The organism is uncultured Selenomonas sp. (assembly GCF_963528755.1).
Lineage (GTDB): Bacteria > Bacillota > Negativicutes > Selenomonadales > Selenomonadaceae > Selenomonas.
Map to the genome: position 1 here is coordinate 1 of NZ_CAURXA010000005.1, position 115343 is coordinate 115343.

108 protein-coding genes and 4 tRNA genes are annotated in these 115343 nt (G+C 57.2%); 94 read left to right on the forward strand and 18 right to left on the reverse strand.

Annotated features, from left to right (window positions below):
• The first annotated feature begins 91 nt into the window (after positions 1 to 91).
• The 3 genes from RWS31_RS06830 (at position 92) to RWS31_RS06840 (ending at position 535) form a co-directional block, all read left to right on the forward strand.
• Positions 92 to 167, forward strand: a tRNA-His gene (locus RWS31_RS06830).
• Between the two features lie 4 nt (positions 168 to 171).
• Positions 172 to 247, forward strand: a tRNA-Trp gene (locus RWS31_RS06835).
• A gap of 197 nt (positions 248 to 444) precedes the next feature.
• Positions 445 to 535: transfer RNA gene (locus tag RWS31_RS06840), tRNA-Ser, on the forward strand.
• Positions 536 to 622: 87 nt separating this feature from the next.
• Here RWS31_RS06840 and RWS31_RS06845 read toward each other — a convergent pair.
• Positions 623 to 2296: a DUF4127 family protein gene (locus RWS31_RS06845; protein WP_314596984.1), complete on the reverse strand. Its 1674-nt coding sequence runs from the start codon at positions 2294 to 2296 to the stop codon at positions 623 to 625.
• A gap of 112 nt (positions 2297 to 2408) precedes the next feature.
• Between RWS31_RS06845 and rsmD the strand changes: the two genes are divergently transcribed.
• The 7 genes from rsmD to RWS31_RS06880 all read left to right on the forward strand — a co-directional run bounded on the left by rsmD (position 2409) and on the right by RWS31_RS06880 (position 7452).
• A complete protein-coding gene (gene rsmD, locus RWS31_RS06850; protein WP_314596985.1) occupies positions 2409 to 2984 on the forward strand; it encodes a 16S rRNA (guanine(966)-N(2))-methyltransferase RsmD in 576 nt (191 codons plus the stop codon).
• Complete coding sequence (coaD, locus tag RWS31_RS06855) at positions 2981 to 3469, forward strand: pantetheine-phosphate adenylyltransferase (protein WP_314596987.1); 489 nt, start codon at positions 2981 to 2983, stop codon at positions 3467 to 3469. Before rsmD ends, coaD begins: the two co-directional genes overlap by 4 nt.
• 51 nt (positions 3470 to 3520) lie before the next feature.
• Positions 3521 to 4006 carry an ATPase gene (locus RWS31_RS06860; protein WP_013740861.1) on the forward strand — a complete coding sequence of 162 codons (486 nt, stop codon included), beginning with the start codon at positions 3521 to 3523 and terminating at the stop codon, positions 4004 to 4006.
• A gap of 85 nt (positions 4007 to 4091) precedes the next feature.
• On the forward strand, positions 4092 to 4793 hold the full coding sequence (gene larB / locus RWS31_RS06865) for a nickel pincer cofactor biosynthesis protein LarB (RefSeq protein ID WP_314596990.1): 702 nt from the start codon (positions 4092 to 4094) through the stop codon (positions 4791 to 4793).
• Positions 4794 to 4796: 3 nt separating this feature from the next.
• Positions 4797 to 6095: a nickel pincer cofactor biosynthesis protein LarC gene (gene larC, locus RWS31_RS06870; protein ID WP_314596992.1), complete on the forward strand. Its 1299-nt coding sequence runs from the start codon at positions 4797 to 4799 to the stop codon at positions 6093 to 6095.
• Positions 6092 to 6910 (forward strand): ATP-dependent sacrificial sulfur transferase LarE, encoded by an 819-nt coding sequence (gene larE / locus RWS31_RS06875; RefSeq protein ID WP_314596994.1) that lies wholly within the window; start codon positions 6092 to 6094, stop codon positions 6908 to 6910. The genes larC and larE overlap by 4 nt, the downstream gene beginning before the upstream one ends.
• Positions 6911 to 7077: 167 nt before the next feature.
• Positions 7078 to 7452 (forward strand): hypothetical protein, encoded by a 375-nt coding sequence (locus RWS31_RS06880; RefSeq protein ID WP_314596995.1) that lies wholly within the window; start codon positions 7078 to 7080, stop codon positions 7450 to 7452.
• Between the two features lie 200 nt (positions 7453 to 7652).
• Here RWS31_RS06880 and RWS31_RS06885 read toward each other — a convergent pair whose 3' ends face one another.
• On the reverse strand, positions 7653 to 8504 hold the full coding sequence (locus RWS31_RS06885) for an IS3 family transposase (protein ID WP_314596997.1): 852 nt from the start codon (positions 8502 to 8504) through the stop codon (positions 7653 to 7655).
• The gene (locus RWS31_RS06890; protein ID WP_314596998.1) at positions 8501 to 8803 is read right to left on the reverse strand and encodes a hypothetical protein; all 303 of its coding nucleotides are present in this window, start codon (positions 8801 to 8803) and stop codon (positions 8501 to 8503) included. Before RWS31_RS06890 ends, RWS31_RS06885 begins: the two co-directional genes overlap by 4 nt.
• Before the next feature lie 575 nt (positions 8804 to 9378).
• On the opposite strand from RWS31_RS06890, the gene RWS31_RS06895 reads away from it, so the two are divergent.
• The 13 genes from RWS31_RS06895 (at position 9379) to mfd (ending at position 32494) form a co-directional block, all read left to right on the forward strand.
• A complete protein-coding gene (locus RWS31_RS06895; RefSeq protein WP_314596999.1) occupies positions 9379 to 9609 on the forward strand; it encodes a helix-turn-helix transcriptional regulator in 231 nt (76 codons plus the stop codon).
• Between the two features lie 17 nt (positions 9610 to 9626).
• The gene (locus tag RWS31_RS06900; RefSeq protein ID WP_314597000.1) at positions 9627 to 12866 is read left to right on the forward strand and encodes a helicase-related protein; all 3240 of its coding nucleotides are present in this window, start codon (positions 9627 to 9629) and stop codon (positions 12864 to 12866) included.
• Positions 12866 to 13492 carry a DUF4391 domain-containing protein gene (locus tag RWS31_RS06905; protein WP_314597002.1) on the forward strand — a complete coding sequence of 209 codons (627 nt, stop codon included), beginning with the start codon at positions 12866 to 12868 and terminating at the stop codon, positions 13490 to 13492. Before RWS31_RS06900 ends, RWS31_RS06905 begins: the two co-directional genes overlap by 1 nt.
• Entirely contained in the window at positions 13485 to 15398 is a 1914-nt protein-coding gene (locus tag RWS31_RS06910; RefSeq protein ID WP_314597004.1) for a site-specific DNA-methyltransferase, read from the forward strand. The genes RWS31_RS06905 and RWS31_RS06910 overlap by 8 nt, the downstream gene beginning before the upstream one ends.
• 1 nt (position 15399) lies before the next feature.
• Positions 15400 to 16521: a PDDEXK nuclease domain-containing protein gene (locus tag RWS31_RS06915; RefSeq protein WP_314597006.1), complete on the forward strand. Its 1122-nt coding sequence runs from the start codon at positions 15400 to 15402 to the stop codon at positions 16519 to 16521.
• Positions 16518 to 19589 carry a DEAD/DEAH box helicase family protein gene (locus tag RWS31_RS06920; RefSeq protein WP_314597008.1) on the forward strand — a complete coding sequence of 1024 codons (3072 nt, stop codon included), beginning with the start codon at positions 16518 to 16520 and terminating at the stop codon, positions 19587 to 19589. Before RWS31_RS06915 ends, RWS31_RS06920 begins: the two co-directional genes overlap by 4 nt.
• 410 nt (positions 19590 to 19999) lie before the next feature.
• Entirely contained in the window at positions 20000 to 22048 is a 2049-nt protein-coding gene (uvrB, locus tag RWS31_RS06925) for an excinuclease ABC subunit UvrB (RefSeq protein ID WP_314597010.1), read from the forward strand.
• A gap of 85 nt (positions 22049 to 22133) precedes the next feature.
• Positions 22134 to 22916 carry an HD domain-containing protein gene (locus RWS31_RS06930; RefSeq protein WP_314597012.1) on the forward strand — a complete coding sequence of 261 codons (783 nt, stop codon included), beginning with the start codon at positions 22134 to 22136 and terminating at the stop codon, positions 22914 to 22916.
• 234 nt (positions 22917 to 23150) lie between these two features.
• Positions 23151 to 24815 carry a glutamine--tRNA ligase/YqeY domain fusion protein gene (locus RWS31_RS06935; RefSeq protein ID WP_314597014.1) on the forward strand — a complete coding sequence of 555 codons (1665 nt, stop codon included), beginning with the start codon at positions 23151 to 23153 and terminating at the stop codon, positions 24813 to 24815.
• Between the two features lies 1 nt (position 24816).
• On the forward strand, positions 24817 to 25125 hold the full coding sequence (locus RWS31_RS06940) for a hypothetical protein (RefSeq protein ID WP_009645721.1): 309 nt from the start codon (positions 24817 to 24819) through the stop codon (positions 25123 to 25125).
• 84 nt (positions 25126 to 25209) lie between these two features.
• Complete coding sequence (locus RWS31_RS06945) at positions 25210 to 26493, forward strand: ArsB/NhaD family transporter (protein ID WP_314597017.1); 1284 nt, start codon at positions 25210 to 25212, stop codon at positions 26491 to 26493.
• Positions 26494 to 26560: 67 nt separating this feature from the next.
• Complete coding sequence (gene leuS / locus RWS31_RS06950) at positions 26561 to 29035, forward strand: leucine--tRNA ligase (protein ID WP_314597018.1); 2475 nt, start codon at positions 26561 to 26563, stop codon at positions 29033 to 29035.
• 117 nt (positions 29036 to 29152) lie between these two features.
• Positions 29153 to 32494, forward strand: a complete 3342-nt coding sequence (mfd, locus tag RWS31_RS06955; RefSeq protein WP_314597020.1) for a transcription-repair coupling factor — start codon at positions 29153 to 29155, stop codon at positions 32492 to 32494.
• A 34-nt stretch (positions 32495 to 32528) separates the two neighbouring features.
• Here the strand turns inward: mfd and RWS31_RS06960 are convergent, their stop codons facing one another.
• Both RWS31_RS06960 and RWS31_RS06965 read right to left on the reverse strand, forming a co-directional pair.
• The gene (locus RWS31_RS06960; protein WP_314597022.1) at positions 32529 to 32729 is read right to left on the reverse strand and encodes a hypothetical protein; all 201 of its coding nucleotides are present in this window, start codon (positions 32727 to 32729) and stop codon (positions 32529 to 32531) included.
• A 4-nt stretch (positions 32730 to 32733) separates the two neighbouring features.
• A complete protein-coding gene (locus RWS31_RS06965; protein WP_314597023.1) occupies positions 32734 to 33501 on the reverse strand; it encodes a DUF4931 domain-containing protein in 768 nt (255 codons plus the stop codon).
• A gap of 201 nt (positions 33502 to 33702) precedes the next feature.
• Between RWS31_RS06965 and RWS31_RS06970 the strand changes: the two genes are divergently transcribed.
• The 19 genes from RWS31_RS06970 to RWS31_RS07060 all read left to right on the forward strand — a co-directional run bounded on the left by RWS31_RS06970 (position 33703) and on the right by RWS31_RS07060 (position 51812).
• Complete coding sequence (locus RWS31_RS06970) at positions 33703 to 35370, forward strand: polysaccharide biosynthesis protein (protein WP_314597025.1); 1668 nt, start codon at positions 33703 to 33705, stop codon at positions 35368 to 35370.
• On the forward strand, positions 35367 to 36239 hold the full coding sequence (locus RWS31_RS06975) for a YegS/Rv2252/BmrU family lipid kinase (protein WP_314597027.1): 873 nt from the start codon (positions 35367 to 35369) through the stop codon (positions 36237 to 36239). The genes RWS31_RS06970 and RWS31_RS06975 overlap by 4 nt, the downstream gene beginning before the upstream one ends.
• Positions 36240 to 36361: 122 nt before the next feature.
• Positions 36362 to 36448: transfer RNA gene (locus RWS31_RS06980), tRNA-Leu, on the forward strand.
• Positions 36449 to 36524: 76 nt separating this feature from the next.
• Positions 36525 to 37220 (forward strand): SAM-dependent methyltransferase, encoded by a 696-nt coding sequence (locus RWS31_RS06985; protein WP_314597029.1) that lies wholly within the window; start codon positions 36525 to 36527, stop codon positions 37218 to 37220.
• Between the two features lie 120 nt (positions 37221 to 37340).
• Positions 37341 to 37619, forward strand: coding sequence for an HU family DNA-binding protein (locus RWS31_RS06990; protein ID WP_009645699.1), 279 nt, complete (start codon positions 37341 to 37343; stop codon positions 37617 to 37619).
• A gap of 78 nt (positions 37620 to 37697) precedes the next feature.
• A complete protein-coding gene (locus tag RWS31_RS06995; protein ID WP_314597031.1) occupies positions 37698 to 38450 on the forward strand; it encodes an SDR family NAD(P)-dependent oxidoreductase in 753 nt (250 codons plus the stop codon).
• A 122-nt stretch (positions 38451 to 38572) separates the two neighbouring features.
• Complete coding sequence (locus RWS31_RS07000) at positions 38573 to 39703, forward strand: MGDG synthase family glycosyltransferase (RefSeq protein WP_314597033.1); 1131 nt, start codon at positions 38573 to 38575, stop codon at positions 39701 to 39703.
• A gap of 39 nt (positions 39704 to 39742) precedes the next feature.
• A complete protein-coding gene (locus RWS31_RS07005) occupies positions 39743 to 40189 on the forward strand; it encodes a hypothetical protein (protein ID WP_314597034.1) in 447 nt (148 codons plus the stop codon).
• An 85-nt stretch (positions 40190 to 40274) separates the two neighbouring features.
• Positions 40275 to 40565: a septum formation initiator family protein gene (locus RWS31_RS07010; protein ID WP_314597036.1), complete on the forward strand. Its 291-nt coding sequence runs from the start codon at positions 40275 to 40277 to the stop codon at positions 40563 to 40565.
• 198 nt (positions 40566 to 40763) lie between these two features.
• A complete protein-coding gene (locus RWS31_RS07015) occupies positions 40764 to 41219 on the forward strand; it encodes a S1 domain-containing RNA-binding protein (RefSeq protein ID WP_006192957.1) in 456 nt (151 codons plus the stop codon).
• Between the two features lie 113 nt (positions 41220 to 41332).
• Complete coding sequence (gene tilS / locus RWS31_RS07020; RefSeq protein ID WP_314597038.1) at positions 41333 to 42838, forward strand: tRNA lysidine(34) synthetase TilS; 1506 nt, start codon at positions 41333 to 41335, stop codon at positions 42836 to 42838.
• Entirely contained in the window at positions 42804 to 43343 is a 540-nt protein-coding gene (gene hpt, locus RWS31_RS07025; RefSeq protein ID WP_294177088.1) for a hypoxanthine phosphoribosyltransferase, read from the forward strand. The genes tilS and hpt overlap by 35 nt, the downstream gene beginning before the upstream one ends.
• A 220-nt stretch (positions 43344 to 43563) precedes the next feature.
• On the forward strand, positions 43564 to 45555 hold the full coding sequence (gene ftsH / locus RWS31_RS07030; protein ID WP_314597041.1) for an ATP-dependent zinc metalloprotease FtsH: 1992 nt from the start codon (positions 43564 to 43566) through the stop codon (positions 45553 to 45555).
• 80 nt (positions 45556 to 45635) lie between these two features.
• Entirely contained in the window at positions 45636 to 46622 is a 987-nt protein-coding gene (locus tag RWS31_RS07035) for a biotin--[acetyl-CoA-carboxylase] ligase (protein WP_314597043.1), read from the forward strand.
• A gap of 54 nt (positions 46623 to 46676) precedes the next feature.
• Positions 46677 to 47447, forward strand: coding sequence for a type III pantothenate kinase (locus tag RWS31_RS07040; RefSeq protein WP_314597045.1), 771 nt, complete (start codon positions 46677 to 46679; stop codon positions 47445 to 47447).
• Positions 47444 to 48400 carry a tRNA dihydrouridine synthase DusB gene (gene dusB, locus RWS31_RS07045; RefSeq protein ID WP_314597047.1) on the forward strand — a complete coding sequence of 319 codons (957 nt, stop codon included), beginning with the start codon at positions 47444 to 47446 and terminating at the stop codon, positions 48398 to 48400. Before RWS31_RS07040 ends, dusB begins: the two co-directional genes overlap by 4 nt.
• 20 nt (positions 48401 to 48420) lie before the next feature.
• Positions 48421 to 49818, forward strand: coding sequence for an aminopeptidase (locus RWS31_RS07050; RefSeq protein WP_314597048.1), 1398 nt, complete (start codon positions 48421 to 48423; stop codon positions 49816 to 49818).
• 6 nt (positions 49819 to 49824) lie between these two features.
• Positions 49825 to 50994, forward strand: a complete 1170-nt coding sequence (locus tag RWS31_RS07055) for a cation diffusion facilitator family transporter (RefSeq protein ID WP_314597049.1) — start codon at positions 49825 to 49827, stop codon at positions 50992 to 50994.
• 188 nt (positions 50995 to 51182) lie between these two features.
• Positions 51183 to 51812, forward strand: a complete 630-nt coding sequence (locus tag RWS31_RS07060; protein ID WP_009645735.1) for a hypothetical protein — start codon at positions 51183 to 51185, stop codon at positions 51810 to 51812.
• Positions 51813 to 51916: 104 nt separating this feature from the next.
• On the opposite strand, the gene deoD is transcribed toward RWS31_RS07060, so the two are convergent.
• The gene (gene deoD, locus RWS31_RS07065) at positions 51917 to 52630 is read right to left on the reverse strand and encodes a purine-nucleoside phosphorylase (RefSeq protein WP_314597050.1); all 714 of its coding nucleotides are present in this window, start codon (positions 52628 to 52630) and stop codon (positions 51917 to 51919) included.
• Positions 52631 to 52828: 198 nt separating this feature from the next.
• Here deoD and RWS31_RS07070 point away from each other — a divergent pair, with 198 nt between their 5' ends.
• The 30 genes from RWS31_RS07070 (at position 52829) to pyrR (ending at position 79329) form a co-directional block, all read left to right on the forward strand.
• Positions 52829 to 53260 carry an Rrf2 family transcriptional regulator gene (locus RWS31_RS07070; protein ID WP_009645666.1) on the forward strand — a complete coding sequence of 144 codons (432 nt, stop codon included), beginning with the start codon at positions 52829 to 52831 and terminating at the stop codon, positions 53258 to 53260.
• Between the two features lie 91 nt (positions 53261 to 53351).
• On the forward strand, positions 53352 to 54326 hold the full coding sequence (locus RWS31_RS07075; RefSeq protein WP_314597053.1) for a polyprenyl synthetase family protein: 975 nt from the start codon (positions 53352 to 53354) through the stop codon (positions 54324 to 54326).
• Between the two features lie 56 nt (positions 54327 to 54382).
• Entirely contained in the window at positions 54383 to 54703 is a 321-nt protein-coding gene (tatA, locus tag RWS31_RS07080) for a twin-arginine translocase TatA/TatE family subunit (RefSeq protein ID WP_314597055.1), read from the forward strand.
• 3 nt (positions 54704 to 54706) lie between these two features.
• Positions 54707 to 54910, forward strand: a complete 204-nt coding sequence (locus tag RWS31_RS07085) for a twin-arginine translocase TatA/TatE family subunit (protein ID WP_006192925.1) — start codon at positions 54707 to 54709, stop codon at positions 54908 to 54910.
• The gene (tatC, locus tag RWS31_RS07090; protein ID WP_314597060.1) at positions 54907 to 55779 is read left to right on the forward strand and encodes a twin-arginine translocase subunit TatC; all 873 of its coding nucleotides are present in this window, start codon (positions 54907 to 54909) and stop codon (positions 55777 to 55779) included. The genes RWS31_RS07085 and tatC overlap by 4 nt, the downstream gene beginning before the upstream one ends.
• A gap of 12 nt (positions 55780 to 55791) precedes the next feature.
• Positions 55792 to 57252 carry a menaquinone biosynthesis decarboxylase gene (locus RWS31_RS07095; RefSeq protein WP_314597062.1) on the forward strand — a complete coding sequence of 487 codons (1461 nt, stop codon included), beginning with the start codon at positions 55792 to 55794 and terminating at the stop codon, positions 57250 to 57252.
• Positions 57245 to 58093 carry a 4-hydroxybenzoate octaprenyltransferase gene (locus tag RWS31_RS07100; RefSeq protein ID WP_314597064.1) on the forward strand — a complete coding sequence of 283 codons (849 nt, stop codon included), beginning with the start codon at positions 57245 to 57247 and terminating at the stop codon, positions 58091 to 58093. Before RWS31_RS07095 ends, RWS31_RS07100 begins: the two co-directional genes overlap by 8 nt.
• A gap of 14 nt (positions 58094 to 58107) precedes the next feature.
• Positions 58108 to 58971: a bifunctional methylenetetrahydrofolate dehydrogenase/methenyltetrahydrofolate cyclohydrolase FolD gene (gene folD, locus RWS31_RS07105; protein ID WP_314597065.1), complete on the forward strand. Its 864-nt coding sequence runs from the start codon at positions 58108 to 58110 to the stop codon at positions 58969 to 58971.
• A 12-nt stretch (positions 58972 to 58983) separates the two neighbouring features.
• Entirely contained in the window at positions 58984 to 60651 is a 1668-nt protein-coding gene (locus RWS31_RS07110) for a formate--tetrahydrofolate ligase (protein ID WP_314597067.1), read from the forward strand.
• 39 nt (positions 60652 to 60690) lie between these two features.
• Entirely contained in the window at positions 60691 to 61011 is a 321-nt protein-coding gene (locus RWS31_RS07115) for a nucleotidyltransferase domain-containing protein (protein WP_314597069.1), read from the forward strand.
• Positions 60998 to 61399: an HI0074 family nucleotidyltransferase substrate-binding subunit gene (locus tag RWS31_RS07120; RefSeq protein ID WP_314597071.1), complete on the forward strand. Its 402-nt coding sequence runs from the start codon at positions 60998 to 61000 to the stop codon at positions 61397 to 61399. The genes RWS31_RS07115 and RWS31_RS07120 overlap by 14 nt, the downstream gene beginning before the upstream one ends.
• Before the next feature lie 5 nt (positions 61400 to 61404).
• Positions 61405 to 62151 (forward strand): methylenetetrahydrofolate reductase, encoded by a 747-nt coding sequence (locus RWS31_RS07125; protein WP_314597073.1) that lies wholly within the window; start codon positions 61405 to 61407, stop codon positions 62149 to 62151.
• A gap of 54 nt (positions 62152 to 62205) precedes the next feature.
• Positions 62206 to 63048 carry a sulfide/dihydroorotate dehydrogenase-like FAD/NAD-binding protein gene (locus tag RWS31_RS07130; protein ID WP_314597075.1) on the forward strand — a complete coding sequence of 281 codons (843 nt, stop codon included), beginning with the start codon at positions 62206 to 62208 and terminating at the stop codon, positions 63046 to 63048.
• A gap of 1 nt (position 63049) precedes the next feature.
• Positions 63050 to 64456 (forward strand): NADPH-dependent glutamate synthase, encoded by a 1407-nt coding sequence (gene gltA / locus RWS31_RS07135; RefSeq protein WP_314597077.1) that lies wholly within the window; start codon positions 63050 to 63052, stop codon positions 64454 to 64456.
• 114 nt (positions 64457 to 64570) lie between these two features.
• Entirely contained in the window at positions 64571 to 65131 is a 561-nt protein-coding gene (locus RWS31_RS07140) for a 3'-5' exonuclease (protein ID WP_314597079.1), read from the forward strand.
• Between the two features lie 67 nt (positions 65132 to 65198).
• The gene (locus tag RWS31_RS07145) at positions 65199 to 66050 is read left to right on the forward strand and encodes a pyridoxamine kinase (RefSeq protein ID WP_314597080.1); all 852 of its coding nucleotides are present in this window, start codon (positions 65199 to 65201) and stop codon (positions 66048 to 66050) included.
• A 162-nt stretch (positions 66051 to 66212) separates the two neighbouring features.
• Positions 66213 to 66479, forward strand: coding sequence for a 30S ribosomal protein S15 (gene rpsO, locus RWS31_RS07150; RefSeq protein ID WP_006192940.1), 267 nt, complete (start codon positions 66213 to 66215; stop codon positions 66477 to 66479).
• A gap of 109 nt (positions 66480 to 66588) precedes the next feature.
• Positions 66589 to 68658, forward strand: coding sequence for a polyribonucleotide nucleotidyltransferase (locus RWS31_RS07155; RefSeq protein ID WP_314597082.1), 2070 nt, complete (start codon positions 66589 to 66591; stop codon positions 68656 to 68658).
• Positions 68659 to 68826: 168 nt separating this feature from the next.
• Positions 68827 to 69624 (forward strand): RodZ domain-containing protein, encoded by a 798-nt coding sequence (locus tag RWS31_RS07160; RefSeq protein WP_314597085.1) that lies wholly within the window; start codon positions 68827 to 68829, stop codon positions 69622 to 69624.
• 7 nt (positions 69625 to 69631) lie between these two features.
• A complete protein-coding gene (locus tag RWS31_RS07165) occupies positions 69632 to 71482 on the forward strand; it encodes a YgiQ family radical SAM protein (RefSeq protein WP_314597087.1) in 1851 nt (616 codons plus the stop codon).
• Complete coding sequence (gene nrdR / locus RWS31_RS07170) at positions 71483 to 71947, forward strand: transcriptional regulator NrdR (protein WP_314597089.1); 465 nt, start codon at positions 71483 to 71485, stop codon at positions 71945 to 71947.
• Positions 71944 to 73704, forward strand: a complete 1761-nt coding sequence (locus RWS31_RS07175) for a TIGR03960 family B12-binding radical SAM protein (RefSeq protein WP_314597091.1) — start codon at positions 71944 to 71946, stop codon at positions 73702 to 73704. The genes nrdR and RWS31_RS07175 overlap by 4 nt, the downstream gene beginning before the upstream one ends.
• Positions 73685 to 74494 (forward strand): peptidoglycan editing factor PgeF, encoded by an 810-nt coding sequence (gene pgeF / locus RWS31_RS07180; protein WP_314597093.1) that lies wholly within the window; start codon positions 73685 to 73687, stop codon positions 74492 to 74494. The genes RWS31_RS07175 and pgeF overlap by 20 nt, the downstream gene beginning before the upstream one ends.
• Positions 74495 to 74513: 19 nt before the next feature.
• Positions 74514 to 75206 (forward strand): YggS family pyridoxal phosphate-dependent enzyme, encoded by a 693-nt coding sequence (locus RWS31_RS07185; RefSeq protein WP_314597095.1) that lies wholly within the window; start codon positions 74514 to 74516, stop codon positions 75204 to 75206.
• Between the two features lie 12 nt (positions 75207 to 75218).
• Positions 75219 to 75698, forward strand: a complete 480-nt coding sequence (locus RWS31_RS07190; protein ID WP_314597097.1) for a cell division protein SepF — start codon at positions 75219 to 75221, stop codon at positions 75696 to 75698.
• Positions 75699 to 75708: 10 nt separating this feature from the next.
• The gene (gene proC / locus RWS31_RS07195; protein ID WP_314597099.1) at positions 75709 to 76506 is read left to right on the forward strand and encodes a pyrroline-5-carboxylate reductase; all 798 of its coding nucleotides are present in this window, start codon (positions 75709 to 75711) and stop codon (positions 76504 to 76506) included.
• Between the two features lie 7 nt (positions 76507 to 76513).
• Positions 76514 to 77299, forward strand: a complete 786-nt coding sequence (locus RWS31_RS07200) for a YlmH/Sll1252 family protein (protein ID WP_314597101.1) — start codon at positions 76514 to 76516, stop codon at positions 77297 to 77299.
• A 45-nt stretch (positions 77300 to 77344) separates the two neighbouring features.
• Complete coding sequence (lspA, locus tag RWS31_RS07205) at positions 77345 to 77791, forward strand: signal peptidase II (RefSeq protein WP_314597102.1); 447 nt, start codon at positions 77345 to 77347, stop codon at positions 77789 to 77791.
• A gap of 1 nt (position 77792) precedes the next feature.
• Positions 77793 to 78698, forward strand: a complete 906-nt coding sequence (locus tag RWS31_RS07210; protein WP_314597104.1) for an RluA family pseudouridine synthase — start codon at positions 77793 to 77795, stop codon at positions 78696 to 78698.
• A gap of 76 nt (positions 78699 to 78774) precedes the next feature.
• Positions 78775 to 79329, forward strand: coding sequence for a bifunctional pyr operon transcriptional regulator/uracil phosphoribosyltransferase PyrR (gene pyrR, locus RWS31_RS07215; RefSeq protein ID WP_294175497.1), 555 nt, complete (start codon positions 78775 to 78777; stop codon positions 79327 to 79329).
• A gap of 104 nt (positions 79330 to 79433) precedes the next feature.
• Here pyrR and RWS31_RS07220 read toward each other — a convergent pair whose 3' ends face one another.
• From RWS31_RS07220 to RWS31_RS07230, 3 genes are all read right to left on the reverse strand, one after another.
• A complete protein-coding gene (locus RWS31_RS07220) occupies positions 79434 to 80414 on the reverse strand; it encodes a site-specific integrase (protein ID WP_314597349.1) in 981 nt (326 codons plus the stop codon).
• A 168-nt stretch (positions 80415 to 80582) separates the two neighbouring features.
• Positions 80583 to 81467 (reverse strand): metal ABC transporter substrate-binding protein, encoded by an 885-nt coding sequence (locus tag RWS31_RS07225; protein ID WP_399553743.1) that lies wholly within the window; start codon positions 81465 to 81467, stop codon positions 80583 to 80585.
• 140 nt (positions 81468 to 81607) lie between these two features.
• The gene (locus RWS31_RS07230; protein WP_314597108.1) at positions 81608 to 82036 is read right to left on the reverse strand and encodes a Fur family transcriptional regulator; all 429 of its coding nucleotides are present in this window, start codon (positions 82034 to 82036) and stop codon (positions 81608 to 81610) included.
• Positions 82037 to 82426: 390 nt separating this feature from the next.
• Here RWS31_RS07230 and RWS31_RS07235 point away from each other — a divergent pair, with 390 nt between their 5' ends.
• From RWS31_RS07235 to RWS31_RS07320, 18 genes are all read left to right on the forward strand, one after another.
• On the forward strand, positions 82427 to 83203 hold the full coding sequence (locus RWS31_RS07235) for an isoprenyl transferase (RefSeq protein WP_314597110.1): 777 nt from the start codon (positions 82427 to 82429) through the stop codon (positions 83201 to 83203).
• 39 nt (positions 83204 to 83242) lie between these two features.
• Entirely contained in the window at positions 83243 to 84073 is an 831-nt protein-coding gene (locus tag RWS31_RS07240) for a phosphatidate cytidylyltransferase (RefSeq protein ID WP_314597112.1), read from the forward strand.
• A 3-nt stretch (positions 84074 to 84076) separates the two neighbouring features.
• The gene (locus RWS31_RS07245; RefSeq protein WP_314597114.1) at positions 84077 to 85234 is read left to right on the forward strand and encodes a 1-deoxy-D-xylulose-5-phosphate reductoisomerase; all 1158 of its coding nucleotides are present in this window, start codon (positions 84077 to 84079) and stop codon (positions 85232 to 85234) included.
• A gap of 1 nt (position 85235) precedes the next feature.
• The gene (gene rseP / locus RWS31_RS07250; protein WP_314597116.1) at positions 85236 to 86273 is read left to right on the forward strand and encodes an RIP metalloprotease RseP; all 1038 of its coding nucleotides are present in this window, start codon (positions 85236 to 85238) and stop codon (positions 86271 to 86273) included.
• A gap of 28 nt (positions 86274 to 86301) precedes the next feature.
• Positions 86302 to 87369 carry a flavodoxin-dependent (E)-4-hydroxy-3-methylbut-2-enyl-diphosphate synthase gene (gene ispG / locus RWS31_RS07255; RefSeq protein WP_314597118.1) on the forward strand — a complete coding sequence of 356 codons (1068 nt, stop codon included), beginning with the start codon at positions 86302 to 86304 and terminating at the stop codon, positions 87367 to 87369.
• A 93-nt stretch (positions 87370 to 87462) separates the two neighbouring features.
• Positions 87463 to 89169 carry a proline--tRNA ligase gene (locus RWS31_RS07260; protein ID WP_314597120.1) on the forward strand — a complete coding sequence of 569 codons (1707 nt, stop codon included), beginning with the start codon at positions 87463 to 87465 and terminating at the stop codon, positions 89167 to 89169.
• Positions 89170 to 89262: 93 nt separating this feature from the next.
• On the forward strand, positions 89263 to 89484 hold the full coding sequence (locus RWS31_RS07265; RefSeq protein WP_265071699.1) for a DUF5348 domain-containing protein: 222 nt from the start codon (positions 89263 to 89265) through the stop codon (positions 89482 to 89484).
• Positions 89485 to 89499: 15 nt separating this feature from the next.
• Positions 89500 to 90450: a patatin-like phospholipase family protein gene (locus RWS31_RS07270; RefSeq protein WP_314597122.1), complete on the forward strand. Its 951-nt coding sequence runs from the start codon at positions 89500 to 89502 to the stop codon at positions 90448 to 90450.
• Positions 90451 to 90510: 60 nt separating this feature from the next.
• Entirely contained in the window at positions 90511 to 91590 is a 1080-nt protein-coding gene (locus tag RWS31_RS07275) for a cupin domain-containing protein (protein ID WP_314597123.1), read from the forward strand.
• Positions 91583 to 92065, forward strand: coding sequence for a hypothetical protein (locus RWS31_RS07280; RefSeq protein ID WP_314597124.1), 483 nt, complete (start codon positions 91583 to 91585; stop codon positions 92063 to 92065). Before RWS31_RS07275 ends, RWS31_RS07280 begins: the two co-directional genes overlap by 8 nt.
• A 76-nt stretch (positions 92066 to 92141) precedes the next feature.
• Positions 92142 to 92585 carry a DUF1934 domain-containing protein gene (locus RWS31_RS07285; protein ID WP_314597126.1) on the forward strand — a complete coding sequence of 148 codons (444 nt, stop codon included), beginning with the start codon at positions 92142 to 92144 and terminating at the stop codon, positions 92583 to 92585.
• A gap of 35 nt (positions 92586 to 92620) precedes the next feature.
• A complete protein-coding gene (gene argS, locus RWS31_RS07290; RefSeq protein ID WP_314597128.1) occupies positions 92621 to 94276 on the forward strand; it encodes an arginine--tRNA ligase in 1656 nt (551 codons plus the stop codon).
• A 16-nt stretch (positions 94277 to 94292) separates the two neighbouring features.
• Complete coding sequence (gene rpoE / locus RWS31_RS07295; protein ID WP_006191875.1) at positions 94293 to 94634, forward strand: DNA-directed RNA polymerase subunit delta; 342 nt, start codon at positions 94293 to 94295, stop codon at positions 94632 to 94634.
• A 95-nt stretch (positions 94635 to 94729) separates the two neighbouring features.
• On the forward strand, positions 94730 to 96334 hold the full coding sequence (locus tag RWS31_RS07300) for a CTP synthase (RefSeq protein WP_314597132.1): 1605 nt from the start codon (positions 94730 to 94732) through the stop codon (positions 96332 to 96334).
• A complete protein-coding gene (locus RWS31_RS07305) occupies positions 96331 to 97812 on the forward strand; it encodes a protein O-GlcNAcase (protein WP_314597134.1) in 1482 nt (493 codons plus the stop codon). The genes RWS31_RS07300 and RWS31_RS07305 overlap by 4 nt, the downstream gene beginning before the upstream one ends.
• 92 nt (positions 97813 to 97904) lie before the next feature.
• The gene (locus RWS31_RS07310; protein ID WP_314597136.1) at positions 97905 to 98417 is read left to right on the forward strand and encodes a nitroreductase family protein; all 513 of its coding nucleotides are present in this window, start codon (positions 97905 to 97907) and stop codon (positions 98415 to 98417) included.
• A gap of 82 nt (positions 98418 to 98499) precedes the next feature.
• A complete protein-coding gene (locus RWS31_RS07315) occupies positions 98500 to 98973 on the forward strand; it encodes a MazG nucleotide pyrophosphohydrolase domain-containing protein (RefSeq protein ID WP_314597138.1) in 474 nt (157 codons plus the stop codon).
• A gap of 134 nt (positions 98974 to 99107) precedes the next feature.
• Positions 99108 to 100247, forward strand: a complete 1140-nt coding sequence (locus tag RWS31_RS07320) for an amidohydrolase (RefSeq protein ID WP_314597140.1) — start codon at positions 99108 to 99110, stop codon at positions 100245 to 100247.
• Here RWS31_RS07320 and RWS31_RS07325 read toward each other — a convergent pair.
• From RWS31_RS07325 to RWS31_RS07350, 6 genes are all read right to left on the reverse strand, one after another.
• Complete coding sequence (locus RWS31_RS07325; protein WP_314597142.1) at positions 100228 to 101076, reverse strand: deoxyribonuclease IV; 849 nt, start codon at positions 101074 to 101076, stop codon at positions 100228 to 100230. The genes RWS31_RS07320 and RWS31_RS07325 overlap by 20 nt on opposite strands.
• A gap of 32 nt (positions 101077 to 101108) precedes the next feature.
• A complete protein-coding gene (gene lgt / locus RWS31_RS07330) occupies positions 101109 to 101924 on the reverse strand; it encodes a prolipoprotein diacylglyceryl transferase (RefSeq protein ID WP_314597144.1) in 816 nt (271 codons plus the stop codon).
• A gap of 136 nt (positions 101925 to 102060) precedes the next feature.
• Positions 102061 to 102909 carry a polysaccharide deacetylase family protein gene (locus RWS31_RS07335; protein ID WP_314597146.1) on the reverse strand — a complete coding sequence of 283 codons (849 nt, stop codon included), beginning with the start codon at positions 102907 to 102909 and terminating at the stop codon, positions 102061 to 102063.
• A gap of 198 nt (positions 102910 to 103107) precedes the next feature.
• Positions 103108 to 103995 carry a fructose bisphosphate aldolase gene (locus RWS31_RS07340; protein ID WP_314597148.1) on the reverse strand — a complete coding sequence of 296 codons (888 nt, stop codon included), beginning with the start codon at positions 103993 to 103995 and terminating at the stop codon, positions 103108 to 103110.
• A 173-nt stretch (positions 103996 to 104168) separates the two neighbouring features.
• A complete protein-coding gene (gene fba, locus RWS31_RS07345; protein ID WP_314597150.1) occupies positions 104169 to 105158 on the reverse strand; it encodes a class II fructose-1,6-bisphosphate aldolase in 990 nt (329 codons plus the stop codon).
• Between the two features lie 68 nt (positions 105159 to 105226).
• The gene (locus tag RWS31_RS07350; protein ID WP_314597152.1) at positions 105227 to 106132 is read right to left on the reverse strand and encodes an RluA family pseudouridine synthase; all 906 of its coding nucleotides are present in this window, start codon (positions 106130 to 106132) and stop codon (positions 105227 to 105229) included.
• Positions 106133 to 106348: 216 nt separating this feature from the next.
• Between RWS31_RS07350 and RWS31_RS07355 the strand changes: the two genes are divergently transcribed.
• Together RWS31_RS07355 and RWS31_RS07360 are read left to right on the forward strand one after the other, a co-directional pair.
• Entirely contained in the window at positions 106349 to 107578 is a 1230-nt protein-coding gene (locus RWS31_RS07355; protein WP_314597154.1) for an aspartate kinase, read from the forward strand.
• An 84-nt stretch (positions 107579 to 107662) separates the two neighbouring features.
• Complete coding sequence (locus RWS31_RS07360) at positions 107663 to 108907, forward strand: aminotransferase class I/II-fold pyridoxal phosphate-dependent enzyme (protein ID WP_314597156.1); 1245 nt, start codon at positions 107663 to 107665, stop codon at positions 108905 to 108907.
• A 63-nt stretch (positions 108908 to 108970) separates the two neighbouring features.
• Here RWS31_RS07360 and tkt read toward each other — a convergent pair whose 3' ends face one another.
• Positions 108971 to 110962 carry a transketolase gene (gene tkt, locus RWS31_RS07365; RefSeq protein WP_314597158.1) on the reverse strand — a complete coding sequence of 664 codons (1992 nt, stop codon included), beginning with the start codon at positions 110960 to 110962 and terminating at the stop codon, positions 108971 to 108973.
• A 116-nt stretch (positions 110963 to 111078) separates the two neighbouring features.
• A complete protein-coding gene (locus tag RWS31_RS07370) occupies positions 111079 to 111960 on the reverse strand; it encodes a DMT family transporter (RefSeq protein WP_314597160.1) in 882 nt (293 codons plus the stop codon).
• Positions 111961 to 112228: 268 nt separating this feature from the next.
• Between RWS31_RS07370 and RWS31_RS07375 the strand changes: the two genes are divergently transcribed.
• Together RWS31_RS07375 and holA are read left to right on the forward strand one after the other, a co-directional pair.
• A complete protein-coding gene (locus RWS31_RS07375) occupies positions 112229 to 113170 on the forward strand; it encodes a 2-hydroxyacid dehydrogenase (protein ID WP_314597161.1) in 942 nt (313 codons plus the stop codon).
• A gap of 91 nt (positions 113171 to 113261) precedes the next feature.
• Positions 113262 to 114326, forward strand: a complete 1065-nt coding sequence (gene holA, locus RWS31_RS07380) for a DNA polymerase III subunit delta (RefSeq protein WP_314597163.1) — start codon at positions 113262 to 113264, stop codon at positions 114324 to 114326.
• Between the two features lie 42 nt (positions 114327 to 114368).
• Here holA and RWS31_RS07385 read toward each other — a convergent pair whose 3' ends face one another.
• Positions 114369 to 115298 carry a hypothetical protein gene (locus RWS31_RS07385; RefSeq protein ID WP_314597166.1) on the reverse strand — a complete coding sequence of 310 codons (930 nt, stop codon included), beginning with the start codon at positions 115296 to 115298 and terminating at the stop codon, positions 114369 to 114371.
• Positions 115299 to 115343 lie beyond the last annotated feature (45 nt).

Consider the following 115343-nt stretch of genomic DNA (forward strand, 5'->3'; position numbering starts at 1 on the left):
TACGTCGAAAGTACTTGGTTGGAGACGACCTGGGAGGATAGAAAGCTGCTGGTTCTGACGTGCCACCGCTTTTGCGGTGGCATACCTTATGGCGGCTGTGGTGAAGTGGTTAACACACTGGATTGTGGCTCCAGCATTCGTGGGTTCGAGCCCCACCAGTCGCCCCATCTTAGGGGTATAGCTCAACTGGTAGAGCAACGGTCTCCAAAACCGTAGGTTGTGAGTTCAAGTCTTACTGCCCCTGCCATTGTCATATTGGCCTCATTTCTTGGAAATGAGGTTTTTGTTTTTAATCAGAATGTAAGTCGTGGAGCACGGGAAGACTAAGGAGATCATGTAGCTTACGGAAAATTTCGGTTGACAAGGCGGCATGGGTCTGTTATTATATCTTATGTCGCTAGCTTGCGGACAGATTTTTCTGTAGCTTGCGCACCAATCGCATACGGAGTGGTACTCAAGAGGCTGAAGAGGACGGTTTGCTAAATCGTTAGTGTGGGCAACTGCAGCGGAGGTTCGAATCCTCTCCACTCCGCCATTTGAAAATATAACCGCCGATTTCGTTCGGCGGTTTTTTTATGTTCGTAGGCTTTGACGTCTCATGCAGAATTGTTCCCTTGAATCGTCACTGCACGGCTGTGAAGGGTGTCGTTTCCAAATAGATCTCGAAGGTGCGTGGCCATGGGAAGCTCATGTCGGCTTGGAGGTCGTAGACGGCGAGTTCGGCGCTATCCCCGCCGGGCAGATGGACGCGGAAGGGGCGGCGGCACGCCTTTGTGCTCTTGAAGGTCTGTAGGCGATCGTCTATCGCTTTTCGGAGCATCGCGGTCGCCGCGAGATAGTCGTGTTCTAGGTCGAGGTCGTAGACGTTTTTTGTACCGTTTTTCTTGAGGTTTGTATTGACGAGAGTGATGACGTCTTTGAGGTAGAAATAGTCTTCTAAGAAACGATTGTTGAGCAGCTTGAGATTCGCAGCGTGAAGTGCGAGAACTTCCTCTCGCGTCGCCGCCTTTTCGCGTGCAGCGGTAAAAATCGCTGCCTGCGAGAGAGCCGTGCCGATGGAGTTGCTCGCCGTGTTCCATCCGGCATAAGAGCGAAGCCCTTCGACGGGAGCGCCGCGCCCGATCAGGAGCGGCAGCAGCGTCTCCTCGGCTGCGAAGTGGCGGCTGAGGTCTACGAGAGCGACGGGCGTGTCCGAGGCAAGATATCTTTCGATGCGCTCGACGCTTTTTCGACGCGAGGAGAGGTTTTCTTCCGAGCCTGCGCTGATGAAGAGTACGAAGTCGGCGCTCGCGGCGGAAGCTGTGCATTCGCCGCCGAAAACAGCGATTTTTTCCCGCGCGGTTTCGCGCAGGGAAATCGCCATGAAGGGTAGAATTTCGTCGGGCGTTGATTCGTCATTCCAATCGAGGAAGATCTGCGGCCGGTGACCGTTTTTTGCGACGGAGATGGCAGTGAGAAGCGTCAGAGCGAGTTCGTCGGCACCGTGGACGATGGCGGCTTTTTCCTTTGGAATTTGTTCTTCGATGAGACAAGCCTGCAGATGGCGCTTCTCGATGTTGGGGATGCTGTACTTTTCGCCGTCGTCCTGTCCGATGAGGAGTCGTTCCAGTGTTCCTTCCTTGACAAGTTCGATGAGAGCACGAGAGAGACGTTCGTTTTGCTCGAAGAGCGCGAGGTACTGCGCGAGACTTGCGGGGTTGATCTTCTCTTCCAGTTCCTGCATCTTCGCCGCATCCTCGGGGTTGCCGCAGAGCGCATAGCGATCGGCGAGGCGCGAGTAAGCGAGGAGGTATTTGTTGTCGTAATAGTCGTCGATGCTTGCGGGTGGAATCATACGCGGCAGGATGGAGAAGGCATAGATGGGAACCGTCGGATGCGCGGCATGCAGTTCGCGCAGATAGGCGATGAAGGCCTCGATTTCGTCGGGCGATTTGTCCGCCTCGCGTGCTGCGAGCAAACCGCCGTAGAGAAGCTGGTCGATGGAGATGACGGCGGCGTCGCTCTGCGCCAGATTTTCACGCAGCCACTTCTGCGCCTCCTTCGTTTGGCCCGGCATCGTGTAGTAGTCCTGCATCTCGTAGGGCAGGGCGGCAATCTCTGTTCCTGCGACATCGGCGGTGTCGAGCACGAGTTGGCGGCACGGCGGTCTGCCGTCGAGCGGCACGAGCACGATGCGTCCCGTTTTTTCGCGCACGGCGTTGAGCGGTGTGCCGTCGTAAGAAGGGCGCAGGAAAGTGTAGAAGAGCGCGAGGACGCAGAGCGCGAGGACGGCGAGATACAGCAGTCGCTTTTTCAAGGAAGTTCCTCCTAAACAAGTCGATTTTTCAATATTATAGCATAGCGCGGTTCACGAAACGAAAAAAATATGATAAAATATGAAAGGTTATCCTTGATTTTGAGGTGAGATTATGCGTATCATCACGGGTACGGCGCGTGGCTGCCGCTTGAAGACGCCCAAGGGCGAGGCGACACGGCCGACAGCTGACCGCATCAAGGAATCGCTTTTCAATATCCTCGGTCGGCGTGTCGAGGCGGCGCATGTGCTTGATCTCTTTGCGGGAACGGGGGCGCTTGGCCTGGAGGCTTTGAGCCGCGGCGCGGCGTCGGCACTCTTTGTCGATGAGAGGACGGCTTCTCTGATCGAGGAGAATGCCGCTAAGACGCGGCTTTTGGAGCGCACTGAGGTCGTGCGCTCCGACGCTCTGCGCATCTTGACGCGCCTCGGCAGCGCAGGGCGTTCCTTCAACTTGATTTTCTGCGATCCGCCATACCGGCAGGGGCTTTGGGAGAAGGTTCTTTCCTCTGTGGATAGAGAAGGACTGCTCGCGCCCGGCGGCTGTATGATCGTGGAGCACGGCGCGGAGGAAGAAGCACTTCCAGCGCTCGAAAACCTTCGCTGCGTGCGTGAGGAGAGGTATGGAAAGACGACGCGACTGCGCTTTTTTTGCGTGGCCGGCGAAGATCGAGGAGGCGAGTCTCGATGATCAAGGCTGTATGCTCGGGGAGTTTTGATCCTGTGACGAATGGTCATGTCGATATTTTCGAGCGAGCGAGCCGCATGTTTGATGAGCTTATCGTGGGTGTTTTCCACAACATCCGAAAGACGCCGTTCTTCACGGTGGAGGAGCGTTTGGAACTTCTGGCAGAGGCGACGCGCCATATCCCGAACCTGCGCGTCGGCGCATTTGAAGGGTTGTTGCCCGAATACATGCGCGAGGTAGGAGCGACCGTCATCGTGCGCGGCCTGCGTTCCGTCACGGACTATGAGTATGAGCAGAAGCAAGAGCAGATGCTCAAGTACATCGCGCCTGACATCGAGACGGTGTTTTTGCTCACGGATCCGCGCTATTCCTTCGTCAGTTCCTCGGGTGTGCGGGAAATTGCAAATTTTCACGGGCGAGTGACAGGACTTGTACCCGAGTGTGTAGAATTAGCTATAAATAGACGTTTTGAAGATGAAGCTCATTGAAGGAAGATGTTTCCTCATATCAATATTCTTGAAAAGAAGGCGGGCAGAATTATGGCTGTAAAAAATATTTTGGATTCCATAGAAAATCTTGTTGTCGAGTCGAGGCGCATGCCTTTGATGAACAAGAGCCTCATCGACGAGACGGATCTTATCCACCTCGTCGACGAGCTGCGCCGCGAATTGCCCTTGGAACTGCAGAAGGCGGAGCGGGTCATGCAGGAGCGTCAGGAGATCCTCGACCGTGCGAACGACGAAGCTGCGGCACTCATCGAGAAGGCGAAGAAGTACGCGGCGGAGCTTGTCGACAAGAACGAGATCGTCATGCAGGCAGAAGAGAAGGCCAAGGCGATCATGCAGCAGACGAAGGAGCAGGAGCGCGAGATCATGGAAAAGACCATGGCGAATGCAAAGCAGCTCAGGGACGATGCCGACCAATATGCGAACCAGGTCTTTGACCATCTGATCGGCAACCTCGGCAACGCGCTGCAGGTCGTGCAGCAGGCAAAGGACGATCTGAATCACGGTCCCAGGGGCTGATGAACGGAGAAGAAGGCGCTGTGCAAGGCAGCGCCTTTTGTCTATGTGACGGAGAGAAGCCGCAGCTTTTCCTGCGAGGCCTTCTGTGCAGGAAAATCCATGGGATGAGGTGAGATTTGTGGAGCAGAAGGAATTGGGCTTTGCCGCCGTCGATACGGGACGCGAGAAACGTCAAGGATTTGCTGAGGTCGTCTATGGCGCGGGCAAGACGGCGCAGCAGATCGCCGAGATTTTGAAGACGTTGCTCGCCGAGAGCGAGGGCAACGTCATGGCGACGCGCGTTGACGCACAAAAGGCGCGAGCGGTTCTTGCCGCCTTGCCTGAGGCGCACTACGACGAGGTTTCGCGCATCGTTTATGTCGAGCGCAAGGCGCGATGCGAGGATGCGGCGCACCGCATCCTCGTCCTCACGGCGGGCACGAGCGACATCCCCGTCGCCGAGGAAGCGGCGCTGACGGCAAGGCTCATGGGAAACGACGTCAGAACGATCTACGACGTTGGCGTCGCGGGCATCCATCGCCTGCTCGCCCACAAGGAAGAACTTATGTCGGCGAACGTCGTCATTGTTGTCGCCGGCATGGAGGGGGCGCTCGCGAGCGTCGTCGGCGGCCTCGTCGCGCGTCCCGTCATCGCCGTGCCGACGAGCGTGGGTTACGGCGCATCGTTTCACGGGTTGACGGCGCTTCTTTCCATGCTCAATTCGTGTGCGACAGGTGTCGCCGTCGTGAACATCGACAACGGCTTCGGTGCGGGCGCGATGGCGAGCCGCATCAATCAGACGAGGTGAAATATGAGAGCGATATATTTGGACTGTTTTTCAGGACTGAGCGGCAACATGCTGCTCGGCGCGTTCCTTGCGGCGGGCATGCCGCTGGAAACGCTGGAAGTCGAGCTGCGCCGCCTGCCGATGGCGGAAGAGTTTCGTTTGAAGGTTAGTTCCGTGAAGAAGAATGGCATCGCCGCAACGTATGTCGACGTCGAGCTTTTGGGTGCAACGCATGGGCATTGCTGCGAGCATGGGGAAGGACACGACCATGCGCATGAACATAGCTGCGAGCATGACCACGGACATGCAAATGAAGGAGCTGTGCCTGCACATGAACATAGTCACGAGTATCACCATCGTACGATGCATGATGTGCGCACAATCTTGGAGCGCTCGTCGCTTTCTGCGGAAGTCAAGGAGATGAGCCTCAAGATCTTCGGCGTTCTCGCGCAGGCGGAGGGCAAGGTGCATGGTGTGAGGCCAGAGGACGTGCATTTCCACGAGGTCGGTGCTGTCGATTCCATCGTCGACATCGTGGGAACAGCGATCTGCCTCGACTATCTTGAAATCGAGAAAATTTTCGTTTCCCGCGTGAATACGGGAAGCGGCACCGTGCATACGCAGCACGGACGGATGATGGTGCCCGCGCCCGCGACGGCGGAGCTGCTGCGGCTTTTCCCCACCTATCATGAAGGTGCGGCGAAGGAGTTGACAACGCCGACGGGTGCCGCCGTCCTCGCCGCACTCGCCGAGTTCTCCGACCATGTGCCCACAGATCTTCTGACGGAGTGCATCGCCTACGGTGCTGGCACGTGGGATCTCGAACTTCCGAACGTCGTGCGGCTCTATATCGGCGAGTGCAAGGGCGGCGGCAAGCGCGATCTCTCGCTCATCGAGACGAACATCGACGACATGGACGCGCAGCTCTTCGGCTATGTGAGCGAGCGCCTCTTCGCCCTCGGTGCGCTCGATGTATGGACGACGCCCATCTACATGAAGAAAAACCGCCCAGCGCACATGCTGTCTGTTCTCGTGGAGGAGGACAAGAAGGCGCAGTGCCTTTCTCTGCTCTTTTCCGAGACGACGAGCATTGGCATGCGCGTGCTACACGTCGATGAGCGCGTCGAGGCTGTGCGCCATACAGCGCTCGTTGATACGCTGCACGGCAAGGTGCGCTGCAAGGTCAGCGCCTACGGCGGCAAGATCGTTTCGCTCTCGCCCGAGTATGACGACTGCCGCGAGATTGCTGTGCGTGAGGGCATTCCGCTGAAGCGCGTGCGCCAAGAAGCGCTCGATGATCTGCGCGAGCGGCTTGGTGAATGATGGAAAAGGAAAAAGAGGAAACACTCTTCTCCCTTCTGCAGTCCTACGGCTCGGCCGTCGTCGCCCTGTCGGGCGGCGTCGACAGCGCCGTCCTGCTCGTGGCGGCGGTGCGCACGCTCGGCGCGGCGCATGTCGCCGCCGCTACCGCTGCATCCGAGCTTTTGGCCGAGAGAGAGCTAGAGGACGCGAAGCGCTGCGCGGCTCTTGCAGACGTTCCCCTGACGATTTTGCCGGCAGACGACCTCGCCTCATCCGACGTCGTAAGGAACGACGAACGTCGCTGTTACTACTGCAAGAAGCGCCGCTTTGAAATGTTGGTCGCTTGGGCGAAAGAACATGGCTTCCGACGCGTTCTTGATGGCACGAACTCTGACGATGCGGGAGACTATCGCCCAGGACTTGCCGCGATTGAAGAGCTTGCTCCTTTCGTCGCCTCGCCCTTGAAGGAAGCGCGGTGGACGAAGCGCGATATACGCGAAGCGGCGAAAGCGTGGGGCGTCCCCGTATGGTCGAAGCCTAGCGCCGCTTGTCTAGCCTCGCGCATCGAGTACGGCATCGAATTGACGAAGGAGCGCCTTCGTGCGGTGGAAGTCGCAGAAAATGCCCTGCGCCGTTACATCCATGGTCAGCTTCGCGTGCGCTGTCACGGCAGACTCGCACGCATCGAGGTCGAGCCGGCGGAGTTCGATGTTTTCTGGCAGCATCGGGAAGAGATGGAAGATGCCGTGCGGTCGGCAGGCTTCACCTATGTGACGCTCGATCTTCGTGGCTACCGCATGGGCAGTCAGAATGAAGGTCTGGATATGGATTCGTAGAAGATGCACCGCGCCTAGAGGAGATGAGTCGCCTCTTCGGCGTGGTGTTTTTCATTTATGAGAGGACGCTCATTGCCTAATATATGATATAATGAGAACAGGCATCCGGTGTTCTAGAGGAGTTGGCGCACGGGTTGATTTTAAAATTTTCAAAGGAGGGAATCATTATGAAACTGAAGAAAGTACTTTCCGTGGCGTTTGCTATGTTGTTACTCTCGTCCAGCCTCTGTTTCGCCTCCGTGGAGCGCTATTCGATCAGTGAGAGTGTCATGAAGACGAAATGCACCGATCAGGCGCGCTCCTCTGTCTACGTGAAGAATGGCAGCAGCTACACCGAATATTGGTGCACTCGCTTGGGTCCGCCTGCGGCTCATGAAATTGCTGAGGAACTGAGCAACGGCGTGGAAGTGTACACGCCGAACAAAGTCATCTACAGCACTTGGAAATCCATGGGCGCCGTGCGCGATTTGGGCAGTATGCGTGTTCCCGGAGTTGATGTCTACCATTTCATTTTCACAGCGCCCAACGCTCTACCCAAATGAGTACAGCATGTACATCGACCATAGGATGCCAACAGAATACTATTGATGAAAGCAAGAGAATCCCCTGTTTGGGCTGTGTGCCAAAGGCAGGGGATTCTCTCTTTTCATCGCCAGTGCTTTAATCTAGACACAGCAGTAAATTGGACTGATCCCTGCTAAGCGGACAAGAAAATAAACCACTGTCGTAGAATTACGCTGATTTATGCGGTTTTGCTCCATATTTCATATGGAGTAAGACCGTTTTTCAGTTGTATGCGCTCATAGTTGTAAAAGTGTACATATTGTGCTACAGTTTCCTCTAACTCCTTCCTTGATCCAAACTTCATCCGATGTAAGCATTCCGACTTCAGTGTTCCAAAGAAATTTTCCATCGAAGCATTGTCATACGGGCAGCCACGCTTTGACATTGACGGCGTGAAGTGGTATTCTTGACTTAGGTCGTAATACGCTTGGGAAGAGTACTGCGAACCTTGGTCGCTGTGGAGGATTAGTCCATTAGCGACCATTTCCTTTTGTAAGGCGTCACGCACGGTGTCCGTAACGAGTGAAGCTGTCATATCTGTGCCGATGCGCCATCCCAGCACCATTTTGCCGCATTGATCAATGACGGCACACAGATAGCACATGCCATGTGCCGTCGGTATATACGTGATATCTGTTGCCCAAAATTGATTTGGATACTCCGGATTGAATTGCCGCTTCAACAAGTTTTCATAGCGATGTGCCGCGTCTTTGTAATGCGTATATGGACGATGACGGCGAATTTGTGCGAGAGCATCGATTTTGCGCATGACACGCAAAACACGCTTTCGATTCACGTGAATCCCCGTATGTTTTCGAAGCCATTTGCAGACGCGACGATAGCCGTATGTGAAATGTGTTTGTTCCTGACAGGTCAAGATTTGTTGCTCCAGCCAGGCATCTGCGTCTGATTCCTGCATTCGATATCGCCAGTCGTAGTAACCGCTGCGCGATACTTCCAGAATCCGGCACAAAGCGACAACCGGATAGACGTTACGCAACCGCTCAATAACACGATATTTGACGCTCACCTCCTTCCAACTTCGCAAAGAAAATTTCGCAGGACATCGACCTTCATACGGAGCTCGATTACTTCGTTTTGTAAAGAGGTGCGCTCATCGATTGCTTGTTTGCGTAGGCGCCCTTTCGGACGAGGAATAGATCCGGCTTTCCTTAAGCGATCTTTGCGCCGTTGGCGTTTTATGAATCCCTTGATTTGCTCTTTGGTCAATCCATAGATTTCACCAATTTGCCGATGTGTTTTTCCTTCTGTCTTGAGACGGAAGATTTCATCGGATAACTGCTCAATTTTTGTATATTGTCTTGGCATAACGAATCCCTCCTGTTGTAGTTCTTATTCTACAACAGGAGGGATTTTTATTCACTGTCCGTATTTTGGGGAGCAGTCCAAATCTTCATGTTGGGATTGTACTCCACAGCGGCTTCAACCCGACGAACACGTCGTTCTGGAACATAGCGCTGGAAATGAAACCGTGCGATATAGGTAGAATAGGAGTTTCATCTTATGATTACGTATTCTGTATATGGAAGGAATAATAATTTGCAGCTATATTCTCGTTTCCACCAAGGAATAAAAGAAGAGCGGTAGCGAATCGCTATGGAAGAGATGAGAATTCCTGCAAAACGGATGTTTGTTGATATGCAAAGCGGCAAGGACTCTGTGTGTCTTGCTTATCGCATTGCTGAAAATTGCAGATTGAGGATGTTTTTGTCGGTAAAAGTATTAATCGTTTGAAGCGCAATTACGAGTAGTCTTTGCGTAGCGATTTTGACATTCTGCGAATAGAGAGGGAGGTTAAAAATAATCGAACATATGTTGATTTTCATCTAGTTTCTGGATATAATTCTTATGATTGTTTATCAAATATTAACAGAGGTGAGAGAGTGGCTGTTAGCTACAGGAAATTATGGCATCTCTTGTTGGATAAAAAAATTGGCAAAATCGAGCTTGTCAAGATCGCAGGGCTTTCGGATTATACTTTGCGAAAATTAAACAAGGACGAGGATGTTTCCACCGAGGTGCTTTCCAAAATCAGTGCGGCGTTGGATTGTGATGTGCAGGATATCGTAGATTTTCTTCCTGAGCCCAAAAATGGCGTGCAAAATAAATCATAGAAAAGAAGGAGCAGGGTATGGAGATTTTCAATAATACCACAAAGGTTGTCGCCGATGATCTTGCAAAGACAATCGTTCCTGGCTCGCGCATATCCATTGCGGCGGCGTATTTTTCCATCTATGCTTACCGGGAGTTAAAAAAACAACTGGAGTCTTGTGAGGAGCTGCGCTTTATCTTCACATCGCCTACTTTTGTGGCGGAGAAAACACCCAAAGAAAGACGTGAATTCTACATCCCTCGCCTGAAACATGAAAAAAGCATATACGGCACGGAGTTTGAAGTTCGTCTTCGCAATGAGCTGAAACAGAAAGCCGTAGCAAAAGAATGTGCGCAGTGGATCAAGCGAAAGGTCAAGTTTCGCACGAATACTACACGCGAGAGCATGAACCATTTTCTCGTGGTTGAAAACAACGATGAAGCCTACACATATACGCCCATGAACTCCTTTACTACGGTGGACCTGGGCTGTGAGAAGGGAAACAATCTCACGAATATGGTCATGCGCTTGGAAAATCCCAACAGCCAGGAATTTCTTCGTACCTTCGATGCGGTATGGAATGACGAAGAGAGACTTTCCGATGTCACGGAAGATGTTGCCGCCATGATTTCCGCCGTTTATCGTGAAAATCCTCCGGAACTCATCTACTTTATGATTCTCTACCATATATTCAGTGAGTTTCTGGAGGATATTTCTGAGGATGTGCTCCCGAATGATGCCACGGGATTTAAAAACAGCATTATATGGGGGAAACTGTACAATTTCCAAAAAGATGCCGCGCTTGCCATCATCAACAAGTTGGAAATGTACAGCGGCTGTATATTGGCGGACAGTGTCGGTCTCGGCAAGACCTTCACCGCGCTCGCGGTCATCAAATACTATGAGGAACGCAACAAAAATGTACTGGTGCTCTGCTCCAAGAAGCTCGCAGAAAATTGGCTCACCTATCGCGGCAATCTTGTCAATAATTCGCTGACCCAAGACCGTCTGCGCTACGATGTTCTCTACCATACCGATTTGTCGCGGGACAGCGGCAACACCGTGATCGGACTTCCTATTGACCGTATCAACTGGGGAAACTATGACTTGGTGGTGATCGACGAAAGTCATAACTTCCGAAACGGCACGGGCGAGGGAACGCATAAGCTGGAAGACGGCAGGGAAAACCGCTATACTCGGCTCATGAACAGAATCATCAAGCCCGGGGTCAGGACCAAGGTGCTGATGCTCTCGGCCACTCCCGTCAACAATCGTTTTTATGACCTTCGCAACCAGCTAGCCTTGGCCTATGAGGGAAATCCGGCAGAGTTCAATGAAAAGCTCAAGACACAAGCGGATATTGACACGGTGTTCCGCGAGGCTCAGAAGGTCTACAACACCTGGTGCAAGCTGCCGGAGGAAGAGCGAACAACAGCAAATCTTCTGAAACGGCTGGACTTCGATTTCTTTGAGATTTTGGACAGCGTGACCATCGCTCGCTCTCGCAAGCATATACAGAAATACTACGATGTGACGGATATTGGGAATTTTCCCCGAAGAAACAAGCCCGTCACCCTCCGTCCCATGCTGACCACGCTCCCGAATGCCATCAACTACAAGGAAATATTCGAGCTGCTCTCCAAGCTGCACCTGACCATATACACGCCTACGGAATTCATCCACGCCAGTAAGCTCTCGAAGTATCTGAACGAAGAAGAAAGCGAGAAGTTTCGCAAGGGACGCGAACTCGGGGTTCAACGCCTCATGCGTATCAATCTCCTAAAGCGCATGGAAAGCTCCGTTCATTCCTTCCTCTTGACGGTGAAGCGCATCCATGATTTTCTGCACGATACCGTTGAGACACTGGATGCCTTTGCGAAAGGAAATGGCACTGGATCGCTGGATGAGGTGAGCGATCTGTCCGGCATGGAGCGGGATTTTGACGATGATGACCAAAATACGGAGTTCTTTGCTGTGGGGAAAAAGCTCCGGATCGATCTGAACGATATGGATTACATTTCGTGGAAAAGGGACATGGATGAGGATCTAGAAAGTCTCGCGCACTTGATTGCCATGGTGCAGGACATCACGCCGGAATACGACTTTAAACTGAACGAGCTGTATCGCGTCATTCGCGAGAAGATTTCTTCGCCCATCAATCCCGGCAATAAGAAGATTCTCGTCTTTACCGCTTTTGCGGATACGGCGGAGTATCTTTATGAAAACGTCAGCCAAATGGTGAAGAAAGAGCTGGGGCTGAATACAGCACTGGTGACCGGCTCTGTAGATGGCAAGACGACGGTGCCGAAAATCAAGGCAGACATGAATCATGTGCTTTCCTGTTTTTCGCCTAAGTCGAAGGACAGGGAGGTGCTTTATCCCGACCTTGAAGTGGATATTGACATCTTGATCGCCACCGACTGTATTTCTGAAGGACAGAACTTGCAGGACTGCGATTTCTGCGTCAACTATGACATACATTGGAATCCCGTGCGCATCATCCAGCGATTTGGACGCATCGACCGGATCGGCAGCCGAAACAAAGTGATTCAGTTGGTGAATTTCTGGCCGGATTTGACGCTGGACGAATATATCAACCTGAAATCGCGTGTAGAAACAAGGATGCGCATTTCTGTCATGACTTCCACCGGGGATGATGATCTAATCAATCGGGAGGAAAAAGGTGACCTTGCATACCGCAGTGCGCAGTTAAAACGCCTGCAGGAGGAAACCGTGGATTTGGAGGATATGACGGACGGGATCTCCATCATGGACTTGGGATTGAATGATTTTCGCATGGATCTCATTGCCTACATGAAGGAGCATGAGAATCTCGACCGTGTGCCTTTTGGAATTCATGCTGTGGTAAAGGGGGAAAATCCCGGCATTGTCTTCGTGCTGAAAAATGTTAATGACAGCATCAATATCGAAAACCACAATCGCCTGCACCCTTTTTATATGGTCTATGTGGGCATGGACGGAGAAATTATCGCAAACCATCTCCAGCCCAAAGATACGCTGGATATTTTGCGGCTCTTAGCCAAGGGTAAGGAGGCGCCGGAGAGCGCGCTATGCGATACATTTAATAAAATGACGGCAGACGGCAGGAAGATGGAAATGGTTTCTGTACTGCTGGAAGATGCCATTATGTCGATCATCGAGGCAAAGGACGAGGGAGACATTGACAGCTTTTTCGGCGGCGGACAGACGACCTTCCTCGATAAAGGATTTTCTGGGCTGGATGATTTCGAGCTAATCTGCTTTATGGTTGTGATATGATGCTGGATTTACCGGAGGCTACACGGGTACATAAACGGCTGCCCAAGGAGGATTTTTACAAGAGGCTGAATCTCACGGCAGCCTTGAAAGAAAAATTCGTTGCCGATGTAGAGCAGATTTATGTGGAGAACAGCCTGACCAAGGAGAGGCTGAATCTTGCCCGGGATTCCGCCGTGCAGGAGATCCTGCTTCTCGCCGTCACGCTGAAGAAAAAAGACTTCGACGGCAAAGTGATCGAGGCCATCGCCCGACAGAATTCGCATGAGCTGATTTTCCTTCTGCTCTATGAGGAGGAGGCGCAGCTTGCCGTTTATCGCGGAAAGTTGTACCGCAGCTCGTGGTTGCCGAAGACAGAGATCACTCTCGCGGCACGAGGATTCTCGCTGGAGGAGATCTTGACGGGATTCATCGAGCAGATCGCGCTCGTTGGAGAAGAGGGAAAAACGGACGAAAATAGATCTATCGACGAACGGCTTCATTTGCAGGAGAAAATCGGCAAGCTGACGAAACTCATCGAAAAGACCGAGCGGGCGGCTTGGAAGGAAGTGCAGCCCAAGAAGAAATTCGAGCTCTTTCAGAAACTCAAGAGATATAAAAAGGAATGGGAGGATTTGCAACGTGGATAAGCTTGAAATGCACACGAGGGATTTGACGGAGGAAAACTTCCAAAAGCTTGCCGCCCTTTTTCCGAATGCCGTGACGGAGACGGCAGGAGAAAACGGCGAAGTCGTTCGTGCTATTGATGCGGATGTACTCAGACAGGAAATTTCTGCTGAAGTGGTGGAAGGCACGAAGGAGCGCTATCAGTTCAACTGGCCGGACAAGAAGAAGTCCGTCGTGCTCGCGAATCAACCGATTGCCAAGACGCTGCGCCTCTTGCGGGAGAAGTCGACAGGGCGTGACGGCACGCCGGGGAGCATTGACACGGAAAACATCTATATCGAGGGCGACAACCTTGATGCGCTGAAGCTCCTGCAGGAAACGTATCTCGGCAAGGTGAAATTGATCTATATCGATCCGCCCTACAACACGGGCGGCGACGCCTTTGTCTATGACGATGATTTTGCGGTCAGCGGCAAGGAGTTTGAGGAGAACAGCGGGGCTGTCGATGCGGACGGCAACCGCCTTTTTGATCTGCGTGAGAACAATGAATCGAATGGGCGGTTTCATACGGACTGGCTCAATATGATTTACCCGCGTCTGCGACTGGCGAAGGATTTGCTGGCGGATGACGGGGTTATTTTTATTAGCATTGGCGATGAGGAACTAGAGAATTTACGAAAAGTTTGTGATGAGATTTTTGGAGAAGTTAATTTTCGTAATCAAATAACGATTCGACGTGGGGCTAAATCCTTGCAAGCCCAATTTGACTCATGGGATAAACTAGGGCAGAGCGTAGAGTACATTTTGTTATATACGCGAAATAGTGAATATCGGTTTCCAAAACAAATGAAACCTCTGGATGAGAAACGTGCGGGAACATGGAATAATCATTGGCGTGGAACGGATCGACCGACAATGCGCTATGAATTGTTCGGATACACACCTAAGCAGGGGCAATGGAGATGGAGTAAGGAGCGCAGCTATCAAGCTGTAAAAAATTATCAGCGAATGCTCTTGGAAACGGGGCAAGAAGAAGGCTCGTTCGTGCCTACTGAAATTGTGGATAAATGGTATGCCGAGCAAGGAGAGGATATAGATCTGCTGAGACTTTCGTCTACAGGAAAAGCAGAACATTATATTGCCTCTGCTAATAGTGTGGTATTAAACAACTCGTGGGTAGATTTGTTAGTTGGAAGTTCCAATGAAATAAATCAACTATTTGAGAACAAGGTCTTTGAAACAGCTAAACTAACGGAAACGATAAAGCGGATGTTACGATTTGCCACCAAAGACGCCATCATTCTAGACTTTTTCTCCGGCTCTGCCACTACCGCCCATGCTGTCATGAAGCTAAATGCCGAGGATGGCGGACATCGCAAATTCATTATGGTGCAGATTCCCGAACCTACCGCTGACAAAAGCGAGGCGAAAAAGGCGGGCTATGATACGATCTGTGACATTGGCGAAGAGCGCATCCGCCGCGCTGCCAAGAAAATCAAAGAGGAAACGAATGCCGACATCGACTACGGCTTTCGCGTGTTCAAGATCGATTCTTCCAATATGAAGGACGTCTACTATCGCCCGCAAGATCTCAAGCAGGAGGAAATCGTCCTCCTTGCCGATAACATCAAAGAGGATCGCACACCGGAGGATTTGCTCTTTCAGGTCATGCTCGACCTCGGCGTTCTCCTTTCCTCCAAGATCGAAGAAAAAGATATTGCGGGGAAAAAGGTTTTCACGGTGGAGGACGGCTACTTGATCGCTTGCTTTGACAAGGATGTGACAGAAGAGGTTGTCACGGCGATTGCCAAAGAAAAGCCTTTCTACGCTGTGTTCCGCGACAGCGGCATGGCGACGGATGCTTTGATGGCGAACTTCGAGCAGATCTTCGAGACGCACAGCCCGCAGACGGTGAGAAAGGTGCTGTGATATGGACGATATGATTTTGTATGAGCAGACCGATAACATCTTTTCTGATGCAGAGAAAATCATAGAAGTTACGCAAAAGACGGCTTTTCGTGCTGTGGATCGCATTCTGATACTCAGAAACTGGCTTCTCGGCAAGCGGATTTTTGAGGAGGACTTGCAAGGCGAAGACCGCGCTGCATACGGGGCAGAGGTCATCGTCAAACTCGCCAAGCACCTGAACGCAAAGTACGGACGTGGCTTCAGTAAGCGCAATTTATGGGAGGCTCTTCGCTTCTACAAAGCCTATCCGCAGATTGTGCAGACAGCGTGCGCAGAATTGGATTCTGCCGATGAAAACGAGATTGTGCGCACGATGAGCGCACAATTCAACATGCTTAGTTGGTCGCATTACCGCATCTTGATTCAAGTTTTCGACAAGATCGCCCGAGATTGGTACGAGCAGGAGGCTGCCAGAGAAAATTGGAGTGTCAGGACGCTGCAACGGAACATCTCGACGCAATATTACTATCGCATATTGAAATCCCGGGACAAGGATTCTGCAAGGCAGGAAATGAAGAGGCTGACTTCGCCCTATGAGGACAAGCTGGAATTTATCAAAAGCCCCTATATTGCCGAATTTCTCGGTATGCAGGAGAACCGGGCTTATCAGGAATCCGAGCTTGAGCAGAGCATTCTTGACAATTTGCAGGATTTCATGATGGAACTGGGCAAAGGCTTTACTTTTGCCGGAAGGCAGAAACGAATCCACACCGAAAAAGCTGACTATTACATCGACCTTGTTTTCTACAACTATATCCTGAAATGCTTCGTGCTGATTGATTTGAAGGTGGGGCGCATCACGCATCAGGACGTGGGGCAGATGGATATGTACATCCGCATGTATGATGATTTGGTGAAAATGCCGGAGGACAATCCTACGCTCGGCATCGTCCTCTGCTCGGAAACCGACGAGGACATCGCCCGCTATTCCGTCCTCCACGGCAATGAGCAGCTTTTTGCCTCGAAATATAAGTTGTATCTGCCGACGGAGGAGCAGCTGCGGGCGGAGATTGAAACGCAGAAGCAATTCTTCCTATTGAAGCAGGCGGAGAGACGAAACGAGGGGAAAGAAGGACCGATATGAAATTCAAGTTCACCATACAGCCGTATCAGACGGAGGCGGTGGAGAGCGTGACGGGGGTCTTTGCCGGACAGGGGTTTGCCTCGCCCCTTTCCTATCGGCGCGATGTGCCGCAGGCAGCGCAGGCGAGCCTTTTTGATGGTGAAGCGGGCGATGATTTCACCATGGGCTTCGCCAATGCTCTCGTGGAGCTTGACGCGGGGCAGATGCTCACGAACATCAACCGCGTGCAGAGCCGGAACAATATCCATCTGAGCCAAGGTGTCGTGACTAGCGGGCTTGGCCGCTGCTCTCTCGATGTGGAGATGGAAACGGGCACGGGAAAGACCTATGTGTATATCAAGACCATGTTCGAACTGAATAAGCAATATGGCTGGACGAAGTTCATCGTGGTCGTGCCGAGCATTGCGATTCGCGAGGGCGTGAAGAAGAGTTTCGCCGTCATGCAGGAGCATTTCATGGAGCATTACGGCAAGAAGGCGCGTTTCTTCGTCTACGATTCCAAGAACCTCGCCGAGATCGACCATTTCACGCAGAGCGCAGATCTTCACGTCATGATCATCAACACGCAGGCGTTCAACGCGCGCGGAAAGGATGCACGCCGCATCCGCATCGAGCTCGACGAGTTCGGCAGCCGCCGTCCCATCGACGTCATCAAGAAGTGCCGGCCGATCTTGATCTTGGATGAGCCACAGAAGATGGGCGGCAATGCCACACAGGCGAGCCTCAAGGAGTTCGATCCGCTCTTCTGCCTCAATTATTCGGCTACGCACAGGGATCGTCATACGCTCGTCTATGTGCTCGACGCTCTCGATGCTTACAAGAAGAGGCTGGTCAAGCAGATCGAGGTCAAAGGCTTCGACGTGAAGAATCTCGGCGGCACGAACCGATACTTGTTTTTAGAAGGTATCGTCATCTCGGGGGACAGGCCGCCGACGGCGCGTCTTGAATTTGAAATCGGGCGTCAAAAGTCCATCAAGCGGGAAACGCGGCTGGTGCAGGCGGGCGACGATATTTTCGCGCTGTCGAAAAATATGGAGCAGTATCGCGGCTATCGGGTCAGCCAGGTCGATCCCGTAAATAGGATGCTGTATTTCACCAACGGCGAGGAGATCCGCGTGGGGGAAGTGCAGGGAGATATGTCGGAGGAAACGCTCCGCCGCGTGCAGATCCGGGAGACCATCCGCTCGCATTTCGAGAAGGAGAAGGAGATTTTCGGCAAGGGCATCAAGTGCCTTTCCCTCTTTTTCATCGACGAGGTGGCGAAGTACCGCAAGTACGATGAGGACGGCAGCGAAATCAATTCCGAATACGGGCAGATCTTCGAGGCGGAATATACGGCGATCCTCAACGAGTATCTGACGCTTTTTTCCACGCCTTACGAGGAATATTTAAGGGGCATAGAGACGGCGAAGACGCACACGGGGTATTTCTCCATCGACAAGAAGGGGCGCAAGGTGGACAGTGCTTTGAAGCGCGGTAGCGACGAAAGCGACGATATTTCCGCCTATGACCTCATCATGAAGGACAAGGAGCGGCTGCTTTCCTTCGAAAATCCCGTGCGCTTTATCTTTTCACATTCGGCGTTGCGCGAGGGCTGGGACAATCCCAACGTGTTCCAGATCTGCACGTTGAAGCGCGGCGGCAACAGCGCGGCGCAGAAGCGACAGGAAGTCGGCCGGGGACTGCGGCTCTGCGTCAATCGGCATGGCGACCGACAGGATGAGCGCCTCTTGGGTAGTCAGGTGCAGAAGGTGAACCGGCTGACGGTCATCGCCGCTAACGGCTACCAGAATTTCGTCGCCGACTTGCAGCAGGGCATCCGTGAAGACCTCTACGATCGCCCGACGGAGGCGACGGCGGAATATTTCATCGGCAAGATGCTCGTGCTGGACGGTAAGGATGTGACCGTCAGCGAGAAGCAGGGGCGCGGTATCTACAATTACCTCGTCCGCAACGAATATGTGGACGACGATGGGCATATCACCGACAAGTACCGAGAGGACAGGGAAGCGAACACGCTCGCGCCTTTGACGGAAAGTATCGCGGAACTCGGCGCGGCGGTTCACGCGCTTGTCGCCGGCATCTTTGACCCCCATGCTTTGGACGGCATGATCCGAGACGGAAACGAAACGAAGGTTTCCGACAATCCTCTCAACGAGAACTTTTACAAGGCAGAGTTCAAGCGCCTATGGAATCTGATTCAGCACAAGTATGCCTACACGGTGGAGTTTGACGGCGAGGAGCTTGCCCGAAAGGCCATTGTGCACATCGACGACAAGATGTTTGTGACGCGCCTCCAATACACAGTGACGACAGGGCAACAAGAGAGCGATTTCACGTCGGCGAAGCTGAAAAGCGGCGACGCTTTCGTGGCGGAGAAGAGCCGGACATACACGCTTGATCAGGGCGCAAATTCTGCCGTCAAGTATGATGTAATCGGCAAGATCGCCGAGGGCGCGAAACTGACGCGCCGCACCGCCGCCCACATCATAGCGGGTATTCGCCCCATGGTATTCGCCATGTTGCAGAACAACCCGGAGGAATTCATCGCCAAGGCGATTCGACTCATCAACGAAGAAAAAGCCGCCATGATCGTGGAGGAGATCACCTATAACCGCACGGAGGGCGTGTACGACAGCGCCATTTTCACCGCCGAGAAGAACAGTGATTTTTCCCGCGCTTATCATGCCAAGAAGAATGTACAGAGTTACCTCTTCGCCGACGGCTATGCCACGGATGGAAAAAGCGTCGAGCGGCGCATGGCGGAGGAGATGGACACGGCCGATGAGGTATGCGTTTACGCCAAACTGCCCAAGGGCTTTCATATCCCGACGCCCGTGGGAAACTATTCGCCCGACTGGGCGATCGCCTTCAACAAGGGGATGGTCAAGCACATCTTCTTCATCGCCGAGACGAAGGGGACGATGGAAAGCTTGAAATTGAAACCCATCGAGCAGGCCAAGATCAAGTGTGCGAAGAAGCTCTTTGCTCACCTCAGTGACGATGATGTTGTGTATCACGAGGTGGACAGCTACCAGAGTTTGCTGGACATCATGGAAAAATTATAAGCGGTCAATTACAAAAGCCCGATGAAAAGTCGGGCTTTTGTAATGAGGAGTTGGATCAATATCTTGCAGATGGTAGCATACGTATTTAAGGTAATGAGGTAGACAAGGGGCGGTCGCGTACCGCTTCACTGATCTATAAATCTATTGTAATGGAATCACTGATAAATTTAGCCTCCCATCTTCACATATCTGCGCTGTCCTCTCGGCATCTACAAATCCTCGATAGATACAGCGCATCTGTGCAAATCTGGGCAACCTCATTTTATCAGCGCTCCCTTAAAGAGCAATTTTGGTGCGGTTGATTTTTTTCGCCTGTTCGTTATAATGAAAGTGGATGTTCAGCGAGAGCAGAGCCGCGCAGGTGCGGCAAATGAACGTATGGGTTTACAGCATTTACAGGAGGCGCACACATGGCGATTTTGCCTAAGCTCAATACGATGGAGTTTGACAAGGAGATACCGTTTGAGGTTTCGGCGCCTTTTGAGCCGATGGGGGATCAGCCGCGTGCGATCCGCGATTTAGCGGCAGGCATCGAGAACGGACAAGAGGCGCAGGTGCTCCTCGGCGCTACGGGCACGGGCAAGACGTACACGATCGCTAAGACGATTGAGCGCGTGCAGAAGCCGACGCTTGTCATCGCGCACAACAAGACGCTGGCGGCACAGTTGGCGAGCGAGTTCAAGGCGTTCTTCCCGAAGAATTATGTCGGCTATTTTGTCAGCTATTATGACTACTACCAGCCCGAGGCGTATATTCCTTCGACGGATACATACATCGAAAAGGATGCGTCGATCAACGATGAGATCGATGAGCTGCGACACTCGGCGACGTGCTCGCTCTTCGAGCGGCGCGACTGTATCATCGTCGCGAGCGTTTCGTGTATCTACGGTCTCGGCTCGCCAGAGAGCTACCACGAGATGGTCTTGTCCCTGCATAAGGGGCAGACGGTCGCGCGTGAGGACATCTTGCGAAAGCTCGTCGCCATTCAGTACGAGCGCAACGATATCGCCTTTGAGCGCGGCCGCTTTCGCGTGCGCGGCGACGTCATCGAAGTGTTTCCTGCGGGATGGAATAACCGCGCCGTGCGCATCGAGCTTTTTGGCGACGAGGTTGAGCGCATCCTTGAGTTCGACGTCCTGACCGGAGAGATTTATGGCGAGCGCACGCATTCGATGGTGTTTCCTGCTTCGCACTATGTGACGAAGAAGGAGGACATGGAGATCGCCATGGCGGCGATCGACGAGGAGAAGATCGCGCAGGTCGCGCACTTCAAGGAAGAGGGCAAGCTGCTTGAGGCGCAGCGCATCGAGCAGCGAACGAATTACGACCTTGAGATGATGCAGGAGATGGGCTATTGCTCGGGCATCGAGAATTATTCACGCCACCTCACGCATCGTCCGGCGGGCGCGGCACCGTATACGCTGCTCGATTACTTCCCCGACGACTTCCTCATCGTCATGGACGAGAGCCATGTGACGATGCCGCAGCTCAAGGCGATGCTCAACGGTGACCGTTCGCGCAAGATTTCACTTGTGGAAAACGGCTTTCGCCTGCCGTCCGCTTTTGACAATCGTCCGCTTTCTTTCGAGGAGTTCGAGCAGCGCATCAATCAGATCATCTACATCTCGGCGACGCCCGCGAAATATGAGCTGGAAAAGGCGCAGCAGGTCGTTGAGCAGATCATCCGCCCGACGGGGCTGCTCGATCCCATCGTCGAGGTACGTCCTTTGGCGGGGCAGATGGACGATTTGCTGTCGGAGATTCGCATTCGCGCGAAAAAGGACGAGCGCGTGCTCGTGACGACGCTGACGAAGAAGATGGCGGAGAACCTCACGGACTACCTGAAGGATATGCAGGTGCGCGTGCGCTACCTGCATTCGGACATAGCGACCTTCGAGCGCGCCGAGATCATCCACGACCTGCGTGCGGGCAAGTTCGATGTGCTCGTCGGCATCAACCTGCTGCGCGAGGGACTCGACATGCCCGAGGTGTCGCTCGTGGCGATCCTCGACGCCGACAAGGAGGGCTTCCTGCGCTCCGACACGTCGCTGATTCAGACGATCGGGCGTGCGGCGCGAAATGCGGGCGGCAGGGTCATCCTTTACGCCGACCGTATCACGGACTCAATGAAGTGCGCTATGGACGAGACGGAGCGCCGCCGCACGGTGCAGCAGGCGTACAACAAGGAGCACGGCGTCACGCCGAAGACCATCGTCAAGCCCGTCGTGCCGCTGATCGAAACGACGCTCGTCGCCGAGAGCCGTGCCTCCTATGGCGAAGATTCCGATGGAAAGAAAAAGAAGCTCACGAAGAAGCAGAAGGAGTCTCTGATTCGCACGCTGCTCGCACAGATGCAGACGGCTTCGCGCGCCTTGGAATTCGAGCGCGCTGCAGAACTGCGCGATATGATCATCGAGTTGGAAGGATCTCTGCCAGGCAAGAAGAAAAAGGGCGCGTGAAAGATTTTTGTAGGAATCTCTTTTTTTCCGTAGTATAATAGAATCTGCCTTTATTGAATGAAGCACACAAGCGGGGGTGACGCTTTTGGAGAAACTACTGCGTGAGATGCACGCTTGGATGGCGGCCTACATGCGTTCCTTCTATACGGAGGATGAGGAGGTACAGCAGGCGATCCGCATGAAGGAGGTGCATACGGGCTATGTGACCTCGATCGCCGTGGAGCTTGCCAAACATCTGCGTCTCTCTGCACACGATGTGCAGCTGGCAGAAATCATGGGGCTTTTTCATGATGTGGGGCGCTTTCGCCAATTCACGCTCTATCGCACGTTCAACGACGCCGTATCAGAAGATCATGCGGCGCTCGGACTCAAGGTGCTCGACGAGTTGCCGTTCCTCGCGCGTCTTGTACCTGAGGACGAGGCTCTCGTACGCTTTTCTATTCTGAACCACAACAAGAAGACCATCGCGCCGACCAAGGACGTGCGCGAGCTTTTCTTCGCGCGACTTTTGCGCGATGCCGACAAGCTTGACATCTTCCGCGTGCTGCGGCCTTTTCTTGCACCGCCCGACGGCACGGGCGTCAGTCCCGATTTCCTCGAAAAGTTCATCGCGGGCGAGCAGGTCGACTATACGAAGATCCGCACGATGGACGACCGCAAGCTCGTGCGTCTCATGTGGGTCTACGACGTGAATTTCAGCTGGACCTTGCGGCGCGTCAAAGAGCGCGGCTACATCGAGGACATCATCGCGCACTTGCCTGAGGATCCGCGCATGGTGCTCGGCATCGAACGGTTGCACGCCTATGTGGAGAAAAAGTGTGCCAAGGAGGACGCGGCGCCGGCGGAGGTTCTGCAGCGCGGGGAGTGATGGCGGCTGGAAGAAGCCTTGGGAGGCTTGTGACAGCGGGCGAATCTTCGCCAGAAGTCTCAATCGAATGTTTTTTCAGGAAAATTCAGCGAGCAGAAGGATTTTCCGCGTTGCGCCTCGAATAAAGAGGCGTTAAATTTTTTTCTTGAGGAAATGCTGAACGGATCCGTGCTTCCTCAATTTCCGGTGCAGACGGCGAAGCGTTGCTCGGATGCGCCAGAAGGAGCTGCAAATATGGCAGAAGCGATATCATCGAATTTCATTTATAACATCATCGACGAAGATTTGAAGAGCGGCAGGCATCCCGAGGGCATACATACGCGCTTTCCACCCGAACCGAATGGCTATCTGCACATCGGACATGCGAAGTCGATCTGCTTGAACTTCGGCACGGCGGAGAAGTATGCGGGGCTTTGCAATCTGCGCTTTGACGATACGAATCCGACGAAGGAGGATACGGAGTACGTCGACTCGATCCAGGAGGACATCAAGTGGCTGGGATTTTCCTGGGGCAATCGCCGCTACTATGCGTCGGATTACTTTGAAAAGCTCTATGAGTATGCGTGTGCTCTGATCAAGCAGGGGCTTGCCTACGTCGACGATCTCACGGCAGAGGAGATCCGCGCCTATCGCGGCACGCTGACGGAGCCGGGCAAGGAGAGTCCCTGCCGCAGTCGCAGCGTCGCGGAAAACCTCGCTCTCTTTGAGCGCATGAAGGCGGGTGAGTTCCCCGACGGCAGCCGCGTGCTGCGTGCCAAGGTCGACATGGCATCGCCGAACATCACGATGCGCGATCCCGTCATCTACCGCATCGCGCACGCTGTGCATCATCGCACGGGGGATGCTTGGTGCATCTATCCGATGTACGACTTCGCGCATCCTCTGTCGGATGCTATCGAAAATATCACGCATTCCTTGTGCACTTTGGAGTTCGAGGACCACCGTCCGTTCTACGACTGGCTTCTGGAAGTCCTGGGGTTCGATAAGAATACGCGCCCGCGCCAGATTGAGTTCGCGCGGCTCAATGTCACGAATACGATCACGAGCAAGCGTAAGCTGCGCCAGCTCGTTGAGGAGGGGCATGTGCGCGGCTGGGACGATCCGAGGATGCCGACGATCTCGGGACTTCGGCGGCGCGGCTATACACCGGCTTCAATCCGCGACTTCTGCGAGCGCATCGGCGTCGCGAAGTCGAACAGTACGGTCGACGTGGCAATGCTTGAGCACTGTGTGAGAGAAGACCTCAATGAGCACGCTGCACGCGTCATGGCAGTGCTGCATCCTTTGAAGGTCGTGCTGACGAATTATCCCGAGGACAAGTCGGAGGAACTTTTGGCAGAGAACCATCCGACGCGCGGTGGCAAGCGCTATGTGCCGTTCTCGCGCGAAATTTACATCGAGCGCGAGGATTTCATGGAAGAGCCGCCGAAGAAGTTCTTCCGCCTGCGCCCGGGCGGCGAGGTGCGCTTGAAGCATGCCTACATCATCAAGTGCGAGGAAGTCGTCAAGGATGAAAAGGGAGAGATCACAGAGCTTCGCTGCAGCTATGATCCCGAATCGAAGTCGGGCGGCAGTGCGGCGAACCGCAAGGTCAAGGGCACGCTGCACTGGGTATCGGCGAAGGACGCCATGGACGTCGAGGTGCGCCTCTACGACTATCTTTTGAAGACGGACGATGAGGAGACGACGGCAGACTTCATCGCGTCCTTGAATCCGCATTCTCTCGAAGTCGTCGAGGGGGCGAAGGTCGAGCCGAGTCTTGCGCGTACGGCGGAAGGCACGCATTATCAGTTCCTGCGCACGGGCTACTTCGTCGTGGACAAGGATACGCGTCCCGACAGGCTCGTATTCAACCGCGTCGTCGGACTCAAGGATTCGTGGGGAAAGGTCAAGGGTTGACATGGGCAAGATACCGAAGGGGCTTTCTGATAAGGCGATGATTCAAGGCTTCGAGGAAGAGGCGACGCTCGAAGACTGCTTCCTCGCGCATGAAGCGCACGAGGAGGAAAAGCGCCGCCGCGCTGTGCACGAAAAGGAAGCGGATCTTTCGCGAGCGGCACTCACGCCTGACCTTCTCGACCGGTTGGGCAAGGAGCTTCTGCAGCTGAAACTTGATCTCTTCGCCGAGGGCATCAAGAATTATCGCATAGACATCAAGCGCGAGGGCACGACGATCATGCTCGCGCCGAAAGAAACGAAGGGGAGGTGAGGCGGCTTCTTCGCGGGCGGGCTCCAAGATGAAAGGTGTTTTGAGATTCATTATTAAAAATTTATGAAGAAAGAAGTGTAACCAGTGGAAACAAGCACAATTGTTGCTATCGTGATCTTCGTCGCGGCTTACGCGCTGATCATTTCAGAGAAGATTCACCGCACCATCATTGGTATTTGTGGCGCCATGCTGATGATCCTCCTCGGAATCATCAACCAGGAGACCGCGATTCATCACATTGACTTTAACACCCTCGGACTCCTCATGGGCATGATGGTCATCGTGAACATCACGAGTGAGACCGGACTCTTCAACTACCTCGCAATCTGGGCGGCGAAGAAGGTCAAGGCGAAGCCGATCTCTCTGCTCATCGCTCTCTCGCTCCTCACGGCCGTCTGCTCGGCGCTTCTTGACAACGTGACGACGGTGCTTCTGACGGTGCCGATCACGTTCAGCATCACGAAGCAGCTCAACGTCGATGTCAAGCCGTTCCTCATCGCGCAGATCCTTGCGTCGAACATCGGCGGCACGGCGACGCTCATCGGCGATCCGCCGAACATCATGATCGGCAGTGCCGTCGGCCTGCAGTTCATGGATTTCATCACGAACCTCACGGCGATCTGTATCCTGATCTTCATCGTGACGATCGCTCTTTTGATCGTGATTTACGGAAAGAAGCTCCACACGACGGACGAGCTGCGCGAGAAGGTCATGCAGCTCGATGAGAAGAGTCAGATCGTCGAGCCGCGTCTCTTGAAGAAGTGCCTGTTCGCGCTCGCTATTACGATCAGCCTCTTCGTGTTGCACGGACAGCTCCACCTCGACACGGCGACCGCCGCCATGACGGGCGCAGGCCTCCTGCTCCTCATCAGTTTCCCACAGAAGGAGGCGATGATCGCGAAGGTCTTGTCGAAGGTCGAATGGCTCGCCATCTTCTTCTTCGCCGGCCTCTTCATCCTCGTCGGCGCACTCGTCGAGACGGGCGTCATCAAGATGCTCGCAGAAGAGGCGATTAAGATCACGAACGGCGATCTCACGGCGACCTCGATGCTCATTCTTTGGATGAGCGCCTACGCTTCGGCGTTCATCGACAACATCCCGTTCGTCGCGACGCTCATTCCGCTGATTCAGGACATGGGGCAGATGGGCATGACGAATCTCGATCCCGTATGGTGGTCTCTCTCCCTGGGCGCCTGCCTCGGCGGCAACGGCACCTTGATCGGCGCCTCGGCGAACGTCGTCGTCGCTTCGATGGCGGCGCAACGCGGCAAGCCGATCTCCTTCATCAGCTTCATGAAGATCGCGCTGCCGATGATGACGCTCTCGATTGCGATTTCGAGCGTCTACATTTGGCTCAGGTATTTGTAAATCGTAAGTTTCTTGGGGCGCACGGGGAGACCCGCACGCCCCTCTTTCTCTAGGAGGACTTTGTTGTATGGAGAGATATGCTCCGCAGGAAATCGAAAAAAAGTGGCAGGAGAAGTGGCAGAAGGATGATGTCTACAAGACGGAGATCGATCGCACGCAGCCTGAATATTATGTGCTGGAGATGTTCCCCTACCCGTCGGGCAATCTGCACATGGGTCATGTGCGCAATTATTCGATCGGCGACGTCATCGCGCGCTTCAAGAAGATGCAGGGCTGCAATGTGCTGCACCCGATGGGCTTTGACGCCTTTGGCATGCCGGCGGAGAACGCTGCGATCAAGCACGGTGTGAAGCCCGCCGATTGGACATATTCCAACATTGAGAACATGAAGCGCCAGCAGATGAGCATGGGGCTTTCCTACGATTGGAGCCGCGAGGCTGTGACCTGTCGTCCCGAGTACTACCGCTGGACACAGTGGCTCTTTGAGCTTTTCTACAAGAAGGGGCTCGCCTACAAGAAGGAAGCGTCAGTCAACTGGTGCGATACGTGCGGCACGGTGCTCGCGAATGAGCAGGTCATCGACGGCAAATGCTGGCGCTGCGACTCCGAGGTGCACAAGAAGGATCTCTCGCAGTGGTTCTTGAAGATCACGGACTATGCGGACGAACTTCTCGCCGATCTCGACAAGCTCAAGGGCTGGCCCGAGCGCGTCAAGACGATGCAGGAGAATTGGATCGGGCGCTCCGAGGGCTTGGAATTCGACATCGACGTGCCCGCGCTCGGCGAGAAGATCGCCGTCTACACGACGCGTGCCGATACGGCGTACGGCGTGACCTTCGTGGCGCTCGCGGCGGAGCACCCTCTGATGGAGAAGATCCTCGTGGATAATCCGAAGGCGGCGGAGCTTCGCACTTTCGCCGACAAGGTCAAGGCGCAGTCGGAGCTTGAGCGCACGTCGGGTGAGTCGGAGAAAGAGGGCATGTTCACGGGGCTTTACGCCGTCAATCCCTTCAACGGCAGGAAGGTCGAGCTTTGGGTCACGAACTACGTCCTCGCCGAGTACGGCACGGGCGCAGTCATGGGTGTACCGTCGGAGGATCAGCGCGACTGGATGTTTGCGAAGAAGTATGACCTGCCGATTATCGTCACCCTGCGCCCGAAGGATCGTGAGCTAAAACTTGAAGAAATGATGGAAGCCTACACGGACAAGGACGGCATCCTCGTGAATTCGGCGGAGTTCGACGGCATGGAGATGCACGAGGCGCTCGCGGCAATCGTAGAAAAGGCGGTCAAGGAGGGCTTCGGCAGGCGCAAGGTCAACTATCGCCTGCGCGATTGGCTCATCTCGCGCCAGCGCTACTGGGGTGCGCCTATTCCCGTCATCTACTGCGACAAGTGCGGTGAGCAGCTCGTTCCCGAAGAGGAATTGCCCGTCAAGCTGCCCGAGGATGTGAACTTCGAGCAGGGCGCCGTTTCCCCTTTGGCGCAGAGCGAATCCTTCGTGCACTGCACATGCCCGAAATGCGGCGGTCCCGCAAGGCGCGAGACGGACACGATGGACACCTTTATCTGCTCGTCGTGGTACTACATGCGCTACACCGATCCGCATAACACGCACAAGCCGTTTGCGGCGGACAAGGTGAACTACTGGGCGCCTGTCGATCAGTATATCGGCGGCATCGAGCATGCGATTTTGCACCTTCTCTATTCGCGCTTCTTCACGAAGGTGCTGCGCGACGAGAAGCTTCTGGATTTTGATGAACCGTTCCAAAATCTCCTGACGCAGGGCATGGTCATCAAGGACGGCGCGAAGATGTCGAAGTCGAAGGGCAACGTCGTCTCCCCCGAGGAGATCATCCAGAAGTATGGCGCCGATACGGCGCGCCTCTTCATTCTCTTCGCCGCTCCCGTCGAGCGTGACTTGGAGTGGAGCGACCAGGGCGTCGAGGGGGCGTTCCGCTTTTTGAACCGCGTCTGGCGCATCGTCGCGCATTTCCAGGATGCGATCAAGGAGGGGCTGGACGATTACGACCACTCGACGCTGACGGCTGAGGAGAAGTCGCTGCGCCGCACGCTGCATCAGACGATCAAGAAGGTCACGGAAGACGTCGGCGAGCGCTTCATGTTCAACACGGCGATCAGTGCCGTCATGGAACTTGTCAACGCTTTCTATGGATTCCAGGACAAGACGGTTCATCCGGGACTCGTGAGAGAACTCTCGTTTGCGCTTGTGAAGATGCTCGCGCCGTTTGCGCCGCATATCACGGAGGAGCTTTGGAGCCGCATGGAGGGCAAGGGAAGCGTGCACGATGCAAGGTGGCCGAAGTTTGACCGTGCGGCCATCGTAGAGGACGAGGTCGAGATCGTCCTGCAGATCAACGGCAAGGTGCGCGACAAGCTGACGGTATCGGTGTCTATGAAGCCGCAGGAGATGGAGAAACTGGCGCTCGCGCAGCCGAAGGTCGTCGAACTCACGGCGGGAAAGACGGTCGTCAAGGTCATCTGCGTGCCGAAGAAGCTCGTCAACATCGTCGTCAAATGACTTTTTTGAACAATAAAAGCGTTTGCAAGTACGCTGGGAGTGCTCCTTCCGGCGCACTGCGCAGAGGGGCTGGCACTTCGCCAAGCTCCTTTTCGCGCTTTGCCGAATGGTGGAATCATGAAAGCACTTTTTGAACAAATGATGCAGGATGGCTCGGCTCGAAAGATTGTCGAGGCCTTTTCGCGCCGTGCAGGTAAGACGCTCGTCTACGGTCTTAGCGGTTCGCAGAAGCATGCTCTCTTTGCTGCCGCCTGCGATGCTGCAGAGAAGCCTCTGGTCATCGTCACGCACAGTCGCGAGGCGATCGAGGCGTGGCGCGCCGATCTGACGGCGCTTCTGCCGGCACGTGAAATCCTGGAACTGCCCGAGGTCGACATGATGGCGGTGGAAGCGACGGCGAAGGGCATGGAACGCACGGCTCTGCGCATGGGTATACTCGGCAGGCTGCTCAAGAAGAATCCTGTCATCGTACTCGCTCACGCCGCTGCCGCTGTACAGAAGGGTGTATCGCGCCGCGATTTCGAGCGCATGAGCCTGCGCCTTGAAGTCGGTGCGACGCTCGCGCGCGAGACGCTTCTTTCGCGTCTCGTCGAGCTTGGCTACGAAGCGGCGGGCGAGGTCGATGGACTCGGGCAGTTCAGTGCACGCGGCGGTATCGTCGATATCTATCCGCTCAATGCGCCCTTGCCTCTTCGTCTGGAATTTTTCGACGATGAGATCGACTCTTTGCGCGAGTTTGATCTGGCGACGCGGCGCTCCGTGCGCAATGTGCCTTCAGCGGTGGTGCTGCCCGTCGCGACCCCTGAGGAATCCGGCGAGGATGCGACATTCCTCTCTTACTTGGAGGGCGAGGGCGCCGTCATTTTCGACGAACCCTTGCGCACGCGTGAAAGTGCACAAAAACTCGTCAAGGAGACGCCCGAGCTAAAGTCGAAGCTTTTCTCATGGGAAGAACTTGTGGCGGGCGCCGAAGGCAATGCAACCTTCTTCGCTGCTCTCATGCTGCAGAAGATTCACGGCGCGGAGCCGGACAGTCTCGTGAGCTTGGCTGTGCAGGCAGTCGCGCCCTTCCAACGACAGATGGATCTTTTGAAGAATGAGGCGCGAAACTGGCTTTCCAACAAGCAGCACGTCGTCCTTCTCGTCGGCGAGGCAGAAAAGGCTGCTTCCCTGCGCGAACTTTTTGCGAAGTCACGCATACCATCTGCCGTCGCAGCGGGCGATGAGCCTTTGAGCGACGCCTATCTGAACATCGTGGTGGGCACGCTCTCGAATGGCTTCGAATTGCCCGGAGCGCGACTCGTCGTCGTATCCGAAAAGGACGTCTTCGGCAGGCAGAAAAAGAAACTCGCGCAGAAAGCGTCGAAGGAAGAGCGCATTTCGCACTTTCGCGAGATCAACGTCGGCGATTACGTCGTCCATGTGAATCATGGCGTCGGCAAGTATCTGGGTGTCGAAACGCTCGATGTGGGCGGCATCAAGAAGGACTATCTGCACATCAAGTACGGCGGCGACGACAAGCTCTTCGTGCCGACCGATCAGGTGGGACTTCTGCAGAAATACATCGGCTCGGAGGGCGAGACACCGCGTTTGCACCGCATGGGCGGCACGGAGTGGGTCAAGGCGAAGGCGCGCGCGCGCGCCTCCGTCGAGGATATCGCCGACGAACTCATCGCGCTCTACGCGAAGCGCCGTGCGGCGAAGGGCTTCGCCTTTTCTCCCGATACGCCGTGGCAACGGGAGTTCGAGGACGCCTTCCCTTATGAGGAGACGCCCGACCAGCGCCGCGCCATTGAGGAGATCAAGGCGGATATGGAAAAGCCCGAGCCGATGGATCGACTGCTCTGCGGCGATGTCGGCTTCGGCAAGACGGAGGTGGCGATCCGCGCCGCCTACAAGGCGGTCATGGATCATAAGCAGGTAGCCGTGCTCGTGCCGACGACCGTGCTCGCACAGCAGCACTTTCAGACGTTTTCCGCACGCTTCGCCGATTTCGGCGTGAGCGTCGACGTCATTTGCCGCTTTCGCTCGGCGAAGGAGCAGAAGGCGACGATCGAGCGTCTGGAGGCGAACAAGGTCGACGTGCTCATCGGCACACACGCTATCCTGAATCAGAAGCGCGTGCATTTTTCCGATCTCGGACTTCTGATCGTCGATGAGGAGCAGCGCTTCGGCGTCAAGCAGAAGGAGAAGATCAAGAAACTTGCGTCAGGCGTAGACGTGCTGACGCTTTCGGCGACGCCGATCCCGCGGACGCTTCACATGTCGCTCGTCGGAGCGCGTGACATGAGCATCATCGAGACGCCGCCCGCCGAGCGCTTCCCCGTGCAGAGCTACGTCATCGAGGACAACGACGCCGTCTTGAAAAATGCCATTCGACGTGAACTTCGGCGCGGCGGGCAGGTTTATTTCGTCTACAACCGTGTCGAGAGCATCGACATCATGCGCCGACGGCTCGAAGAACTCGTGCCTGAGGCGCGGATTCAGACGGGGCACGGGCAGATGGCGGAAGAGCTTTTGGAGCGCGTCATGGTCGATTTCTACGAGGGGAGCTACGACATCCTGCTTGCGACGAGCATCGTGGAAAATGGTCTCGACGTGGCGAACGCGAACACGATCATCGTTTACAATGCCGATCGTTTCGGTCTGTCGCAGCTCTATCAGATGCGCGGCCGCGTCGGCCGATCGAATCACATGGCGTTTGCCTATTTCGTTTATCAGGCCGACAAGGTCTTGTCCGAGATGGCGGAAAAGCGTCTGCAGGCGATGAAGGAGTTTGCCGAACTGGGCGCGGGCTTCAAGATCGCCATGCGCGACCTTGAGATCCGTGGCGCGGGCAACCTCCTTGGTGCGGAGCAGCACGGCCACATCGCGAGCGTCGGCTTCGAGATGTACTCGAAGCTTCTTGACGAGGCGATCGAGGAGAGGCGCACGGGAAAGCCGCCTGAAGAGAAGCTTGAGCCTGTCGTCGACATTGAGACGGAAGCCTACCTCGACGGTGAATACATCAGCGATCCCATGCACAAGATCGAGATTTACCAGCGCATTGCAGCGATTCGCAAGAATGCGGAGATACAGGAACTGCTCGACGAATTGATCGATCGCTTCGGCGAGCCGACGCCCGTCGTGCTGCGTTTGCTGGAAGTTGCACGCATACGCAATTACGCGCGAGAACTTGGCATACGTTCCGTCGTGGAAAAGCCGATGTTCTTGGAAATCTCTTTCGTCGATAAACCGACACTCGATCCCGATGGGCTGTTGAAGCTCCTCGGCCTCTTCGGCAGGAACGCCAAGATGCTCCCGCCGCCGCAGCAGATGCTTCGCATACGTCTGGCCGCGCAGTACAAGAAGAACATCGCGAATTTCATCACGCGCGTCCTGATGCTGCTGAAGGGCGAGCAGGACGCTTTCTCGGCGAAGGGCGCGACGGCCAACTCCTGTCGGCTCATCCGGTCGTAGTTGCTGTAGTCGATGATGCGATATGTTGTAGCAATCAGAGTTCTACTATATCTAATTCACGAAAAATCATATGAAAAATCGTTTCTGCTGTTTCAAATTTAGTGTACATGTGTGAGATGCATGAGAAGCCGCCTGTGCTGCGGGTGGGGATGAAATAGCAAAGGATCTGTTTCATAAGTCCGAATGCGACTTGTGCAGCAGATCCTTTGCTTTGTTCAGGGGGCATTTCTGCCATCATACTACTTCCGATCGAAATAAATCTTTCGCACATTGTTCCGCAAATCTTCTAAGTTGCTCGGGCGAAAGCGGATGTTGTAGCCGATGAAGAGGGGGGAGGTAGCGAATCTCGGCATGATTTTGGCGCGCAGGATGCCGCTCTCCTGGTAAAAGAAGATGTTGTAACTGTTGCATCGCTTGTTGAAGTGGTGCATGAGATAGTCGACGGCAATCTGTATGTCATCGGCTACGGTGTCCAGAGGCTCGTTCGTCTTGGGGACGACATTGAATTCGCTGAAGCCGATGCGCGGGCATGTCGCGATGTTGAAGTCGACATCGTTTTCCTCGTGTATGGTCAGTCCCTCGAATTCCAGGGGGTCGAAGGTCAGATTTTCGTTGAGCGAGTGGAAGCCGACAATCTGCATGTGGGGGTGACGCAGCGTACCGCCCGAGAGGGGGCCGAAATTCTTGAAGAAGATGACGGTCTCGTACTTTCCCGAATTCTGCATCTTCTGCCAGTGATGCACGCCGAAACGAATGAGGCGGTGCATGTGTTCGGCGGAATAGTCGGGCATGTCGGAGTGACAGACTTTGCTCTCAATGAGAACGAACTGGTCGGCGTCTTCGATGACGTTGTACTTGTTCTTGAGCAGCACGAGGTCGCCGTCTGTATCGACGATGCCCGAGAGATTTTCACGGTCACAGAAAGGACATGGGGCGGTCTTGTTGATGATATTTTCCGGCTTTTTCTTGCCGAGCGTCGTATTGAAACCGATGAGATTGATTTCCATAGAGAAGACACCTCAAGTTTTGTAACAAAATCGACCTAGTATATTTCCGGCAGAAATGGTATAATTCCTACGTTGAGCCTTAGGGTGCAGAAGATGCATCATTCCCCTTATTATATAGAAATTCGTACATTTTTGCAAAGCGGCTTTTCCATATCTCGGATTGCAGGGAAGAATCGAAGAGGGGAATTGGGCAGTTAGGCGGTGTTTCGTATCAGCAGTCAAAAATCTACAGGCAAGAGCAAGGCGGAGAGCTTTCTCAAGGGAACTTTGATCTTGACGGTGGCAAGCTTCGTCGTGAAGGTCATCGGTTCCTTAAACTGGATTTTCGTTTCGCGCATCTTGGGCGGCGAGGGCATCGGGCTTTATCAGATGGCTTTCCCGATTTATTTTTTCGCCATGAGCATTTCGCAGGCGGGCGTGCCTGTCGCCATATCGATCATCACGGCGGAGCGCGTCGCCTTGAAGGACGTTTTCGGCGCACGGCGCATATTCCGCATATCCATGACCTTGATGGTTTTTACGGGGCTTTTGTTTTCCCTTTTGACATACTTTGGAGCAGGCTGGCTCATCGAGTGGCAGTTCATTCGTGATCCGCGCGCCTATATGGCAGTCGTGGCGCTCTCGCCGACGATTTTCTTCGTGACCTTGCTCGCGAGCTCGCGCGGCTATCTGCAAGGCTGGCAGCGCATGACGCCGACGGCGGTCTCGCAGATCGTCGAGCAGATCTTCCGCGTGCTCACGATGGTGCTCTTCGCGAGTCTTCTCCTGCCGATGGGACTCGACTATGCGGCGGCTGGCGCGAGCCTCGGCGCGTTTGCCGGCGCTATCGGCGGACTTCTCGTGCTCGTCTACTATCATTGGAAGCTGGACAAGGACATTGAGCGTGAGTACGGCCCGAATCTTGCGCCGCCGCCGGGGGAAGCGCCAGCGCCTCTCGGGGCGATCGTCCGACGCATCTTTTCGCTCGCCCTGCCCGTGTCGGCGGCGAGCATCATGCTGCCGATCGTGTCGAACCTCGACCTTTTGATCGTGCCGCAGCGTCTTGAGGTCGCGGGCTATACGGTGCCGCAGGCGACGGAACTGTTCGGCTATCTCACGGGCATGGCGGTGCCGCTCGTCAATCTCGCGACAATCCTCACGGCGTCCTTGGCGGTGAGCATCGTGCCGGCGATTTCGGAGGCGCGAGCCTTGAAGGACACGCAGCGCGTCTACAATCAAACGGCAGCCGCCGTGCGCATATCGAATTTCGTTTGCTTCCCTGCATTCGTCGTCGTGTTCGTGCTCGCGACGCCAATCTCGACGCTCATTTACAATGCGCCAGGCGCGGGTCCCGCCGTGCTCGTCTCGTCGTTTTCCATCGTGCTCCTTGGCCTGCATCAGGTGTCGACGGCGGTTCTGCAAGGACTCGGGCATCCGAAGATTCCGATGATCAACATGATTCTTGCCGCTGCTGTCAAGGTCGCCCTCAACTGGATCTTGACGGCGGTCCCTTGGCTCGGGATCATGGGTGCGGCTTGGGCGACGGCGGCGGATATGGGGGTTGCCGCTGTCATCAACCTTTACTTCATCTGGCGTTATATCGGCTATCGCATGGAGCTGCTGCAGCTCTTTAAGACGATGGCGGCGGCTGCCTTCATGGCGGGCGCTGTGTATCTCTTCTACAGCTTTGTCATGAATACGCTCGCCGTCAATGCCGTGGCGACCTTCGGCTCGGTGTTCGTCGGCGTCATCGTCTACGTCGCGGCGCTGATTCTCGTGCGCGGACTGCTGGAAGAGGATATGGCGCGCATTCCGTTCATCGGCTCTTTGAGCATTCGTTTTTTGCGCCGCATTGGCATTTTCCGCAGCGTTGAGGGGGCGAAGGGATGAGAAAGTTTCTGCTGGTCTATAATCCTGTCTCGGGCAATGCATCGTTCAAGCAGCGGCTCGATGAGATGATCTGGCGCTTCCAGACACTCGGCTGCATGCTTATCCTCTACCGCACGGATCGCGAGCTTACGAATCTTGCGCTCTATGTGCGGGAATCTGAGGCTGAGGGTGTGCTTGTCGCGGGCGGCGATGGCACAGTGCATGAAGTCGTCAACGTAATCGTGCGCGAAAAACTTGCAGTTCCCCTCGCGATCATCGGCAGCGGCACGTCGAACGATTTTGCGACGTATCTCGGTCTTGCAGATGGCTTGGAAGCGTATATCGAGCGCATCCTCGCGCACAAGACGATGCGCGTTGATCTCGGGCGCATCAGGGAAGAATACTTCATCAACGTCGCGAGCGCCGGCGTCATGACAAATATCGCACATGAGGTCGATGTGCGGCTGAAGAATACGCTGGGCAAGATGGCGTACTACCTGAAGGGCATCAGCGAACTGCCGAAGTTCCGTTCGGTGAAGTTTTCCATCGAGGCGGATGGCGAGATGCGCGAGGAAGAGGGATTCCTCTTCGTCATTGCCAACAGCGGTATCGTCGGCAGTTTCAATAACGTAGCGACGCATGCGAGCATCAATGATGGTAAGTTTGATTTGCTGCTCGTGAAGAAGTGCAGTCTGCCGGAACTCATCGCTCTGACGGCGGAGATTGTCTCGGGCAGGGGAATCTCGGAGAAGAACGTGCTGTATCTGCAGGCAAGTGAGTTTCGCATCGCGGCGGATGCACCGCTTTTGAGTGATGTGGACGGCGAGCAGGGGCCGCCTCTTCCCATGCACGTCGAGGTTGTACCTCGTGCGATCGAGCTTTTTATCTGAAGTTTGTGAAGCGTACATTTGCAAGGTAAATTCGCAACACGGCAGCCACTCAAAAACTCTTTACGCTCCTATTGACAAAACCTCAAGGGAATGGTATCATTTCTTCTGTTGTTGCATCATGTGCCGAAGTGGCGGAATTGGCAGACGCACTTGACTCAAAATCAAGCGTAGTTACCTACGTGCCGGTTCGAGTCCGGCCTTCGGCACCATAGAGATTTCAAGGCTTCTGGGTAATTTGCTTAGAAGTCTTTTTCTATTTTATGGTATGAGAGGAGGCAGGCATATATGAAAGACGTGGGAAGCATTACGGTCGTGGGACTTGGCCCCGGACGCTTCGGGCTTATCACGCTCGAAAGCATGGAGGCGGTGACGAGCGGGCGAAGCCTTCTCCTGCGCACGGCAGTTCATCCATCCGTGGCGGAACTTAAGAGGCGCGGCGTTCCTTTCATGAGTTATGATTCCTGGTATGAAAAAGCGCAAAGCTTCGAGGAACTTTACCATGCGATTGCGGAAGATCTAACCGCAAGGGCGCGTGCAGGCGAGGAGATCGTCTATGCCGTACCCGGCAGTCCCTTTGTAGCGGAGCGCACGGTCATTTTTCTACGTGATTTGTGCGCGAAGGAAGGATTGGAGCTCTCTATTCTGCCGGGCATGAGCTTCGTTGAGACGCTCTACGGCAGTCTCGGCATCGATCCTGTCGAGGGTCTTATGATCCTCGATGCATCGGATGCGGAGAGCATGCCCTTCCGTTTTCCGACAGGTGTGCTCTTCACGCAGGTCTACAGCTGTGAGATTGCTTCTGAGTTGAAACTCGCCTTGATGGAGCGAATGAATGACGAGAAGGAAGTCATCTATCTGCACAATATTGCACTGCCCGATGAATCCGTGCGCCCGATGCCGCTCTATGAAATTGATCGACAGACGGATACGGATCATCTGACGAGTCTTTTCATTCCTCACGATAGCTTCCAGGATGATTAAAAAAGCCTGCGAAAGGCGGTTTTTCAAGTTTTTTTGCACTTTTTTCATTGTGAGAAAGAGGATTCTAGACAACTACAGCGAATAAAAGTAGCGTAACAAATTCAAAAGGAGGCTACAAACGTGAACAAAACGGAATTAGTGGCTAATGTAGCGGAAAAAGCAGGGCTGTCGAAGAAGGATGCCGAGAAGGCTCTGAGCGCAGTCATCGAGAGCGTTGAAGAAGCTCTTGTCGAGGGCGACAAGGTTCAGCTCATCGGTTTCGGTACGTTCGAGGTCAAGGATCGCGCTGCCCGTACCGGCCGCAATCCGCAGACGGGCAAGGAAATCAAGATTGCCGCTTCGAGGAATCCTGTTTTCAAGGCTGGCAAGGCATTGAAGGACGCTGTCAACAACAAGTGAGCACGGTGGCTCTCCGAGGGCTGGGTTTTTACCCAGCCTTTTTTCGTAGCATTTTGCAGTTTTTGGGAGGTGGTTCGCATGAATCGCGTTGTTCTTCTTACGGGCGGCACGTCGGGCATCGGCCTTGCGGCGGCGCGTCTTTTCCTGCAGGCGGGCAGCACGGTCGCTCTGGCGGGGCGCTCGGCGACGCGCGGCGAGGCGGCGCTCGCCTCGTTAGGGGCATTGGCGCTCGATGGGCGCGCCGCGTTCTTCGCCGCCGACCTGCGCCGCGCCGATGAGGCGAGGCGGCTCGTGGGTGCGGTGTGCGAACGCTTTTCGCGACTCGATGTTCTCGTGAATTCGGCAGGGATCTATTTGGAACGCGCGTTGGAGGATTTGACAGAAGAGGAATTCGAGGACGTCATGGACACGAACGTCAAGGGCACCTTTTTTACGACGCAGGCGGCGCTTGCGCCGCTCAAGGCGAGTGGCGGCAGCATTGTCAATCTTTCGTCTGACGCAGGGATTCACGGCAATTTCCTGTGCACGGCCTATTGCGCATCGAAAGGTGCCGTGACGCTCTTTACGAAATCCCTAGCCTTGGAGCTCGCGCCTTTCGGCGTGCGCGTGAACTGCGTGTGCCCCGGAGACGTCGCAACACCGATGACGGAGGCGCAGCTGCAGGATGCTCCTGACCGCGAAGAGACTCTGCGGCAGATGTCAGGCGTCTATCCGCTCGGTCGTATCGCGCGGGCGGAAGAAGTCGCCGATATTATTTTTTTTCTGGCCTCCGATGCCGCTTCCTTCGTGACGGGCGCGGCGTGGAGCGTAGACGGCGGTCTTACGGCTTGAGGAGGAAGGCGACAGCGAACGTCTGTTTCGTTGTATCTGCTCCTTGCTTGTGCTAAAATAGAGGGCATGACAAAGGAGAATTGTTTGATTATTTCATTTTCAAGAGTGAGGGAAGGTCGGTCATGGCAGCTCGCAGCTATCTGATCGTAGCGGCGTCGATCGGCTCGGGACACATGAAGGCGGCGGAAGCCTTGGCAGCGGCTCTTTTGCGGGCGGAGCCGGAGGCGCATGTGGCGGTCGTCGACTTCACGAAGCGTGATACGGCGTGGGTCACTTGGTTCATGAAGGCGGCCTATCTGAAGATGCTGCACTTCATGCCGAATCTTTACCAGCTTCTCTATCGCTTCACGGGGCACAGGCAGGGCGCTTCGCCCGTGCAAAAGCTCATCGCTTCGCTGACGAAGCGCAACATGCGCAGCCTCGTGCGCCTCCATGCAGCGGACACGGTGATCTGCACGCATCCGTTTCCCGAGGGTGCGGCGTCGTGTCTTAAGAAGAGCGGCGAGGAAGATTTCTTTTTCGCCACGGTTCTTACGGACTACAGCGTGCATCGAATGTGGTTCTATCCGGGTGTCGACGCTTTCTTCGTCGCGACGGAGAGGATGCGGCGCAGCCTCGTCAAGGAAGGCTGTGCAGCGACGGCTGTTCATGCGACGGGCATTCCGATTCTGCCGCTTTCCTTGGCAGATTTTGACCGTGCGGCGATTTGCGAAAGGCTGGGACTCAGCGAGTCGCTTCCTACAATTCTCGTCATGGGCGGCGGGCTTGGACTCGGCGATGTGGCTCAGTCTCTTGAAAAGCTTGAGGATGTCGCAGAAAAGTTGCAGCTCCTCGTTGTTGCAGGGAAGAACGAGCGCCTTCTTGCTTGGGTCAAAGCACATGCCGTGCACTCGCACCATGCGGTTCGCGCCTGGGGGTACACCAATGAGGTGCCCGATCTAATGGCGGTTGCAGCGCTTCTCATATCGAAGCCTGGCGCATTGACCATCAGCGAGGCATGGGCGATGGGCGTGCCGCTGATCTTGCATGAGCCTATTCCAGGACCGGAGCTTGAGAATGCGATGATTGCAAGCGAGCGCGGTACGGCGGTTTGGCTCGGCAAGGGCGAGAATCTGGCGGCTCTTGTCATGGGGTTGTTGGGGGACGCGTCGCGTCTCGCCTCCATGCGCGAGGCGGCGCTTCTCTCAAGCCGCCCCGCAGCGGCGCAGGAGATCGCACAGTTTCTGCAGACGGCAGGCGCAAGCGTCGGTTGACGAATATGGTTTTTACGATTTCGGGCGAGGGTGGTTTTTGTGGCAGTATCGAAATTGGAAAAGGACGCGAATGGCGCGTTTCTCTGTCCGCAGTGCGGTAGGCCACTTCGCACGATTGAGGGCGGTACAGTCATGATTCAGGGCGGCAAGGTGGATTTGGAAAGCGTGAAGCCGCGCTACGAATGCGACAAATGTAGGGTGTTTTACCGCGAGCTTCTGAATTCGGGTTATTACGATGTGTTTGACATGCCGAAGATCAAGGCAGTCGGCGATCTCGCGCCGACGATTCTGCGCGCTGACGCCGAGGGACACGCGCCGTGCCCTCGCTGTGGTGGGCAGCTCGACCTCGTCGAATGGCAGCCCGTTCATCTCGTGGATGGCAAGGCAGATATGGAAAACGTCTCGTCGCACTTTCGCTGTGCGAGCTGTGATTCCATATTTCGGCGCATAGCGACGACAGAATATTTCCAGTGGGCGGAGAAGTAGCCGCCCCAATCGCAGGAAGAAGATGCTCCGTGCAGCTGTACGGGCAGGAGAAGCGTATTGGTGTACACGGAAGGTCGTGATGGAGATGGCAACGGAAAGCAAGCGCAGGGGACACCGGCTTGACTGGTTCGTCGTCGTCATCCTTTGCGTGCTCGGGTACTTCTCCTATACGATGATTGATCAGCAGATTCACTTGAACGAGCTTGACCACGACTGCGCGGCGGCACAGCAGCGTCTGGAAACAGCGCAGCGGGAGAATGCAGAACTTAAGGATCTCAAGGCAAAGCTCGACGATCCCGCTTACATCGAGAAGACGGCGCGCGAGGAGCTGGGTATGACGCACGAGGGCGAACTGCCGTATATTGCTAAGAAGTGAGAGGAGGCTGCCGCATGAGTCGATGAAACTCATGCGGCAGCCTCTTTTTGTTTTTCTCGTTTCGCGCGGGGATTTTCTTGACAGCGCAAAAGGCGCAAGAGTATAATAAGAAAGCACACTCAGCGCGGGAGAAGACGCTGGGATGGTGGGTGCTGATGCAGTCGGTAATTCCCACAGTATAATTAAGGAGGAAATGATTTGTCCATTGAAGTAGGCAGTATTGTTGAGGGTGTTGTGACGGGCATTACGAATTTCGGAGCGTTCGTCGAGCTGCCTGAGGGGAAGGTCGGTCTTGTCCATATCTCTGAGGTCGCTGACGAGTATGTGCGGGACGTCCACGATTTCCTCAAGGAGAAGGACAAGGTGAAGGTCAAGGTCTTGACGATCGACGATCGTGGTAAGATTGGTCTTTCCATCAAGCAACTGCAGGAAAAGAAGCCGATGGAGAAGAAGGTCGGCGAGGTTCCGCGCCGTCCGATGCCGCCGCGCCGCGGTGCAGGCGGGGATTTTAGGCGGCAGGGGCGCTTCGGTCCAGGCAGTGCCTCCTTTGAAGACAAGCTGTCGCGATTTCTCAAGGACAGCGATGAGAGGCTGACGGATTTGCGCCGCAAGACAGATTCCAAGCGCGGCGGTCGCGGTTCGCGCAGGGATTGATGACATGAGAAAAGCACTCTTACAAGGAGTGCTTTTCCTGTTTATGGTCTTGAGAGACGTACTGGGGAAGAGTCGTGCAGAGCTTGCCGGACGGCGGCAGATGGGGGAATCTCATGCTGAATAAGGTTTTGGCTTTTTGCGAGGAGCATGGACTTCTGGCGCATGGCTCTTCCATCGTGGTCGCCGTCTCAGGCGGCGCAGACTCGATGGCGCTGCTCGATCTGCTGCTGCATCTGCAGGAGCGGCTGGCGCTTTCCGTGCATGTCGCGCATTTCGAGCACGGCATTCGCGGCGAGGCGTCGCGTGAAGATGCGCATTATGTAGCCGCGTTCTGCCGTGCGAAGGGCGTTGCTTGCAGCGTGGAGGCGGCGGATGTGCCGCAGTATGCGAAAGAGCGCAGGATGTCGCTGGAAACGGCGGCACGCGAACTGCGCTACGCTTTTTTGCGTCGTGTAAAGGCGCATGTAGGTGCTCAGGCGATCGCTGTCGCGCATCATGCGGACGATCAGGCGGAGACAGTGCTGCAGCATATCCTGCGCGGCGCGGGGCTGCACGGCCTCGTGGGCATGAGGTCGCGCACGGGCGATGTCGTACGTCCCCTGCTTGCCTGTAGGAAGGAGGAGCTTGTCGCTTACTGCGCGGCGCATGGCATCGAGGTGCGCCACGACGCGACGAACGATGCGGCGGATGCGCGGCGCAACTATCTGCGGCTGGAGATCCTGCCGCGTCTCGCCGCGCATGTCAACGCGTCGGCGGGTGCGGCGCTCGTGCGCCTCGCGGAAGCCGCCCGCGCAGACGACGTGCTGCTCGATGAGATGGCGCACGCGGCTTTTTCGCGCGTCGTCTGCAGCGAGGGGCAGGCAGCGGGCGCGACGCACGAGAAATGTCTTACACTTTCGCGCACGGCGTTTCGCGCCGAACCGCTCGCCTTGCAGCGACGCATCGTGCGTCTTGCTGCGCGCGCCTTCGTTGATGAATCGCACGATTGGGGCTGGCGGCAGGTCGAGCAAGTGCGCCGCATGATGGTGGAAGGAAGGGGCGGCCTCTCGTGGGACTTGCCTGGTCGCGTGCGCTTTTTCCTCGATGGAAAAAGGGGCGTCTTTCTTGTCGACGCGCTTCGTACTGCCCATAAGGATGGCGGTGCAGGAGGCAGGTCGGCTTCCACGCGCAGAACGGCGGACGGCATGGCGGAGAGCGCGCTTTTGAGCGGCGTGCCGCTTCGAGCGCCTGGTGTGACGCATCTGCCCGCGCTTGGTGTTTCACTTATCGTGGATTTCCCCCGTGAGCGCGCGCGGACGGACGGGCGCACGGAAGTCTATATGCCCTCTCGCGTCCTTGCTGCAGCCGTCGTGCGCACGCGCCGCGCGGGCGACCGCGTGCGCCTTCCTTGCGGCACGAAGAAGCTCAAAGATTTCTTCATTGACGAGCATGTGCCGCGCACCGCGCGCGATCACGTGCCGCTCGTCGTCTGTGAGGGGGAGGTTGTCTGGGCGGTAGGCGTGCGGCGTTTTTCGTCCGCGCTGGTGAAGGAAGATGAATCGATGGTACGGCTGCGAGCCGTCTTTGAAGAAGGAGCATACGATCATGCACAACGATTTGGAGAAGATTCTTTTCGATGAGGCGCAGCTCGCCGAGATGGTGGAGCGGCTTGGGCGCGAGATCACGCGCGATTATGCGGGCGAGGAGATCTACGCTGTCGGCATTCTGAAGGGCGCCGTGCTCTTCTACGCCGACCTCGTGCGCGCCATTGATCTGCCCGTGACGCTCGATTTCATGCAGCTTTCGAGTTATGGAAGCGGTACGAGTTCGACGGGCGATGTGCAGATTCTCCTCGACCTCGCGAAGAGCGTCGCGGGGCGCAACATCCTGCTCATCGAAGACATTGTGGATTCGGGGCTTTCCATGCACTATCTGATGGAGAACTTCCGCCATCGAAAGGCGAAGAGCGTCAAGCTCTGCTCGCTTTTGAGCAAGCCGTCTCGGCGCAAGGTCGATGTGAAAGTCGACTACTGCGGTGCGGAAGTGCCCGACGCCTTCCTCGTTGGCTATGGGCTTGACTACGATCAAAAGTACAGAAACCTGCCGTACCTTGGCATTCTGAAGCCTGAAATCTACAGCAAATGAGACGGCGTGCGCCTTCTGTGAAATATTCGAATATCGTGCGAAAGGGTTTGTATAACACCTGTTTTAATGCTATAATGAAACGCTGTAGAGGTTTTTTGTTGTGTGAGCCAAGAGGCACTTTCGTCGCCTTTTGCTGAAACATGATATGGGGATTTTGGTGAAATGCCGTGACTTTCCGGCTTTTTCTTAAAGCATTGTTTTGGAACAGGAGGATGACCGATTGAATAAACTTTTTCGCAGTGTGGTGTTTTATCTGCTGATCATCTTGATCGCCATCTCCGCGATTGACTACTTTCAGACGCGTGAGGTGGTGACGAACGAGGTCAACTATTCGGATTTTCTGCAGCAGGTGCAAAATGGCGAGGTCGCGAAGGTCACGCTGGAGCACAACGTCGTCAAGGGCACGCTCACGGACGGCACGGAGTTTTTGACGATCACGCCCGATGCGCCGAATCAGGATACGAACTTCCTCAAGACTCTGCAGGAGAAGAACGTCGAGATCAAGGCGGAGCGCCCGGCGGAAACGCCGTGGTGGTCGACGATGTTCTCTTCGATCCTGCCGATCCTTCTGTTGATCGGCGTCTGGTTCTTCATCATGCAGCAGACGCAGGGCGGCGGAGGCCGCGTGATGTCTTTTGGCAAGAGCCGTGCGCGCATGACGGCGAGCGACAAGATGAAGGTCACGTTCGAGGATGTGGCGGGCGCCGATGAGGCGAAGCAGGAGCTTGAGGAGGTCGTTGAATTCCTCAAGCATCCGAAGAAGTTCAACGACCTCGGCGCACGCATCCCGAAGGGCGTGTTGCTCTACGGCCCCCCGGGCACGGGCAAGACGCTGCTCGCACGCGCCGTCGCAGGCGAGGCGGGCGTGCCGTTCTTCACGATCAGTGGCTCGGATTTCGTTGAGATGTTCGTCGGCGTCGGCGCTTCGCGCGTGCGCGATCTCTTCGATCAGGCGAAGAAGAACGCGCCGTGCATTGTATTCATTGACGAGATTGATGCCGTCGGCCGCCAGCGCGGTGCAGGCGTCGGCGGTGGTCACGATGAGCGCGAGCAGACGCTCAATCAGCTGCTCGTCGAGATGGATGGTTTCGCGGCCAATGAAGGCATCATCATCATGGCGGCGACGAACCGTCCCGATATCCTTGATCCCGCGCTTCTGCGCCCCGGCCGCTTCGACCGCCAGATCGTCGTTGACAAGCCCGATGTGCGCGGCAGGCTCGCGATCCTGAAGGTTCACTCGAAGGGCAAGCCTCTGACGAGTGATGTCGATCTCGACATCCTCGCGCGGCGCACGCCAGGCTTCACGGGCGCAGATCTGTCGAACCTCGTCAACGAGGCGGCGCTCTTGACAGCGCGGCGCGACAAGAAGCGCATCGGCATGAACGAGCTGGAAGAGTCCATCGAGCGCGTCATGGCGGGGCCGGAGCGCCGTTCGAAGGTCATGACGGACAAGGAGAAGGAACTGACGGCGTATCACGAGGGCGGTCATACGCTCGTCGGCATGCTCCTGCCGAATGCTGATCCCGTGCACAAGGTCACGATCATTCCGCGCGGCAGGGCGGGCGGCTACACGCTGATGCTGCCCAAGGAGGATCGCTCCTACGCGACGCGCTCGGAACTCATGGACAAGCTCAAGGTCGCGATGGGCGGACGCGTCGCCGAAGAGGTCGTCTTGAAGGAGATCTCGACGGGCGCTTCGCAGGACATCCAGCATGCGTCGCGCATCGTGCGCAGCATGATCACGCAGTACGGCATGAGCGACGTCCTGGGGCCGATTTCCTACGGCGAGAGTGCCGAGCATCAGGTGTTCTTGGGACGCGATCTCAATCATCAGAGGAACTACTCGGAAGAGGTCGCGAGCGAGATCGACAAGGAGGTGCGCCGCTACATCGACGAGGCGTACGAGGCATGCCGCAAGATCATTATCGACAATCGCGACAAGCTCGACCTCATCGCACAAGCTCTGATCGAGCGTGAAACACTTGAAGCTTCAGAACTCGAGGAACTCGTCGAGACGGGAAAGATCACGGAAAAGGACAAGAAGCTTGATGTGGATGCGGACGAACCCGACGATCACGACGGCGTGATCCTTGAGCCGCTGCATCGTCCTGCGAACGCCGAGCTTAAAAAGCCGGTGGAAGAGGCGGCGGAGGAAGAAGTGGAAGTGAAGGAAGTTGCGCCCAAACTCAATGTGACGCGGCATGACGGATAGGAGAAGTCGGGAAGACACCCGCACTTCAAAGGCAGAGGGCTGTTTCCAGGAAACAGCCCTTTTCGTCAGGAGGGATGAATTTGCGCTCCAGGATTTTAGAGCTTTTGCGTAAGGCGGGCGAAGAGTACATGTCAGGCGAAGAGATTGCCAAGAGGCTCGGCGTTTCGCGCACCGCCGTCTGGAAGCACATCAAGGAGCTTCGTGAGGCAGGCTATGGGATTAAGAGTCGGTCGAGAAGCGGCTACGCCTTGGAGGAGACGCCCGACTGCCTGCTGCCTGGGGAAATTAAAAACGGCCTTAGGACACGCTTCATCGCCAAGGACATCGTCTTTTTTGAAGAGATCGATTCGACGAATCAGGTGGCGAAGCAGCTCGCGCAAAAGGGTGCAGCGGCGGGCACCGTCGTCGTGGCGGAGTCGCAGGGCAAGGGGCGCGGACGCTTGGAGCGTTCATACTTCTCGCCTGCGGGAAAGGGCATCTGGTTTTCGGTGATCCTGCGCCCGCACATCCTGCCGCAGGAAGCGCCGAAGTGTACGCTTCTTGCCGCCGTCGCTGTGGCGATGGCGATGAAGCGGTTTGGCCTCAAGGCGGAGATCAAGTGGCCGAACGACATCCTGCACGATGGGAAAAAACTCACGGGCATCCTGACGGAGATGAGCGCCGAGATCGACCGCATCAATTACATCGTCATCGGCACGGGCATCAATGTCAATATTGAGGAGGAGGAGTTCCCTGAGGAATTGCGCGACAAGGCGACGTCGCTTTCCATCATGAAGGGGGAGAAACTGCCGCGCGTCGCCTTCTTCCAAGCGGTTCTCGAAGCGCTCGACGAGCTTTGCATCGTACTGGAAGAAGACGGATTCGCGCCCATCATCGCGCGCTGGCGCGAGTATGCTGTGACGCTCGGACAGGAGGTTCATGTCATCGGCGCCATAGGCAAGGACAGTTTCGACGGCAGAGCGGTCGACATCGACGAAGAGGGTGCGCTGCTCGTCGAGACGGAGGGCGGTGTGCGCCGCGTGCTCGCGGGTGACGTGTCGATTCGCCCGAAGAAGGCGAGATCATGAAGGATGTGCCTTTTCTAGCCTGCCTAGGGGCAGTGCAGTCTGGGAGGATGGAGAATGTTACTTGTTTTTGACATTGGAAACAGCAATATCGTGATGGGCACCTACGAGGGGAAGAAGCTCCTGCGCCATTGGCGCATCTCGACGGACAGGCAGAAGACGGGCGACGAGTATGGCATGCTCATCAACAACCTCTTCGCGTATCAGAACATCCGCATGGAGCAGGTGAGGGCGATCATCATATCGTCCGTCGTGCCGCCTTTGATGGTGCCGATGATCAAGATGTGCGAGCGCTACTTCCACATCCATCCGCTCGTCGTGGGGCCGGGCATCAAGACGGGCTTTCGCATTTCCTATGAGAATCCGCGCGAGATCGGCGCCGACCGCATCGTTAACGTCGCGGGCGCTTTTGAGCAGTACGGCGGACCCTTGATTGTCATCGATATTGGCACGGCGACGACCTTCGACGTCGTCGCGCCGAACGGTGACTTCCTCGGTGGCGTCATCGCGCCGGGACTGTCGAGTTCTGCGGACGCGCTCTTCCAGCGTGCTGCGAAATTGCCGCGCATCGAGCTGGTGACGCCGAAGCGTATCATCAGCCGCAACACGGTCAGCGGTATGCAGGCTGGCATCATCTACGGCTACGTCGGGCAGATCGACGAGATTGTGCGCCGCATGAAGAAGGAGATGGGCTACGACGAGATCAAGGTCGTCGCGACGGGCGGCTACGCACGCATGGTTTCACGCGAATCGAAGACGATCGACAAGATCGATCATTTCCTGACGCTCACGGGACTTCGCGTCCTCTATGAGAGGAACGCCGAATGAGGCTCGGCAGGCTCGATTTTCCCGTACCCGTCTTTCTCGCACCGATGGCCGGCGTGACGGACATGGCGTACCGCATCCTCGTTCACGAGATGGGCTGCCCGCTCGTCTACACGGAGATGGTCAGCACGAATGGTATCAACTACCGAAACGAGCGCACGCTCAAGATGCTTCATACCGATCCGCGCGAGCGACCTCTGGCCATGCAGCTTTTCGGCAATGAGCCGGAAGCCGTGGCGCGTGCCGCCGCCTATGTCGAGAGCCTCGGCGTTGCCGACGTCATCGACTTCAACATGGGCTGTCCCGCGCCGAAGATCGTCAAGAACGGCGAGGGTTCAGCGCTGCTCCTCGATCCTGTGCGTGCCGAGCGCATCTTGAAGGCATTGAAGCGCGCTGTCAGTCTGCCCGTGACGGTGAAGATCCGAAAGGGCTGGGATGCGGCGCACGTCAACGCGGTGGAGATCGCCGCGCGCGCCGAAGCGGTGGGTGTGGACGCCATCGCCGTACACGGCAGAACGCGCGAGCAGTTCTACAGCGGCGAGGCAGACTGGGCGATCATCCGCGCCGTGAAGGAGCGCGTCGCCATTCCCGTCATCGCGAACGGCGATGTCCGAAGCGTCGTCGATCTCGTGCGCATCTTCGAGGTGACGGACGCCGACGGCGTGATGGTCGGCAGGGCCGCGCAGGGAAATCCGTGGCTCTTTCGTGAGATGGCGGGCTTCTTGCGTACGGGCGAGGTTGCTGCGCCTCCGACGGCCTCCGAGCGGCGTGCGCTCATCCTGCGTCACCTCGACATGCTGCTCGAAACGAAGGGCGACTACGTCGGGCCGCGCGAGATGCGAAAGCATGCGACGTGGTATACGCGCGGCATGAAGAACAGTGCACGTCTTAGAGAGCTCTTCAATCGCGCGGAAACGAGAGCGGATTTCGCCGCAATCTTGGAAAATTTGGCATAAGGCTATAGAAAGGTGATATTATGGCAGAAACGAAGGACAAGAAGAAGGAACTGCCTTGGAGTGCGTACTCCGAGGCTGAGAAAAAGGAGCTTGAGACACTTTCCAAAGGCTACATCGAGTTTTTGACGAAGTGCAAGACGGAGCGCGAGAGCGTGCGCGAGATCATCCGGCAGGCGCAGGCGGCAGGCTACGAGGATCTTGAAGAAATCGTGCGTTCCGGAAGGAAGATCACACCCGGCGCGAAGGTCTATTGCGCCTACATGAAGAAGGCGATCGCGCTCTTTCATGTAGGCACGGAGCCGCTGGAAAACGGCCTGGCGATTCTCGGTGCACACATCGACACGTGCCGCCTCGATGTCAAGCAGAACCCGCTCTATGAGGACGGCGGTCTCGCCTACCTCGACACGCATTATTACGGCGGCATCAAGAAGTATCAGTGGGTCACGGTTCCCCTCGCGCTGCACGGCGTCGTCGCCAAGAAGGACGGCACGGTGCAGGACATCGTCATCGGCGAAGAGGCTTCCGAGCCGACCTTCTGCGTGACCGATCTTCTCGTGCACCTGTCGCAGGAGCAGCTCAAGAAGTCGGCGGACAAGGTCGTCGAAGGCGAGAAGCTCGATGTGCTCGTCGGCACGTTGCCGCTTGCGGGCGAGGAAAAGGAGGCTGTGCAGAAGAACGTGCTTCATCTGCTGCAGGAAAAGTACGGCATCGAAGAAGACGACTTCCTGTCAGCGGAGCTTTCCTTCGTACCCGCAGGTGCGGCTCGCGAGATGGGCTTCGACCGCAGCATGATCCTCGGCTATGGGCAGGATGACCGCGTGTGCTCCTACACATCGCTCGCTGCCATGCTTGAGACGAAGCCCTCGAAGCGCACGGCGTGCTGCCTGCTCGTCGACAAGGAGGAGATCGGCAGCGTTGGTGCGACTGGCATGCGCTCGCACTTCTTCGAGAACATGCTTGCCGAACTCATGAATGCGCTCGGCCAATATTCGGAACTTGCCGTGCGCCGTGCGCTCGCTTCGTCCAAGATGCTCTCGTCCGATGTTTCCTCGGGCTATGACGCGCTCTACGCCGAGGCCTTCGACAAGCGCAACGTCGCCTATCTCGGGCGCGGCATGGTCTTCAATAAGTTTACGGGTTCGCGCGGCAAGTCCGGCTCGAACGACGCGAATGCCGAATATCTGGGCGAACTTCGCGCCATGCTCGATGCGCGCGGCGTGCGCTACCAGTCCGCCGAACTCGGCAAGGTCGATCTCGGCGGCGGCGGCACGATCGCTTACATCATGGCGCTCTACGGTATGCAGGTCATCGACAGCGGCGTCGCGGTGCTCTCGATGCATGCGCCGTGGGAAGTCACGAGCAAGGTTGACGTCTACGAAGTGAAGAAAGGGTACGCCGCGTTTCTCGCGGAGGCATAAAGCGGCATGTACGAAGTTCTTTTCCGCCGTTTCGTCAAGAACCATGACAAGACGGCATTGCCCGAGGTGCGCTTTGCCTACGGGAATCTGAGCGGCCGCGTCGGCATAGCAGTCAATTTCCTCCTCAGCGCCATCAAACTTGCGCTCGGCCTCATGAGTGGTGCCGTCTCCGTCGTCGCCGACGCCGTGCACAACCTCGCCGATGCAGCGGCGTCCATTGCGACGCTCCTGGGCTTTCGTCTCGCGGCGAAGCCGGCGGATGCCGAGCATCCCTTTGGGCACGGCAGGGTCGAGTACATTGCGGGCTTCTGCATCGCGGGGCTGATCCTCCTGATCGGCTTCAAGCTATTGGAAGCTTCCGTAGAGAAGATCCTCGCGCCCGAACCGCCCGAGGTGAGCGTTTCGATGCTCGTGATCCTCACGGCGTCCATCGCGCTGCAGCTCTGGCTTGGCCGCTTCAACAAGACGATCGGCGAGCGCATTGGCTCGGCGGCAATCCGTGCGGCGGCGGCGGACAGTCTGAACGACTGCATCGCGACCGTCGTCGTCGTCGCCAGCCTCGCGTTCCATTATGCGACGGGAATCGACATCGACGGCTGGGCGGGCGTCCTCGTCGCGCTCTTCATTTTGCACAGTGGCTGGGAGGCGGCGCGCGACACGCTGCAGCCGCTCCTCGGGCAGCCGCCCGATCCCGCGCTCGTTGAGGGAATCGAGAAGACGGTGCTCAAGCACCGCGCGATCACGGGCGTGCATGACATCATCATCCACGACTACGGCCCAGGGCGCATCTTCGCTTCGGTACATGCCGAGGTGCCCGCCTCGATGGACTTCCTCAAAGCGCACGAGATCATCGACGGAGTTGAAGAACTTCTGCGCAGGAAGTATCATATCATCGTGACCGTCCACATGGATCCCGTCGTCACGGACGATCCTGAGGTTGAGCGTGCGCGTGCAGAGGTGGAGGCCATCATGCGCGAGAACAAGCTGGGTGAATCCATCCATGACTTTCGCATGACGACGGCAAAGGGCGGCGGCAAGAAACTCATCTTTGATGTTGAAGTTGCTCCCGCATGCAAGATGACGAACGAAGATGTGCGTTTTTTCCTCACACGGGCAATTGAGGAACGTCATCCAATCTATCATCCTGTGATTCGCGTCGACCGCTTCTTCTGTTGAACAAAGTCCCTTCCTTCAGGAACCGCTGATAAATTCAGCCGCCCATCTTCACGAATCTGGGCGATTTCGTCTTATCATCGTTTCCTTAAAATTTGGGTAGTTTAGGCAAAGAAGCAGGAGTTTAAGCCTTGGTGAAGAATAAAAATATTTGATGTAGGCAATAATTTTGAAATCAGGAGGCAGAAAACATGAAAAAATTCCTTGCTGCTGCGCTTTTCGCGTGTTCGCTCTTCTTGGCGACGCCGCAGGCGCACGCATATTCCGAACTGGATCTCCTTGAGGGGAACTGGTACGACGACAACGGCAATCTCTTTGCCATCGTGCGCGACGGCAGGCTCAATACCTTCCGCATGGATATGATCACGATGGCGGGCAGCCCCGGCAATTTTGCTGCAGCCGTGCAGGTGCAGGAACCGAACGGCTTCCGCAACGTGCCAGTCGAATATTCCAATGCGGCGGCAAACGACAAGGAGAAGAACAACCCGTTCTTCCGCCCGACGGTACACTTGAACGGCGTCAACGTCCACAAGGAATGGTTCCAAGTGCCCGACAGCGCCTATGATTACCTTGATGGTCATTGGTACGACGCTGACAATAACCTCGTCGCCTTTTTCCGCAATGGGACGTTCAACACCTATCCGATGACGTTCCTGAGTTTCTATGGTGTAGGAAACCACTTCGACAGCATCTTCAAGATCAACGACCACGGTACGGAGAAATACTTCGCACTGTCTCTGCATCCGACGACTGCCGGCATGAGAATCTCCATCCGCATGCTGGGCGTCAATGATTGGTCGTATGCCTCTTTGCATCAGTAAGCTGCATACACAAAACCGTCCGCCTTTTGAACATGGCGGACGGTTTTGGTTGCATGAGAGCGAAAAGAAACCGCACAGCATGTTGCCGTGCGGTTTCTTTGTTTTCATTCCTTGAGGATGCTTTCCAAGGCAAGCTCGATCATGTCGTTGAAGGAGCGTTCGCGCTCTTCGGGCGTTGCACGCGCTTCGTCGCAGGTGATGTGGTCGCTGACCGTGAAGATGCCGAGCGCCTGCACGCCGAATTTGGCTGCGATCAGGTAGAGCGCCGCCGTTTCCATCTCGGCGGCGAGCACGCCGTAGCTGAGGAGTTTGGCGAAGTCGATCTCGTCGTCGTAGAAGCGATCCTGCGACAGCACGTTGCCGACGCGCACGGGCAGATGTTTTTCGCGCGCATGGTGTACGGCACTTTCCAACAGCGAGAAATCGGCGAGCGGTGCGAAGTTGACGGATGCGCCGAAGATGTTTTTCGGCATGGAAGAATCCGTCGTCGTTCCCTGCGCGATGACGACATCGCGGATGTGGAGATCCTTGGCGAGTGCACCGCAGCTGCCGACGCGGATGAGCTTCTTTACACCGTAGACGTTGATCAGCTCATGCACATAGATGGCGATGGACGGCATGCCCATGCCCGTCCCCTGCACGGAAACGGGCATGCCCTTGTAGCTTCCCGTATAGCCGAGCACGTTGCGCACATGCGAGTATTCTTTAGCCTCCGTGAGAAAGTTTTCAGCGATGTACTTCGCACGCAGGGGATCGCCAGGCAGCAGGATGCGCTCGGCAATATCGCCGACTTCAGCGGAGTTGTGTGGTGTTGGCATGATGGACTCCTCCTTGGAATGGTATTCATAAGAATATTATAAGGGATGCACAGGAATTTGCAAGGGAGACAGCGAGAAGAAAATGCGCTATAATAGAACGTGCATAAACATATCATATAGGAACGATATACAAGAAAGTCCTGAGTTTATCCGTGCTTCCACGAGAAACGCAGGAAAAATCCAAGCGGAGGAAAAGAAATGAAGATTTCTACGAGAGGGCGATATGCGCTGCGGCTCATGATGGATATCGCCATGAACGGGCAGAACGAGCCTGTACGCATCAAGGATATTGCGCGAAGGCAGGAGATTTCGGAAAAGTATCTGGAGCAGATTGTCTCCGTGCTGAACAAGGCGGGCTTTGTCAAGAGCAGCCGCGGACCGCAGGGCGGTTATCGCTTGATGCGTTCACCGCAGGAATATACGGCGGGCAGCATCCTGCATTTAATTGAGGGCAGTCTCGCTCCCGTTGCCTGTATGGATATGGAGGAGAATGACTGTCCAAGGCACGAACGATGTGCAACGCTTCTTCTGTGGCAAAAGCTGCATGAGGCAATGAAGGACGTCATTGATCATGTCTCGCTTGCCGATCTCATCGAGAAGCAAAGGGAACTCGATGAAAAAATCGATTAGCACTGCTCCAAAAAGAAAATTCATGACAAAAATGCTTGAATGGTGTACACTTATGAGAGCATTATGAAATTGTAGGCATGTAGGTGATGGGATGTTCATCCATTCGATGTTTCTCTTGATAAAGAAAGATCTTGCCTTGCTTGAAGAAGAGCTTCTGCAGGCGGTCGTCTCGCCTGTAGATCGCATCACGGAGATCGGCACGCATCTTGTGAAGTCCGGCGGCAAGAGGCTGCGCCCTGCGCTCTTTTTGCTTGCGGCACGCTCCAGCAAGGATTTTGACGCGAAAAAAATGATGCCGCTCGCCGTTGCACTCGAACTGATCCACATGGCGTCGCTCGTCCATGACGATGTGCTCGATCATGCCGATACACGGCGCGGCGCGGTGACGGCAAATGCCATGTGGGGCAATCAACAGGCGATTCTCTCGGGCGACTACTTCTTCGCGAGAGCGTTTCTTCTCATCGTTGAGAACGGCTTCGGCGAGCGCGTTTCGAGGCGTATCGCGCAGCTCATCATGGATCTGAGCTCGGGCGAGATCATCCAGAACAAGGAACTTTATCGCGCCTCGCGTGATGTCGAGGAGTATTATGAGCGCATAGCGAAAAAGACGGCGAATTTCCTCGCCATCTGCTGCGAACTTGGCGCCATCGCGACGAATCTCGGCGCGGAGGCGGAACGGGGGCTTCATGCCTACGGCAAGTACGTCGGTATGGCGTTCCAGATCACGGACGACCTTCTCGACCTGACCTCGAACGAAAAGAAGATCGGCAAGCCTGCGGGCAACGACATCCATGAGGGTATCGTGACTTTGCCCGTGATTCGTGCGCTTGAGGTCAGCTCCGAGCGCGAAGAACTTCTTTCCATCGTGACGAATCCTTCGATGACGCGCGAAGACGTCGAGCGTGCACTCGCCATCGTGCGTGCCTCTGACGGCATCGAATATGCGCGTGCCAAGGTGCGTGAGTTCCTGATCGAGGCGAAGGAGGCTCTGCCTGTCACTCTGCCCGACAAGGTGCGTGATACCTTCTGCAAGGCGGCGGACTATATCGCGAAGCGCGAATCGTAAGTTTTGCTTGAAGTATGCAAGTTCTGCTTTGTGCAGTTCTTTAAGGGGGAAAAGCTATGTTTAATTTGGGCTTTCCTGAGCTCATCCTCATTCTCATCATTGCGCTCGTGGTATTCGGCCCGGGCAAATTGCCCGAGATCGGCCGTGCCGTTGGCAAGGGTCTCAGCGAGTTCAAAAAGGCGACGAACAATCTGATGTCCGACGTGAATAAGCCGATCGAAAGCGCCGCGCCGCCGAGTGTGCAGCAGCCGCCGATGCAGACGATTGCCGAACCGCCGGCGGGGCAGCAGCCGCTTGCACCCGAGCCGATGAATGGGGCGCAGACGACTGCCGCAGAAGGCGATGCAGCGAAGAAGCAGGAAAGCGAGGGGAGATAGAAAATGCTGAGCCTTTATGAGCTTGGAGCCATCCTCCTCGTCGCACTCATCATTTTCGGCCCGCGCAAACTGCCTGAGATCGGCAAGGCGCTCGGCAGGAGCGTGAAGGAGTTCAAGGAAGGCAAGGACGAGGTCGAAAAGAGCACCGTCGACGTCACGCCCGAGTCGTCGACGCTTGCTAAAAAAGATGAGAAGAGCGAAAAATGACGTACGAAAAGCATGAGCAGCCGCAAGGCTTGAACGATGGACAGGCAGGGGCAGGGCACGAGCCGCAGATCCAGCAGCCGTCCGAGCCGCCGATCCAGCAGATGCACGAGCCGTCGATGCAGCAGCTGTCTGAGCCGCGAGAACAAGCGGGGCAGCAGGCGCCGGAGGAGCGCAGGGACGGCAGCATGTCCATCATCGCGCATCTCGAAGAACTGCGGAAGCGGCTGATCTATTCGATTGTCGCCGTCGCCGTTGGCAGCGGCGTCGCCTACTTCTACATCGACGAGATCATGCGCTGCTTGACGGCGCCTGCGGGAAAACTCTACTACATGCAGCCGGCAGAGGCGTTCTTCACCTATCTGAAGATTGCGGTCTTTGGCGGCTTTTTGCTCGCTCTGCCCATCATCTTTTATGAGATTTGGCGCTTCATCCTGCCGGCTTTGACCGTGCGCGAGAGAAAGGCGCTTCTCCTCATCGTGCCGCTTTCCGTCGTGCTCTTCGTCGTTGGCATCGTCTTTTCTTTCACCCTTGTGTTGCCCGCCGCCATCCGCTTCTTCATAGGCTTCGGCACGGACAATCTGGAGCCGCTTTTTTCCTTAGGCAAGTACCTTGACTTCGTGCTGGCGTTCATCCTGCCTTTCGGCTGCATCTTTGAACTGCCGCTCATCATCGTGGTTCTCGCGAAGCTCGGGTTCGTCGGCTCTGCCTTTCTCTGGAAGCAGCAGCGCATCGTGGTGTTTCTGTCTTTCGTCATCGGCGCTGTCATTTCCCCGACGCCCGATGTTTTTTCTCAGACGATGATCGCCGTGCCCATGATCCTCCTCTATGAGATCAGCTACGTCATCGTTCGGTTCGTTTTGCGCAAATAAGGAGGAATATTCGTGGCTTTCAAGGATTTACGCGAGTTTATCGAGGAACTGGAATCGCGCGGGCTTTTGCGCCGCATCAAGACGGAGGTTGACGCCGAACTCGAAATCACCGAGATCACCGACCGTGTTTCCAAGATGGAGGGCGAGAAGAACGTCGCGCTGCTCTTCGAGAACGTCAAGGGCTACGACATGCCCGTGCTCATGAACGCTTTCGGCAGCATGGAACGCATGAGCATCGCTCTGGGCGTTGAGAGTCTTGACGAGATCGCCGATGATCTGCGCGATTTCATGCGTCTGCCGAAGATCTCGCTCGCGAACAAGATGGATCTCGTCACGCTCATCCCGAAGATGCGCAAGGCGGTGAACTTCCCCAAGTACGTCAAGAAAGCGCCGTGCCAGGAAGTCGTAGAGATGGACAATCCGTCGCTCGACATCTTGCCGATCTTGAAGTGCTGGCCCGAGGACGGCGGCCCCTTCATCACGCTGCCGCTCGTTTTTACGAAAAATCCCGAGACTGGCAAGCGCAACGTCGGCATGTATCGTCTGCAGAAGTACGACAAGAATACGACGGGCATGCACTGGCATATTCATAAAAACGGTGCGGAGAACTTCCGTGCGGCAAAGGAGCAGGGCAAGGACCGCATCGAGGTCGCTGTTGCCATTGGAACAGATCCCGTCCTCACGTATGCCGCGACGGCGCCCCTGCCGCGCGACATTGACGAGATGGTCTTCGCGGGCTTTCTGCGTCACAAGTCGGTCGAGCTTGTCAAGTGCAAGACGGTCGACATCGAGGTGCCGGCGACGAGCGAGATCGTTTTGGAGGGCTATGTGCTGGAAAGCGAACGTCGCCGCGAAGGGCCGTTCGGAGACCACACGGGCTATTATTCTCTGGCGGACGATTACCCCGTGTTTCACATCACCTGCATCACGCACCGCAAGAATCCGATTTATCCGGCGACGATCGTCGGCAAGCCGCCGATGGAGGACTGTTTCCTCGCGAAGGCGACGGAGCGCATCTTCCTGCCGCTCCTGCAGCAGATCGCGCCCGAGATCGTCGACATCAATATGCCGCTCGAAGGCGTGTTCCACGACTGCTGCGTCGTCTCCATCAAGAAGACGTACCCGATGCAGGCGCGCCGCGTCATGCATGCGATCTGGGGCATGGGGCAGATGATGTTCTGCAAGATGATCATCGTCGTCGACGCGCATGTGAACGTGCAGGACATGAAGGAAGTCTGGTGGCGCGTCTTCAACAACATCGACGCGAAATACGATCTTGAGATGGTCGAAGGGCCTCTCGATGTGCTCGATCACTCCTCGCCGATGGCGAAGTGGGGCACGAAACTCGGCATCGATGCGACGAAGTCGTGGCCGGAGGAAGGCCATACGCGCGAATGGCCGGACGAGATCGTCATGACGGACGAGGTCAAGGCGCGCGTCGATACGAAGTGGAGGGAACTCGGACTTGGCTAAACTCGGTGCGCACATCAACAACATCGCGCTCCATCATATCGTTTTCGCCCTACCGTTTGCTTACATGAGCGCATTTCTGGCGGCGGGAGGGATGCCGCCCGTGATGGATCTCGTCTGGATCACGGTCGCCATCGCAGGCGCGAGGAGTGCGGCGCTCGCCTTGGACAACCTCGCCGACTTGAAGTACGACAAGAAGCAGCCGCGGCTTGCCTCACGCGCCATGGTGCGCGGCGACTTGAAGCCGCGCGAGGCGAAGCTCTCGATCGTTTTTTATCTCATCGTCTGTATCTTGGCGGTGGCGCAGCTCAGACCAATCTGTCTTTGGCTTCTGCCCGTCGCTGTCGTGCCGTTCTTGATCTATCCGTATACGAAGCGCTTCACATTCCTGTGCCACTTGGTGCTGGGAATCGCCATCGCCATGGCGCCAGCGGGCAGCTGGGTCGCGGTGACGGGAGAGCTTCCTCTGCCCGCCGTCGTCCTCTGCGTCGCCGTGGCGCTCTGGATTGGCGCGTTCGATGCTGTCTACGGCTCACAGGATGAGGCGTTCGACCGCTCGGAGGGGCTTCACTCGCTGGCGACGCAGTTCACGGCGCACGGCGCGCTCGTCATCTGCCGCTTCGTGCATGCCGCGAGTATCGCGTGCTTCTATGGCCTCGGCATCCTCATGGAACTGCAGTGGCCGTACTTCATCGGTGTGGGCGTCGCGGCAGGGACGCTCGTCTATCAGCACCGCATCGTGAGTGCTGACGACTACAGCCGCGTCACGCAGCGCTACTTCATGCGCAACGGCATCGTTTCCATCGCCATGCTCATCTTTACCGTGGCGAGCTTGTACGTTTGATGGGGGAGTGAAATATGACAGCCCGATTGCTCGAAGGCAAGGTCTTTGCCCAAAAGATCAAGGACGAGGCGCGAGAGGAGGCGCTGGCTTTGCGCACCGTACTCGGCAGGATGCCGGGGCTTGCCGTCGTCATCGTCGGCGAAGATCCGGCGTCTGAGGTTTATGTGCGCAACAAGGAACGCGCGTGCGAGGCGCTCGGCTTTTTTTCCGCTCTGATCGCTTTGCCCGAAACGACGACGAAGGAGGATCTTCTCGCCGAGATCGACCGGCTCAATGCGAGTCGCCGCATCGACGGCATCCTCGTGCAGCTTCCTCTGCCCGCGCACCTCGCGAAGAGCGCGGCGGAGATCATCGAGCGCATCGACCCGAAAAAGGACGTCGACGGTTTCCATCCGATCAATATCGGCCGCCTCGTGGCGGGGGAAAAAGCGCTCGTGCCGTGCACGCCTGCAGGCTGCATGAAGATGCTCAAGCTCGCGGGGATTCCCGTCGCGGGCAAACGTGCCTGCGTCATCGGCAGGAGCAATATCGTGGGCAAGCCGATCAGCCATCTCTTGCTTGCAGAGAATGCGACGGTCACAGTCTGTCACTCGCGCACGGAAGATCTCGCCGCTGTCGCACGCGAGGCGGATATTCTCGTCGCTGCCGTCGGAAAGCCGCGCTTCGTGACGGCGGATATGGTGAAGCCCGGCGCGACGGTCATCGACGTCGGCATCAACCGTATCGCCGAGAAGAAGCTTGTCGGCGACGTCGATTTTGACGCCGTGAAGGAAGTCGCGGGTGCGATCACGCCCGTGCCCGGCGGCGTCGGACTCTTGACCATCGCCACGCTTATGGCGAACACGGTGCAGGCGGCGAAGATGCGAGTGGAAAAGTGAGGAGGAGCAGCCATGAAATCTGATGTGGAAATCGCGCAGGCGGCAAAGATGAAGCCGATCGAGGAGATTGCTTCGAAGATCGGCCTTGCGCCTGATGATTTGGAGCTTTACGGCAAATACAAGGCGAAGGTCACGCTTGACGCCTGGCAGCGCGTCAAGGACAGGCCGGACGGCAAGCTCATCCTCTGCACGGCGATCAATCCGACGCCGGCGGGCGAGGGTAAGACGACGACGAGCGTCGGGCTGGCCGATGCGCTTTCTCGCCGAGGCCGCAAGGCGGCGGCGGCTCTTCGTGAGCCGTCGATGGGGCCGTGCTTCGGCATGAAGGGCGGCGCGGCGGGCGGCGGCTATGCGCAGGTCGTGCCGATGGAGGACATCAACCTGCATTTCACCGGAGACTTTCATGCCATCACGACGGCGCACAACCTCCTCGCCGCCATCATCGACAACCATATCCAGCAGGGCAACGCGCTCGATCTCGACGTGCGCCGCATCACATGGAAGCGCGTCCTCGACCTCAACGACCGCGCACTGCGCCATGTCGTCATCGGCATGGGGGGCAAGGCGCACGGTGTACCGCGTGAGACGGGTTTCGATATCACGGTGGCGTCGGAGATGATGGCGATTCTCTGTCTCTCGCGCGACCTCATGGACATGAAGGAGCGTCTCGGACGCATCGTCATCGGTTACACGCGCTCGGGCAGAGCTGTGCGTGCCAATGAGCTCGGCGCGACGGGCGCACTGACGCTGCTCTTCAAGGACGCGATCAAGCCGAACCTCGTGCAGACGCTCGAAGGTACGCCCGTCTTCATCCACGGCGGTCCTTTTGCCAACATCGCGCACGGCTGCAACAGCATCATGGCGACGAAGTTCGCGTTGAAGTTTGCCGACGTCGTCGTGACGGAGGCGGGGTTCGGCGCCGACCTCGGTGCGGAGAAGTTCCTCGACATTAAGTGCCGATTTGCGGGGATTTCACCCGACGCCGTCGTCATCGTCGCGACGGTGCGTGCGCTCAAGATGCACGGCGGACTCCCCAAGAAGGAATTGGAGAGGGTTGACATGACGGCACTCAAAAAGGGCATGGCGAATCTCGCCAAGCACATCGAGAACGTGCAGAAGTTCGGTTTGCCCGCCGTCGTCGCCGTCAACGCCTTCCCGACCGATACGTCCGAAGAGCTTGATTTCGTGCGCCGCGAGTGCGAGGCGCTCGGCGCCGAGGTCGCTCTGTCCGAAGTTTGGGCGAAGGGCGGCGAGGGCGGCGAGGCGCTTGCCGAGAAGGTCGAGGCGGCGCTTCAAAAGAAGGCGGACTTTCGCTATATCTACGATGAGAAGGAGACGATTCCTGAAAAAATCGGCAAGATTGCGCGTGAGATTTACGGCGCGGCAGGCGTCGACTTCACGAAGGAAGCGCAAAGAGAGCTTGAGGAATTGGAAGCGCTGGGCTTCGACAAGATGCCCGTGTGCATGGCGAAGACGCAGTATTCGCTTTCCGACGATGCCGCGCTTCTCGGCAGGCCCGAGGGCTTTCGCATCACAGTGCGCGAGCTTCGCCTCGCGGCGGGCGCGGGTTTCGTCGTCGCCCTGACGGGCAGCATTCTTACGATGCCGGGGCTTCCCAAGCATCCGGCGGCGATGGATATGGACATCACGGAAGACGGCAGAATCACGGGATTGTTCTGAGGAAGCAAGGCGCTTGGAGCACAAGGGAAGGTCATGCGAATGAAAACGATGGCTGAGCCGCAACTTCGTTGGACGGTGCGCGAGGAAAGAATCTTCGCCCAGCTTCGGGAGCTGGCAAAGCGCTACGATGTAGGAAAACTGGTGCTTTTTGGCTCACGGGCGCGCAGGTTGCAAGCGGAGAAAAGTGATGTGGATATCGCCGTCTATGACTGTGCCGATTTTCGTGATTTCGCGTTTGATGTGGAGGAGAAAGTGGACACGCTGCTGACGTTTGACATCGTCAACATGAATGAATCGCCGTCGGCGGAGCTTGTCGCAGAGATTTTGCGCGATGGGGTGATCTTGTATGAAAAGATATAAAGAATTTTCCCGTCATCTGCATGTATTGGCGCAGGCTCCGCTGCAGGATTTGGAGAATGAGTTCATCATCAGCGGTATCATCGACAAGTTTTTCATTCAGTTTGAACTTGGCTGGAAGGTGCTGAAAGAGCTTCTGCGTTACGAGGGAAAGGCGACTGCCGCTTCGGGCTCGCCAAGGGAGATCATCAAGGCGGCATACCGCTACTTTGATTTTCTTGAGGAAGACGTGTGGCTCGACATGTTGCGCACGCGTAATGATTTGACGCATATCTATGACAGCGCGCGTGCAAGGGCTTTGGTGGCGGAGATTTTGACCCGCTTCATTCCGGCATTCGAGACGATGGATGCGGCTGTGCGAGAAGCGTATCCTTTAGAGTTGAGCAGGTGATTGATATGAGCAAAGTGTCGCTTGAACTTGTGCCGCGCGATGAAGCGGTGCTGCGTGAAGAACTCGCGCAGACGAAAAAATATGAGGGAAAGATCGATCTCATCAACGTCCCCGACCTCCTGCGACTTCCCGTGCGCAGTTGGGAGGGCGCGGCGATTGCGGGCGAGACTTTCCCCGCTGTGCCGCACATCCGCGCCATGGACATCGACATCACGAAGCCGCTGCCCATGGCGGAATACCTGCGCGAACATGCGATTCGAGAAGTCCTCGTCATCGAGGGAGATGCGCCGCAGAACATGGCGCACACAGTCTATCCGACGGAGAGCATCGACGTCATACGGAAGTTCCGCGAGGAAATGCCCGAGATTCGAGTCTTTGCGGGCATCGACCAGTATCGCGGCAGCATGAGGCAGGAAGATTACCGCATCCGCCGCAAACTGCAGGCGGGCGCTGTCGGCTTCTTCACACAGCCGTTTTTCGATCGCCGCTTCCTCGCGATGTATGCGGACATGCTCGAAGGCATCGAGGTTTACTGGGGGCTCTCGCCCGTGACCTCGCAGCGCTCTGAGAGCTATTGGGAGACGAAGAATCAGGTCGTGTTCCCGAAGGACTTCGAACCGACGCTTGCATGGAGCATCGCGTTCGCACGTGATGTTTTGGCAGAAGCGCGGGCAAAGGGCGAACACGTCTACCTCATGCCGATTCGCACGGGGATTGATGAGTATCTGGGCGGCATATTTGCCGAAGGATAGAGGGTGTGTCAGAAAACTGATTCTTTGTTTTTAATGCAGAGGAGGGGCATTGGAATGTACAGAATCTTAAAGAAGCAAGAGTTGTCACCGGGCATCCTTGAGTACGATATCGAGGCGCCCCGCGTGGCGAAGAAGGCTTTGCCGGGGCAGTTCATCGTCCTGCGCGTCAATGAGGAAGGCGAGCGTGTACCGCTGACGATCGCTGACTTCGACCGCGAAAAGGGAATCGTCACGATCCTCTTCCAGGTCGTCGGCGCATCGACTGAGCTTCTCGCCTCTCTCCAGGAGGGCGATTCTATTCTTGATTTCGTCGGCCCTCTGGGGCAGCCGTCGGAGCTTTCCAATCACATGGGAACCGTCGTTTTCGTCGGCGGCGGCATCGGCGTCGCGCCCGTCTATCCGATCGCACGCGCGGCGCATGAGCTTGGCAACAAGGTCATCTCGATTCTCGGTGCGAAGACGAAGGACATCCTCATCTTTGAAGAGCGCATGAGGGCGATTTCCGACGAGGTTCTGATCACAACGGACGATGGATCTTACGGCATCAAGGGGTTCGTCACGAACGCCATCGAAGAACTCGTGAAGCGCGGCGAGAAGATCGACCAGGTCACGGCGATCGGCCCGGGCGTCATGATGAAGAGCGTCGCCGAAGCCACGCGCCCCTACGGCATCAAGACCATCGTGAGCCTCAATCCCATCATGGTTGACGGTACGGGCATGTGCGGCGGCTGTCGCGTGCAGGTGGGCGAGGAGACGAAGTTCGCCTGCGTCGACGGCCCCGAGTTCGACGGTCATCTCGTCGATTTCCAGGGATTGATGGCGCGCGGCAGGATGTACCGCACGCAGGAAGCGAAGGAAAAGGATCACATCTGCAACATCGGCTTGGGGAGGAATTGACATGGCGTTGGTGCTGGAAAAACATAAGATGCCTGAGCAAGACCCGAAGGTTCGCGCCCACAACTTTGAAGAAGTGGCGTTGGGCTACGATGAGGAAACAGCGATCGCCGAAGCCGAGCGCTGTCTCAACTGCAAGGTGCCGCAGTGCCGCAAGGGCTGTCCCGTGTCCGTGCGCATCCCCGAGTTCATCCAGAAGATCAAGGCGCACGATTTTGCGGCGGCGCTCGACATCATCAAGGGCGACAATGCGCTGCCTGCCGTCTGCGGCCGCGTCTGTCCGCAGGAGAACCAGTGCGAGAAGCTCTGCATCCTCGGCAAGCGGGGCGAGCCTGTCGGCATCGGCAGACTTGAGCGCTTCGCGGCGGATTGGCAGCTCGCACAGGAAGAAGAGGTCAAGCCCGTCGAGTTCGCCCCGGACGCGCAGAAGGTCGCGATTATCGGCGCAGGTCCTGCGGGACTTTCGTGCGCCGGCGATCTCGCGAAAAAGGGTTACCGCGTGACGATCTTCGAGGCGCTGCATGTCGCGGGCGGCGTGCTCTCCTACGGCATCCCTGAGTTCCGCCTGCCGAAGGACGGCGTCGTGCAGAAGGAAGTCGAAAACCTCAGGAAGCTCGGCGTGACGATCGAGCTGAATTCCGTCGTCGGCAGGCTCTATACGATCGACGAACTCATGGAAGAAGAGGGCTTCGACGCTGTCTTCGTCGGCACGGGCGCGGGCTTGCCGCATTTCATGAACATCCCCGGTGAAAATCTCAACGGCGTCTATTCCGCCAACGAGTTCCTGACGCGCTGCAACCTCATGAAGGCGTACCGTTTCCCCGACTTTGCGACGCCGATTCACGTCGGCAGGGGCGTTGCCGTCGTCGGCGGCGGCAACGTCGCCATGGACGCAGCGCGCACGGCTCTGCGGCTCGGCGCGGAGAAAGTCTACATCGTCTACCGCCGCAGCGAGGAAGAACTGCCCGCAAGGCGCGAGGAAGTACACCATGCGAAGGAAGAGGGCATCGACTTCCGCTTGCTGAACAATCCCGTCGAAATCTTGGGCAACGAAGAGGGTTGGGTCAAGGCGATCCGCTGCATCAAGATGGAGCTTGGCGAGCCGGACGATTCGGGACGCCGCCGTCCCGTGCCCATCGAAGGCTCGGAGTTCGAGCTTCCCGTCGATACGGTCATCATGTCCATCGGCACGGGGCCGAATCCCATCGTCGCGACGACGACGCCCGGCATGGATACGACGAAGCGCGGCAACATCGTCGCTGACGAGGAGACGGGCGCTACGACGAAGGAAGGCGTGTTCGCGGGCGGCGACATAGTGACGGGCGCGGCGACCGTCATCCTGGCGATGGGCGCAGGCAAGAAGGCGGCCGCCGCCATCGACGAGTATCTGCAGAAGAAAAAGAACGCCTGAACTTCGAAGAAGACCGAAGCGGCAGGCGTGTCCGGGGGACGCGGGAGAGGCAGCGTCCCTCGGCGTGTGTACGGCGCGGCAGTGCCGCAGAAAGTGTTTTGCGAGGTGATCGCCATGATGAACTATATCGCGATTGATTTTGAAACGGCGACGGGCAGCATGAACTCCGCCTGCAGCGTGGCTACCGTAGAGGTGCGGGACGGACAGCTAAAGGAAGGATGGTCGACGCTCATCCAACCGCCCGGACTTCGCTTCGACAGCTTCAACATCGGCATCCACGGCATAAGCCCCAAAGATGTGGCAGATGCGCCGACCTTCGCCGAGGTATGGGAAGAGCTGAAGGAGCGCCTTGCTGGCAAGATTGTCGTCGCGCACAATGCGTCCTTCGACATGGGCGTGCTCAAGGCGTCGCTCCTTGCCAATCGCCTGCAGGCGCCGGATTTTAGCACATGCTGCACCGTGCGCATCGCACGCAAGGTCTGGCCTGGTCTTGACGATCACAAGCTCAACACCGTAGGCGCACACCTCAATATCAATTTCCGCCACCACCGCGCCTTGGATGATGCCAGAACGTGCGCCGCTATCCCGCTTTTCGCAGGCATGGAAACGGGCACCGACGATATAGAAGAGCTTGCGCAGAAAATCGGCGTAAGGATCGGCCATTTCGGCGCGTGAGACAAACATCCACCTGTCTGCTGCAGCTATGCAGCGGAAGCTTACCAATCGAAAAGAGGCTATAAAAATGGAAAGACAGAAGAGAGTCTTGGCGATTCATGATATTTCGGGCGTGGGGAAGTGCTCGCTGACGGTGGCCTTGCCGATCATATCGGCGGCGGGCGTCGAGTGCTCGGTGCTGCCGACGGCGGTCTTGTCGACGCATACGGGCGGCTTCACGGGCTTCACCTATCGTGACCTGACTGAGGACATCTCGCCGATGGTCGCGCATTGGCAGTCGCTTCGTCTGAAATTCGACGGCATCTACACGGGCTTTCTCGGATCTTTCGAGCAAATTAAGCTTGTCGGCGATGCTTTCTCCGCCTTGGCGGACAAGGATACGCTGCTCTTCGTCGACCCTGTGATGGCGGACGGCGGCAAGCTTTATTCCATTTTCGACGAGACATTCCCGCCGGCGATGAAGGGGCTTTGCTCCAAGGCGGACGTCATTCTGCCCAACATGACGGAGGCGGCGTTCATGCTCGGTGAGGACTACGCGGAAGGTCCCTACACGCGCGAGTATGTGGAAGGTCTGCTGCGCCGTCTGGCGAAGGCGATTCCCGTCAAGCATATCGTGCTGACGGGCGTCTATTTTGACGACAAGGAACTTGGCGCGGCGGTTTATGATGCGGCGGCGGACGATGTTTGCTATGTCCTCGGCAAGAATATTCCGGGCAGTTACCACGGTACGGGCGATGTGTTCGGCAGCGCCTTCGTTGGCGCGGCGGTCGGCGGCAAGCCGATCGCGGAGGCAGCACGTATCGCCGTCGACTATACGGTGGAGTGCATCGCCTGGACGAAGGAGGCGGGCACGGACATCCGCTACGGCGTCAACTTCGAGCGCTACCTTGGAGACTACAGCAGAAAACTCGGTCTTTGAGGCCGGATATATGCCGGAAGGTGCATGCCGAAGGCTTGCAAGGGCGAAGAAATTGTGCTATAATGCCATAGACGTTTTAAGTAATTCCACAGCTACGACACCGATTTCTCCGACGATGCCGTGGCTGCAGGAGAAAAGAGAGACGCTTAGGAGGGCTTATTCATGCTGACACAGGAAGCGAAGCAGAAGATTATCGAGGAAAATGCCGTACACGAAGGCGACACGGGTTCGCCCGAGGTGCAGATCGCGCTCTTGACGGCGCGTATCGTCTACCTCACGGAGCATCTGAAAGAGCACAAGAAGGATCACCATTCGAGACGCGGCCTTTTGAAGATGGTCGGTCATCGCAGGAGGCTTCTGAGCTACCTCTACAACAGTGACATCGAGCGCTATCGCGCGATTATCGCAAAACTGAACTTGAGGAAGTAAGAGAGAGGCGGGGATTTGTTCCCGCCTTTTTTTGCATGTGGCAAGGATAATGCGTTTTTTTGTCGAATAAGGTCATGAATCAAAGAGTGAAAATTTAGGAGGAACTCAAATGCAGAGTTTTGAAATGCAGGTTGGAGGCCGTCCGCTGATCATCGAGCACGGGAAGATGGCGAAGCAGGCGAACGGCTCCGTTCTTGTCCGTTACGGCGATACGGTGGTGCTCGTCGCGGCGACTGCGTCGGCAGAGCCGCGCGAGGGAATCGACTTCTTTCCGCTGACGGTTGACTTCGAAGAAAAGATGTACGCTGCCGGCAAGATTCCGGGCGGCTTCATCAAGCGCGAAGGCCGTCCGAGCGAATCGGCGATTCTTTGCAGCCGTCTCATCGACCGTCCGATCCGCCCGCTTTTTCCCGAGGGTTTCCGCAACGATGTGCAGATCATCGCTACGGTGCTCTGCGTCGACCAGGACAATGCTCCCGAGATCGCCGGCATGATCGGCGCTTCGTGCGCTCTTTGCGTCTCGGACATCCCGTTTGCTGGACCGATCGCAGGCGTCAAGGTCGGCCGCGTCGACGGCGAACTCGTCATCAATCCGACGGAGGCGCAGCGTGTAATTTCCGACTTGAATCTGACAGTTGCCGGCTCGCACGACGCCGTCATGATGGTCGAGGCGGGAGCGAATGAGCTCCCCGAGGAAGTCATCCTCGAAGCGATCCTCTTCGGACACAAGGAGATTCAGCGCATCGTCGAGTTCCAGCAGGAGATCGTCGCCGCCTGCGGCAAGGAGAAGCGCGAGGTCAAGCTCTTCCTCGCGCCAGAAGAACTCGATCGGGCGATTCGCGACTACGCTTCTTCGCGTCTCGACGAAGCTGTGCGCAATCCCGACAAGCTCGACCGCGACGAACATATCGCCGCCATCGGCGCGGAGGTTCTGGAGCATTTCCTCGCGGACTATCCCGAGAATGCCAAGGAGATCGCCGCCGTCACGCACAAGATCGTCAAGGAGAGCGTGCGCCGCATGATCACGCATGAGAAGATTCGTCCCGACGGGCGTGCGCTCGATGAGGTGCGCCCCGTGAGCTGCGAGGTCGGCCTTTTGCCGCGCACGCACGGCTCGGGGCTTTTCACGCGCGGACAGACGCAGGTACTTACGATCACGACGCTCGGCTCCGTCGGCGACGAGCAGATCATCGACGGTCTCGGTCCCGAGCAGTCGAAGCACTACATTCATCAGTACAACTTCCCCGGCTACAGCGTCGGCGAGGCGCGTCCCGCACGTGGCCCCGGCAGGCGTGAGATCGGTCACGGCGCTCTGGCGGAGCGTGCGCTCCTGCCCATGATTCCCTCGCTCGATGAGTTCCCCTATACGATCCGCCTCGTGTCGGAGGTCTTGGAGTCGAACGGCTCAAGCTCCATGGGAAGCGTCTGCGGCAGCACGCTCTCGCTGATGAACGCGGGCGTTCCGATCAAGCGTCCCGTGTCGGGCGTCGCCATGGGACTCGTCAAGGACGGTGACCACTATACGATCCTGACGGACATCCAGGGCATGGAGGACGCGCTCGGCGATATGGACTTCAAGGTCGCGGGCACGGAGAAGGGCGTGACGGCGATCCAGATGGACATCAAGATTGCCGGCATCACGCGCGACATTCTCCTTTCGGCGCTCTCGCAGGCGAAGCGCGGCCGCGCCTTCATCTTAGAGAAGATGCTCGCCGTCATCGACAAGCCAGCAGCCGATCTCTCACCCTATGCGCCGCGCGTCACGGTCATGAAAATCCATGTCGACAAGATCCGCGAGGTCATCGGCTCGGGCGGCAAGACGATCAAGAAGATCATCGACGAGACGGGGGCGCAGATCGACATCCAGGAGGACGGCACAATCTTCATCGCGGCGGCGGACGGCGAGGGCGCAAAGAAGGCGCAGCAGATTATCGAGGACATCGTGCGCGATGTGGAAGTCGGCGCTGTCTACAAGGGTAGAGTCACGCGCATCATGAACTTCGGTGCTTTCGTTGAAATCTTGCCGGGCAAGGAGGGGCTTTGCCACATCTCCCAGCTCGCGCGCCATCGCGTCGCTCAGGTCGAGGACGTCGTGCATGAAGGCGATGAGCTTGAAGTCAAGGTCGTCGAGATCGACAAGCAGGGACGTGTGAACCTCTCGCACAAGGTTCTTCTCTGATTATAGGAATCGAAGACTCGCGCTGCTTGTTGCGGCGCGAGTCTTTTATTGAGATTTAATTCCTATTCTTGCACCGCGTGCTTTTCGCGCTTATTGTCTTTTCTCTTCTATGACGGTATAATGGAATGGGAAGTTTTATTGGGGAGCTTTCGGAAAGGATGAATTTTGATGATAGGCGATCTTCTGCGCAGGGAACGCGAGAGGCAGAATTTATCGATCAAAGATATTGAAAAGGCTACGAGCATACGCGCTTTATATATAGATGCAATCGAGAAGGGCGAATACAAGACATTGCCCGGCGAGGTCTATGCGAAGGGATTTGTCCGCAATTATGCAAACTATTTGAAGCTTAATGCCAACGAGATCGTAAACGCTTTCAACGAAGAGATGCACCCGCAGGAAGAACTGCACGAGGCGGCGGAGTCTTCTTCTGCGGAAGAAGCGAGGCAGGTGCAGCCCGTGGAAAGGAACAGGGAAGAATACCGAGGGCCGAAGATCACCTCGCTTGAAAGTTATCCGATGGAGAAGAGCTCCCATGGCGTTCGCAACGCCTTGATGGTGGCGGTGGCCGTCTTCGCCGTCGCCTTGGTGGCGCTCATCGCCTTCGGCGGAGACGAAGAGCCGAGTGCTCCCGCACCGCGTGCAAAGACGCAGACGCAGCAGGGGCAGAAGCCGGGACAGAAGCAGACGGAGGCCGCGCCGAAGCCGGCAGCCGACGGTGTAGAGGTGAAGCTCAGTTTCACCGATCTCTGCTGGACAGAAGTCGTCGTTGACGGCAAGACGGAGTTCGAGGGGACGGCTGAAAAGGGCAAGGTCTTGACGCTCAAGGGTAAGGACAAGGTGCGCATCACGGCGGGCAATGCCGGAGCGCTCAACTATTCTCTGAATGGCAAGGATATGGGCGCGATCGGGCAGAAGGGCGAAGTGGTGGAGAAGACCTTTACCAAAGAGAATGCGGCGAAGTGATCGATCGATGGTTGGAAGCGTGAAGGATTTTTTGCCGATGAGCCGGACGGACATGGAGGCAAGAGGTTGGGACGAGCTTGATTTCATCTTCGTTTCGGGCGACGCCTATGTCGACCATCCGGGCTTCGGCACTGCGATCATCTGCCGCGTGCTCGAAGCGCACGGTTATCGCGTCGGCATCATTGCTCAGCCCGATTGGCACAGTGCGAAAGATTTTCGACGTTTAGGCAAGCCTCGGCTTGCCTTTCTTGTATCGAGCGGCAATCTCGATTCTGTTCTCGCACGCTTCACGGCGGCGAAGAAACTGCGTCGTCAGGATGCCTATTCGCCCGGCGGACGCATGAATTGCAGGCCTGAGCGCGCTGTCAGCGTCTATGTGAAGCGGCTGCGTGAGGCTTGGGGGGCGATTCCCGTCATCATCGGTGGCATCGAGGCGAGCCTGCGCCGCATGGCGCATTACGACTATTGGTGCGATGAGGTGCGCCCGTCCATCCTCTTAGAGAGCGGTGCCGATCTCCTGATCTACGGCATGGGAGAGAAACAGATCGTCGAAATTGCAGCCGAACTTCATGCGGGCGTCGCGATCGAGAACGTGCAGGATGTGCGCGGCACCTGCTACCGCGTGCCGAACCGCGACTATGTATGGGACTATGTGGAACTGCTGCCCTATGCGGCGGTCGCGAAGGACAAGGCGCAGTTTGCCGACGCCTTCCGCGTCGAATATCTGGAGCAGGACGCCCTGCGCGGGCGCAGGCTCATCCAGCAGAACGAAGAGATCTGCGTCGTGCAGAATCCTCCGGCGCTGCCCTTGACGACGGAAGAGATGGATGAGATCTACGAACTGCCGTATCGCTATACATGGCATCCCGTATACGACAAGGCGGGCGGCGTGCCCGCCATCGCCGAGGTCAAGTTCAGTCTCGTCAGCCAGAGGGGCTGCTTCGGCGGCTGTCATTTCTGCGCCATCGTGTCGCATCAGGGGCGCATCATCCAGCATAGGAGTAAGGAGTCCCTGCTGCGCGAGGCGAAGCGGCTCATCGCCCTGCCCGATTTCAAGGGCTATATCCACGATGTCGGCGGGCCGACGGCGAACTTCTATGAGCCGTCGTGCAGCGCCCAGCTCGTGCGCGGAACGTGCCGCGGCAGGGCATGCCTTTCACCCTTGTGCGAGAACCTGCGAGCCGATCACAGAGAATACTTGGCCATCCTAGAGAGCCTTCGCACACTGCCCGGCGTGAAGAAGGTCTTCATTCGCTCGGGCATTCGCTTCGACTACCTGCAGCAGGCGCACGATGATTTTCTGGAAGTTCTGTGCCGTCATCATATCAGCGGACAGCTGCGCATCGCGCCCGAGCATGTGTCGAGGCGCGTCACGCGACTCATGGGAAAGCCCGGAAAATCCGTGTACCTGCGCTTCGTCAAGGCGTTCGAGGAAATGAACCGAAAGCTCGGCAAGAAGCAGTACCTCGTGCCGTACTTCATGTCGAGCCACCCGGGCGCGCATATCGAAGACGCCGTCGAGCTTGCGGAGTTCATTCATGAGCGCGGCTACCATCCCGAGCAGGTGCAGGACTTCATCCCGACGCCCGGCACGCTTTCGACCTGCATGTACCACACGGGAATCAATCCTCTGACGGGTGAGAAGGTTTATACGGCGAAGAAGGCGGAGGAGAAGAGGATGCAACGCGCGCTTCTGCAGTATTGGCTGCCCGAGAACGACGCTATCGTGCGCAAGGCGCTGCATCTGGCGGGCAGGAGCGATCTCATCGGCTACGGGAAGAAGTGTCTGCTGCGTCCGAAGCGGCGCGAGACGGTAGAAAAAACGAGAAAAAAACGAAGGAAAGAGAAGGGGATATAGATGCGTTGCCCATTTTGCAAAGAGGAGGACAGCCGCGTCGTCGACTCGCGTGCTGCTGACGACGGCAATACCATTCGCCGGCGCAGGGAGTGCGCGTCGTGCGGCAAGCGCTTCACGACATACGAGACAGTGGAGAAGATTCCGCTGATGGTTATTAAAAATGACGGCAGGCGCGTCGTCTTCGACCGCAACAAGCTGCTGAACGGCCTCATACGCTCGTGCGACAAGCGCGACATTCCGACGGAGCGTATCGTCGCCCTGGCGGATGAGATCGAAAAGGAGCTTCGCAACACGATGGATCGCGAGGTCTACACGCGCGACATCGGCGAACTCGTGATGGAGAAGCTCAAGAACTTCGACGAGGTCGCCTACATCCGCTTCGCCTCGGTCTACCGCAAGTTTGCCGACATCAGCGGCTTCCGCGAGGAGTTGGAAGCGCTGCTCAGGGAGAAGAATCCGTCTTGAGCTGGAAGATCAAGCGGCGTCTGCGCGAGCAGTTGGAACACGAGCAGGGCTATTTTTCGTTTCCGACGGGCACGCGGCGCTCCTTCGCGCTCGTATACCCCAATTCCTACTTCGTCGGCATGTCGAACCTCGGGCTGCACATCATCTACGACCTGTTGAACCGACGCCCCGACACGGCGTGCGAGCGCTTCTTCCTGCCGAGCGACGAGGAACAGCGCGAGCATGAACGTACGGGCACGCCGCTTCTGAGTCTGGAGAACCAGCAGCCGCTCCATCGCTTCTCTTTGATCGGCTTTGCCGTCTCCTTCGAGATGGACTACTTCAACCTGCTGCGCATCCTGCAGCTTGGCAAGGTCAAACTTCTGGCGGCGGAGCGCGGTGAGCAGGACGCTATCGTCCTCGCGGGCGGGCCGTGCGCCACGTTCAACCCCGAGCCATTGAGCCTCTTCGTCGACGCCTTCGTCATCGGCGAGGGCGAGGTCATCATGCCGGCTCTGATGGACGCATACGACGCCGCCGTGCGGCAGGGTTTTTCGCGTGCCGAGCTTCTGCGCGCCCTCTCGAAGGTCGAGGGCGTCTACGTGCCATCGCTCTACGCGCACGACTACGATGCGTCGGGTCGCCTGTGCGCCATTCGTCCTGCGGCGGGCGCTCCTTCGCGCGTCACGCGCCAATGGGTGCGCGATCTCGACGAATTTCCCGCGCACACCGTCGTCGTCACCGACGATACGGAATTCAACCTTTACCTCATCGAAACGGCACGCGGTTGCGGCAGGCACTGTCGCTTCTGCATGGCGGGCTACTGCTTTCGACAGCCGCGCAACCGCTCGCTGAAGGTCTTGGAAAAGGAAGTCCAAGAGGCGAAGAAGTACGAGAAGCGCATCGGACTCATGGGAGCCGCCATCTCGGACTATCCCGAGATCGACGCTTTGTGCCGAGACATTCTGGAAGAAAATCTCGGCATGTCCGTCGCCTCCTTCCGCGCCGATTCCGTGACCGAGGAGCTTGTTGCCTCTCTTTCGAGGAGCGGGCTGCGCACGATCACGCTCGCCCCCGAGGCGGGCAGCGTGCGCATGAGGAAGATCATCAACAAGGGCATCGAGGAGGAGCATCTTTGCCATACGGTCGATCTTGCTCTGCAGGCGGGCATCCGCCAGTTCCGTCTCTACTTGATGATCGGCCTGCCCTACGAGGAGGAAGAAGACATCAAGGCCATCGTCGATATGACCGTGCGACTGCATGAGCATATCCGGGCGAAGAAGGAGCATGCGCAGATCACCTTGAGCATCAATCCGTTCATCCCCAAGCCGTTCACGCCCTTCCAGTGGCTGCCGATGGCGGACGAGAAATGGGTCAAGGATGCGATGAAGACGATCCGCAAGGGGCTGGCGCCCTACAGGAGCATCCGCATCATCGCCGAATCGCCCAAGAGCGCCTATGTGCAGGGCGTGCTCGCGCGCGGCGACCGCCGCGTCGCTCGCGCCCTGCACCGCGCCTTCCTCGCGGGCGGCGCGAAATCGTTCAAGCGTGCGCTGAAGGAAGAGGGACTTTCCTTTGCGGACTTTCTGCAAGTGCGGCACGCAGAAGATGCGGTATTCCCGTGGGATGCGCTCGACATGGGATTTCCCAAGCAATACCTCTACCGCGAGCTGCAGAGAGCGGCGGCGCTGCAATATACGAAACCTTGCTTTTCGGGATGCACACGCTGCGGCGTTTGTGATACAATGGAGGAGAGACATGTTTCAGCTCAGACATAGCGGCGGCCTTTGGCGCGGCTCGTTCTCGCTCTTTCCCGAAGAGGGGCTGGCGCACGGCATTTCCACACGCTTGGGCGGCGTCTCGAAGCCTCCGTTCGCCGCATTGAACATGGCGCTCCACGTCGGCGACTGTGCCGCGGACGTCTTGGAGAATCGCCGTCTCTTTGCTGAGGCTCTGGGGCTTGACGCTGCGCGGATCGTCACGCCGCGCCAGGTGCACGGCGATGAAGTGCGCCTTGTCTGCGCCAGCGATGCGGGCATGGGCGCGAGCCGCTATGACGAGTCCGTGCCCGCCTGCGACGCCCTGATGACGGCGGAGTCGGGACTGCCCTTGCTGCTGTGCTTTGCCGACTGCGTGCCGCTCCTCTTCTTCGACCCTGTGCGCCGTGTCATTGCCGCCGCTCATGCGGGCTGGAAGGGGACGGTCGCCGAGATCGGGCGAAAGACCGTGCAGCGCATGGGCGAGACGTTCGGCTCGCGCCCGCAGGACATCCTCGCGGGCATCGGCCCTTCCATCGGCGCGTGCTGTTTCGAGGTCGGCGAGGAGGTCGCGGCGGCTTTTCGCGCGGCATTTCCTGAAGCGCCCGAGCTTCTTTCGCACTCGCCCGAGGGGAAGTGGACGATCGACCTGTGGGCGGCCAACCGCCTGCAGCTCGAAGCGGCGGGACTCCTTCCCGCGCACATCGACAGTGCTGACGTATGCACGAAGTGCAATGCCGGACTCTTTTTTTCCTATCGCGAAGAGCACGGGACGACGGGACGCTTCGCCGCGTGGATCGCTTTGAAGTAGTTTGCAGGAGGTAAGCAAGTTGATCGAAGAGAATCTGCATGAAGTCTTGCGCTCCATCGAGGAGAGCAGGGCGAAGAGGACGATTGCCGATGCGAAAGAGCCTGTCCGCCTCGTGGCGGTGACGAAGAATCACGGCGTCGCCGAGATGCGCGAGGCGATCGCGCATGGCGTGACGGACATCGGCGAAAACCGCATACAGGAAGCGCGGGAGAAGTTCGAAACGCTTGAGCGCACGGCTGTATGGCATCTCATCGGTCACTTGCAGAAGAACAAGGCGAAGTACGCCGTGAAGCTCTTCGACCTCATTCATTCCGTTGACACCTTGGAGCTTGCCGAGGCCTTGGACAAGGAAGCGGGCAAGATCGGCAAGCGGCAGGACGTCCTCGTGCAGGTCAACCTTGCCAAAGAAGCGTCGAAGTCCGGCATTTACGAAGAGGACTTGCAGCCCTTGCTCGAAGCTGTCGACGCACTGCCGCATCTGCGCCTTCGCGGTCTGATGTGCATAGCGCCCAACTACGACGAAGTCGAGGAGACGAGGCCGCTCTTTCGCCGCATGTATGAAATTTTTCAAAGGACGAAGGACTTTCCGTGGAAAACGGCGAATATAAGTTATTTGTCAATGGGTATGACACATGATTATCGGATCGCTGTGGAAGAAGGCGCCAATATCGTTCGTGTCGGCACGGCCATTTTCGGGCCACGTCAATATTGAGGAGGGAACAAGATGGGCTTCATTGATAAGGTGTGCGGAAAAATCGGCCTGATCGATCCGGAAGACATCAACGATAAAAGGGATTTGCGCGACGAAGACGACGATTTTGCAGAGTTTGACGAGATGGAGCGCGAGGAAGCGCCGGCGTCGAACGTCGTGAACTTCCAAGCGGCAGCGGTGAACGCTGCGATGAACAATGTCGCCGCCTACAAGATGAAGGTCGTCGTCATCGAGCCGAAGTCCTTTGACGATGCGCAGCAGGTGGCGAACTGTCTGCGCGAGAAGCGCCCCGTCGTCATCAACTTTGAGAATACCATCGAGGAGGACGCCAAGCGCATCACGGACTTCATCAGCGGCACGATTTACGCGCTGAACGGCGAGATCAAGAAGGTCAGCAACAACGTCTTCTTCTGTGCGCCGAGCAACGTCAATATCTCCTATTCAGAGGACAAGAAGTCGGTGTCGACGGAGATGCCATGGCTGAAGAAGTAGGGCGGCGGCGATGAAACTTGCATTGATCGGCGGCGGCATGATGGCGGAGGCCATCATCGCCGGCGTCCTGCGCGAAGAGGTGCTTCCTGCGGAGGCGGTCTTCGTCTCCGAGCATAAGGCGGCGCGCGCTGAGGAATTGAAGGAAACGTATGGCGTGCAGGCTTGCTGCAGCGCGCAATCCTTCCTCGGCGATATGGACGTCGTCATTCTCGCCGTCAAGCCGAATGCGGCGGAAGCGGCTCTCTTGGAAATTCGCGGGGCTTTGCGCTCGGATGCCGTCCTCGTGTCCATCGTGGCAGGACTGCCGCTTCCTAAGCTCGAAGCGCTGCTTCCCGGTCAGCCCGTCATCCGCGTCATGCCCAATACGCCGCTCGCCGTGGGCGAGGGCATGTCTGCCTATGCGCTCGGCTCGCGTGCGGGCGCAGCTCACGAGGACGCGATTCGTACGATTCTCGCGGCGGCGGGAAAGGTCGTCTGCGTCAAGGAGTCCTTGATGGATGCCGTCACGGGGCTTTCGGGCAGCGGACCGGCCTTCGCCTTCCTCGTCATCGACGCGCTCGCGGATGGCGGCGTGGCGGCGGGGCTTTCGCGCACGGACGCGCGTCTTCTGGCGGTGCAGACATTGCTCGGCTCCGCCAAGATGGCGCTCGATACGGGCAGGCATCCCGATGAGCTGCGCGATCAGGTCACGTCGCCTGCAGGGACGACCATCGCAGGACTGCGCGTCCTTGAGCAGCGTGCCGTGCGCGGCGCATTCCTTGACGCCGTCTTGAGCGCGGCGGAAAAATCGAAGTCTTTAGGGGAATAGGAGCACTATGTCGAATCGGGAAAAAATCCTGCGTTTCTATCGCGGTTCGGAAGGCGAAGAAACGGCAGCGAAATTAGTCGATGCCGCAGAAAAGGCGATGAAGAATCAAAAGTTCCGCCTGACGGCGTTCCTCGATCCCTTCGGGCAGGAAATCGCCGAGGTCGTGGCGGCGAACTTCGAAGGTCTCGCCGTCTCTTTCAACGGCGGCTATGCGGGGGCGGAGCGCCAGCGTGCCGTCTTTCAGCATGAAGATTTTCGCGGCACGCCCTCTTGGGAAATCGCCGTCGTGGAGGCGCAGTGGAAGGATGCGTTCGCGCACATCTCGCATCGAGACGTTCTCGGCGCGATCATGAGTCTCGGCATCGAGCGCGAGATCATCGGCGACATCCAGATTCAGCAGGGCGCGGCGCGTATCGTCACGGCGGAGAACATGGCGGATTTCCTGCTGACGAACTGCGTGCAATTCGGCGCAGCGCATGTGGCGTGCTCGCTCGGCAAACTTTCCGCCCTCTTGCCGCGCGAGGAGCGCTGCAAGGAGATTCGCGCGACGGTCGCTTCCCTGCGCGCCGACTCGATTGCGGCGGCGGGCTTCGGCATGTCGCGCAGCCGGGCTGCAGTAGACATCGCGGCGGAAAAGCTCAAGCTCAACTGGCAGTCCGTCAAGAGCGCTTCCCAAGCCGTCAAGGAGGGCGACGTGCTTTCCATGCGCGGCAGGGGACGGCTCGAAGTGAAGGAGATTCGCGGTCAGACGAAGAAGGGGCGCACCAGCGTGCTCCTACACCGCTATCTGTGATGACGAAACGAGGTTTCTCTAAGAGAAAGGACTGAGGCGGTTCTCGTGCCGATTTTTTTGAGCATTTGCATCGTAGTCTTGGATCAAGTCGTGAAATTCCTTGTCACCCATGAGATGTTTCCTGGAATGTCAATCCCCGTCATACAAGACGTCTTTCATATCACGTTCGTTCTGAATCCCGGCGCTGCCTTCGGCATCCTCGCCCATCAGCGCTCTTTTTTTATCGTCATGGGCATCGTCATCGTCATCTTGGGCGGCCTTTTCTCGCCCTACATCCGCCGCCAATGTCGCATCTTTCGCTGCGGCACGGCGCTCCTGCTCGGCGGCGCCCTGGGCAATCTGATCGACCGCGTGCGCTTCGGGCACGTCATCGACTTCTTTGATTTCCGTATATGGCCGGTCTTTAATATCGCGGACATCGCCATCGTCGTCGGCGTCGCGGCCATCATCTACGCCATCCTCTTCAAGATGCACCCTGTGGAGGACGCTTGACATGAAGGAACGGCTGATCGTCGACGAAGGAACTGCGGGAGAACGTCTCGACCGCTTTCTCGCCGGCAAGGAAGCGCAGGTTTCGCGCTCCCATATCCAAAAGCTGATCGAAAGCGGTTGCGTCCTCGTCAACGGCAGGACGGCGAAGGCGAACGCCAAACTGCGCGAAGGGGATGCCGTGGAGACGGAAATTCCCGAAGCGCAGGAGTTGGAGATCCTGCCGGAAGCCATCCCTTTGGACATCCTCTACGAGGATTCGGACGTCATCGTCATCAACAAGGCGCGCGGCATGGTCGTCCATCCGGCGGCGGGAGCAGCGGACGGCACGCTCGTCAATGCGCTGCTCCATCACTGCGAGGACTTGTCGGGCATCAACGGCGTCATACGTCCGGGCATCGTGCACCGGCTCGACAAGGACACGTCGGGCGTCATGGTGGCGGCGAAGAATGATCGGGCGCACGTTGACCTCGCCGAGCAGATTCGGGAGAAGACGGCGCAGCGCATCTATCGGGCGATCGTCTGCGGCACGATTGCCGAGGACAGGGGCGAGATCCGTGCGCCGATCGGCCGCCATCCGACGGAGCGCAAGAAGATGGCAGTCGTGCCGGGCGGTAAGGAAGCGAGGACGCTCTTTCGCGTCGTGGAGCGCTTCCCTGCGCACACGCTTGTCGAGTGCCGTCTGAAGACAGGACGCACGCACCAGATTCGCGTCCACATGGCATATATCGGTCATCCGCTGCTCGGCGATCCGAAATACGGCAGGAAGACGCCCGATATAGCGGGGCAGGCGCTTCATTCCTGCGAGCTCTCGTTCACGCATCCGCGCACGAAAGAGCGCATGACATTCGCGGCAGAAATGCCCGAGGATATGAAAGCGATCCTTCATGCCTTGCGGCGAGGGCGCTGAAGCGGCTGAACACATGGAGAAGGCAGGACAGTTGATGGACGAAATGCCATCGAAGAACGGAAAGGGGCGGGATGATATGGCGACCTTGGTCGACAAGACGGTTCTGATGGATGAAGATGCGATCCGCCGCGCACTCACGCGCATTTCGCACGAGATCGTGGAGAGGAACAAGGGCACGGCGGGGATCGTCCTCGTCGGCATACGAAGCCGCGGCATTCCACTCGCGGAGCGCATCGCAGCGGCGATTGAGAAAATTGAGGGAACGAGGCCTGCCATCGGCGTCCTCGACATCACGCTGTACCGCGACGATCTCTCGACCCTCGCATATCAGCCCGTCGTGCGCGAGACGGAGATTCCCGTCGACATCACGGGAAAGACTATCGTGCTCGTCGACGATGTGCTCTACACAGGGCGAACGATTCGCGCGGCGCTCGACGCTCTCATTGACATGGGGCGTCCGAAGAGCATCCAGCTCGCCGTCCTCATCGACCGAGGCCACAGGGAGCTGCCGATTCGCGCCGACTTCGTGGGAAAGAACGTGCCGACCTCCTCCAAGGAGGAGATTCGCGTCATGCTCGAAGAGCACGACGCAGAGGAGCGCGTCGTGCTTGCCGAGAGGCAGGAGGCGTGACATCCGTATATGGAAAAAGAGAAGAGGCCGCAGCGCTTTCGCCTGCAGCCTCTTCTCTTTTTCGTATCGTATCTCACAGCATCGCCTTGTATCGCGCCTGCTTCTTATTTGCCGTACATGCGTGCGAGCGGATTGTCCTTGAAGATGTTTCCCTGCTCGATGTAGCGGTGCACCATCTTCTCCGATTTGTGGCGCGTCTGGCGCATGATGGTCAGGGCGTCGACGTCGTGCTGCGCGGCGCTCGTCGCGAAGCCTCGGCGCAGGCTGTGCCCGGCGAAATCCTCTTCGCTGAGACCGGCTTTCTTGATGTACTTCTTGACGATGAGCGCCACGGACTTGTCCGAGAGCTGCGTATCGCGCAGTTCATGATTGCGCTTGAAGGGGCGGAAGAGCGGCCCTTTTTTGATGCCGCTGAGGGAGAGCCACGCACGCAGCGCACGCACGGCGCAGATTTCCTTGTCGGGCGCATAGGGGATGCCGATATAGCTTCCTTTGCCGAGTTGATCGCCTTTTGATTTGCCGATGAAGACGACCATGCCTTCAGCAGAAAAACTGATATCCTCGACCGTGAGCGCGACGAGTTCCGAGCGGCGGAACGCTCCTGCAAAACCGAGGAGGAGTAGCGCCTTGTCACGAATCGAGGCCTCGTCCGTGCCGAAGCCGTCGGCGATCAGATAGAGCGTCTCCAAGAGGATCGGCGCCTTGCCGTGCTGGAAGGTTCCCTTCTCCCTGCGGATGGCTGACATGGCGTTTCGCACGAGTCCCGAGTGGGCGGGATTGTCGCGCTTGTAGCCGGCGGCGATGTGGTTCTCCGAGATGGCGGTGACGCGGCGCGAAACCGTGTTCGCCTTCGCATTGTCCGCGAGGTCATTGATGTAGTTGACGATGGTCTCCGGCTCTGCGGGCAGGGAAGCAGTCTGGTGATGCTCGCACCAGTCGGCAAAATCGTTCCAATCGCTCGCATATGATTTGATCGTATTGAACGATTTGCTCTTCTGCATACGCCTCTTGCTCTTGGCGGAAAGTTTCTCGTTCTGCTCGACCTGCTGGTTCTTGGCGAGCAGGAAATCGTCGCGCACATCCATCACAAAACACCTCATGCGTCAAAGTTCATTTGGCAGTATCACCATTATACAGGAATCTCGGATTTTTTCCAGATGGAAAAAGCGGATGCAGCTCGATGGCTTCGAGGTGCATCCGCTTTCTTGTCAGGAAAGTTTGTGAAATCGGTTTCTTTTTTTGCAGCAGCAGGCTTACTGCAGCGCCGTCTTCAGTGTTTCCATGTTCTTCTTCATGGTGTCAATGTAGGCGTTGATCGCCTGCTCGTTCGCCTCGCCCGTGACAACGGGATCAAGCGTGTAGATCTTCGCGCCTGTCTCGCGCGCGATGGTTTCAGCGGCGCTCGGCGAATACTGCGGCTCGGTGAAGAGGACCTTGACGGGCAGTTTCTTGACCTGCTCGATCGTAGCCTGCAGCTCGGCGGGCGTCGGCTCGGTGCCCGGCTCGCGCTCAACGACGCTGATGATGTTGAGGCCGAATTCCTTGGCGAAGTAGGGGAAGGCTTCGTGGAAGGTCACGATGTCCTTGTTCGGCACCGTGTCGAGTTCGGCGTGCATCTCGGCCTTGAGTGCTTCGAGCTTCTTGATGTAGGCCGCCGCGTTCTTTTCGTAGGCATCGGCGTGCTTGGGATCGGCCGCCTTGAGCTGCTCGGCGATGTTCTTCACCTGCAGGATAGCGTCGGTGACGCTGAGCCAAACGTGCGGATTCTCTTCATCATCGTCTTTCAGAAGCTCGATGCCCTTGGAAGCGTCGATGATCTTGAGGTTTTTCCGCTGCTCGATGACTTTGTCGAGGAAGCTCTCCATGCCTGCGCCGTTGATGACGAAGGCATCGGCCTTTTCGAGCGTCTTCATGTCCTCGGTCATGAGCTGGTAGTCGTGCAGGCAGCCTGTCTGCGGCTTCGTCATGTTGGTGACGGTCACGCCGTCGACGCCCTGCGTGATATTGATGGTGGCGACGTACATGGGGTAGAAGGACGTGACGATGTGGAAAGATCCGTCTTTTCCGCCTCCCGCCGTGTTCGTGCCGCCGCATCCCGTGAGGAGTAGGCAGAGAGAGGCGAGAAGACAAAAGAGCATGTTTTTGCGTTTCAAAAGAATGACCTCCTGTGCGTGGGGAAACAACATGAATGATTTCCCTTTGAATAGTAATTTTACTATTTGATAGAATAGCACAGGAGGTTTGATTTGACAAGCTTATTTTTGTTGGAAAGAGGAATTTAAAGACCTTTCTTTTTACGGCAGTCTTGGCAAATGCCGTAGAATTCAAAGATGTGCCCCGTGATGAGGAAGCCTCTTGCCTCGGCTTCCTTCGTGTAGGCTTCCTGCATGGGACAGATATCGATGCATTCCGTCTTGCCGCATTCCGTACAGACGAGGTGGTGGTGGTGATGACCTGGCTCGATAATCTCATAGACGTTTCCTGCTGCGCGGTAGATTTCGTGAATAACGCCGAGATTCGAGAGAAGCGCGAGGTTGCGATAGATCGTATCGAGGGAAACATTGGAATGCTTCTTGCGTACGGTGGCAAGAAGCTGCTGCGCCGTGGGGAAGGGATCGCATTCATGGAAGGCGTCGAGAACGGCGCGCCGCTGCGGGGTCAGTTTGTAGCCTTTGGAGCGCAGGAGTTTCAGATGATCTTCAGTCATGACATCCTCCTTTTGTCGAGGGTATACACGGTTTTTCTCATCATACCATAGGAAGGCGGAAAGGGATAGAGTGCGGAAGAAAGAATCGTTGGGCAGATGCTTTGTTCTGTGTGATAGAAACTTGATAATATGGAAATGAAATCGTACAGACGCTCAGAAAAGGGCATACGTAACAGAGCCTTCCCAGAGAACCAAAAAAATATTTGTCAAGCGTAAACGACAACGTCGTGATCTCATCGGTTGCATCCTTTCACTGAAAGCTGCTAAAATATACTATGGATATGCTCCTTTTTCCATGCTATAATGATTCCGTGCTATAATGATTTCGTGAGATCTCTGTAATAAAAATGTGGGCATGATGAGAATCCATGACTGGTAAGGGGAGCGTATATGTGGAAGAAGATTTTTGGCAAGTCTGCAACACAAAAGAATGAAGGGACTCCCGTCGATATCGAGCGCTCGCGCCTGCCACGCCATGTTGCCGTCATCATGGACGGAAACGGACGCTGGGCGAAGGGGCAGGGATTCTTACGCACGGTCGGTCATCGTGCGGGCGTAGATACGTTGCATGATATTCTAGATACAGCGATCGATTTGAAGCTGGAAGTTCTGACGGTCTATGCGTTTTCAACGGAGAATTGGAAGCGGCCGCATGATGAGGTCGATTTTCTCATGCGACTCTTTTCCGAGTATCTCGATAAGGAAGAAAGGGAGATGCACGAGAAGAATGTGCGCATCCGCTTCATCGGGCGCGTCGATGAATTGACGCCCGAGCTGATTCGGCGCGTACGCCATGCCGAAGAACTGATGAAGAACAATACGGGCGTGCACTTCTGCGTCGCTGTCAACTACGGCGGGCAAGACGAGATCTGCCGTGCTGTGCAGGGGTTGGCTGGGAAGGTACAGGCGGGGAAACTTTCGCCGGAGGATGTCACGCCGGAGCTTTTTCAGGCGTCGCTCGATACGAAGGAATTGCCGCCCGTTGACCTTGTGATCCGTACGAGCGGCGACATGCGTCTGAGCAACTTTCTGTTGTGGCAGGCGGCGTATGCGGAGTTTTGGTTCACGGAAACGAATTGGCCGGATTTCAAACCTGAGTACTTCATGGAAGCGCTTCGCGACTATGCGAGCCGCGAGCGGCGCTTCGGTGGAATCAAGGAGAAATAAGAGGAAATAAAGGGATCGCCTAACAGAGAGGTGCTTGACTTGCTTACAAGAATTATCACGGGCGTTGTCGGCATAGCGCTCGCAGCCTTCGTCATTATGCAGGGAGGTTGGCTCTATGCCATTTTTGCCATTGTGCTTTCGTTCGTTGCATGGCATGAGTACGCGTCGGCGTTCGATCATCTGGGAAAGCCTCTCGCGAGACTCGTCGGCTTCATCGCTATCTCGCTCTTCGGCACTGCCGCTTGGCTGTGGGGAAGCGCGTGGCTTGTCGCAATTGCGACGTTTGCTGCGCTCCTCGTTTTTGCCGAGGCTGTCTTTCGCCATGAGACTTTTGCCGTCGATCAGGCGTGCTTTTCCATCGCGGGCATCGTCTATGTCGGCTTCTCTTTCGCGCATCTGATTCTGCTGCGCTTCCTGGCGCAGGATGTCGTTCTCGCAACGCCCGCCGGCGATATGACGCTTGGCTGCGCGTTCCTTTGGATCATGTTCCTCGGCACATGGTCGAGCGATACGTTCGCTTACTTCGCCGGCTCGTTCTTCGGCAGGCGCAAACTGTGCCCCGCCATCAGTCCGAAGAAGACGGTCGAAGGATTTCTTGGCGGCCTTGTCGGCACGACGGCAGTCGTCGCGGCGCTCGGCTGTGCTCTTGGCTTTTCCGTGCCGTTGATGGCACTGCTCGGTGTGCTTCTCGCGCTCGTGGCGACGGTCGGCGATCTTGCCGAATCCGTCATCAAGCGCTATACGGGTGTCAAGGATTCGGGACGGCTTATCCCGGGGCACGGCGGCGTCCTTGACCGTTTCGACAGCGTGATGTTCACCGCGCCCTTTGTTTATTATTTTATTCAAGTCTTCGGCTTGGCAGGAGTTTGATGTATGAAGAATATTGCAATCTTGGGTTCTACCGGTTCGATTGGACGCCAGACAGTTGATGTGGCGCTTGCACATCCGGAGCTTTTTACTGTTTCTGTGCTTGCGGCGAACGCAAGCGACGAATTGCTGGAGAAGCAGATCGAAGCGCTCTCCCCTGAGCTTGCCGTGCTTGCCGACGAGGCGGCGGCGGCGAGGCTCAAGGCGCGGTATGGCGGCAAGACGCGCATCGAAGGCGGCCGCGACGCCTTCATCGAGGCGGCGGCATATCCGGCGGCGGACATCGTCGTCACGAGCATGATGGGGTTTGCGGGGCTTGCACCGACGATGAAGGCGCTCGAAGCGAAGAAAGACATCGCACTCGCGAACAAGGAGACGCTCGTCGTCGCGGGTGAACTCGTCATGGCGAAGGCGCGTGAGATGGGCGCGGCGATCCTGCCCGTCGACAGCGAGCACTCGGCGCTCTTTCAGTGCCTGCAGGGCGAGGAGGCAAGATGCGTCGAGCGCATCATCCTCACGGCTTCGGGTGGCCCCTTCCGAGGGAAGACGCAGGACGCGCTCAAGAAGGCGACGGTCGAAGAGTGCCTTGCGCATCCGACGTGGCAGATGGGGCAGAAGATCACGATCGACTCTGCTACGCTCGTCAATAAGGGGCTTGAGGTCATCGAGGCGCATTGGCTCTACGATGTGCCGTACGATGCGATCGAGGTCGTCGTCCATCCTGAGAGCATCATCCATTCGATGGTTGGCTTCAAGGACGGTGCCGTCATGGCACAGATTGGACCGGCCGACATGCGCCTGCCAATCCAGTACGCACTGACGTATCCGAAGCGCCAGTCTTCGTCTTTTGAGCGGCTGGACTTTTCCAAGCTCGCGCATCTTTCTTTTGAAAAGCCCGACACAGCGACGTTTCGCGGACTTCCTCTCGCCTACGAGGCGGGGCGTGCGGGCGGCACGATGCCATGCATCATGAACGCAGCGAACGAGGTGGCCGTCGCGGCATTTCTGGCGGGGAGAATCCACTTCCTTGACATCTATGCGATCATCGAGCGCACGATGGAGAAGTGCGGCGTGCAGAAGGCGCCGACGCTGGACGATCTCTTCGCCACCGATGGCGAGGCGCGGCGCGTGGCGCAGGGCTTCCTGCAGGAAATAGGGGGTTGAGATGGTCGTAACGCTTCTAGCATCCATTTTCGTCTTCGGCATCCTCGTCCTCGTGCATGAGGTCGGGCATTTCGTGGCGGCGAAGCTCACGGATATGCGCGTCGACCGTTTCGCGATTGGCTTCGGGCCGAGGATCGTCAAGTACACGCACGGCGAGACGGAATACTCCCTGCGTGCGCTTCCGCTGGGCGGCTTCAACGATATAGCGGGCATGGATGCCGCGAACAATACGGCGGGTGAGCGCGGCTATTGCGCGAAGTCGATTCCCGCGCGCATGATCGTCATCCTTGCCGGCTCTTTCATGAACCTTGTCCTGCCGATCTTCCTTTTCTTCGGCATCTTCTTTTTCGCCGGCGTTTCTACGCCTTCGAGCGAGCCTGTGCTCGGCACGGTGGTACCGGGGCATCCTGCCGCCAGTGCGGGACTCCTTGCGGGCGACCGCATCGTCGCCATTGAAGGTGCGCCCGTGAACTCGTGGCAGGACATCACGAGCCTCATTAAGGACGCGGACGGCAAGGTCCTGCACGTTGAGTACGAACGCGCGGGCGAGCATCAGACGGTGAGCGTCATTCCTGCCTACAACGCGCAGGAGAAGCGCTCGCTCATCGGCGTCAGTTCGTCCGTCACGACGCGCATGCCGGGCTTCTTCGAAGCCGCTGAGCTTGCCGTCACGCGCACGGGCACGACGCTCATGATGATGCTCTCGATGCTCGGGCAGATGGTCACAGGCGCACAGCAGGCCGATCTCGCGGGGCCCATCGGTGTCGCGCAGATCGCAGGCGAGGCGGCGCAGATCGGCGTCGTGCCGCTTTTGAGCCTCACGGCTCTCTTGAGCCTCAATCTTGCGATCATCAACTTGTTCCCGATTCCAGCGCTCGACGGCGGTCACTTCCTGACGCTTGTCGTCGAGGCTGTACGTGGCAAGCCCCTTTCAGCGAAGGCGATGCACTACGCGCAGATGTTTGGTGTATCGCTTCTCGTGCTCTTGATGCTCTACGCGACGAAGAACGACATCATGCGCATCTTCGTAGGCGGCTGATATTTTTATTAAAAAAGAAGGGTAGACCATGCAGAGGAAGATCACGCGGCAGATTCATATCGGCGCTGTCGCCATCGGCGGCGGGGCTCCCGTCTCCGTGCAGTCCATGACGAATACGAAGACGCAGGATGCACAGGCGACGGTTCGCCAGATCGAGGCGCTCGCGGCTGCAGGCTGCGACATCGTGCGCCTTGCCGTGCCCGACAAGGAAGCGGCAGCGAACATCGGAAAGATCAAGGCGCAGACGAAGGTGCCGCTCGTCGCCGACATCCATTTTGACTATCGCTTGGCGCTTCAGGCCATCGAGCAGGGCATTGATGCGCTCCGGCTCAATCCCGGCAATATCGGCGGAGCGGAGAACGTGCGCCGCGTCGCTGAGGCGGCGAAGGCACGCGGCATACCGATCCGCATCGGCGTCAATGCAGGTTCGTTGGACAAGCGTCTTTTGACAAAGTACGGTGGCGTCACGGCGGAGGCTCTCGTAGAATCCGCATTGGAGCATGTGCGCCTGTTGGAGGAGCAGGATTTTCATGATATGAAAATTTCGCTCAAGGCGCATGACGTGCCATTGACGCTCGCGGCATATCGCCTGATGAGCGAGAGATGCGACTATCCGCTGCATCTCGGCATCACGGAGGCGGGCACCGTACGCTCGGGCATCATCAAATCGGCAGTTGGCATCGGTGCACTTCTCGCTGAAGGCATCGGCGACACCCTGCGCGTATCTTTGACGGGCGATCCGATAGTCGAGGTGCGCGTCGCGCGAGAGATTTTAAAGTCCCTGGGGCTCAGGGATTATGGCCCGACGCTGATTTCCTGTCCGACGTGCGGCAGAACGGCCATCGACCTTCCTTCGATTGCCGAGCGTGTGGAGGAAAGGCTCAGCGGCATCGCGCGTCCTATCCAGGTCGCCGTCATGGGCTGCGTCGTCAACGGCCCGGGCGAAGCGCGCGGCGCCGATGTCGGCATTGCGGGCGGCAAGGGCGTCGGCCTCGTCTTCAGAAAGGGCGAGGTCGTGCGGCAGGTCAAGGAAGAAGAGCTGGTCGAAGAGCTGTTCCGCGAGATAGACAGTATCTTGGAGGAAGAGCAGGCTTGAATAAAAGCGTCCGCTTGCCTTGAGCGGCGGATTGTTTTCATAGATGGGGAATGCAGCGAACGAAGCGCACGCCCTAAGAGGAGGAAGTTTTCATTGCTTACATCGAAGTTATACGCGCCGACGCTGCGCGAGGTGCCTTCCGACGCTGAGATCACGAGTCATCGTCTCATGCTGCGCGCGGGAATGATCCGTAAGGCGGCGGGCGGTGTCTATACGTATCTGCCTTTGGCGTGGCGCACGATAAAGAAGATCGAGCAGATCATCCGCGAGGAGATGGATGCGGCGGGCGGGCAGGAGCTGTGCATGCCGATCATGCAGCCGGCGGAGATCTGGCAGGAGTCGGGGCGTTGGAGCGTATTCGGACAGGAGATGTTTCGCCTGAAGGACTGCCATGGCCGTGAATTCTGTCTCGGCCCGACGCACGAGGAGATGATCACGACGCTCGTGCGCGATGAGGTGCGCTCCTACAAGCAGCTGCCGCTCCTTCTGTACCAGATTCAAAACAAGTATCGCGACGAGATTCGTCCGCGCTTCGGACTCATGCGCAGCCGCGAGTTCATCATGAAGGATCTCTATTCCTTTGATAAGGACGAGACGAGTGCTGACATTTCCTACAAGAAGATGTACGACGCCTATACAAACATCTTCACGCGCTGCGGCCTGAAGTTCCGTCCCGTCGAGGCGGACGCGGGTGCGATCGGCGGCAATCACACGCATGAGTTCACGGTGCTCGCTGCCGCCGGTGAGTCGGAAATTGCCTGCTGCACGGCGTGCGACTACGCGGCGAACGTGGAAAAGGCGGAGCTTCTTCCCATCGACGCTTCCGAGGAAGAGGCGCAGCCTTTGCAGAAGGCCGAGACGCCCGCCTGCAAGACCATCGAGCTTGTGGCCGACTTCCTGCGCGTGCCGCTCGAAAAGACAATCAAGGCGGTCGCCTTCCAGGATGAAAACGATGCCCTCGTGCTCGCTTTCGTGCGCGGCGATCATGAAGTCAACGACGTGAAGCTACAGAATGCCGTGGGGGCGCTTGAACTGCGCATGGCAGATGAGGCGGCGATTTCGGCAGCGGGCGGCGTCGCGGGCTTCATGAGTCCCATCGGCATCAAGAAGGGCACGAAGATCGTCGTCGACAGCACGGTCATGAAGATGAAGAATGCCGTTGCGGGTGCGAACGAGGTCGACGTGCATTATACGGGCGTGAATCCCGTGCGCGATTTCACGGATGTCCTCACCACAGATATCCGCTTGATGGTAGCGGGCGATCCTTGCCCACACTGCGGTGCGCCCGTCGAGATCACGCGAGGCATCGAGGCGGGACAGGTCTTCAAACTCGGCACGAAGTACAGCGAGGCGCTCGGCGCGACCTTCCTCGATGAGAACGGCAAGGAGAAGGCGCTCTTCATGGGCTGCTATGGCATCGGCGTCGGCAGAACGATGGCGGCGGCCATCGAGCAGCACAACGACGAGCACGGCATCATCTGGCCGCGTGCCATTGCGCCCTACGAGGTCGTGGTTGTTCCCGTCAATGCGAAGGTGTCCGAGCAGCTGGCGCTTGCTGAAGAGGTGTATGAGACGCTTTTGGCCGCAGGTGTCGACGCGATTCTCGACGACCGCAAGGATCGCGCGGGTGTGAAGTTCAAAGACGCCGACCTCATCGGCTATCCGCTGCGCATCACGATCGGTCCGAAGGCCTTGGAAGAGGGCAAGATCGAACTGAAGGTGCGCCGCTCGGGCGAGAGCTGCGACTGCGCGAAGGCGGAGTGCTTGGCGAAGGTGCAGGAGCTTTTGAAAGATCTTTGAGTTTTGAGGAAGTGCAGATGTGTGAAAATGGGCGACTGAATTTATCAGTGCGTCCTTGATACGGGAGACTGCTGAGAAAGGAGAGGGAGCATCATGGAAGGAGAAATCCTCTGGAAGAAGGATCATTATGCCATACGTTACTTCGAGGACGGCGATGAACATCTGCAGTCGCTGGCATTGGGCGATGAGATCGAAGTCCTCGTCAACGACGCATGGAAAAAGGTGAAGGTGGAGGCGAAGAACGGCGAGCCGGTTCTCGTCGGCGTCGGCTATGGCGACGGCATCGGCTGCCAGGCGCGTTTTGAGAAGAAGTAGCCGGAGGCGATGAGCATGGAGAAGATGGGCATAGTGTTTGCCGGCGGCAACGGCAACAGCGCTTATCAGATGGGCGCATGGAAGGCGCTGCACAGCTACGAGCTTGAGTCTTCCGTCAGTGTCGTCTCCGGAACGTCTTTTGGTGCGCTGAACGCCATGATGTTCGCGAGCGACGGCTACGAGAAGGCGGAGGTCATGTGGCAGAATGCCGCGAAGCTTAAGATTACCAACGTGCCGATCACGAAGCTCAAGGAAATCTACGACATCATCGTGACGAGCGGGCTTTCTGGCGTATCGTTTGAGCAGTTTCTCGCACTTTTCGGGCATGGTCTTTTCGATGAAAAGAGCTTCGCTGCGTTCTTGGAAGAGCATCTGGATCTCTCCAAGGTGCGTGAAAGCATCGAGCACATCTTTGTCGGAGCAACGAAATTTCCGACGGTTGAGCCTTCTTACTATGATATCCTGCGCTATCCGGAGAAGATGCGCAAGGTTCTTCTGACTGCGGCGAACGCTCTGCCGATCCTCTACTCGCAGCTGCGCTTTTCCAACGGCGTTGTGCTCTGGGAGGGAAGTTTCACCGATCTTTCTCCGCTCCTGCCCGTCTACGAGGCGGGCGTACGGCTGATCTTCGTGCTGCACCTGTCACAGAGGAGCACTGTGCAGAAGAACCTTTATCCCGATGCGAAGATTTATGAGCTTTTCCCGCGCCCCGATTTCTCCGATCGCCCGGGCTGCGTCGATTTCACGCGTCTTTCTGTCGAAAAGCGCATGAAGGAAGGCTACGGCGATATGGTCGACTTGATTCAGAAGCTCATGAAGGAGGGCGTCGTAAGCTGCCCCATCGGCGATAAGATCAAGGAAGTCAAGGCGAAAGAAGGGGACTTTCTCAAGCAGACGAAGCGGACGGAGGATCGCGAAGCCGAGCGAAAGCGCAGTGAGATCATGGAACTTTTGACGGAAAAATGAGGCGGGCGGCGCTTTTCTGCTGCCGCTTTTCTTTTGAATTTGTGTGAAAGGTGGAGGCGCATGCGGTATGGAAAGGCTGCGGTCTGGCTTCTGACGGGGATCTTGGCAGGGATGTTGCCGACGATGCAGACGGGTGATGCGGCGACTCAGTCGAAGCCGCCGGCCTCGTCTGCCCCCCAAGGTTCGGACGGCAAGACGAATACTGCGGGGACGGCGATGGATGAGGCGGCGTGGGAAGCCGCTTTGGCTGCAGGCGCGACGGTCAGCGCTGTGCATGGGACGGTGACGCCGGATCCGGCTGCAGCACAAGCGGCGCCGGATGCGAGTGCGGCCGCTGGCAAGGCGGATGCTACGCCAGCGGCAAATGCGGGCGCAGTTCAAGTGGAACGTACGGTTGAGTTGCCGACAGCAAATGAAAAATCTACTGCAGCGGAGGCGACGGTGACACCCGATGTCATGGAAGAGCCAGCGTCTTCGTATATGGACGATGAAGGTGGTGCAATGCCGTCGGTTCAGCCTGCGCAGCAGATGCGGCAGGAAAGCGCGGTCGTACAGATGACGACGCCCGAGGTTCAGGCGGCAACGACGACAGCAGTTTCGAATGCGGCAGCACGCGTGCAGGAAATCATGCAGAAGTTCCGGCTCTCGGGCAATCCGCGAAGCGGCGCCTACAGCTGGGTCTACACGTCGCCGACGTGGACGTCGGAAGCCATCAGCCGCCCAGCGGCGGGCAGCAGTTACTTCCTGCTCGCCGGCTCGGAGAACTTGCGCTTCCAGTCCTTTGACTGCGATGAGATATGGTACTTTCATGAAGGCTGCGGCATGAGGCTGACGGTGCTCGGCGCCGATGGCACGTTACGCACCTTCGAACTTGGTGTGGGCGGCGCGGCTATGCCGATGGTTCTGATTCCCAAGGGACAGATCTTCGCGGCGGAGAATGTTGATTCTGCGGGCTACAGCTTCATCAGCTGCATGACGATTCCTGCCTTGGAGACGGCGGGAATCCGCGTTTGGCAGCGTGAGGAGCTTTTGGCAAGGTATCCACAGGCGAAGGAAGCAATCGAGCGCTACACCGATGCGCCGTGGGGAGCGGCTCGAAAGCAGGAGATGGCACAGGCAGGAGGCGATATTCATGGCTGAAATGGTGTACATGGAAACTTTGGAAGAGATTCGCGAAGGCTGCCATAAGAGTGTCAAGCGGTATGCCGTGCTGGGTGCGGCGAATGCGGTCAATCCGATTCCCGGACTCGATATCGGCGTTGATGCGGGACTCTGCTTGCGCATGATGGCGGATATGCGTGCGCGTTTCGGATTGTCCAAGGAAGCCGAGAGCAAGCTGCGTCACTACGACGTCCTTGTGCCTCTCGTCAAGAAGGTGTTCGACTTTGCGACGAAGGAAGGCGTGATGATCGTTTTGAAAAGCTTTGGCAAGCGCTACCTCGGCAAGACGACGGCGAAGTATGTGCCTTTCATTGGACAGGGAATCGCAGCGGCTGCCGGGTATGGCATGATGCGCTGGTTCGCACGCCAGTATATCGAGGACTGCTACGAGCTTGCACGCTTGGCGCGTGAGAATGCGGTCACAATCGATGCGGAGGCGAAAGTACTTCCTTAGTCTTATGGAAAAAATCTGGCAGACATGGTAGCCTTTATACTTGGATTTAGGAATCGACGGGAAGAGGAGAGACAGCGTGAACAGGGTGATCGTAAAAGTCACGGGAGAGCAGAAGGATGCGTCAGGCGATATCAGCCGCATAGAGATGACGGCGATGGGCGAGCATTACTTTCGCAACGGCAAGCACTACATCATCTACGAGGATACATCCCTTGCCGAAGGCGCGCCCGCCTCGACGATGCTTAAGGTCGCGGCAGATTCCCTGACGCTGACGCGGCGCGGCGCCGTCGAGCAGAAGCAGCGCTTCTCGCCGCAGAGCGAGAGCCGCAGCCGCTACCGCACGCCCTTCGGCGATCTCGACCTCTGCGTTGCGACGCAGCGTCTCGACATCGCCTACGGTTCCGTCTCAGGTCGGATCGATGTCTCCTACGACATGCACATCAACGGCGAATGGCAGTCGGCGAACGAACTGCATATCGAGGTTGAGGCGGATGTGTCGGAACTGCAGAAGCTGAACTGAGACGCCTTTTCACGGAGAAGATTAGGAGGATTTTTTTGGACATCAAGGAACAGTTGAGCGCAGCCATTCGGCAGGCGGCGCAAAAGGCGATCGCCGACGGCGTGTTTCCGGCAGGAGAGCTTGCCGACATCCTGCTCGAAGTGCCGCCGGACAAAAAGTTTGGTGATTTTGCAACGAACTTCGCCATGCAGTCGGCGCGCGTCTTTCGCATGAATCCGAAGAAGATTGCCGAGGAGCTTGTATCGCGCATCGAGGGCGACTGGCTCGATCATGCGGAGATCGCAGGGCCGGGCTTCATCAATTTCTACCTCAAAGGCAATGTGCTCTATGATTTGCTTCGTCATCTATACGAAGGGGGCGAGGCGTGTTTCAACCTGCCGCAGAAAGATACGGCGCGCATCATGGTCGAATATGTGAGCGCGAATCCGACAGGCCTGCTGCACGTCGGGCACGGACGCGGCGCAGCGGTCGGCAGCGCTCTCGTCAATCTTCTGCGAGCGGCTGGCTATCCCGTTCAAAGCGAATACTACATCAATGACGCGGGCAATCAGATCGACAACCTCGCGGCATCGGTCAACGCACGCTACTTGGAACTGATGGGCAAGAAGACGGCCTTTCCTGAAAATGGCTACCACGGCGCGGACATCATCGACACGGCGAAGCGCATCGTGGAAGCGGACGGCGAGAAGTATCTCTCGCTGAGCGAGGAACAGCGCCTCGTCGCCTTCAAGGAAATCGCTTTGAAGGAAAAGCTTGCACAGCTGAAGGCGGATCTCGCCGCGTTCAACGTGACGTTCGACGAATGGTTCAGCGAGCGCACGCTCCATCCCGAGGCCGTGCGCGACGCTTGTCAGGTGCTCAAGGAAAAGGGAAAGGTTTACGACAAGGACGGCGCCCTGTGGCTGCGTTCGACGGATTACGGCGACGACAAGGATCGCGTCGTCATACGGGACAACGGCGTGCCGACGTACCTTGCAGCGGACATCGCCTACCATCGGAATAAGCTGGAGCGCGGCTTCGGTCATCTCATCAACATCTGGGGAGCGGATCATCACGGTTATGTCTGCCGGGTCAAGGCGGCGCTCGCGGCGCTTGGCTATGCGCCCGAGCAGTTGGAAGTGCTCCTCCTGCAGATGGTCAGCCTGTATCGCGGCGGCGAACTCGTGAAGATGTCGAAGCGCACGGGCGAGAGCGTGACGCTCGAAGAGCTCATCGAGGAGGTTGGTACGGACGCGGCGCGCTACTTCTTCCTCATGCGCTCACTGGACAGCCAGCTCGACTTCGACCTCGATCTGGCGAAGTCGCATTCCAACGAGAATCCCGTCTATTATATCCAGTACGCGCACGCGCGCATTTCGAGCATCTTCCGCCAGGCGGCCGACGCTGGAATTGAGACGGACGGCGCACCTGAGTTTTCGCGGCTCGTCGATGAGACGGAAATCGCCTTGATCAAGAAGATCGAAGAATATGCGGAAGAGATCGAGCGTGCAGCGAGAGAACGTGCGCCGCACCGCATCGCGCGTTTCGCTTACGATACGGCGGGGCTGTTCCACAGCTTTTACAACAAGTGCCGCATCGTAGGCGTGGAACCTGCGCTCTCGAGCGCACGCTTGGCGCTCGTGGCGGTCGCGAGGAATGTTCTACGCCATGCGCTGGGGATTCTCGGCATTTCCGCGCCGGAGAAGATGTGACAGGAAGCAGGAGGTCATGATTTTGGAAAATACGGATTACGCGAAGCGCTCGGAGACGGATGTGGCGCATGACATTTTGAGTGAAAAGAACGAAGCGATGTACTACAAAGATCTCGTCCTGGAGGTCATCGACAAGAAGCGAAAGCCCGTGCAGTCGCTTTCTCATGCGATTTCAGAGGTCTACACGCTGATCAATATGGACAGTCGTTTCCACTATGAGGGAGAGGGGAAATGGGGACTGACGGAGTGGAATCCGCCCGAAGTGAAGCGCACGCATGCCTCGCGCACGGGCGCTTCTTCCAGCCCCAAGACGTCGCGCCGCCGCGAAAAGCTCTTGGAGGGCATACAGGAGGAATAAGGCTTTTGTGGATGCAGCTTGGCAGATTTGGCCGAGACTGCGGGTGAAGTCGGTCTTTTTCGTAGGATATGCCGGAAACAGGGCAGGAGGAAAAAATGGCAAAGTATATTTTCGTTACGGGCGGCGTCGTTTCGTCCCTCGGCAAGGGCATCACGGCTGCTTCCTTGGGGCGGCTCTTGAAGAATCGCGGCATCAAGGTCACGATCCAGAAGTTCGATCCATATATCAACATCGACCCCGGCACGATGAGTCCATACCAGCACGGCGAGGTGTTCGTCACGGACGATGGTGCGGAGACGGATCTCGATCTCGGACACTATGAGCGTTTCATCGATATCAACCTCACGAAAAACTCCAATATCACGGCGGGCAAGGTCTATAACAACGTGCTGACGAAGGAAAGGCGCGGCGATTATCTGGGCAAGACGGTGCAGGTCATCCCGCACATCACGAATGAGATCAAGCAGCGCGTCTATGATGTTGCGGCCGCTGACGGCGCCGATGTCGTCATCACAGAAATCGGCGGCACGGTAGGCGATATCGAGAGCCTGCCGTTTCTCGAAGCGATCCGCCAAGTCAAGAAAGAGGTCGGTCGCTACGATGTGCTCTACATCCATGTGACGCTCGTGCCGTACATTGCGGCGGCGGGCGAACTGAAGACGAAGCCGACGCAGCACAGCGTCAAAGAACTTCGCGGCATCGGCATCCAGCCCGACATCCTTGTTTGCCGCGCGGAAAAAGAGATTTCGAGCGATATGAAGGAAAAGCTCGCTCTTTTCTGTGATGTGGATAAGAGCGCCGTCATCGAAAACCTCACGGCGCCGACAATTTACGAGGTTCCTCTGATGATGGCGAAGGAGGGCCTCGACAAGATTGTGCTCGAAAAACTCCACATGGATTACAGCCCCGCGAACATGGAAGAGTGGGAGAAGATGGTCTTCAAGATCAAGCATCCCGCGAAGAAGGTTAAGGTCGCCGTCGTCGGCAAGTATGTGGATCTGCCCGACGCCTACATGTCGGTGACGGAGGCGCTGCACCATGCGGGCATCGCGAATGATACGGACGTCAAGATCGCCTGGGTCAATTCGGAGGCGATTGAGGCGGCGGACGTCGAGCTCAGCGAGGTGTTTGCTGGGTGCAAGGGAATACTTGTGCCGGGCGGCTTCGGCGACCGCGGCGTCGAGGGCAAGATTCGCGCCGTGCAGTACGCGCGTGAGAACGCGATTCCGTTCCTCGGACTGTGCCTCGGCATGCAATGCGCCGTCATCGAGTTTGCGCGTCACGTCTGCGGCATGACAGACGCCCATTCGACGGAATTCAATCACGAAACGAAACATCCCGTCATCGACCTCATGCTCTCGCAGAAGGATGTCGAGGACAAGGGCGGCACGATGCGCTTGGGGGCTTACCCGTGCAAGCTTCGGGAAGGCTCGAAGAGCCTTGCCGCTTACGCGGAGAAAGAAATCAGTGAGCGCCATCGCCACCGCTACGAGTTCAACAACGATTTTCGTGCCGAGCTTGAGCGTGCGGGGCTTGCCGTCGCGGGAACGCTGCCCGATGACAGCCTCGTCGAGATCGTCGAGGTCAAGGACCATCCGTGGTTTGTCGGTTCGCAGTTCCACCCCGAACTGAAATCGCGTCCGAACCATCCGCATCCGCTGTTTCGTGATTTCGTGAAGGCGGCTCTTGAAGTGAAATGAGAATCTTCCTGACGGTGGTCTTGGCGGCGCTCTTCTGCAGTGCCGCCCTTTTTTCAGAAAATGCTGCTTCTGCTTCGGCGTTGGGGGAGAATGCACGGACGGCACAAGGGCGAAGGCTGGAGAGCGGCATCGTCGAGGGATTTTACGGTAGACCGTGGACGGAGGCCGAGCGTCGCATGATGCTGCACTTCTTGGGTGAACACGGCATGAATCTCTACGTATACGCGCCGAAGGACGATCCGTACCATCGCGAGAAGTGGCGTGAACCGTATCCGCCGCAGGAGATGCTCGCGCTGAAGCGTCTTGCCGCCGAGGCGCGGACTGCGGGTGTGGAGTTGGTCTTCGCTGTATCGCCAGGACTTGACCAGCGCTTTTCGGGTTGGGCAGGCGAGGCGGATGAAAAGGCCATGCTGCGAAAGCTGAAATCTGTTCATGCGATGGGTGTAGAGCGCTTCGCCATATTCTTCGACGACATCGAGCACAAGGACGGCAGGGCACAGGCACTTTTCGTGAATCGCCTGAACGAGGAACTTCTGACGCGCCGCCTTACAGAGAAGCCGCTGCTTGTCGTGCCGACGGAATATTTCCTGCAAGATATGAAGACTGCCGGCGTGACGAAGTCCTACACACGCGAATTTGCCGCGCAGCTCGATGACGATATCGTCGTACTGTTCACGGGGGAAGGTGTCGTGCCCGAAGGCATAAGCGCCGAAGATATGACGGAGGCCGAGCGCCTTTATGGACGACCGCTCGGCATTTGGTGGAACTATCCCGTGACGGACTACTTGCCAGGAAAGCTCGCGCTTGGCCCCGTACAGGGATTGGATGAAGCTGTGGCAGAGCGTGCCCCCGTGTTTTTGATGAACCCGATGGAAAAGCCCTATCTTTCGCGCATCGCCTTGGCGACGGGTGCAGAATGGCTCTCTTCGCCCGACGCGTATGATGCGGAAAGGGCTTGGCATACCACTATTCGTGAGCAATACGGCGGTTTGGCAGGAGCGATGGAACTTTTCGCGCTTCATTCGCGTCGCATGGAAAAGGATTGGGCGCATACGGGCGCACTCGATGCGCCTGTGCTGAAAGAGCAGATGGAAGCTTTCTGGCAAAAGGTGGAACGTGAGGAAAGGGCCGACAAGGAAGCGGAAGTCCTCGCAAAGGAATTTCGTCGCCTGAAACGTGCTGCCAAGCAGTTGGAAAAGAAGCTTCCGCCAGAAACTCTCGCCGAATGTCTGCCGCAGCTCCAGCTCTTCGCTCAATATGCGGAGTCGGCGGAAACGTCCCTCGCGATGGTGAAAGCGCGGCGCGAAGGAAGCTTTGCGCACGAGACGGTGCTTTATCAAAAAATCAAGGATGTTCCCACAGAGCAGCAAAAAAAGGAAGAACCGCGTCTCTCCGAGCAGGTGTTCGCGGATTTTATCGCGAGGGCGAAGGCGTGGCATGAAATGCAAGAGGCTGGTGGAGGATGGAGGAAAAACTAGCTGATCGGTCTGCGCCTTGACCTCTTGGGAGGTTATGCTAGAATATATCAAAGATGTATGGATGTGCATTTTTCGTAGAGGAGGAGTTCTTTATGTCGTTTCTTGATTTGGCGAAAAAGCGCTATTCTTGCCGCAAGCTTTCGGCGCAGCCCGTGGAGGAGGAGAAGCTGCAAAAGATTTTGGAGGCGGGGAATCTCGCGCCTACGGCAGTCAATAAGCAGCCGTTCCATATCTGGGTTTTGAAGAGCGAAGAGGCGATGCAGAAAGTTTCGCAGACGACGTCCTTCATCTTTGGCGCGCCCGTTGCCTTCGTTGTGGGAAGCAAGGCGGAGAGCGCCTTTGTGCGTTCCTTTGACAAGAAAAACTTCGCGGATGTGGATGCGAGCATTGCGGCGACCCACATGATGCTTGAAATCGAAGCATTGGGTCTGGGGACGACGTGGGTCGGGCATTTCGATGCGCCGAAGCTCAAGGAGCTTTTCCCTGAGATGGCGGACTATGAGCTTGTGGCGATCTTCCCTGTCGGCTATCCTGCCGAAGATGCAAAGCCTTCGGCGCGTCATGCGGAACGAGCAGGTATTGAGATGATTGCGGATTGGCTTTGAGAGATTGTTGTTGCCCCGCTGCACGCATGTTGCGGCGGGGTTTTCCTTATGGAGCGGATTTTGTTGAATGCGAGGAAGATTTATGACATACGTTGAGCAATTGCAGAATATTGTGCGCACGCTGCGCTCCGAACATGGCTGCCCATGGGATCGGAAGCAAACGCATGAGAGCATCAAGCCAGGCTGCATAGAGGAAGCGGTCGAGGTGCTCTGCGGCATCAATATCCTGAAGGAGACGGGAAGGGCGGAAAACCTGCGTGAGGAGCTTGGAGATCTTCTGCTGCAAGTGATCTTTCATGCGCAGCTTGCCGAAGAAGAGGGACTGTTCACGTTGGAGGATGTGGCAAAGGCTGCCGCAGAGAAGATGGTGCGCCGCCATCCGCACGTGTTCGGCAAACCGGTCAAGGATACGTCAGGCAAGCCGCTGACGGAATGGAAGGAAATCAAGGCATGGGAGAAGTGCGGTCGAGAGTGGGAAGAGGACTACCTACCCGGCGCCTTTGCGGAGGCCGTGCAGCTTTTGCAGAAGGCCAAGGAGCGCAAGAAATTGCAGTAGGGGGAGGTGTGTGAAGATGGGCGGCTGAACTTTATCCGTACTTCCCGTAGTGAAACCGTTGTTGACAATATGACAGCTTCGCTATATAATCTCAGATAATATACTAAACATATATGAATTAGAGAGGAAAAATTATGTTAGCTATCGAAAACATCGAAGCATATATCGAGGAAGAATTTCAGTGGTTTCACCGCCATCCGGAGCTTTCTTATGAAGAAGTGGAAACGACGAAGCGTATCCGCGCCTCCTTGGAACATGCGGGCATACGCATTCTCAAATTGCCGCTTTCGACAGGAATTGTTGCGGAAGTGGGAGAGGGTGAGCCTGTCGTTGCCTTGCGTGCCGATATCGACGCCCTGCCCATCGAAGAGCAGACGGATTTGCCGTACCGCTCGGAGAATGAGGGACGCATGCACGCCTGTGGGCATGATTTTCATACAGCGTCCGTTCTCGGTGCGGCGCTTCTGCTCAAAGAGCGCGAGATGGAGCTGAAAGGGCGCGTACGCCTGTTCTTCCAGCCAGCAGAGGAGGCGCCGGGCGGGGCTAAGGTGCTCATGGAAGCAGGAGCCTTGCGCGATGTACAGGCAATTTTCGGACTCCACGCGTCTCCCCTTTTGACGGTTGGCACGGTCGGCATATCGGAAGGTGCTGTCACGGCGGCAGTCGACCGCTTCGTATTTCGCTTCATCGGCAAGGGGACGCATGCCGCGCATCCGCAGCGCGGCATCGATCCGATTCCTTTGGCAGCGGGATTCATCCAGGCGGTGCAGACCGTCGTCGCGCGCAACCTTCATCCGTTTTCGGCAGGGCTTGTGAGCGTCACGCATGTTGCTGCGGGCAATACGTGGAACGTTATCCCTGAAGAAGCGCTCGTCGAAGGAACGACGCGCAGCATGGACGGAGAAGAACGCGCCTTGATTCGTAAGCGCGTCTGCGCTTTGGCCGAAGGTCTGGCACAGGCGCATGGTGCTGAGGTGGTGACGGATTGGTACGAAGGGCCGCCGGCGACGGCGAACGATGTTTTTTGGACATCGTTTTCCAAGCGGGTGGCTGAGGAGTGCGATTTGCAGATTGTGTCTGCTCCGAAATCTTTGGGCGGCGAGGACTTCGCCTTCTATCAGGAAAACGTGCCTGGCTGTTTCGTACTGGTTGGAACGGGATTATCTGCTGCCATCCACAATCCGAGCTTTCGTGTAGACCCCGCTGCGCTCGCGCCGACGGCGCATTATCTAGCGGCACTTGTGCAAGGGGCGCTTATTCAAAGCGCTCCCTGAGCATGGCAATCTCTCTTGCATATCCTGCATCGTCGTTCGGTGTTTCCAAGATGAAAGGCAAATGGCGAATCTTCGGGTGACGGATGACGCGCGTCAGGGCTTCGAGTCCGATTTCTCCCTCGCCGATGCGTGCGTGACGATCCTTGCGGGCGGCGCGGACGTTGAGGCTGTCGTTGAGATGGACGGCATGAAGGCGGGAGAGGCCGATCACACGGTCGAATTCTTCAAGTACGCCGTCGAGATCGTTTGCGATATCATATCCCGCATCCCAAACGTGACAGGTATCGAGACAGACGCCGAGCCGTTCCTTGCAGTCTACGCGCTCGATGATGGCGGCGATTTCCTCGAAGCTGCGTCCGATCTCCGTTCCTTTGCCCGCCATGGTCTCCAGGAGCACGATCGTCTTCTGCGCCGGATTGAGGACATCGTTCAAAAGGTCTGCGATAAGTTCGATGCCTTTTTCTGCGCCCTGCTGTACATGACTGCCGGGGTGAAAATTGTAGAGCGTGTTCGGGATATGCTCGAGGCGTGCTAGATCATCTGCCATCGCTTCGCGTGCGAAGGCGCGCAGAGTATCCTTGGCGGCGCAGGCGTTCATTGTATAGGGCGCATGGGCGACGAGCGTGCCGATGTCGTGTTCTTCACGGTAGCTGCAGAAGGCGTGTACGTCGTCCAAGTCGAGCGGCTTGGTCCTGCCGCCGCGCGGGTTACGTGTGAAGAAGGCGAAGACGTTGGCATCGAGGTTCACTGCGGCCTTGCCCATGGCGAGATAGCCGCTGGCAGACGAGAGATGACAGCCGATGTGAAGCGTATGGTTTGTCTTTTGCATGGTAGAGACTCCGTTTCACTGAGATGAGACGCTCATGTGCGGGCGGCACGCTTGCGATTTTTCTTCTTTGGCAGTTCTGCCGTATGCTTTTTGAAGCCGAGCCAGAGAAAGAATACGAGTGCGATGGTAAAGGCGACGAGACTCGTCATCTGTGCAGATTTGAACAGCCCAAGGACGAGTTCGTTGTAGTCACCGCGCAGGTATTCGAGGAAGAAGCGTGCGGCGGAGTAGAGCATGATGTAGAGGGCGAACGCCTGTCCCTTCGCATGATTCGTCGCGCGAAAGATGAGGAGGAGCGCGAAGATGAAGATGTCAAGTTGGCATTCCCAGATTTCCGCCGGCCACAGGGGCTGGTTGCCGTAGGTGTGGAAGGCGAGCGTGGTCTCGGGATAGAGGATGCCGAAAGAGGAGCCGGTCGGTGCGCCGAAGGCGTCACCGTTCAGAAGATTGGCCGAGCGGCCGAGCGCTTGTCCGAGGATGATGGCGGGCGCTACGATGTCAGCGAGCGCCCATGTGTCGATGCTGTGACGGCGCGTGTAGAGGATGCCGACGATAGCGCCGAGCAGCACGCCGCCCTGGATCGCCATGCCGCCCTGCCAGACGTTCAAAAGTTCCGTCAAGTGGTTCTGGTAGTAATCCCAATCGAAGAAGAAGACGTCCCAGAGCCGTGCGCCTAAGAGCCCCGCAATGCCGCAGTAAATGCCCATGTCGACGATGTGACTGTGGTAGCGTCCGTCCTGTTTGGCGAGGAAGTAGGCGACGCCCGTTGCCAGGATGATGCTGAGGCTCAGGATCAGCCCGTAAGCGCGCACGGGAAAGTCTCCGATGAAAAACAAGTATTGGTGCATGAGAAGTGCCTCCGTCGAATCAGTATTTTAGGCTACAAGGATTGTATCATTTTACGACTTACTCTGTCTACTGTCTGCCTATATTGCATTCACTTATGAAAAACACCCCCGGAACGGGGGCGTTTCTTGTATGGTGTCAGGGTGTAGGAATGAAGCGTGCACAGGTATTGTGACCGCCGCTTAGAAGTTCCGTGCGCACGTTTTGCAGGCGGGAGAAGATTGGAGTGAAGAGGAGGCGCAGCTTGAAGCGCAGGAAGGAGTGAGAGTTGGAGCCAAAGATCGGTATGCGGTTGAGCGCATATTGGTCGTCGCCGGGATGGTCGAGCCCGTAGTTGACGGTGAAAGCCGTGCGGTAGCCGGCTTCCCTTACGACACGCTGCACTTCGTCATTGTAAGCGCCGCAGGGGTAGGCGATAGAAGTGACTTTTTTATTGAGGTGTGATTCAATCGCTTTCTTGGAGTCGACGGCTTCGTGTTGCAGCTCTTCGGCAGAGGAAAGCTCGCTGAGCGCGACATGGGTCATTGTGTGGCACTCGATGTCGATGATGCCCGAGTCCTGCATCTCTTGGCAGATTTCCCATGTGAGATAGTTCGGATAGACGTTTAGATAGTCCGTGATGATGAAGATGGAACCTTTAAGCCCGTATTTTTGCAGGATAGGATAGGCATTTTCGTAATTGTCGATATAGCCGTCGTCGAAGGTGAGGAGGATGGGTTTTTCGGGCAGAGGGGCGCCGTTTTCGAGGTGATCGGCAAGTTCGTTCGGCGTAATGGGATGGTAGCCGTTTTCGGCGAGATACTGCATCTGCGCTTCGAACTCGGGCGTGCTCAGCGTCAGGGCGTTGTGGTCATGGTCGTTGATCTGGTGATAGTTGAGAACGGGAACGCCGCCTTGGAAGCTGCTCGAGCATAGGTATGCTGCAGCGAGGAGCAAGACGAAAAGTGAAAGTATGATGGCAAGAAATTTTTTCTTTGAAGTATGCATGGAGAACACATCCTTGGTTTGTATGATATAGGGGGTCACGAGAAGGTTCGTATGTGATACCCTCTAGTACCCTATCATATAGCAGGGGATTTTCTCTGTCAAGATTGGAAAATCCTGCAAAGAAAAAGGCAAGACAGCATATCGTTTGCTGTCCTGCCTTTTCTTTGCAGATTCTTGGAAAGAATGATCTGCGCTTTCTCAGGTGATGGAGGCCTTGTAGATGCCGTCGACGGCGGTCTTCAAAACCTTGTCGAACTCGGCGTCGCTCTGGCTTGCGCGAAGATCCTGGGCGAGGGCGCGTGAGAAGCTGGCGATGAGGCCGCGATTCTTGGCAAGCTTCTCGTTGGCCTCATCCTGCGGGTAGCCGCCGCTCAAAGCGACGACGCGCACGACATGCGGATCCTTCATGAGGTCTTCGTAAAGATTTTCCTTCGTCGGAATCGTGACCTTGAGCATGATTTTGTCGGCGGCGGGAAGCTTCGCCACATGCGCTTTGATCTCTTCGAGCATGATGGCTTCCGCCTCTTCCTTCTTGGCGCAATGGATGTCGACCTCCGGCTCCAGGATGGGGACGAGTCCCTTGGCGATGATTTCTTTGCCGACGGCGAACTGCTGCTCGATGACAGCCTTGATGCCCTCTTTGTTCGCCTCTTTGATGACGGAGCGCATCTTGGTGCCAAAGATATGGCGCTCTACGGCGCGGTCGAGGAGGGCGGAGAGTCCGTCGATAGGCTTCATGAGCTGTACGCCGTCCTTCTCGGCGGCAAGTCCCTTGTCGACCTTCAAAATCGGCACGATACCTTTCTTTTCCCACAGGTAGTCCGCCGTATAGAGACCGTCGATCTTGCGATCCATCGTGTTTTCGAAGAGGATGGCCGCGAGAATCTGCTCCTTTGTGAATGAGGGACTTTTGATGATGCGCGTGCGCATCTCATGAACGCGCGTGAACATCTCCTCGTCGTTGGAATAGGCACTCTCATCGACGCCATAAGCCTTCAGCGCCTTCGGTGTCGAACCGCCGCTCTGATCGAGGGCGGCGATGAAACCCTTGCCGCTGGTCATGCGATTGAGCTGCTCTTGATTCATTTTGCATACCTCCTTAAATCGTTTCCGGTTCTATTATACCTCTATGGATGCAGAAAGTAAACGGAATTGAAAATAAATATCAAAATATAAAAATCGTGCAGAAAGCTGCTTTCTGCACGATTTTGGAAGAACATTTATTGGGCTGGCGCACAATGTTCGTAAAGCGTCTGTGCTTACTTCAAGAGTGCCATGACCTCTGCAGCCTTGCCGTCGGAGCCGAGGACTTCCTTGATCTTGTGCTCGACGAGTTCGCGGATGTAGTCGCGTCCTGGTGCGATGTACTGGCGCGGATCGAAGTGCTCGGGATGCTGCTTGAAGTGCTCGCGGATGCCTGCTGTCATGGCGAGGCGCAGGTCGGAGTCGATGTTGATCTTGCAGACCGCCGACTTCGCCGCTTTTCTCAGCTGATCCTCGGGAATGCCTACGGCGTCGGCGAGATTGCCGTCGTTGTCGTTGATGATCTTGACGTACTTGGGAATGACGGACGAGGCGCCGTGCAGCACGATGGGGAAGCCCGGCAGGCGCTTTTCGATTTCCGCGAGGATGTCGAAGCGCAGTTCGGGCGGCACGAGCACGCCGTCAGCGTTCTTTGTGCACTGCTCGGGCTTGAACTTGAAAGCGCCGTGGCTCGTGCCGATGGCGATCGCGAGGGAGTCGACGCCCGTGCTTGAGACGAATTCCTCGACCTCTTCGGGACGCGTGTAGTGCGCATCCTCTGCGGCCACCTTCACATCGTCCTCGATGCCCGCGAGCTGTCCAAGCTCGCCCTCAACGACGACATTGTGCGCATGGGCGTACTCGACGACGCGCTTCGTAAGTTCGATGTTCTCCTTGAAGCTCAGGTGCGAGCCGTCGATCATGACGGAGGTGAAGCCGTCGTCGATACAGGATTTGCAGGTCTCGAAATCCGGGCCGTGGTCGAGATGCAGGGCGATGGGCAGATCCTCGCATTCGAGTGCAGCCTGCACGAGGTGCTTGAGGTAGGCGGGCTTCGCATACTTTCGCGCACCGGCGGAAGCCTGCAGGATGATGGGGGACTTCACAGCCGCTGCCGCTTCGGTGATGCCCTGAACAATCTCCATGTTGTTGACGTTGAAAGCGCCGATGGCGTAGCCGCCCTCGTGGGCTTTCTTGAACATTTCTTTTGTTCCGATGAGTGGCATGATCTCAACCTCCTATGAATAGATGATACTCGTTTACCACTCTATTATATCATAATTTAATGAAAGCGTCATGAATCTTTCGTGAAAAGAGAAAAATTACCGTAGATTTCGGGGAAAAAGACGGACATATCTGTAGGCAGAGGTGCGTGCACGGTGATTTCTTCGCCACTCGACGGATGACGAAGGCGCAGGTGATGGGCGTGCAGCGCTTGACGGGCGATGCGATCCGTTCTGCCGCCGTAGAGGTCATCGCCGAGGAGCGGATGAGCGAGGTGCGCGAGGTGGACGCGGATCTGATGCGTGCGTCCCGTTGCCAGGCGAAGCGCGAGAAGCGAAAGCCCGCCATGCTCTGCAAGCGTTTCATAGTGCGTGACGGCGTATTTTCCCGCAGGTGAGACCATGCGCTCGATGATGCTGCCGGGGCGGCGCGCGATGGGCGCAGCGATCGTGCCGCAAGGCTCGGGCAGTTTGCCTTCGATGACGGCAAAGTAGATGCGCTCGATTGCGTCATGTGCGGACAAGAGGTGCTGCATGTGCGCCTCCTTGGCGATGAGCACGAGTCCGCTCGTCTGGCGGTCGAGGCGGTGCACGGGATGAAAGGCGTGCTTTTCACCGTGCGCTTCATAGTGAAAGAGCACGGCATTGGCGAGCGTATGACTGTGCTCGCCGCCCGTCGGATGAACGAGCATGCCTGCGGGCTTGTTGACGATGAGAAGCGTCGCGTCCTCATAGAGAATGTCGAGCGGAATGTCTTCGGGCGCGATGCGGCTCTCTTCCGACAGATGCCAGCAAAGTTCATCGCCGCTTTTGATGCGGGTCTGTGCGGCGTTGGTGGGGCGTCCGTTCAGCGAGAACGTGCCCGAACGCCGCAGTTTTTTCCAGAGCGTCGTGGAGAAGCCGCACTCCTTCTGCAAAAACTCCCGAAGCGCCATACAAGTCAGTCCTTCCGGCACGATAAGTCGCGTCTTTCCCATGCAATCACTTCCTTTTCCAGCAATATAGCATGGAGAAGCGTGGTTGTCCATTTGCATTTTGTATTTTTTTGTTTCTCGCTAGACGTGGACATGAAATTCTTGTATAATATAAGGCGGTCAAGCTCATTTCTTGAGATTTTGTAACGAATGACCATTCTCAAAGGACATTTTTGCTCGTGACATTTTTCTTGTCTACGGGCAATCTAGGAGGAAGTTATGGCTCTGATCGTAAAGAAGTTTGGCGGCAGCTCGGTTGCCACTACGGAAAAAATCAAAGCGGTGGCGCGGCGTGTCCTCGATGGCATGAGGCCCGAAGACAAGGTCGTCGTCGTCGTCTCCGCCATGGGAGACACGACCGATGATCTCATCGAGCTGGCGCGCGGCATAGACAAGAATCCGTACCATTATGCGCGTGAGATGGACATGCTGTTGACGACGGGTGAGCAAGTTTCCATCGCGCTCTTAGCGATGGCGTTCTGCTCGATGGGGCATAAGGCGGTCTCCTTGACGGGCGCGATGGTCGGCATGGGTACGAATTCCGTGCATACGAAGGGGCGCATCATCGGCATCGAACCGAAGCGCGTCGAGGAAGCGCTCAATGAGGGAAATATCGTCGTCGTTGCAGGCTTTCAGGGCGCTGACTCCTTCGGCGATCCCGTGACGCTCGGACGCGGCGGCTCAGACACCTCGGCCGTGGCTCTTGCGGGCGCTCTCGCTGCGGACAGCTGCGAGATTTTCACGGATGTGGACGGCATTTACTCTGCCGACCCGCGCCTCGTCCAAGGTGCACGCAAGATGCAGGAGATTACTTACGACGAGATGTTGGAGATGGCGCGCCTTGGCGCAGGTGTCATGCAGCCGCGCTCCGTGGAGATGGGCAAGCACTTCGGCATTCCCATCCATGTACGCTCGACGTTTACCGAGAAAACCGGCACGATGATCAGGGAGGCTTATACAATGGAAGAGAAGGATTTTGAAATCAGGGGGCTGGCACACGACGACAAGGTGGCAAAACTTGCCGTCATGGGTGTGCCGAACCAGCCGGGCGTCGCACATTCCCTCTTTTCTGCGCTCGCTGATGCCAATGTGAGCGTGGACATGATCGTGCAGAGCGTGCGAAACATCGAGCATAACGTGACGGACATGGTCTTCACTGTCGCCGTCGACGATCTCGAAACGGCGCGTGAGATCGTCGAGGACGTCAAGAAGAAGCTCAACGCCGTGTCGGTTCTCGTCGAGGAGAACGTCGCGAAGGTTTCCATTGTTGGCGTCGGCATGCTCGGCAACCCCGGCATCGCGGCGCGCATGTTCGGCGCCCTGCAGAAGGCAGACGTCAACATCGACATCATCAGCACGTCGGAAATCAGCATTTCCTGCCTGATCACGAAGGATAGGCTCAAGGAAGCGGCGAACGCGATCCACGACGAGTTCTTTCCGCGCGGCTGAGCGGGACTCGATGAAGAAATAAGGGAGCGCCGATACATCCGGTGATTCCGCAGGAAACAAGGCAAGTGGGAGGCTTCATATAAAATGAGCACGAAGATGGCAGCATCGCATACGGAAAATAAAGTTCTGAACGACGTGATTTTCGCCGCGAGCGGCGCGGCGACGATGGCGGCGAAGGAGCATGGAGCAGAGAAGATCACGAACGCCACATTGGGTGCGATCTTTGGCGAGGATGAAAAGCTCGCTTGCATACCGACGGTCGAGAAGGTGCTGCGCGAGCTGCCGATTCCCGAAATCATCGCCTATGCGCCTGTCGCGGGTCTGCCTGCATATCTTGAGAGCGTGAAGGACATCGTCTTCGGCAATCATCGGCCGGAAGGCTATGTCGAGGCCGTCGCGACGGCGGGCGGCACGGGCGCCATCCACCACGCGATCGAAAACTACTCGGAGATCGGCGAAGCCGTGCTCACTGCCGATTGGTTCTGGGGCCCTTACAACGCGCTCTGTCAGAATATCGGGCGGCGCTTGGAGACATTCCAGCTCTTCGACGAGGCGCTTGCCTTCAATGCTGCCGCTTTCACGGCGAAGGTGGAGGCGCTTCTCGAAAAACAGGATTCTCTTCTCATCATCCTCAATACGCCTGCACACAATCCGACGGGCTATACGCTTTCCGATGAGGACTGGGATGCGGTTCTTGCGACCGTAAAGGCCCATGCGAAGAAGGGCAAGCGCATGAGCGTTCTCGTTGATATCGCCTACATCGAGTACAGCGGCACGAAGGACGAGACGCGCGGCTTCATGGAGAAGTTTGCGCATCTTCCCGAGAATGTATTCATCATGTTCGCCTTCAGCATGTCCAAGGGGTATACGCTCTACGGGCAGCGCACGGGAGCAATCGTCGGTCTTTCCGCAAGCCGCGCCGTCATTGAGGAATTCTCTGACGTCAACAAGTTTTCGAGCCGTGCGACATGGTCTAACATCAATCGCGGCGCGATGGCGCTGCTGGCAACGATTCAGCAGGATGCGGCGCTTCTCACCGCCTACGAGAAGGAGCGCGATGCGCTCTATCAGATCGTGCGCTCGCGCGGTGCGCTCTTCATGAAGGAGGCGCAGGACTGCGGCCTCAAGGCGCTGCCGTACAAGGCGGGCTTCTTCCTCGCCGTGCCTTCGGAAGATCCGCAGGCTGTGGCGGACAAGCTGCATGATGATCTTGTCTTCGCCGTTCCCTTGAAGCGCGGCGTGCGTATCGCCGTCTGCGGCGTCGCCACGAAGAAGATCGAGGGGCTTGCCGCGAAGGTCAAGAAAGCATGGGATTTCGTAGGCAAGTGAGCCTCGTTCACTGAGGCACGCAAAAAGGAGCTGCGCGGGGCAGCTCCTTTTTCTTGTGTGCGATTATTTTTCCAGAACCTTCTTCATTGTCGCGACGACGTTTTCCTTCGTGAAGCCGAACTTCTTGAAGAGGACGCCGGCAGGGGCGGAAGCGCCGAAGCCGTGCATCGTGACGGTCGCACCGTCGAGTCCTGTGTAGCGCTCCCAGCCGAAGCTGGCGGCCGCTTCGACGGCGACGCGGGCGCGGATGGATTTCGGCAGGACGCTTTCCCTGTATTCAGCGGATTGCTGCTCGAAGACGTCGACGGACGGCAGGGAGACGACGCGCACGGCGATGCCGTCTTTGGCGAGTTCTTCCTGCGCCTCGATGGCGAGCGATACCTCAGAGCCGGTGGCGATGAGGATGCCCTGCGGCGCCCCCTTCGCTTCGGAAATGATGTAGCCGCCCTTCAGGGCTTCCTTGGAGCTTCCTGCAAGCTGCGGCAGATTCTGGCGCGTGAGCGCGAGAACGGTCGGCGCATCCTTGCTCGTCACGGCGCTGTACCAAGCGGCGGCCGTTTCCGTCGCGTCGGCAGGGCGGAAGACGTTGACGTTCGGCGTCGAGCGCAGCATGGCAAGCTGCTCGATCGGCTCGTGTGTCGGGCCGTCTTCGCCGACGCCGATGCTGTCGTGCGTGAGCACGTAGACGACGGGCAGCCCCATGAGCGCGGCGAGGCGCAGCATGGGCTTCGTGTAATCGCTGAACACGAAGAAGGTCGCGATGTAGGGCAGGACGCCGCCGTGCAGCGCGAGGCCGTTGGCGATCGCCGCCATGCCGAGTTCGCGCACGCCGAAGTGCAGGTTGCGTCCCGCACGATCCGTGCAGCTGAAATCGCCTGCGCCGTCCATCACGGTCTTGTTCGACGGCCCGAGATCTGCGCTGCCGCCGATGAGCTGCGGCACGATCTCCTTGAGACGCTGGATCATCTTGCCCGACAAAGCGCGCGTCGCGGCGGGCTTGTCCTCGTACGCCCAGAAGTCCTCGCTCTTGAGCAGCGCCGCAGCATCGACGGGCGCGTGGAACGCATCCCAGCGAGCCTTCTCCTCGGGGTATTTCGCGCAGTAGGCGGCAAAAAGCTCGTTCCACTTTGCCTCAAGAGCCGCACCCTCAGCGGCGAGCTTCTCGTAATGTTCGTAGACGGCGGCAGGAACGCAGAAGCTCTCGGCAGGATTTTCCCAGCCGAGATTTTCCTTGAGCGCGCGCAGATTTTCTTCGCCGAGCGGTTCGCCGTGGGCGCTCGCCTTGCCTTCCTTGGCAGGGCAGCCGAAGCCAATCTTCGTTTTGATCGTGATGAAGGACGGCCGCTTCTTGTCCGCTTTCGCCTCTTCGATCGCCTTGCCGATGGCGGCGAGATCCGTGCCGTCCTCGACCGTGAGCGTCTGGAAGCCGAAGGCCGCCATGCGCTTTTCCACGTCCTCGGTAAAGGCGAGGTCGGTGCCGCCCTCGATGGAAATGTTGTTGCTGTCGTAGAGCACGATGAGCTTGTCGAGCGCGAGCGTGCCCGCGAGCGAGAAGACCTCGGAGGAGATGCCCTCCATCATGCAGCCGTCGCCACCGAGAGCGAAGGTGTAGTGATCGACGATGGGGAAATCCGGCTTGTTGAAAACGGCGGCGAGGTGCGCTTCGGCAATCGCCATGCCGACCGCCATGCCCATGCCGGCGCCCAGCGGTCCCGTCGTGGCTTCCACGCCCTTCGTATGACGGTACTCGGGATGGCCGGGCGTCAAGGAGCCGTCCTGGCGGAAGTTCTTGAGGTCGTCGAGCGTCAGCCCGTAGCCGAAGAGGTGCAGCAGGGAATAGAGCATGGCGGAGCCGTGCCCGGCGGAGAGGATGAAGCGGTCGCGGTTCGCCCAGTTTGGATTCTTGCCGTTGTGCTTCATGTGGTGCGCCCAAAGTTCGTAAGCAATCGGGGCTGCGCCGAGCGGCAGGCCCGGATGGCCGGAGTTCGCCTTCTGCACGGCGTCCGCCGAAAGTGCGCGGATCGCATTCACGCAGGTGGTGTCAATATTGCCCATAGATTTCTCCTCCTTGAAATCGTCGTTTGTTGACCTCTTTCATCATACATGATTTATTTGGAAATGTATAGCGCGAGAGGAAAGTTTTGCAGAGAGTCATGCTGTAAAATACTGCGTCAGCGTTTGTTGAGAAGCGCGATGGAGAACAGGATCAGCACGACGCCGACCGATTCGGTGAGGCCGAAGGGGACGGCGAGCAGCATAGTGGAGAGGAGTACAGCGGATAAAGGCTCGATGGAACTCAGGATGCCGATGGTGCTCGGCCGGATGTATTTGAGGCTTTCGAGATATGACCAAAAGGCGATGACCGTACCGAAGAGGACGACATAGATGAATACGGCGACGGAGGCGGCGTCCAAGACGCCGGCGAAGTTCCACGGTGCGCGAAAGGACATGAGCAGGAAGCCGCCGAGGAGCATCGCCCAGCCGATGACGAGAGGCGAGCGGAAATTGTCCAGCAGCCATTTGGGCTGTATGGTGTAGATGGCAGCGCAGAAAGCGGAAGCGACTCCCCAGAAGAGAGCGATGGGCGGGATGGCGAGAGTCGAGAGACTGCCGCGCGTCAAGATGAGGAATGTGCCGACGAAGGCGAGCAGCACGCAGCCGCTCTCGCGCAGCGAGGGCAGGCTGCGGCTCTTCAGAGCGAGCCAGAGGACGACGATGATCGGCATCAGGTACTGCAGGACGCTCGCCGCTGCCGCGTTGCCGTGCTCGATGGAAGAAAAGTACGTGTACTGCACGCCGAGCATGCCGAACAGGCTGAAGAAGAGGAGCCGCTTCGTCGCCGTGCGGTTTCGCCAAACGGAGAAGATGCTCTCGCGGTTCTTTGCCGCATCGAGCAGCAGAAGCAGTATGCCTGCGAGCGTCATGCGCATCATGACGAGCCATTCGGTGGAAAATCCTTTTTGCTGCAGCAGGAACTGCGCGGCGACGCCCGAGCCGCCCCAGAGCAGCGCGCCGAGCGCCACGAGTGCGACGCCTTTTTTCGATGGATTCATGGTATCGCTCCTTGTCTTTCGTTTCGTCTCTGACTATAGCATTTTTGGGAGCAAAAGAAAAGGGAGCAGAAGCGTGAGGTTTTTTAGGAAGCTGGGAAGGCAGATGAAATGATGCCGGGAAGCCGGGCAGCGGAAAGTTTATGCGCGATTGCTCACGCCGATGGGATGAATTTGGCAGGCCGATATGCTATAATGAAAGCGCAATATCGGATGCGGGGCAAGGGGAGGCATCCAAACATTCTTGTCATTCAAGAAAGGGAGGATTCGCATGAAACTCGTAATCACGGAGCCGCTGGGAATCTCGGAGGCGCAGGCGGAGGCGCTGAAAAAGGAGTATCTGCCGCAAGACCTTGAGATGGTCTACTGCAATACGCCGCCGCAGGACGACGCGGAAAAGGCGGCGCGCGCCAAGGGGGCGGAGCTTGTCATGCTCGCGAACATGCCGTTCAAGGAAAACGTCCTGCAGGAGCTTTCGGACGTCAAGTTCCTGAGCGTCGCCTTCACGGGCGTCGACCATGTGGCGATGGACTACTGCAAGGCGCATGGCATCGTCGTTTCCAACTGCTCGGGCTACGCCAATGAGGCGGTCAGCGAGCTTGCCATCGGCCTGGCACTCGGACTCTACCGCAAGATGCTTGCCTCAGATGAGGCGGTGCGTGCGGGCAAGACGCGCGCCGGTCTCCTCGGCATCGAGCTTTCGGGCAAGAAGTTCGGCGTCGTCGGCGCAGGCGCCATCGGCAGGCGCACGATCGCGCTCGCGCAGGCGTTCGGCTGTGAGGTGTACTACTACAACCGCAAGGAAGCGAAGATCGACGGGGCGAAGTATGTGAGTCTCGACGAGCTGATGGAAGTCTCGGACATCGTTTCGCTGCATGTGCCGCTGACGGCGGAGACGAAGGGTCTGATCGGCGAGAAAGAGATTGCCAAGATGAAGAAGACGGCGATCCTCATCAACACGGCGCGCGGCCCCGTCGTCGACAGCAAGGCTCTGGCAGACGCCCTCAAGGAAGGTCGCATCGCGGGGGCGGGCATCGACGTCTTCGAGGGCGAGCCGCCGATCGCGGGCGATCATCCGCTGCTTCATACACCGAACGTCATTCTCGCACCGCACGTCGGCTTTGCGACGCAGGAGGCGATGGAAAAGCGTGCCGTCATCGCCTTCAAAAATGTGCAGGCGTACCTTGCGGGCAAGCCGCAGAATGTGATGTAAGGGCGCAGATTTTTAGCAGATTTTTATAGGAAGCGTGCAGAAGCTATGGCTTTTTTGCCATAGCTTCTGTTTTGACGGATGGGGTGAGGCGTTGAAGTACGGGCCGTTCATGGCGGCGCTCCGCAAGGGAGAGCCGAAGCATGTCTACCTGCTCGCGGGCGAGGAGCATTACTATATCGAGAAGGCGAAGGCGGCGATCTTAGAGCGCCTCTTTCCCGCAGGCGAGGGCCTGCAGGACACTCTGGAAGAAGCCGCGCCCGACATGGATGCCGATGCGCTTATCGGCCTCTTGGAAATGGTGCCGTTCTTCGTGCCCAAGCATGTCGTGCTCGTGCAGGACAGTCCGTTTTTTCGCGAGAAGAAGCGGACGGCAGCGGACGGCGAGGATGCGAAGGCAGCGAAAGGGAAGAAGGGCGGCGTGGACAAGAAGGAAGAGCGTCTCCTGCATCTTCTGGCCGATATGCCCGACTACGCCTATGTGATCTTCCTCTGCGCGGGCAAGGCGGACAAGCGGCGCAAGGCGTACAAGGCGGTTGAGGCGGCGGGCGCGGTGCTCGATGCCGATGCCGTGCGCCCGTGGGAGATCGGCGATTGGCTCGCGGGAAAGCTCGCCGAGATTCACAGGGAGTTTGATCGCGAGGCGCATGCGTATTTCATGGGCGCCGTTTCCATGATGCATGAAGTCTCGCTCTCGTATCTCGACAAGGAGTTTGAAAAGCTCGCGCTCTATACTGCGGAGAAGCGCATCGGCAGGGCGGAGCTTGCCGCTGTATTCTCAGGGCTGCCCGAGGTATCGTCGTTTGCGATGCTGGACGCGGTGAGCGAGAAGGACGTGAAAAAGGCTCTGACCCTCCTGCGCCGTCAGACGGCGGACGGCGTGTATGCGCCCGTGCTGCTTGCCCTGATGGTGCGCCATGTGCGCCAGTTGTGGCAGGCGAAGCTCCTTCTGGCGCAAGGCGTGCGCGGCAAGGCATTGGGGCCTTCGATGAAGCTCAATCCCTTCATCGCGGAGAAGCTGGGACGCGCGAGCATGAAGTTCTCCGAGCCTGTTTTGAAGCGGGCGATGCTATCGCTCATCGACGCTGACTATCTGCTCAAGACAGGGCGGGGCGGCGTGGAACTGCTGGAAGATGCCGTGATCTCGCTGTGCAGTTGATAAATGAAAAGCCGCCCCATGCGCGGGGCGGCTTTTCCTCTGTCAAGTTTCGCTGTCGAACGACTGCATCGGTGCACCCTTGCGGGGTTTCGGCAGGTTACGGTAGGCACGTGAAGCGCTGAAGAAGCGCGTGGCTACTGTCATGCTGGCAGGGTCGAGGTTTTCGACGGAGCGCTCTGCTGTGCTCGTGAGTTCCCGATATTTCGCCGTTTGCGTGAATTTCGCCCATGCTGCTTGCAGAGCGCGCGCCATGATGAATTCGATACCCGTCGTGTCCTCGGGTTGCTGCACGAAGGCGGAACTCGTCTTGGGCGGCGGAGCGCTGCCCGTACGCTTTTCGCGTACTGCAGCGGGGGCGGCAGCTGCAGAATGCGCAGGCTGCTGGTTTACGGCGGTTTTCATCGTCGTTGAGGTTTTTGCAGTGGTCGTGCTCGACGCGCTCGTTGCATCGAGCTTCCAGCGCGTGCGCGGCTTCGGAGCACCGAACGAATCGCGGGCAGGGGAAGTCTTTGCCGATGCCCTCGTATCGGCGGAAGGCGTGCGCGCAGACGCTTCCTCTGCCGCTTCCTTTTGACGTGCGGCGTTCCCAGCTTCATTCACGAGGCCGCTTGCGATGAGGAAGGCTTCGCTCGCCTCCTCCTTTGAGGCCGCGGCTTCGAGCTTTTCTACGAGCGCCTCGCGCGCGTCCTGCGCGGCTCGCGCCTTGGTGTAAAGTCCCGTATCGGAGCGCTTCAAAAAACGCATCTCGTCCGCCATGAGTTCGTCGCCGTTCAAAAGCTTCTGCTGAATGATGCGGCGCATGGCGCGGCTCGCGCCATCGAGCTCTTCTGCCTGCGGCTCGTCGTCTGCAGTGCCGGCGTCCTGCGGCGCACGGTTCTTGAGCACTTGCCTTGCTTTGCCGCTGTAATCGATCTTCATGCCGATGTTCTTTTGCTTCACATAGGCGCTGACTTTGTCGCTCTCGTCAAACATGCCGAAATCCCTCCTGCAGCCGATTTCTTCCTGCGATCAATATAT

Bases quoted from the DNA above. Each gene is read 5' to 3' on its own strand.
- rsmD (WP_314596985.1), top strand. From the start codon at position 2,409: ATGCGTATCATCACGGGTACGGCGCGTGGCTGCCGCTTGAAGACGCCC.
- coaD (WP_314596987.1), top strand. From the start codon at position 2,981: ATGATCAAGGCTGTATGCTCGGGGAGTTTTGATCCTGTGACGAATGGT.
- RWS31_RS06860 (WP_013740861.1), top strand. From the start codon at position 3,521: ATGGCTGTAAAAAATATTTTGGATTCCATAGAAAATCTTGTTGTCGAG.
- larC (WP_314596992.1), top strand. From the start codon at position 4,797: ATGAGAGCGATATATTTGGACTGTTTTTCAGGACTGAGCGGCAACATG.
- larE (WP_314596994.1), top strand. From the start codon at position 6,092: ATGATGGAAAAGGAAAAAGAGGAAACACTCTTCTCCCTTCTGCAGTCC.
- RWS31_RS06880 (WP_314596995.1), top strand. From the start codon at position 7,078: ATGAAACTGAAGAAAGTACTTTCCGTGGCGTTTGCTATGTTGTTACTC.
- RWS31_RS06890 (WP_314596998.1), bottom strand. From the start codon at position 8,803: ATGCCAAGACAATATACAAAAATTGAGCAGTTATCCGATGAAATCTTC.
- RWS31_RS06900 (WP_314597000.1), top strand. From the start codon at position 9,627: ATGGAGATTTTCAATAATACCACAAAGGTTGTCGCCGATGATCTTGCA.
- RWS31_RS06905 (WP_314597002.1), top strand. From the start codon at position 12,866: ATGCTGGATTTACCGGAGGCTACACGGGTACATAAACGGCTGCCCAAG.
- RWS31_RS06915 (WP_314597006.1), top strand. From the start codon at position 15,400: ATGGACGATATGATTTTGTATGAGCAGACCGATAACATCTTTTCTGAT.
- RWS31_RS06920 (WP_314597008.1), top strand. From the start codon at position 16,518: ATGAAATTCAAGTTCACCATACAGCCGTATCAGACGGAGGCGGTGGAG.
- uvrB (WP_314597010.1), top strand. From the start codon at position 20,000: ATGGCGATTTTGCCTAAGCTCAATACGATGGAGTTTGACAAGGAGATA.
- RWS31_RS06935 (WP_314597014.1), top strand. From the start codon at position 23,151: ATGGCAGAAGCGATATCATCGAATTTCATTTATAACATCATCGACGAA.
- RWS31_RS06940 (WP_009645721.1), top strand. From the start codon at position 24,817: ATGGGCAAGATACCGAAGGGGCTTTCTGATAAGGCGATGATTCAAGGC.
- leuS (WP_314597018.1), top strand. From the start codon at position 26,561: ATGGAGAGATATGCTCCGCAGGAAATCGAAAAAAAGTGGCAGGAGAAG.
- mfd (WP_314597020.1), top strand. From the start codon at position 29,153: ATGAAAGCACTTTTTGAACAAATGATGCAGGATGGCTCGGCTCGAAAG.
- RWS31_RS06960 (WP_314597022.1), bottom strand. From the start codon at position 32,729: ATGGCAGAAATGCCCCCTGAACAAAGCAAAGGATCTGCTGCACAAGTC.
- RWS31_RS06965 (WP_314597023.1), bottom strand. From the start codon at position 33,501: ATGGAAATCAATCTCATCGGTTTCAATACGACGCTCGGCAAGAAAAAG.
- RWS31_RS06975 (WP_314597027.1), top strand. From the start codon at position 35,367: ATGAGAAAGTTTCTGCTGGTCTATAATCCTGTCTCGGGCAATGCATCG.
- RWS31_RS06985 (WP_314597029.1), top strand. From the start codon at position 36,525: ATGAAAGACGTGGGAAGCATTACGGTCGTGGGACTTGGCCCCGGACGC.
- RWS31_RS06995 (WP_314597031.1), top strand. From the start codon at position 37,698: ATGAATCGCGTTGTTCTTCTTACGGGCGGCACGTCGGGCATCGGCCTT.
- RWS31_RS07000 (WP_314597033.1), top strand. From the start codon at position 38,573: ATGGCAGCTCGCAGCTATCTGATCGTAGCGGCGTCGATCGGCTCGGGA.
- RWS31_RS07010 (WP_314597036.1), top strand. From the start codon at position 40,275: ATGGCAACGGAAAGCAAGCGCAGGGGACACCGGCTTGACTGGTTCGTC.
- tilS (WP_314597038.1), top strand. From the start codon at position 41,333: ATGCTGAATAAGGTTTTGGCTTTTTGCGAGGAGCATGGACTTCTGGCG.
- hpt (WP_294177088.1), top strand. From the start codon at position 42,804: ATGCACAACGATTTGGAGAAGATTCTTTTCGATGAGGCGCAGCTCGCC.
- RWS31_RS07040 (WP_314597045.1), top strand. From the start codon at position 46,677: ATGTTACTTGTTTTTGACATTGGAAACAGCAATATCGTGATGGGCACC.
- dusB (WP_314597047.1), top strand. From the start codon at position 47,444: ATGAGGCTCGGCAGGCTCGATTTTCCCGTACCCGTCTTTCTCGCACCG.
- RWS31_RS07050 (WP_314597048.1), top strand. From the start codon at position 48,421: ATGGCAGAAACGAAGGACAAGAAGAAGGAACTGCCTTGGAGTGCGTAC.
- RWS31_RS07055 (WP_314597049.1), top strand. From the start codon at position 49,825: ATGTACGAAGTTCTTTTCCGCCGTTTCGTCAAGAACCATGACAAGACG.
- RWS31_RS07060 (WP_009645735.1), top strand. From the start codon at position 51,183: ATGAAAAAATTCCTTGCTGCTGCGCTTTTCGCGTGTTCGCTCTTCTTG.
- deoD (WP_314597050.1), bottom strand. From the start codon at position 52,630: ATGCCAACACCACACAACTCCGCTGAAGTCGGCGATATTGCCGAGCGC.
- RWS31_RS07070 (WP_009645666.1), top strand. From the start codon at position 52,829: ATGAAGATTTCTACGAGAGGGCGATATGCGCTGCGGCTCATGATGGAT.
- RWS31_RS07075 (WP_314597053.1), top strand. From the start codon at position 53,352: ATGTTCATCCATTCGATGTTTCTCTTGATAAAGAAAGATCTTGCCTTG.
- tatA (WP_314597055.1), top strand. From the start codon at position 54,383: ATGTTTAATTTGGGCTTTCCTGAGCTCATCCTCATTCTCATCATTGCG.
- RWS31_RS07085 (WP_006192925.1), top strand. From the start codon at position 54,707: ATGCTGAGCCTTTATGAGCTTGGAGCCATCCTCCTCGTCGCACTCATC.
- tatC (WP_314597060.1), top strand. From the start codon at position 54,907: ATGACGTACGAAAAGCATGAGCAGCCGCAAGGCTTGAACGATGGACAG.
- folD (WP_314597065.1), top strand. From the start codon at position 58,108: ATGACAGCCCGATTGCTCGAAGGCAAGGTCTTTGCCCAAAAGATCAAG.
- RWS31_RS07110 (WP_314597067.1), top strand. From the start codon at position 58,984: ATGAAATCTGATGTGGAAATCGCGCAGGCGGCAAAGATGAAGCCGATC.
- RWS31_RS07115 (WP_314597069.1), top strand. From the start codon at position 60,691: ATGAAAACGATGGCTGAGCCGCAACTTCGTTGGACGGTGCGCGAGGAA.
- RWS31_RS07120 (WP_314597071.1), top strand. From the start codon at position 60,998: ATGAAAAGATATAAAGAATTTTCCCGTCATCTGCATGTATTGGCGCAG.
- RWS31_RS07125 (WP_314597073.1), top strand. From the start codon at position 61,405: ATGAGCAAAGTGTCGCTTGAACTTGTGCCGCGCGATGAAGCGGTGCTG.
- RWS31_RS07130 (WP_314597075.1), top strand. From the start codon at position 62,206: ATGTACAGAATCTTAAAGAAGCAAGAGTTGTCACCGGGCATCCTTGAG.
- gltA (WP_314597077.1), top strand. From the start codon at position 63,050: ATGGCGTTGGTGCTGGAAAAACATAAGATGCCTGAGCAAGACCCGAAG.
- RWS31_RS07140 (WP_314597079.1), top strand. From the start codon at position 64,571: ATGATGAACTATATCGCGATTGATTTTGAAACGGCGACGGGCAGCATG.
- RWS31_RS07145 (WP_314597080.1), top strand. From the start codon at position 65,199: ATGGAAAGACAGAAGAGAGTCTTGGCGATTCATGATATTTCGGGCGTG.
- rpsO (WP_006192940.1), top strand. From the start codon at position 66,213: ATGCTGACACAGGAAGCGAAGCAGAAGATTATCGAGGAAAATGCCGTA.
- RWS31_RS07155 (WP_314597082.1), top strand. From the start codon at position 66,589: ATGCAGAGTTTTGAAATGCAGGTTGGAGGCCGTCCGCTGATCATCGAG.
- RWS31_RS07160 (WP_314597085.1), top strand. From the start codon at position 68,827: ATGATAGGCGATCTTCTGCGCAGGGAACGCGAGAGGCAGAATTTATCG.
- RWS31_RS07165 (WP_314597087.1), top strand. From the start codon at position 69,632: ATGGTTGGAAGCGTGAAGGATTTTTTGCCGATGAGCCGGACGGACATG.
- nrdR (WP_314597089.1), top strand. From the start codon at position 71,483: ATGCGTTGCCCATTTTGCAAAGAGGAGGACAGCCGCGTCGTCGACTCG.
- pgeF (WP_314597093.1), top strand. From the start codon at position 73,685: ATGTTTCAGCTCAGACATAGCGGCGGCCTTTGGCGCGGCTCGTTCTCG.
- RWS31_RS07190 (WP_314597097.1), top strand. From the start codon at position 75,219: ATGGGCTTCATTGATAAGGTGTGCGGAAAAATCGGCCTGATCGATCCG.
- proC (WP_314597099.1), top strand. From the start codon at position 75,709: ATGAAACTTGCATTGATCGGCGGCGGCATGATGGCGGAGGCCATCATC.
- RWS31_RS07200 (WP_314597101.1), top strand. From the start codon at position 76,514: ATGTCGAATCGGGAAAAAATCCTGCGTTTCTATCGCGGTTCGGAAGGC.
- RWS31_RS07210 (WP_314597104.1), top strand. From the start codon at position 77,793: ATGAAGGAACGGCTGATCGTCGACGAAGGAACTGCGGGAGAACGTCTC.
- pyrR (WP_294175497.1), top strand. From the start codon at position 78,775: ATGGCGACCTTGGTCGACAAGACGGTTCTGATGGATGAAGATGCGATC.
- RWS31_RS07220 (WP_314597349.1), bottom strand. From the start codon at position 80,414: ATGGATGTGCGCGACGATTTCCTGCTCGCCAAGAACCAGCAGGTCGAG.
- RWS31_RS07225 (WP_399553743.1), bottom strand. From the start codon at position 81,467: ATGCTCTTTTGTCTTCTCGCCTCTCTCTGCCTACTCCTCACGGGATGC.
- RWS31_RS07230 (WP_314597108.1), bottom strand. From the start codon at position 82,036: ATGACTGAAGATCATCTGAAACTCCTGCGCTCCAAAGGCTACAAACTG.
- RWS31_RS07235 (WP_314597110.1), top strand. From the start codon at position 82,427: ATGTGGAAGAAGATTTTTGGCAAGTCTGCAACACAAAAGAATGAAGGG.
- RWS31_RS07245 (WP_314597114.1), top strand. From the start codon at position 84,077: ATGAAGAATATTGCAATCTTGGGTTCTACCGGTTCGATTGGACGCCAG.
- rseP (WP_314597116.1), top strand. From the start codon at position 85,236: ATGGTCGTAACGCTTCTAGCATCCATTTTCGTCTTCGGCATCCTCGTC.
- ispG (WP_314597118.1), top strand. From the start codon at position 86,302: ATGCAGAGGAAGATCACGCGGCAGATTCATATCGGCGCTGTCGCCATC.
- RWS31_RS07265 (WP_265071699.1), top strand. From the start codon at position 89,263: ATGGAAGGAGAAATCCTCTGGAAGAAGGATCATTATGCCATACGTTAC.
- RWS31_RS07270 (WP_314597122.1), top strand. From the start codon at position 89,500: ATGGAGAAGATGGGCATAGTGTTTGCCGGCGGCAACGGCAACAGCGCT.
- RWS31_RS07275 (WP_314597123.1), top strand. From the start codon at position 90,511: ATGCGGTATGGAAAGGCTGCGGTCTGGCTTCTGACGGGGATCTTGGCA.
- RWS31_RS07280 (WP_314597124.1), top strand. From the start codon at position 91,583: ATGGCTGAAATGGTGTACATGGAAACTTTGGAAGAGATTCGCGAAGGC.
- rpoE (WP_006191875.1), top strand. From the start codon at position 94,293: ATGATTTTGGAAAATACGGATTACGCGAAGCGCTCGGAGACGGATGTG.
- RWS31_RS07300 (WP_314597132.1), top strand. From the start codon at position 94,730: ATGGCAAAGTATATTTTCGTTACGGGCGGCGTCGTTTCGTCCCTCGGC.
- RWS31_RS07305 (WP_314597134.1), top strand. From the start codon at position 96,331: ATGAGAATCTTCCTGACGGTGGTCTTGGCGGCGCTCTTCTGCAGTGCC.
- RWS31_RS07310 (WP_314597136.1), top strand. From the start codon at position 97,905: ATGTCGTTTCTTGATTTGGCGAAAAAGCGCTATTCTTGCCGCAAGCTT.
- RWS31_RS07315 (WP_314597138.1), top strand. From the start codon at position 98,500: ATGACATACGTTGAGCAATTGCAGAATATTGTGCGCACGCTGCGCTCC.
- RWS31_RS07320 (WP_314597140.1), top strand. From the start codon at position 99,108: ATGTTAGCTATCGAAAACATCGAAGCATATATCGAGGAAGAATTTCAG.
- RWS31_RS07325 (WP_314597142.1), bottom strand. From the start codon at position 101,076: ATGCAAAAGACAAACCATACGCTTCACATCGGCTGTCATCTCTCGTCT.
- lgt (WP_314597144.1), bottom strand. From the start codon at position 101,924: ATGCACCAATACTTGTTTTTCATCGGAGACTTTCCCGTGCGCGCTTAC.
- RWS31_RS07335 (WP_314597146.1), bottom strand. From the start codon at position 102,909: ATGCATACTTCAAAGAAAAAATTTCTTGCCATCATACTTTCACTTTTC.
- RWS31_RS07340 (WP_314597148.1), bottom strand. From the start codon at position 103,995: ATGAATCAAGAGCAGCTCAATCGCATGACCAGCGGCAAGGGTTTCATC.
- fba (WP_314597150.1), bottom strand. From the start codon at position 105,158: ATGCCACTCATCGGAACAAAAGAAATGTTCAAGAAAGCCCACGAGGGC.
- RWS31_RS07350 (WP_314597152.1), bottom strand. From the start codon at position 106,132: ATGGGAAAGACGCGACTTATCGTGCCGGAAGGACTGACTTGTATGGCG.
- RWS31_RS07355 (WP_314597154.1), top strand. From the start codon at position 106,349: ATGGCTCTGATCGTAAAGAAGTTTGGCGGCAGCTCGGTTGCCACTACG.
- RWS31_RS07360 (WP_314597156.1), top strand. From the start codon at position 107,663: ATGAGCACGAAGATGGCAGCATCGCATACGGAAAATAAAGTTCTGAAC.
- tkt (WP_314597158.1), bottom strand. From the start codon at position 110,962: ATGGGCAATATTGACACCACCTGCGTGAATGCGATCCGCGCACTTTCG.
- RWS31_RS07370 (WP_314597160.1), bottom strand. From the start codon at position 111,960: ATGAATCCATCGAAAAAAGGCGTCGCACTCGTGGCGCTCGGCGCGCTG.
- RWS31_RS07375 (WP_314597161.1), top strand. From the start codon at position 112,229: ATGAAACTCGTAATCACGGAGCCGCTGGGAATCTCGGAGGCGCAGGCG.
- RWS31_RS07385 (WP_314597166.1), bottom strand. From the start codon at position 115,298: ATGTTTGACGAGAGCGACAAAGTCAGCGCCTATGTGAAGCAAAAGAAC.